119 protein-coding genes, 2 other RNA genes and 1 pseudogene (1 of these 122 only partly in view) are annotated in these 110,580 nt (G+C 65.7%); 38 read left to right on the forward strand and 84 right to left on the reverse strand.

From position 1 onward, the window contains the following. From KF730_RS10225 to KF730_RS10240, 4 genes are all read right to left on the reverse strand, one after another. On the reverse strand, window positions 1–1,278 hold the 5' portion of the coding sequence (locus KF730_RS10225; RefSeq protein ID WP_294094580.1) for a recombinase family protein. The gene continues 282 nt to the left of window position 1, outside the view; the window shows 1,278 of its 1,560 coding nt (coding positions 1–1,278); its start codon is at window positions 1,276–1,278; the stop codon falls past the left edge of the window. Window positions 1,279–1,804: 526 nt separating this feature from the next. Continuing rightward, window positions 1,805–2,386, reverse strand: a complete 582-nt coding sequence (locus tag KF730_RS10230) for a uracil-DNA glycosylase family protein (protein WP_294094582.1) — start codon at window positions 2,384–2,386, stop codon at window positions 1,805–1,807. Window position 2,387: 1 nt separating this feature from the next. Next, window positions 2,388–2,954, reverse strand: a complete 567-nt coding sequence (locus tag KF730_RS10235) for a DUF488 domain-containing protein (protein ID WP_294094585.1) — start codon at window positions 2,952–2,954, stop codon at window positions 2,388–2,390. Next, the gene (locus tag KF730_RS10240; RefSeq protein ID WP_294094587.1) at window positions 2,951–3,142 is read right to left on the reverse strand and encodes a KTSC domain-containing protein; all 192 of its coding nucleotides are present in this window, start codon (window positions 3,140–3,142) and stop codon (window positions 2,951–2,953) included. Before KF730_RS10240 ends, KF730_RS10235 begins: the two co-directional genes overlap by 4 nt. A gap of 73 nt (window positions 3,143–3,215) precedes the next feature. On the opposite strand from KF730_RS10240, the gene KF730_RS10245 reads away from it, so the two are divergent. The 3 genes from KF730_RS10245 to KF730_RS10255 all read left to right on the forward strand — a co-directional run bounded on the left by KF730_RS10245 (window position 3,216) and on the right by KF730_RS10255 (window position 5,424). Then, a complete protein-coding gene (locus tag KF730_RS10245; protein WP_294094589.1) occupies window positions 3,216–4,232 on the forward strand; it encodes an adenosine deaminase in 1,017 nt (338 codons plus the stop codon). Continuing rightward, window positions 4,229–4,744 carry a phosphoribosyltransferase family protein gene (locus tag KF730_RS10250; RefSeq protein ID WP_294094591.1) on the forward strand — a complete coding sequence of 172 codons (516 nt, stop codon included), beginning with the start codon at window positions 4,229–4,231 and terminating at the stop codon, window positions 4,742–4,744. Before KF730_RS10245 ends, KF730_RS10250 begins: the two co-directional genes overlap by 4 nt. Window positions 4,745–4,836: 92 nt before the next feature. After that, window positions 4,837–5,424: a hypothetical protein gene (locus KF730_RS10255; RefSeq protein ID WP_294094594.1), complete on the forward strand. Its 588-nt coding sequence runs from the start codon at window positions 4,837–4,839 to the stop codon at window positions 5,422–5,424. Between the two features lie 60 nt (window positions 5,425–5,484). On the opposite strand, the gene secA is transcribed toward KF730_RS10255, so the two are convergent. The 6 genes from secA to KF730_RS10280 all read right to left on the reverse strand — a co-directional run bounded on the left by secA (window position 5,485) and on the right by KF730_RS10280 (window position 10,825). After that, the gene (secA, locus tag KF730_RS10260; protein ID WP_294094596.1) at window positions 5,485–8,223 is read right to left on the reverse strand and encodes a preprotein translocase subunit SecA; all 2,739 of its coding nucleotides are present in this window, start codon (window positions 8,221–8,223) and stop codon (window positions 5,485–5,487) included. Between the two features lie 111 nt (window positions 8,224–8,334). Next, window positions 8,335–8,592 carry a hypothetical protein gene (locus KF730_RS10265; protein ID WP_294094598.1) on the reverse strand — a complete coding sequence of 86 codons (258 nt, stop codon included), beginning with the start codon at window positions 8,590–8,592 and terminating at the stop codon, window positions 8,335–8,337. 101 nt (window positions 8,593–8,693) lie between these two features. Then, window positions 8,694–9,146 (reverse strand): hypothetical protein, encoded by a 453-nt coding sequence (locus tag KF730_RS10270; protein WP_294094600.1) that lies wholly within the window; start codon window positions 9,144–9,146, stop codon window positions 8,694–8,696. Continuing rightward, window positions 9,113–9,586, reverse strand: a complete 474-nt coding sequence (locus tag KF730_RS17795; protein ID WP_365973377.1) for an energy transducer TonB — start codon at window positions 9,584–9,586, stop codon at window positions 9,113–9,115. The genes KF730_RS10270 and KF730_RS17795 overlap by 34 nt, the downstream gene beginning before the upstream one ends. Window positions 9,587–9,593: 7 nt before the next feature. Beyond that, complete coding sequence (locus tag KF730_RS10275; RefSeq protein WP_294094602.1) at window positions 9,594–9,908, reverse strand: hypothetical protein; 315 nt, start codon at window positions 9,906–9,908, stop codon at window positions 9,594–9,596. A 74-nt stretch (window positions 9,909–9,982) separates the two neighbouring features. Continuing rightward, a complete protein-coding gene (locus KF730_RS10280) occupies window positions 9,983–10,825 on the reverse strand; it encodes an energy transducer TonB (protein ID WP_294094605.1) in 843 nt (280 codons plus the stop codon). Window positions 10,826–10,879: 54 nt separating this feature from the next. Here KF730_RS10280 and argJ point away from each other — a divergent pair, with 54 nt between their 5' ends. Then, window positions 10,880–12,106: a bifunctional glutamate N-acetyltransferase/amino-acid acetyltransferase ArgJ gene (gene argJ, locus KF730_RS10285; RefSeq protein WP_294094607.1), complete on the forward strand. Its 1,227-nt coding sequence runs from the start codon at window positions 10,880–10,882 to the stop codon at window positions 12,104–12,106. Between the two features lie 250 nt (window positions 12,107–12,356). Here the strand turns inward: argJ and trxA are convergent, their stop codons facing one another. From trxA to KF730_RS10330, 9 genes are all read right to left on the reverse strand, one after another. Beyond that, window positions 12,357–12,677, reverse strand: coding sequence for a thioredoxin TrxA (gene trxA / locus KF730_RS10290; RefSeq protein ID WP_294094610.1), 321 nt, complete (start codon window positions 12,675–12,677; stop codon window positions 12,357–12,359). Between the two features lie 50 nt (window positions 12,678–12,727). Further along, window positions 12,728–16,135: a double-strand break repair helicase AddA gene (addA, locus tag KF730_RS10295; RefSeq protein WP_294094613.1), complete on the reverse strand. Its 3,408-nt coding sequence runs from the start codon at window positions 16,133–16,135 to the stop codon at window positions 12,728–12,730. After that, window positions 16,122–19,049 (reverse strand): double-strand break repair protein AddB, encoded by a 2,928-nt coding sequence (addB, locus tag KF730_RS10300; RefSeq protein WP_294094615.1) that lies wholly within the window; start codon window positions 19,047–19,049, stop codon window positions 16,122–16,124. Before addB ends, addA begins: the two co-directional genes overlap by 14 nt. Before the next feature lie 38 nt (window positions 19,050–19,087). After that, window positions 19,088–19,840, reverse strand: coding sequence for a nucleotidyltransferase family protein (locus KF730_RS10305; protein WP_294094617.1), 753 nt, complete (start codon window positions 19,838–19,840; stop codon window positions 19,088–19,090). Further along, complete coding sequence (locus KF730_RS10310) at window positions 19,837–20,829, reverse strand: phosphotransferase (RefSeq protein ID WP_294094620.1); 993 nt, start codon at window positions 20,827–20,829, stop codon at window positions 19,837–19,839. Before KF730_RS10310 ends, KF730_RS10305 begins: the two co-directional genes overlap by 4 nt. Then, window positions 20,814–21,257, reverse strand: a complete 444-nt coding sequence (gene tsaE / locus KF730_RS10315; RefSeq protein ID WP_294094623.1) for a tRNA (adenosine(37)-N6)-threonylcarbamoyltransferase complex ATPase subunit type 1 TsaE — start codon at window positions 21,255–21,257, stop codon at window positions 20,814–20,816. The genes KF730_RS10310 and tsaE overlap by 16 nt, the downstream gene beginning before the upstream one ends. Window positions 21,258–21,396: 139 nt before the next feature. Beyond that, entirely contained in the window at window positions 21,397–23,733 is a 2,337-nt protein-coding gene (locus tag KF730_RS10320; protein ID WP_294094627.1) for a PAS domain-containing sensor histidine kinase, read from the reverse strand. 126 nt (window positions 23,734–23,859) lie between these two features. After that, complete coding sequence (gene ahcY / locus KF730_RS10325; RefSeq protein ID WP_294094631.1) at window positions 23,860–25,278, reverse strand: adenosylhomocysteinase; 1,419 nt, start codon at window positions 25,276–25,278, stop codon at window positions 23,860–23,862. A gap of 319 nt (window positions 25,279–25,597) precedes the next feature. Beyond that, window positions 25,598–26,158 carry a YqgE/AlgH family protein gene (locus tag KF730_RS10330; protein ID WP_294094633.1) on the reverse strand — a complete coding sequence of 187 codons (561 nt, stop codon included), beginning with the start codon at window positions 26,156–26,158 and terminating at the stop codon, window positions 25,598–25,600. Window positions 26,159–26,258: 100 nt separating this feature from the next. Between KF730_RS10330 and KF730_RS10335 the strand changes: the two genes are divergently transcribed. From KF730_RS10335 to KF730_RS10345, 3 genes are all read left to right on the forward strand, one after another. Next, window positions 26,259–26,741: a peroxiredoxin gene (locus KF730_RS10335; RefSeq protein WP_294094636.1), complete on the forward strand. Its 483-nt coding sequence runs from the start codon at window positions 26,259–26,261 to the stop codon at window positions 26,739–26,741. Window positions 26,742–26,812: 71 nt separating this feature from the next. After that, on the forward strand, window positions 26,813–27,082 hold the full coding sequence (locus KF730_RS10340) for a hypothetical protein (protein WP_294094638.1): 270 nt from the start codon (window positions 26,813–26,815) through the stop codon (window positions 27,080–27,082). A gap of 72 nt (window positions 27,083–27,154) precedes the next feature. Beyond that, window positions 27,155–28,594 carry an AMP nucleosidase gene (locus KF730_RS10345; RefSeq protein ID WP_294094641.1) on the forward strand — a complete coding sequence of 480 codons (1,440 nt, stop codon included), beginning with the start codon at window positions 27,155–27,157 and terminating at the stop codon, window positions 28,592–28,594. 3 nt (window positions 28,595–28,597) lie between these two features. On the opposite strand, the gene KF730_RS10350 is transcribed toward KF730_RS10345, so the two are convergent. The 5 genes from KF730_RS10350 to KF730_RS10370 form a co-directional block, all read right to left on the reverse strand. Next, window positions 28,598–29,350 (reverse strand): SIMPL domain-containing protein, encoded by a 753-nt coding sequence (locus KF730_RS10350; protein WP_294094643.1) that lies wholly within the window; start codon window positions 29,348–29,350, stop codon window positions 28,598–28,600. A 22-nt stretch (window positions 29,351–29,372) separates the two neighbouring features. Beyond that, window positions 29,373–31,187, reverse strand: a complete 1,815-nt coding sequence (locus KF730_RS10355) for a M2 family metallopeptidase (RefSeq protein WP_294094645.1) — start codon at window positions 31,185–31,187, stop codon at window positions 29,373–29,375. A gap of 356 nt (window positions 31,188–31,543) precedes the next feature. Continuing rightward, window positions 31,544–32,293, reverse strand: a complete 750-nt coding sequence (locus KF730_RS10360) for an alpha/beta hydrolase (protein ID WP_294094648.1) — start codon at window positions 32,291–32,293, stop codon at window positions 31,544–31,546. After that, on the reverse strand, window positions 32,290–32,739 hold the full coding sequence (locus tag KF730_RS10365) for a hypothetical protein (protein ID WP_294094650.1): 450 nt from the start codon (window positions 32,737–32,739) through the stop codon (window positions 32,290–32,292). Before KF730_RS10365 ends, KF730_RS10360 begins: the two co-directional genes overlap by 4 nt. A 4-nt stretch (window positions 32,740–32,743) precedes the next feature. Further along, window positions 32,744–33,187 carry a GFA family protein gene (locus tag KF730_RS10370; RefSeq protein WP_294094652.1) on the reverse strand — a complete coding sequence of 148 codons (444 nt, stop codon included), beginning with the start codon at window positions 33,185–33,187 and terminating at the stop codon, window positions 32,744–32,746. A gap of 100 nt (window positions 33,188–33,287) precedes the next feature. Here KF730_RS10370 and KF730_RS10375 point away from each other — a divergent pair, with 100 nt between their 5' ends. From KF730_RS10375 to KF730_RS10385, 3 genes are all read left to right on the forward strand, one after another. Continuing rightward, the gene (locus KF730_RS10375) at window positions 33,288–33,734 is read left to right on the forward strand and encodes a MarR family transcriptional regulator (protein ID WP_294094654.1); all 447 of its coding nucleotides are present in this window, start codon (window positions 33,288–33,290) and stop codon (window positions 33,732–33,734) included. Then, complete coding sequence (locus tag KF730_RS10380; protein WP_294094656.1) at window positions 33,727–34,815, forward strand: HlyD family secretion protein; 1,089 nt, start codon at window positions 33,727–33,729, stop codon at window positions 34,813–34,815. The genes KF730_RS10375 and KF730_RS10380 overlap by 8 nt, the downstream gene beginning before the upstream one ends. 93 nt (window positions 34,816–34,908) lie before the next feature. Continuing rightward, window positions 34,909–36,501: a DHA2 family efflux MFS transporter permease subunit gene (locus KF730_RS10385; RefSeq protein WP_294094657.1), complete on the forward strand. Its 1,593-nt coding sequence runs from the start codon at window positions 34,909–34,911 to the stop codon at window positions 36,499–36,501. A gap of 48 nt (window positions 36,502–36,549) precedes the next feature. On the opposite strand, the gene KF730_RS10390 is transcribed toward KF730_RS10385, so the two are convergent. The 3 genes from KF730_RS10390 to KF730_RS10400 all read right to left on the reverse strand — a co-directional run bounded on the left by KF730_RS10390 (window position 36,550) and on the right by KF730_RS10400 (window position 41,503). Continuing rightward, entirely contained in the window at window positions 36,550–37,578 is a 1,029-nt protein-coding gene (locus KF730_RS10390; protein ID WP_294094662.1) for an aspartate-semialdehyde dehydrogenase, read from the reverse strand. 244 nt (window positions 37,579–37,822) lie between these two features. Continuing rightward, a complete protein-coding gene (locus tag KF730_RS10395) occupies window positions 37,823–39,295 on the reverse strand; it encodes a S41 family peptidase (protein WP_294094665.1) in 1,473 nt (490 codons plus the stop codon). A 9-nt stretch (window positions 39,296–39,304) separates the two neighbouring features. After that, window positions 39,305–41,503, reverse strand: a complete 2,199-nt coding sequence (locus KF730_RS10400) for a DPP IV N-terminal domain-containing protein (protein WP_294094667.1) — start codon at window positions 41,501–41,503, stop codon at window positions 39,305–39,307. 177 nt (window positions 41,504–41,680) lie between these two features. Between KF730_RS10400 and KF730_RS10405 the strand changes: the two genes are divergently transcribed. Further along, window positions 41,681–42,130 carry a PA2169 family four-helix-bundle protein gene (locus tag KF730_RS10405; protein ID WP_294094669.1) on the forward strand — a complete coding sequence of 150 codons (450 nt, stop codon included), beginning with the start codon at window positions 41,681–41,683 and terminating at the stop codon, window positions 42,128–42,130. A 125-nt stretch (window positions 42,131–42,255) separates the two neighbouring features. On the opposite strand, the gene ybaL is transcribed toward KF730_RS10405, so the two are convergent. The 4 genes from ybaL to trmD all read right to left on the reverse strand — a co-directional run bounded on the left by ybaL (window position 42,256) and on the right by trmD (window position 45,879). Next, window positions 42,256–43,869 carry a YbaL family putative K(+) efflux transporter gene (ybaL, locus tag KF730_RS10410; RefSeq protein WP_294094670.1) on the reverse strand — a complete coding sequence of 538 codons (1,614 nt, stop codon included), beginning with the start codon at window positions 43,867–43,869 and terminating at the stop codon, window positions 42,256–42,258. Window positions 43,870–44,117: 248 nt separating this feature from the next. Next, a complete protein-coding gene (locus tag KF730_RS10415) occupies window positions 44,118–44,507 on the reverse strand; it encodes a hypothetical protein (protein WP_294094672.1) in 390 nt (129 codons plus the stop codon). Between the two features lie 246 nt (window positions 44,508–44,753). After that, on the reverse strand, window positions 44,754–45,149 hold the full coding sequence (gene rplS, locus KF730_RS10420) for a 50S ribosomal protein L19 (protein ID WP_294094674.1): 396 nt from the start codon (window positions 45,147–45,149) through the stop codon (window positions 44,754–44,756). A 1-nt stretch (window position 45,150) separates the two neighbouring features. Beyond that, window positions 45,151–45,879, reverse strand: coding sequence for a tRNA (guanosine(37)-N1)-methyltransferase TrmD (gene trmD / locus KF730_RS10425; RefSeq protein WP_294094676.1), 729 nt, complete (start codon window positions 45,877–45,879; stop codon window positions 45,151–45,153). Between the two features lie 35 nt (window positions 45,880–45,914). Between trmD and KF730_RS10430 the strand changes: the two genes are divergently transcribed. Further along, a complete protein-coding gene (locus KF730_RS10430; RefSeq protein ID WP_294094679.1) occupies window positions 45,915–46,820 on the forward strand; it encodes an NAD(P)/FAD-dependent oxidoreductase in 906 nt (301 codons plus the stop codon). Here the strand turns inward: KF730_RS10430 and KF730_RS10435 are convergent. The 7 genes and pseudogenes from KF730_RS10435 to ffh all read right to left on the reverse strand — a co-directional run bounded on the left by KF730_RS10435 (window position 46,817) and on the right by ffh (window position 51,351). Next, window positions 46,817–47,317: an SRPBCC domain-containing protein gene (locus KF730_RS10435; RefSeq protein WP_294094681.1), complete on the reverse strand. Its 501-nt coding sequence runs from the start codon at window positions 47,315–47,317 to the stop codon at window positions 46,817–46,819. The genes KF730_RS10430 and KF730_RS10435 overlap by 4 nt on opposite strands. Further along, complete coding sequence (locus KF730_RS10440) at window positions 47,314–47,643, reverse strand: metalloregulator ArsR/SmtB family transcription factor (protein WP_294094683.1); 330 nt, start codon at window positions 47,641–47,643, stop codon at window positions 47,314–47,316. Before KF730_RS10440 ends, KF730_RS10435 begins: the two co-directional genes overlap by 4 nt. 50 nt (window positions 47,644–47,693) lie before the next feature. Further along, entirely contained in the window at window positions 47,694–47,993 is a 300-nt protein-coding gene (locus KF730_RS10445; protein ID WP_294094685.1) for a hypothetical protein, read from the reverse strand. A gap of 4 nt (window positions 47,994–47,997) precedes the next feature. Then, window positions 47,998–48,726: a metallophosphoesterase family protein gene (locus tag KF730_RS10450; protein WP_294094688.1), complete on the reverse strand. Its 729-nt coding sequence runs from the start codon at window positions 48,724–48,726 to the stop codon at window positions 47,998–48,000. Beyond that, entirely contained in the window at window positions 48,723–49,217 is a 495-nt protein-coding gene (gene rimM, locus KF730_RS10455; protein ID WP_294094690.1) for a ribosome maturation factor RimM, read from the reverse strand. The genes KF730_RS10450 and rimM overlap by 4 nt, the downstream gene beginning before the upstream one ends. 132 nt (window positions 49,218–49,349) lie before the next feature. Next, window positions 49,350–49,835, reverse strand: a pseudogene (rpsP, locus tag KF730_RS10460) (30S ribosomal protein S16); the annotation flags it as partial. Window positions 49,836–49,866: 31 nt separating this feature from the next. Further along, window positions 49,867–51,351 carry a signal recognition particle protein gene (gene ffh / locus KF730_RS10465; protein WP_294094694.1) on the reverse strand — a complete coding sequence of 495 codons (1,485 nt, stop codon included), beginning with the start codon at window positions 51,349–51,351 and terminating at the stop codon, window positions 49,867–49,869. Window positions 51,352–51,668: 317 nt separating this feature from the next. Between ffh and KF730_RS10470 the strand changes: the two genes are divergently transcribed. Continuing rightward, entirely contained in the window at window positions 51,669–53,315 is a 1,647-nt protein-coding gene (locus KF730_RS10470) for an EAL domain-containing protein (protein WP_294094696.1), read from the forward strand. Here KF730_RS10470 and KF730_RS10475 read toward each other — a convergent pair. Beyond that, window positions 53,290–53,865 (reverse strand): DUF924 family protein, encoded by a 576-nt coding sequence (locus tag KF730_RS10475; protein WP_294094698.1) that lies wholly within the window; start codon window positions 53,863–53,865, stop codon window positions 53,290–53,292. The genes KF730_RS10470 and KF730_RS10475 overlap by 26 nt on opposite strands. Here KF730_RS10475 and mtaB point away from each other — a divergent pair. The 3 genes from mtaB to KF730_RS10490 all read left to right on the forward strand — a co-directional run bounded on the left by mtaB (window position 53,865) and on the right by KF730_RS10490 (window position 56,874). Beyond that, window positions 53,865–55,214 carry a tRNA (N(6)-L-threonylcarbamoyladenosine(37)-C(2))-methylthiotransferase MtaB gene (mtaB, locus tag KF730_RS10480; protein ID WP_294094701.1) on the forward strand — a complete coding sequence of 450 codons (1,350 nt, stop codon included), beginning with the start codon at window positions 53,865–53,867 and terminating at the stop codon, window positions 55,212–55,214. The genes KF730_RS10475 and mtaB overlap by 1 nt on opposite strands. After that, a complete protein-coding gene (gene ftsY, locus KF730_RS10485; RefSeq protein ID WP_294094703.1) occupies window positions 55,211–56,146 on the forward strand; it encodes a signal recognition particle-docking protein FtsY in 936 nt (311 codons plus the stop codon). The genes mtaB and ftsY overlap by 4 nt, the downstream gene beginning before the upstream one ends. 113 nt (window positions 56,147–56,259) lie before the next feature. Continuing rightward, window positions 56,260–56,874, forward strand: a complete 615-nt coding sequence (locus KF730_RS10490) for a septation protein A (RefSeq protein WP_294094705.1) — start codon at window positions 56,260–56,262, stop codon at window positions 56,872–56,874. Between the two features lie 142 nt (window positions 56,875–57,016). Here the strand turns inward: KF730_RS10490 and KF730_RS10495 are convergent, their stop codons facing one another. Further along, a complete protein-coding gene (locus tag KF730_RS10495) occupies window positions 57,017–57,640 on the reverse strand; it encodes a superoxide dismutase (protein WP_294094707.1) in 624 nt (207 codons plus the stop codon). 188 nt (window positions 57,641–57,828) lie between these two features. Here KF730_RS10495 and KF730_RS10500 point away from each other — a divergent pair, with 188 nt between their 5' ends. Then, window positions 57,829–58,395: a urate hydroxylase PuuD gene (locus tag KF730_RS10500; protein ID WP_294094710.1), complete on the forward strand. Its 567-nt coding sequence runs from the start codon at window positions 57,829–57,831 to the stop codon at window positions 58,393–58,395. Between the two features lie 144 nt (window positions 58,396–58,539). On the opposite strand, the gene pspF is transcribed toward KF730_RS10500, so the two are convergent. After that, window positions 58,540–59,574 (reverse strand): phage shock protein operon transcriptional activator, encoded by a 1,035-nt coding sequence (gene pspF / locus KF730_RS10505; protein WP_294094712.1) that lies wholly within the window; start codon window positions 59,572–59,574, stop codon window positions 58,540–58,542. Between the two features lie 385 nt (window positions 59,575–59,959). Here pspF and pspA point away from each other — a divergent pair, with 385 nt between their 5' ends. The 9 genes from pspA (at window position 59,960) to KF730_RS10550 (ending at window position 63,147) form a co-directional block, all read left to right on the forward strand. Then, window positions 59,960–60,628 (forward strand): phage shock protein PspA, encoded by a 669-nt coding sequence (pspA, locus tag KF730_RS10510; protein WP_294094714.1) that lies wholly within the window; start codon window positions 59,960–59,962, stop codon window positions 60,626–60,628. A 4-nt stretch (window positions 60,629–60,632) separates the two neighbouring features. After that, entirely contained in the window at window positions 60,633–60,902 is a 270-nt protein-coding gene (gene pspB, locus KF730_RS10515; protein ID WP_294094718.1) for an envelope stress response membrane protein PspB, read from the forward strand. Between the two features lies 1 nt (window position 60,903). Continuing rightward, window positions 60,904–61,278 carry an envelope stress response membrane protein PspC gene (gene pspC, locus KF730_RS10520; RefSeq protein ID WP_294094721.1) on the forward strand — a complete coding sequence of 125 codons (375 nt, stop codon included), beginning with the start codon at window positions 60,904–60,906 and terminating at the stop codon, window positions 61,276–61,278. 27 nt (window positions 61,279–61,305) lie between these two features. After that, window positions 61,306–61,593, forward strand: coding sequence for a hypothetical protein (locus KF730_RS10525; protein ID WP_294094723.1), 288 nt, complete (start codon window positions 61,306–61,308; stop codon window positions 61,591–61,593). A 17-nt stretch (window positions 61,594–61,610) separates the two neighbouring features. Beyond that, the gene (locus KF730_RS10530) at window positions 61,611–61,877 is read left to right on the forward strand and encodes a hypothetical protein (protein ID WP_294094725.1); all 267 of its coding nucleotides are present in this window, start codon (window positions 61,611–61,613) and stop codon (window positions 61,875–61,877) included. Between the two features lie 41 nt (window positions 61,878–61,918). Further along, a complete protein-coding gene (locus KF730_RS10535) occupies window positions 61,919–62,041 on the forward strand; it encodes a hypothetical protein (protein WP_294094727.1) in 123 nt (40 codons plus the stop codon). A 33-nt stretch (window positions 62,042–62,074) separates the two neighbouring features. Then, window positions 62,075–62,350 (forward strand): hypothetical protein, encoded by a 276-nt coding sequence (locus KF730_RS10540; protein WP_294094730.1) that lies wholly within the window; start codon window positions 62,075–62,077, stop codon window positions 62,348–62,350. 82 nt (window positions 62,351–62,432) lie between these two features. Beyond that, on the forward strand, window positions 62,433–62,624 hold the full coding sequence (locus KF730_RS10545; protein WP_294095869.1) for a hypothetical protein: 192 nt from the start codon (window positions 62,433–62,435) through the stop codon (window positions 62,622–62,624). 118 nt (window positions 62,625–62,742) lie between these two features. Further along, window positions 62,743–63,147: a SufE family protein gene (locus tag KF730_RS10550; RefSeq protein ID WP_294094734.1), complete on the forward strand. Its 405-nt coding sequence runs from the start codon at window positions 62,743–62,745 to the stop codon at window positions 63,145–63,147. A gap of 9 nt (window positions 63,148–63,156) precedes the next feature. Here the strand turns inward: KF730_RS10550 and KF730_RS10555 are convergent, their stop codons facing one another. The 12 genes from KF730_RS10555 to KF730_RS10610 all read right to left on the reverse strand — a co-directional run bounded on the left by KF730_RS10555 (window position 63,157) and on the right by KF730_RS10610 (window position 71,600). Continuing rightward, window positions 63,157–63,579, reverse strand: a complete 423-nt coding sequence (locus KF730_RS10555) for a hypothetical protein (protein ID WP_294094736.1) — start codon at window positions 63,577–63,579, stop codon at window positions 63,157–63,159. 51 nt (window positions 63,580–63,630) lie between these two features. Beyond that, window positions 63,631–63,939: a (2Fe-2S) ferredoxin domain-containing protein gene (locus tag KF730_RS10560; RefSeq protein ID WP_294094738.1), complete on the reverse strand. Its 309-nt coding sequence runs from the start codon at window positions 63,937–63,939 to the stop codon at window positions 63,631–63,633. Continuing rightward, on the reverse strand, window positions 63,936–64,472 hold the full coding sequence (locus KF730_RS10565; protein ID WP_294094740.1) for a J domain-containing protein: 537 nt from the start codon (window positions 64,470–64,472) through the stop codon (window positions 63,936–63,938). The genes KF730_RS10560 and KF730_RS10565 overlap by 4 nt, the downstream gene beginning before the upstream one ends. 144 nt (window positions 64,473–64,616) lie before the next feature. After that, an RNA gene (gene rnpB, locus KF730_RS10570) (RNase P RNA component class A) lies at window positions 64,617–65,001 on the reverse strand. A 44-nt stretch (window positions 65,002–65,045) separates the two neighbouring features. Then, a complete protein-coding gene (locus tag KF730_RS10575) occupies window positions 65,046–65,396 on the reverse strand; it encodes a hypothetical protein (RefSeq protein ID WP_294094742.1) in 351 nt (116 codons plus the stop codon). Between the two features lie 59 nt (window positions 65,397–65,455). After that, window positions 65,456–65,713, reverse strand: a complete 258-nt coding sequence (locus KF730_RS10580; RefSeq protein ID WP_294094746.1) for a hypothetical protein — start codon at window positions 65,711–65,713, stop codon at window positions 65,456–65,458. A 9-nt stretch (window positions 65,714–65,722) separates the two neighbouring features. Continuing rightward, window positions 65,723–66,421, reverse strand: a complete 699-nt coding sequence (locus tag KF730_RS10585; protein ID WP_294094749.1) for an N-acetylmuramoyl-L-alanine amidase — start codon at window positions 66,419–66,421, stop codon at window positions 65,723–65,725. A gap of 31 nt (window positions 66,422–66,452) precedes the next feature. Next, window positions 66,453–67,319, reverse strand: coding sequence for a protein-glutamate O-methyltransferase CheR (locus tag KF730_RS10590; RefSeq protein ID WP_294094751.1), 867 nt, complete (start codon window positions 67,317–67,319; stop codon window positions 66,453–66,455). Then, entirely contained in the window at window positions 67,316–68,380 is a 1,065-nt protein-coding gene (locus KF730_RS10595; protein WP_294094754.1) for a chemotaxis protein CheB, read from the reverse strand. Before KF730_RS10595 ends, KF730_RS10590 begins: the two co-directional genes overlap by 4 nt. A 24-nt stretch (window positions 68,381–68,404) precedes the next feature. Next, window positions 68,405–68,770 carry a response regulator gene (locus KF730_RS10600; protein ID WP_294094756.1) on the reverse strand — a complete coding sequence of 122 codons (366 nt, stop codon included), beginning with the start codon at window positions 68,768–68,770 and terminating at the stop codon, window positions 68,405–68,407. A gap of 83 nt (window positions 68,771–68,853) precedes the next feature. Further along, on the reverse strand, window positions 68,854–69,279 hold the full coding sequence (locus tag KF730_RS10605; protein ID WP_294094758.1) for a chemotaxis protein CheW: 426 nt from the start codon (window positions 69,277–69,279) through the stop codon (window positions 68,854–68,856). After that, on the reverse strand, window positions 69,279–71,600 hold the full coding sequence (locus tag KF730_RS10610; RefSeq protein WP_294094760.1) for a chemotaxis protein CheA: 2,322 nt from the start codon (window positions 71,598–71,600) through the stop codon (window positions 69,279–69,281). Before KF730_RS10610 ends, KF730_RS10605 begins: the two co-directional genes overlap by 1 nt. Window positions 71,601–71,723: 123 nt before the next feature. On the opposite strand from KF730_RS10610, the gene KF730_RS10615 reads away from it, so the two are divergent. After that, complete coding sequence (locus KF730_RS10615) at window positions 71,724–72,029, forward strand: GIY-YIG nuclease family protein (protein ID WP_294094762.1); 306 nt, start codon at window positions 71,724–71,726, stop codon at window positions 72,027–72,029. Window positions 72,030–72,143: 114 nt separating this feature from the next. On the opposite strand, the gene KF730_RS10620 is transcribed toward KF730_RS10615, so the two are convergent. Further along, complete coding sequence (locus KF730_RS10620) at window positions 72,144–72,785, reverse strand: histidine phosphotransferase family protein (protein ID WP_294094765.1); 642 nt, start codon at window positions 72,783–72,785, stop codon at window positions 72,144–72,146. Window positions 72,786–72,938: 153 nt separating this feature from the next. Between KF730_RS10620 and KF730_RS10625 the strand changes: the two genes are divergently transcribed. Continuing rightward, window positions 72,939–74,180, forward strand: coding sequence for a serine hydrolase domain-containing protein (locus KF730_RS10625; RefSeq protein ID WP_294094767.1), 1,242 nt, complete (start codon window positions 72,939–72,941; stop codon window positions 74,178–74,180). Between the two features lie 4 nt (window positions 74,181–74,184). Here the strand turns inward: KF730_RS10625 and KF730_RS10630 are convergent, their stop codons facing one another. Further along, a complete protein-coding gene (locus KF730_RS10630; protein WP_294094769.1) occupies window positions 74,185–74,331 on the reverse strand; it encodes a lmo0937 family membrane protein in 147 nt (48 codons plus the stop codon). An 87-nt stretch (window positions 74,332–74,418) separates the two neighbouring features. Beyond that, window positions 74,419–75,264: a Mov34/MPN/PAD-1 family protein gene (locus tag KF730_RS10635; RefSeq protein ID WP_365973402.1), complete on the reverse strand. Its 846-nt coding sequence runs from the start codon at window positions 75,262–75,264 to the stop codon at window positions 74,419–74,421. A gap of 12 nt (window positions 75,265–75,276) precedes the next feature. Between KF730_RS10635 and KF730_RS10640 the strand changes: the two genes are divergently transcribed. The 3 genes from KF730_RS10640 to mtgA all read left to right on the forward strand — a co-directional run bounded on the left by KF730_RS10640 (window position 75,277) and on the right by mtgA (window position 78,330). After that, on the forward strand, window positions 75,277–76,227 hold the full coding sequence (locus KF730_RS10640; RefSeq protein WP_294094771.1) for an RluA family pseudouridine synthase: 951 nt from the start codon (window positions 75,277–75,279) through the stop codon (window positions 76,225–76,227). 53 nt (window positions 76,228–76,280) lie between these two features. Beyond that, entirely contained in the window at window positions 76,281–77,186 is a 906-nt protein-coding gene (gene rpoH / locus KF730_RS10645) for an RNA polymerase sigma factor RpoH (RefSeq protein ID WP_294094773.1), read from the forward strand. A gap of 439 nt (window positions 77,187–77,625) precedes the next feature. Then, window positions 77,626–78,330, forward strand: coding sequence for a monofunctional biosynthetic peptidoglycan transglycosylase (gene mtgA, locus KF730_RS10650; protein WP_294095902.1), 705 nt, complete (start codon window positions 77,626–77,628; stop codon window positions 78,328–78,330). On the opposite strand, the gene KF730_RS10655 is transcribed toward mtgA, so the two are convergent. Genes KF730_RS10655 through KF730_RS10665 form a run of 3 tightly spaced genes read right to left on the reverse strand, consistent with a single transcriptional unit; the run spans window position 78,331 to window position 80,611 of the window. After that, window positions 78,331–78,618, reverse strand: a complete 288-nt coding sequence (locus KF730_RS10655; RefSeq protein ID WP_294094775.1) for a hypothetical protein — start codon at window positions 78,616–78,618, stop codon at window positions 78,331–78,333. A gap of 57 nt (window positions 78,619–78,675) precedes the next feature. Further along, a complete protein-coding gene (locus KF730_RS10660; protein ID WP_294094777.1) occupies window positions 78,676–78,996 on the reverse strand; it encodes a YbaB/EbfC family nucleoid-associated protein in 321 nt (106 codons plus the stop codon). Between the two features lies 1 nt (window position 78,997). Further along, on the reverse strand, window positions 78,998–80,611 hold the full coding sequence (locus KF730_RS10665; RefSeq protein WP_294094779.1) for a DNA polymerase III subunit gamma/tau: 1,614 nt from the start codon (window positions 80,609–80,611) through the stop codon (window positions 78,998–79,000). Window positions 80,612–80,873: 262 nt separating this feature from the next. On the opposite strand from KF730_RS10665, the gene KF730_RS10670 reads away from it, so the two are divergent. Beyond that, the gene (locus KF730_RS10670) at window positions 80,874–81,284 is read left to right on the forward strand and encodes a DoxX family protein (RefSeq protein WP_294094781.1); all 411 of its coding nucleotides are present in this window, start codon (window positions 80,874–80,876) and stop codon (window positions 81,282–81,284) included. A 55-nt stretch (window positions 81,285–81,339) separates the two neighbouring features. Here the strand turns inward: KF730_RS10670 and ffs are convergent. The 6 genes from ffs to KF730_RS10700 form a co-directional block, all read right to left on the reverse strand. Continuing rightward, an RNA gene (gene ffs, locus KF730_RS10675) (signal recognition particle sRNA small type) lies at window positions 81,340–81,437 on the reverse strand. A 71-nt stretch (window positions 81,438–81,508) separates the two neighbouring features. Then, entirely contained in the window at window positions 81,509–81,787 is a 279-nt protein-coding gene (locus tag KF730_RS10680) for a hypothetical protein (RefSeq protein ID WP_294094783.1), read from the reverse strand. 66 nt (window positions 81,788–81,853) lie between these two features. Then, window positions 81,854–82,228 carry a low affinity iron permease family protein gene (locus KF730_RS10685; RefSeq protein ID WP_294094784.1) on the reverse strand — a complete coding sequence of 125 codons (375 nt, stop codon included), beginning with the start codon at window positions 82,226–82,228 and terminating at the stop codon, window positions 81,854–81,856. A gap of 75 nt (window positions 82,229–82,303) precedes the next feature. Next, window positions 82,304–82,636 (reverse strand): 2Fe-2S iron-sulfur cluster-binding protein, encoded by a 333-nt coding sequence (locus KF730_RS10690; RefSeq protein ID WP_294094785.1) that lies wholly within the window; start codon window positions 82,634–82,636, stop codon window positions 82,304–82,306. Continuing rightward, window positions 82,633–83,718 (reverse strand): cysteine desulfurase family protein, encoded by a 1,086-nt coding sequence (locus KF730_RS10695; RefSeq protein ID WP_294094787.1) that lies wholly within the window; start codon window positions 83,716–83,718, stop codon window positions 82,633–82,635. Before KF730_RS10695 ends, KF730_RS10690 begins: the two co-directional genes overlap by 4 nt. Then, the gene (locus KF730_RS10700; RefSeq protein ID WP_294094789.1) at window positions 83,715–84,776 is read right to left on the reverse strand and encodes an aminotransferase class V-fold PLP-dependent enzyme; all 1,062 of its coding nucleotides are present in this window, start codon (window positions 84,774–84,776) and stop codon (window positions 83,715–83,717) included. The genes KF730_RS10695 and KF730_RS10700 overlap by 4 nt, the downstream gene beginning before the upstream one ends. A gap of 98 nt (window positions 84,777–84,874) precedes the next feature. On the opposite strand from KF730_RS10700, the gene KF730_RS10705 reads away from it, so the two are divergent. Together KF730_RS10705 and KF730_RS10710 are read left to right on the forward strand one after the other, a co-directional pair. Beyond that, the gene (locus tag KF730_RS10705) at window positions 84,875–85,531 is read left to right on the forward strand and encodes an alpha/beta hydrolase (RefSeq protein WP_294094791.1); all 657 of its coding nucleotides are present in this window, start codon (window positions 84,875–84,877) and stop codon (window positions 85,529–85,531) included. Window positions 85,532–85,612: 81 nt separating this feature from the next. Continuing rightward, the gene (locus tag KF730_RS10710; RefSeq protein WP_294094793.1) at window positions 85,613–85,894 is read left to right on the forward strand and encodes a hypothetical protein; all 282 of its coding nucleotides are present in this window, start codon (window positions 85,613–85,615) and stop codon (window positions 85,892–85,894) included. A gap of 240 nt (window positions 85,895–86,134) precedes the next feature. On the opposite strand, the gene KF730_RS10715 is transcribed toward KF730_RS10710, so the two are convergent. From KF730_RS10715 to KF730_RS10725, 3 genes are read right to left on the reverse strand one after another with little or no spacing between them, the layout of a single operon-like run. Beyond that, window positions 86,135–86,302, reverse strand: coding sequence for a hypothetical protein (locus KF730_RS10715; RefSeq protein WP_294094795.1), 168 nt, complete (start codon window positions 86,300–86,302; stop codon window positions 86,135–86,137). A 10-nt stretch (window positions 86,303–86,312) separates the two neighbouring features. Continuing rightward, window positions 86,313–86,489, reverse strand: a complete 177-nt coding sequence (locus KF730_RS10720) for a hypothetical protein (protein WP_294094797.1) — start codon at window positions 86,487–86,489, stop codon at window positions 86,313–86,315. After that, on the reverse strand, window positions 86,489–87,457 hold the full coding sequence (locus KF730_RS10725; RefSeq protein WP_294094799.1) for a pyridoxal-phosphate dependent enzyme: 969 nt from the start codon (window positions 87,455–87,457) through the stop codon (window positions 86,489–86,491). Before KF730_RS10725 ends, KF730_RS10720 begins: the two co-directional genes overlap by 1 nt. Window positions 87,458–87,609: 152 nt before the next feature. Here KF730_RS10725 and KF730_RS10730 point away from each other — a divergent pair, with 152 nt between their 5' ends. Both KF730_RS10730 and KF730_RS10735 read left to right on the forward strand, forming a co-directional pair. Then, entirely contained in the window at window positions 87,610–88,827 is a 1,218-nt protein-coding gene (locus KF730_RS10730; RefSeq protein WP_294094800.1) for a type III PLP-dependent enzyme, read from the forward strand. Between the two features lie 103 nt (window positions 88,828–88,930). Continuing rightward, window positions 88,931–90,013 (forward strand): deoxyhypusine synthase, encoded by a 1,083-nt coding sequence (locus KF730_RS10735; protein WP_294094802.1) that lies wholly within the window; start codon window positions 88,931–88,933, stop codon window positions 90,011–90,013. Between the two features lie 47 nt (window positions 90,014–90,060). Here KF730_RS10735 and KF730_RS10740 read toward each other — a convergent pair whose 3' ends face one another. Next, window positions 90,061–92,340: a hypothetical protein gene (locus KF730_RS10740; protein WP_294094806.1), complete on the reverse strand. Its 2,280-nt coding sequence runs from the start codon at window positions 92,338–92,340 to the stop codon at window positions 90,061–90,063. A 119-nt stretch (window positions 92,341–92,459) separates the two neighbouring features. Here KF730_RS10740 and KF730_RS10745 point away from each other — a divergent pair, with 119 nt between their 5' ends. Then, window positions 92,460–93,044: a TetR/AcrR family transcriptional regulator gene (locus tag KF730_RS10745; protein WP_294094811.1), complete on the forward strand. Its 585-nt coding sequence runs from the start codon at window positions 92,460–92,462 to the stop codon at window positions 93,042–93,044. Between the two features lie 10 nt (window positions 93,045–93,054). Here the strand turns inward: KF730_RS10745 and KF730_RS10750 are convergent, their stop codons facing one another. After that, window positions 93,055–93,399 carry a hypothetical protein gene (locus KF730_RS10750; RefSeq protein ID WP_294094814.1) on the reverse strand — a complete coding sequence of 115 codons (345 nt, stop codon included), beginning with the start codon at window positions 93,397–93,399 and terminating at the stop codon, window positions 93,055–93,057. 73 nt (window positions 93,400–93,472) lie between these two features. Then, window positions 93,473–94,030, reverse strand: a complete 558-nt coding sequence (locus KF730_RS10755) for a hypothetical protein (protein ID WP_294094818.1) — start codon at window positions 94,028–94,030, stop codon at window positions 93,473–93,475. Between the two features lie 164 nt (window positions 94,031–94,194). Between KF730_RS10755 and KF730_RS10760 the strand changes: the two genes are divergently transcribed. Then, the gene (locus tag KF730_RS10760) at window positions 94,195–94,662 is read left to right on the forward strand and encodes an MAPEG family protein (RefSeq protein WP_294094820.1); all 468 of its coding nucleotides are present in this window, start codon (window positions 94,195–94,197) and stop codon (window positions 94,660–94,662) included. On the opposite strand, the gene KF730_RS10765 is transcribed toward KF730_RS10760, so the two are convergent. The 13 genes from KF730_RS10765 to KF730_RS10825 form a co-directional block, all read right to left on the reverse strand. After that, on the reverse strand, window positions 94,659–96,551 hold the full coding sequence (locus tag KF730_RS10765; protein WP_294094822.1) for an XrtA/PEP-CTERM system amidotransferase: 1,893 nt from the start codon (window positions 96,549–96,551) through the stop codon (window positions 94,659–94,661). The two genes, KF730_RS10760 and KF730_RS10765, sit on opposite strands and share 4 nt — an antisense overlap. 124 nt (window positions 96,552–96,675) lie before the next feature. After that, window positions 96,676–98,214: an exosortase A gene (xrtA, locus tag KF730_RS10770; protein ID WP_294094824.1), complete on the reverse strand. Its 1,539-nt coding sequence runs from the start codon at window positions 98,212–98,214 to the stop codon at window positions 96,676–96,678. Further along, window positions 98,211–99,467: a TIGR03087 family PEP-CTERM/XrtA system glycosyltransferase gene (locus KF730_RS10775; protein WP_294094826.1), complete on the reverse strand. Its 1,257-nt coding sequence runs from the start codon at window positions 99,465–99,467 to the stop codon at window positions 98,211–98,213. Before KF730_RS10775 ends, xrtA begins: the two co-directional genes overlap by 4 nt. Then, window positions 99,467–100,540, reverse strand: a complete 1,074-nt coding sequence (locus tag KF730_RS10780; RefSeq protein ID WP_294094830.1) for a FemAB family XrtA/PEP-CTERM system-associated protein — start codon at window positions 100,538–100,540, stop codon at window positions 99,467–99,469. The genes KF730_RS10775 and KF730_RS10780 overlap by 1 nt, the downstream gene beginning before the upstream one ends. Then, complete coding sequence (locus KF730_RS10785) at window positions 100,537–101,379, reverse strand: XrtA system polysaccharide deacetylase (RefSeq protein ID WP_294094833.1); 843 nt, start codon at window positions 101,377–101,379, stop codon at window positions 100,537–100,539. Before KF730_RS10785 ends, KF730_RS10780 begins: the two co-directional genes overlap by 4 nt. Before the next feature lie 2 nt (window positions 101,380–101,381). Further along, window positions 101,382–102,503 carry an AAA family ATPase gene (locus KF730_RS10790; RefSeq protein ID WP_294094835.1) on the reverse strand — a complete coding sequence of 374 codons (1,122 nt, stop codon included), beginning with the start codon at window positions 102,501–102,503 and terminating at the stop codon, window positions 101,382–101,384. 11 nt (window positions 102,504–102,514) lie between these two features. Further along, on the reverse strand, window positions 102,515–104,122 hold the full coding sequence (locus tag KF730_RS10795) for a hypothetical protein (protein WP_294094838.1): 1,608 nt from the start codon (window positions 104,120–104,122) through the stop codon (window positions 102,515–102,517). Then, on the reverse strand, window positions 104,119–105,129 hold the full coding sequence (locus tag KF730_RS10800; RefSeq protein WP_294094845.1) for an AAA family ATPase: 1,011 nt from the start codon (window positions 105,127–105,129) through the stop codon (window positions 104,119–104,121). Before KF730_RS10800 ends, KF730_RS10795 begins: the two co-directional genes overlap by 4 nt. Before the next feature lie 5 nt (window positions 105,130–105,134). Continuing rightward, complete coding sequence (locus KF730_RS10805) at window positions 105,135–106,652, reverse strand: XrtA system polysaccharide chain length determinant (protein ID WP_294094848.1); 1,518 nt, start codon at window positions 106,650–106,652, stop codon at window positions 105,135–105,137. Between the two features lie 13 nt (window positions 106,653–106,665). Further along, window positions 106,666–107,310: an XrtA/PEP-CTERM system exopolysaccharide export protein gene (locus KF730_RS10810; protein WP_294094851.1), complete on the reverse strand. Its 645-nt coding sequence runs from the start codon at window positions 107,308–107,310 to the stop codon at window positions 106,666–106,668. A gap of 136 nt (window positions 107,311–107,446) precedes the next feature. Beyond that, complete coding sequence (locus KF730_RS10815; RefSeq protein ID WP_294094854.1) at window positions 107,447–108,679, reverse strand: pyridoxal-dependent decarboxylase, exosortase A system-associated; 1,233 nt, start codon at window positions 108,677–108,679, stop codon at window positions 107,447–107,449. Beyond that, entirely contained in the window at window positions 108,676–109,065 is a 390-nt protein-coding gene (locus KF730_RS10820) for a hypothetical protein (protein WP_294094857.1), read from the reverse strand. The genes KF730_RS10815 and KF730_RS10820 overlap by 4 nt, the downstream gene beginning before the upstream one ends. Continuing rightward, window positions 109,062–110,549, reverse strand: a complete 1,488-nt coding sequence (locus KF730_RS10825; protein WP_294094860.1) for an acyl-CoA ligase (AMP-forming), exosortase A system-associated — start codon at window positions 110,547–110,549, stop codon at window positions 109,062–109,064. Before KF730_RS10825 ends, KF730_RS10820 begins: the two co-directional genes overlap by 4 nt. Window positions 110,550–110,580: the final 31 nt, after the last annotated feature.

Consider the following 110,580-nt stretch of genomic DNA (forward strand, 5'->3'; position numbering starts at 1 on the left):
ATGCTGTTTCATCTCATCCGGAAGGCCGGCAAGCTGCAGATGCGCCGTTCGGCCCATGTCCAACAAGGCGAGACCATCGTTCAACAGGGCGCCCGGCATAGCAGATACCGGGACTGGCTTCCGAAATGATGTCGCTCCTCCTCCGAGGATGGTTGTCGCTGAGCCGCCACTAGTGAGTCCATTGCGAATGATCTGAAATTGCTGACGGTCGCATCGGAGCTTTTTCAGAAGGCCGACAAACTGCTCTTCCAGCACCTCCTGGCGGACGAAGCGCTCGGGGCATTTTCCGCGAAAGCCCGAGCAACGATAATAGATGTATTTCGCCTTCTGGATCTGGGCGACCAGCGCGCAGCCGCAATGTCCGCATTTGATCAAGCCGGTGAACGGGAAACGATGTGGCTTGGCGCGAACATTCGTCGTGCTGCGGCCATCTAGAATCTGTTGCACGGCGTCCCAGGTGTCGGGAGCGACGAGAGGCGTATGCACACCTTGATAGACGTCGCCGCACCAGTCGAACGACCCGGTATAAAGCCGGGTACGCAGCATATGGTGGATAGTGCTGACGCCGATCGGCCGACCGCTTTTGCGATAGCGCACGCCGGCATCTCGCGCTTTGGCCGCGACATCTTTCAATGAGTAGAGGCCTGTTGCGTACCAGTCGAATATCCGACTTACTATCGGCCCGAGCTCGGGATCGATTGTAATGAGCCGCCTGCCCTGCTCGTCCCTGACATTGAGATAACCAAGCGGCGCGAAACTCGGCCAGTGACCCTGCTGCGCCTTCTCCAGCATGCCCTTGCGCGTCTCCTCGGATAGATTGTCGATATAGGCCTTGGCCATCAGCACCTTGATGCCGTGGACAAACTTCTCCGACGATCGGCAGCCGTCGGACATCACGACATTCTCTTTGACGAAGTGCACCTCCACGCCGAGATCATCGATGATCGCCCAGTCCTTCAGATTGCGGTAAAGTCGATCGGTCTTCTCGACGAGAATTATCCGGACTTCGGGATGCCGCTTGAGATGGCGGAGCATGTTGCCGAAAGCCGTCCGGCCGCTCTTGCGGGCCGTCTCCACGTCGATGTGGCTCGACACGACAACCAGGCCATTCAAAGCCGCATAATCTTCAAGCAACTTCACTTGGGACGGAATGGAATAGCCCTCACGTTGCTGGTCGGGTGTCGATACCCGCGCATAGAGCACCGCCTCGCGTATCCCACGCTGATCATTGTTTTTACGATGTTTATAGCGGCTAATTGCACTTCTCGGTCTGGCCAACGCTTGCTCCTTTGTAAGTGCCCTCCAACGGTGGAGGGTCACCCCTGAGCAATGCTGGCCATTCGATGCGAAGTCGTAATGATTTCGATGGCGTGAGAGGTTCGGGATCGTCCCGGGCAGGTCAGACCGCAGTGCATCGCCCGGCGCGGTATCGCCCGTAGGCTACTTTCACGAGCAAACCTTCATCGCACATCCGTTGGAGATAGCACCGATGCACACCAATGTTGGTGAACTCCCTCGTTCTAACTTCACGTTGCGCGGAAGCGAGGGCGACGGCGCGCTCTCTTATGGACGGCCGCCGAGGAGCTACCACCTTAGCCATTTTTGCCGGTTTTTCATTGTTGCCGGCTGGGACAACCATCCACCGCCGCGACAGTGCGGCGTGTGCTGGATCGAGAGCTAGGAGAAGTCGGGTGTTCGCCGCCAGTGTCTTGAAGCGGCGAATGCTCGCTCGGGTCTCTGGGAGGAAGAACCGGGCAAAAGTTCGAGACGCATCCAACATGGGGAGCCACCGCGAACCCCTCGATCATAGCGCCAGCGCAGCGATGGCCTCGCGCATGCCGGACAGTAACTCCGCTTCGAACCAGCGATTGCGCGCCAGCCAGGGCTGGTTGCGTGGCGACGGGTGCGGCAACGGCAAATAGCCGAGCGGCAGATATTCGCGCCACGCCTGCACGGTTTCGCCCAGCGTCGCCTTGCGCAGCGGCCCCAGATAGCGAGCCTGTGCGTAGCTGCCGATCAGCAGCGTCAGCCCGATCTCCGGCAGCGCCGCGGCGAGCCGGCCGTGCCAATGTGGCGCGCACTCGCGCCGCGGCGGATTGTCCCCCGAAGCGGACTTGCCCGGATAGCAGAAGCCCATCGGCATGATGGCGACCTTGACGGGATCGTAGAATTGCTCCGGCGTCAGCCCCAGCCATGCGCGTAGCCGCTCGCCCGACGGATCGTTCCACGGAATACCGGTCTCATGCACCTTGCGGCCAGGGGCCTGGCCCACGATCAGCAGGCGGGCGCCCTCTCCCGCCTGCACCACCGGCCGCGGGCCGCATGGCAAGTCGGCACAGCGCGCGCACGCGCGAATCTCGGTGACGAGCGCGGCAAGCGCGGTCACGCTAGAGCAGCCTCGGCTGTTCGGGCGGATAGGTGATCGTCTGGCCTTCGACATGGGCGAAGGGCGTCAGCGCGTGCATCCGCCAACTGGTCTCGGACAGGATCTCAACCACCGGCACGCCACGCACGCCGAGGGCATCTGCGACGAGCGAGCGATGGCAGCGCCACGGCACCGCCTCCGCGCACATGATCGCGGTCCGCTTCTCGCGACCGCTGCGCGCCAGGGCGTCAACGGCATGCCGGAACGCTTCGCTTTGCATATAATCGGCATAGCCGCGAAAGCTCTTGTTGCGCCAACCCCCATTGGGCGAGTCGCGATGCGGATGCCGCAATCCGCCGAGCGCCGGCATCGGCACATATGCGATGCCCGCCTCGCTCAGGCTCGCGGCGAGCGCATCGGCGTTGAACTGCGGATTGTACCGCGACTTCGGTACCGTGCGGACATCGCCTAGCGTCTCGATGCCATACAGGCGCAGCAATGCCACGAAATCGCCGATCGGACGCGTCGAATGGCCGACGGTGAAGATCGTTCCTGCCGGCCAGCTCGCGTCCTGCGGCGGCGTGCTCAAGACGCCCGGCCATGAATGAAGGCGAAATGATCGCGGATGCGGCGGTTGAAATAGCCGCCCTTCGAGACGGCGGTTCGCATCCCCTCCGCCACCGCTGCCGGCACCTCATGATAGCTGTAACGCTCGCCGCTGACGAACTGCACGTCGAGCCTGTGCTCGGCCGCGTCATATTTCCAATGGCGGATCACGGTGGAGGGCATGCAATCCATAACGCGCGAGGCCCGCTTGCGGCTCCGCTCCGCGCCTGACATGTTCCATCGCATGAGCGATCTCGATACCTTCATCACCGGCCTCCCGAAAGCCGAACTGCATCTCCATATCGAAGGCAGCCTCGAACCAGAACAGATGTTCGAATTCGCCCTGCGAAACGGGATCGAAATCCCGTTCAAGTCGGTCGAGGAAGTGCGCGCCGCGTATGAATTCTCGAATCTCCAGGATTTCCTAGATATTTATTATGCCGGCGCCAACGTGCTGCGCACCGAAGCCGATTTCCGTGATCTGGCGATGGCCTATTTCGATCGCGCCGCAGCGGACGGCGTCGCCCATGCCGAGATATTCTTCGATCCCCAGACGCACACCGATCGCGGCATTCCCTTCGGCGTCGTCGCCAACGGATTGCTTCAGGGCATGGCCGACGCCGAGGCCAAGCACGGTCTCACCTCGAAGCTGATCCTTTGCTTCCTGCGCCATCTCGACGAGGAAGCCGCGTTCAAGACGCTCAACCAGGCCCAGCCATGGATCGATCAAATCGCCGGTGTCGGCCTCGATTCGTCCGAGGTCGGCCATCCGCCCGCCAAGTTCGAGCGCGTCTTCGCCGCCGCGGCCGCGATGGGGCTCAAGCGCGTCGCCCATGCGGGCGAAGAGGGCCCGCCCGAATATGTCTATGAGGCGCTGGATATCCTTCACATCGATCGCCTCGACCATGGCAATCGCAGCCTCGAGGACCCGCGGCTCGTCGCCCGGCTGGCACGCTCGGGGATGACGCTCACCGTCTGCCCCTTGTCCAACGTCAAGCTCTGCAACGTCGCCTCGATCGATGTGCATCCGATCGACCGGATGCTGGAACTCGGTCTGCGCGCGACGGTGAACTCGGACGATCCGGCCTATTTCGGCGGCTATGTCGGCGACAATTACCGCGCGATCGCCGGCGGACGCGGACTGAACAAGGCCCAGCTCGTCACACTCGCTCGCAATTCCTTCCTCGGCTCGTTCCTTGCGGACGAAGCGGTGGCGGACCATCTCGCCAGGCTCGATGCCTATGTGGAGGCGCATGCATGACCGATATCGTCTTCACCCCGTTCACCCATGAGGACATGGTCACGGGCGTCCATGCCATCGCCGATGCCGCCGCCGAATGGAATCCGACCTTGCTCGTCGGCGTCGGCCGCGGCGGGCTCACGCCGGCCGTGTTCCTGTCGCACCGGATGGGGCTGTCGATGGTGTCGGTCGACTATTCGACCAGGATCACCCAGTTCGGCGACGAGCTGATCGCGGTACTCGCCCAGCGCACCCGCGACGGCGACCGGCTGCTGTTCATCGAAGACATCAACGACAGCGGCAAGACCATCGGCGAGCTGCGCGCGGCGCTGGCCAGGGACGGCGCCGTGGCGGAGCAGATCCGTTTCGCGGTGCTGATGAACAACGTCCAGTCGTCGCAGATGGTCGAATATGGCTTTCGTGACATCGATCGCGCCGTGCAGAAAGACTGGTTCGTCTTCCCGTGGGAGGCGATGGCGCCGCGCGAGGCGCTGACCGAAGATGCGATGGAAGTGCCGGAGCGGATCGCGTGAGGTGGCGCGCCGGACACAAATCACCCTTACACGCGTTGCAATCAGGTAAGAACAGAAACCCCTGTCCCGTTCGCCTAACCCTCGGAGGAACCATGCGAATCAGCAATCTGAAGCGTCCGCGCACCATCGCGCTCGCCACTGCCCTGCTGGGCAGCGTCGCGCTCGGCGGCTGCATGACCGCGACGCCCTATCAGCCCGCCACTGCCAGTTCGGCCGGCGGCTATTCGGATCAACAGCTCGAAGCCAACCGTTTTCAGGTCAGCTTCCGCGGCAACAGCCTCACCTCGCGTGAGACGGTTGAGCGCTACCTGCTGTTCCGCGCCGCCGAACTTACCGTCCAGCACGGCTTCGATCACTTCATTCTGGTCTCGAAAGACACCGAGAAGCAAAGCGAGACCTATCGCACCCCCGGCATGTACGGCGGTGGCCCCTATGGCTATTGGAACCCCTATTGGCGCTTCTATCGCCCGCGCTTCGGCTGGCGCAGCTGGGATCCGTTCTTCGACGATCCGTTCTGGCGCGACCGCGACTGGGACTACCGCACGGTCAATCGCTATGAAGCGATGGCCGAGATCGTTGTCGGCAGGGGTCCCAAGCCAGGTTCCAACGTTCGCGCCTTCGATGCGCGCGAAGTGATCGACCGGCTCGGCCCCTCGATCGTCACCCCCAGCGACCGCTAGCGGACACGAAAAAGGGGCCGCCCTCGCAATCCGCGAGGGCGGCCCCTTTTCCTTGCGCCCTTATGCCACCTGGCCGTGGCAGTGCTTGTACTTCAGCCCCGAACCGCACGGGCAGGTCGCGTTGCGGCCGACCAGTCCATCCCATTCCGCCGGATCGGTCGGCAGATCGGCGCCCGAAGGCTGCGGGATCGCCATCGGCGGCAGCTGGGCGAGGACGTTGCCCGTCGCGCCGCCGTCATAGTCATAGGTGTCGTCTTCGCCGCTCAGCGGGTCGATGTGCGTCGTCAGGAAGTCCGGAAGCTCCGGCAGGTCCTGCGGCGGCGCCATCCGGAACTGGGCCATGGCCAGCGTGCGCGTCACGTCCTCGCGGATCGTCTCGAGCATGCGCTCGAACAGCGCGAATGCTTCCTGCTTATACTCGTTGATCGGAGTCTTCTGCGCATAGGCACGCAGATGGATCACCTGACGCAACGCGTCGAGCATCGCGAGGTGGTCCTTCCAGTGGTGATCGAGGCTCTGGAGCAGGATCGACTTCTCGATCTGGCGCCACGTCTCGGGTTCCAGTTCGCTGGCCTTCGCCTCGATCAACTTGTCGGCGATCTCGCGGATGCGCTCCTCGACCATCTCCGGCTCGACGGTCTCCTCCTTGATCCAGTCTTCGAGCGGCGCCTCGATATTGAGCACCGCGGCAAGCCGCTCCTTGAGCCCCGCCAGATTCCACTGCTCGGGATAGGAATTGGGCGGGCATGCCTCGCCGACGATCGCATTGACCGTCTCGGCGCGCATGTCCTCAACGACATCGCCCACCGTCTCGGCGTCCATGATGTCGGCGCGCTGCTCGTAGATCACCTTGCGCTGATCGTTCATCACGTCGTCATATTCGACGACCTGCTTGCGGATGTCGTAGTTGCGCGCCTCAACCTTCTTCTGCGCGGTCTCGATCGCCTTCGACAGCCACTTGCTGCCGATCGCCTCGCCATCCTCGATATTGTTGCGCATCATCTTGGCGAACAGCGTGTTCGAGCCGAAGATGCGCAGCAGGTCGTCGTCGAGCGACAGGTAGAAGCGGCTGAGCCCCGGATCGCCCTGACGGCCCGAGCGGCCGCGCAGCTGATTGTCGATGCGGCGGCTCTCGTGCCGTTCGGTACCGAGCACGAACAGCCCGCCGGCGGCGATCACCGCCTGCTTCTCGACCTCGATCTCCGCCTTGATCTTCTCGATCGCGGCATCCTTGGCCGGCCCGTCCTCCATCTCGCCCAATTCGTCATGGGTGCGGAACTCGAGGTTGCCGCCAAGCTGGATGTCGGTGCCGCGGCCGGCCATGTTGGTGGCGATCGTCACCGCGCCGAGGCGGCCGGCTTGCGCGACGATATGCGCTTCCATCTCGTGATGACGGGCATTGAGCACCGCGTGATCGACGCCTTCCTTGTTCAGGAACTCGCTGAGCATCTCCGACTTCTCGATCGAGACCGTGCCGACCAGCACCGGCTGCCCCTTGGCGGCATGCTCCTTGATCTTCTTGGCGATCGCCCGGAACTTCTCCTCGAGCGTCTTGTAGAACTCGTCTTCCTCGTCGACGCGCTTGACCGTCAGGTTGGTCGGGATGGTGACGACGTTCATCTTGTAGATGTCATAGAATTCCGCGGCCTCGGTCGCGGCCGTCCCGGTCATCCCCGAAAGCTTGGGATACATGCGGAAATAGTTCTGGAAGGTGATCGAGGCCATGGTCTGGTTCTCGGGCTCGATCGTCACGCCTTCCTTGGCTTCGACCGCCTGGTGCAGGCCGTCCGACCAGCGCCGCCCGTCCATCATGCGCCCGGTGAACTCGTCGATGATGACGACCTTGTCGTCCTTGACGATATAATCGATGTCGCGCTTGAACATCTTGTTCGCGCGCAGCGCCTGGTTCGTGTGGTGGACGACCTGGGTGTTTTCGAAATCATAGAGATTGGCGCCGACCAGGATGCCCGCGGCCTCGAGCATCCGCTCGACCTTCTCGGTGCCGTCCTCGGTCAGGATGATCGACTTCTGCTTCTCGTCGAGCTCGTAGTCGGACGCGTCGAGCTGCTTCACCACCGCGTCGACGCGCATGTAGAGCTCGGACTTGTCGTCGGTCGGGCCGGATATGATCAACGGGGTACGCGCCTCGTCGATCAGGATCGAGTCGACCTCGTCGACGATCGCGAAGTTGAACGGCCGCTGCGTCATCGACGCGCGGTCATATTTCATATTGTCGCGCAGATAATCGAAGCCGAACTCGTTGTTGGTGCCATAGGTGATGTCCGAATTATAGGCATCGCGGCGCTGCTGGTCGCTCAGGTTCGGGATGATCACGCCCACGGTCATGCCGAGGAAGCGGTAGACCCGACCCATCCACTCGGCGTCGCGCGAGGCGAGATAGTCGTTGACGGTGACGACATGGACGCCCGCGCCCGGCAGCGCGTTGAGATAGGTCGCCAGCGTCGCCACCAGCGTCTTGCCTTCGCCGGTGCGCATCTCGGCGATCTCGCCGCGGTGGAGGACGATGCCGCCGATCATCTGCACGTCATAATGCCGCTGGCCAAGCACGCGCTTGGCAGCCTCGCGCACGGTGGCGAACGCTTCCGGCAGCAGATTGTCGAGCTTCTCGCCATTGGCGAGCTGTTCGCGGAACTTGACCGTCTGGGCGGCAAGCTCATCGTCGGTCATCGCCGAGATGGTGCTCTCGAAGGCGTTGATCTTGGCGACGATGCCGCCGAGCGACTTCACATAACGTTCGTTGGACGATCCGAAGATGGTCTTGGCCAAACCGCCGAGCATGGGAATTCCTGTTCAAATCTGAAGGATTGTAAAGCGGTCGCGCCCAGGGCGCGCCCGCGGAATGCGAAACATGGAGAATGCGCGCGCCCGCTCAGAGGCTCGCGCGGCGCCTCATTCGAGCCGGCGCTCGAACGGGAAATGCCGGCAGGCGAGCGGCGCGGTCCTGGCGAGCGGCAATCGCACACGCTCGGCGCGGAGCGGCTGCGCCACCGCCATCGGCAAGCTGACGCAGGCGGGCTTCACCGCGGCCTGCGTGTCCTGCGCCACCTGTACCACCGCCACGCCCTGCACCCCGCGCAGCTGACGGTCAGCCGAACCGGTACCAGTCAGGCTCGCCAATAGCGCAGTGAGGAGAAGCAGCAATTCCAAGCGTCAGTCCTGCAACAAAGCCCGTGCGAATAAATCTCCGCGCGGGCAAGTCAGGCGACATAGTGGCTGCGCGCCGTTTCGCCAATGGAAATCATCACGCACTACGGCGCTGCGGCCTTGCCGGGTGGAGCGGGTGCGACGCGCGACTGGCTGGCCGGGAACAACAGGAAGCTCGCCGATCCCCGCCGGACCACACCTTCCGGCACCGCCGGATAGAGTATTCCGGGATGGCATCGATAGCCGCCCGACTGGAAACCGGCGCCCTCCCCATGGACATTCACGCAGTTGGAAACCTTGCCGTCCGGCAGCATGTCGTACGTGATCTTGTCGAGATGGAATTGGCCTTCGGGCGCAGGCACGCCTGCCGGAAACGGCTTGCCGATCGCCTCATGGCGCTCGACCGCGATCAGCCGAGTGCCCGCTTCGGGAGGGATCGCGTCGCGCGTGTATCCGGCCAGGTAGCCGCACAGGTTGGAACGCAGTGCCTTCGGCGTTCCAAACTCCTCGACCTTGCAGCTGCTCAGTCCGCCGCCGGAAAGCTCGATGCGAGCCACACGGGCCCAGGATTCCCACGGCCCCCCGTATCGTCGGACAAAGTCCATCTGAATCGCGAGGTGAACGGCGCGGGCACCGGCTTTCCGCCAGCGTCGAGCGCCGGATAGAATCGGGCGCGCCGCTGCAACACCGAGCAAGCGCTTTCGTCGAGCAACGAATAGCCGCTTGAGGATACGACCGTGCACGCAACCGCTCGGCCATCGGGGCCCACGTCGAGACGGAAGCCGACAACCCCCTCCTCATGCTCACGCACGGCCAAAGCGGGATAATCGTCTTCGACAACCCAGCTTTGCGGCGAGCCCTGCGGCGCCAGCCTTCGGGAGGCGCCCTTCGCCGCAGGCCGCGCGGGCTTAACCGCCGCGGCATCCTGCGCCGCTGCGGCGCATGGAAGCTGAATCAGCCCGGCCGCACCGGCTAGTAGCAGCGCGGGCCTGATCATCTTCCGCTCAGTTCTTCGGCGGTTCCTGAACGAAAGTCACCGTCGCGTCGCGCGGCTCAAGCGTGGTGCCGGCCGCGGGCGGGTCCATTTTCACATTGCCGGTCACCTGGGTGCACGCGACCTTGTCGATGCCTGCGCTGCCGCTGGTGGTCTTGGTCTTGCACGACGTGACCACGCCCTTGCTGTCGAAGGTCAGCGTGACGACGGGATCGACCTTGAACGCGGCGGGAAGCTTCTGCACCGTGATGGTCATGACCGATGGCGGCGCGACGTCATCCGCGGTTTGAACCGATGCGAGCGCGAGCAGGGAAACGAGCAACATAAACGACCTCTCCGTATTTCAGGCCGGTTTCTAGCAGGTGCTGACCGGTGTACAATCCGGGAATCGTTCAAAGATTACCTGTCTGGTAGAGAGGCCGCCATCCAGAAGGTTCCGCTAAGCCGCCGCGGGCTTCCGTCTGGCGCGCGTGCGGGGATATAGACAACGGCGTCGTCGCAAACGTCAGGAACCCCGCCCAACAATCCCTCCCGACCGGTTGCGACCGCCTCGCAATGCTCCAATCTACCCTCTTCCGACACCTCGAACCGCATCTTTTTCAGCGCAACCAGGCGGTATCCCGGCTTCGAATAGCGGAAGTCCGGCTGAATTCCGGGCAACCCGTCGAAGATCAACGCGGTTTCAACGACGAAGGTGAAGGGCCTGCCGGTAATACCCGCCAACTCCGTAATGAACGTCTCTGCCTTGCCGACCTGGAAAGCGCCGCATTGCCCACCCGCTTCCTTGTCCACGACCGCCCCTACCGTTTCGGGATGGCAGGAAAGCAAGACACCGTCAGCGCCCATCTTCAACATCGCAACGCTGTGCCAACTCCCGATGTTGACAGGCACCGGCTCCGGTATGCTCCAGTTTATCCGGCTATTGAATTGCGAGGCAATCGGCTTGCCGGTATCATCGAGGGCGGGGCGAAAATGCGCGCGACTGGTGAGCAGCGCGCAACTGGCCTGATCGAGTATCGGGCTGACCGAGCCGGTCACCTGACAATCGGTAATTTCCCCTTCCGCGCTGATAATCAGCTTGAACCCAACCGTGCCCGCCTCTTTCCGGCGCAGGGCCTCCAGGGGATAATCGTCGTCGGTGATCCAGGTCGCAGTGTCTTCGATCGGAGTCGCGCGGTGCGCCTTACTCGCATCTTGCGCGGTCTGAGGCGAAGCCATTGCCATGATCGATGCCAAAATCATTGATCTTTGCCCCTCGCTGCCCGAAGCAGCGCCACCCTATCAGCAGGTCTATCGATGTCCATGGAACGCTCGCCGCTCGCCTTGCCCTTTCCCGCGATGCCCGCAATCGCCGGCGTCACGCCGCGCGTGGCGCGCGCGCGCTACAAGACATGGGAGCGCTGCGACCTGACCTTCGTGACGCTCGATCCCGGCACCACGGTCGCCGGCGTGCTGACCCGGAGCAAATGCCCCTCGCCGGAAGTGGAGTGGTGCCGCAAGGCGCTGGTGCTGGGCCAGGCGCGCGCGCTGGTGGTCAATGCCGGCAATTCCAACGCCTTCACCGGCAATCGCGGCCGTGCAGCGGTCGAGGCGATCGCAGCACGCGCCGCCGGGCATCTCGGCTGCGAGCCCTCGGATATCTTCGTCGCCTCGACCGGGGTGATCGGCGTGCCGCTGCCGATCGACAAGGCCGAAGCCGGGCTCGACGCCGCCTTCGCCGTCCGGCCCTGTAGCTGGGAAGATGCCGCCGCGACGATCATGACCACCGACACCTTCGCCAAGGGCGCGGTGACCACGGCGGTCGTCGATGGCCGCACCGTGACGCTGACTGGCATCATCAAGGGTTCGGGGATGATCATGCCCGACATGGCGACGATGCTCGGCTTCATCTTCACCGACGCGGCAGTTGCCCCGGAGTTTCTACAATCTGCGCTAAGCGACGCGAATGTGAAGACTTTCTCGTGTATTACCGTTGATAGCGATACCTCGACCAGCGACACCGTCCTTGCCTTCGCTACTGGCCGGGCTGGCAACGCCGCGCTCACCGACGCCGACAGTCCCGGCGCCGACGCCTTCCGCGCTGCGCTCGCCGATCTCTGCCACCAATTGGCGCTCCTCGTGGTCCGCGACGGCGAAGGCGCGCAGAAGCTGATCACCATCGAGGTCGAGGGCGCGGAGAGCGACCGCAGCGCCCATATCATCGCCATGTCGATCGCCAATTCGCCGCTGGTGAAGACCGCCATTGCCGGCGAGGACGCCAATTGGGGCCGCGTCGTCATGGCGGTTGGCAAGGCCGGCGAACCCGCCGAACGCGACAAGCTCTCGATCCGCTTCGGCACCACCCAGGTGGCCGAGGGTGGCTTGGCGGTCACCGGCTATGACGAGGCTCCGGTCGCGGAACATCTGAAGGGCGATGATATCCGCATCGGCGTTGATCTCGGGCTGGGCGAAGGCCGCGCCACGGTTTGGACCTGTGACCTGACCCACGGCTATATCTCGATCAACGCCGATTACCGAAGCTGATCGGCCAACCTCTTTCTTTGCCAACCCGAACTTGTTCCGGGTGAAGGGTGAAGTGAGTGCTCCATGGCAGATCGGGCTGTCCTACACCCTCCTCACAACCTAAGCTGCCAACGCGCTCTTTGAATTCGTCAACGCCCACGCTCCAACCTTGCGCAACATTGCTGCGCGCGTAGGAAACGAAATGTCACAACAGCCGTGAAAAGCGTGAAGCTAAGCCGCTATATTCCTACAACGGCTCAGCGAATCACCGTCAGAGATTGCTCTCGATGAACTGCTTGATCGCGCCCTTCGGCATCGCGCCGACCTGGGTGGCAGCAGGCTGGCCGTTCTTGAACAGGATCATCGTCGGAATGCCGCGCACGCCATATTTGCCCGGCGCATCGGGATTCTCGTCGATATCGACCTTCACGATCTGAACCTGATCGGCAAGCTCTGCGCCGAGTTCCTCAAGCGCCGGTGCGATCATCTTGCACGGCCCGCACCATTCGGCCCAGAAATCGACGAGGACGGGCTTGTCGGCTCCCAGCACGTCGGTTGCGAAGCTGGCGTCGGTGACTGCCTTGGTGGCCATGTGAAATCTCCTGAGTGTTGGATACTATCTATGTGCGCGCGTGCCGTGGCTCAAGCGCGCGAAGCCAAACTTTGCTCCGGGGCGGCGAAGCCCGGCTTGTGGGCGGCAAGTAATTCGGGCGTCAGCGCGTGGAGCACCGGCCCGGCGGTGTAGAGCAGCCCGGCTTCGATCGTCCGGCCGGGGAAGATCACCGCGAGTGCGGCGACATAAGCCGCCATCTGGCGCAGATGGTAAGCCGGGATATCGGCGAAGGCCGGCGCGCGGCGGCCGGTCTTGAAGTCGATCACCCGCACCCGCTCGGGCGTGACGACCAATCGATCGACGGTGCCCGACACGACCACGCCATCGCCCACCACCGCAGCGATCGGCGCCTCGCCCAGCGAATCGGGGCCGAACAATTCGGCGAAGCGCGGGTCCTCCGTCACCGCCAGCGCGGCACCGGCCAGCTCGAGCCGCGCGGCGGCATCCTCGACCCCGCCCGCGCCAGCCAGCCAGCGATCGGCGGCGGCGGCGCGGTTCGCGGGCGCGACGCCGGGCAATCGCTCGAACAACGCATGCAGCAACCGCCCGCGCTCGGCGGCCACGCGCATCGCGGGCGTAGGCGGCGGATCGGCGACCGAATCGTCCCCCAGCGATGAAGGCGCCAATGGTCGCGGCGGCCGCGCTTCCTGCGGTGCCGGCGCGGTGATCCAGGCCGGCAAAGCGGGCTTTGCGGCAGCAACCACCGCTTCGGACTTTTTCGCCGCAACCGGCGCGGACGGCACGATGCCGCGGAATTCGCTTTCCGCCCCCAGCGCCGCGAATGCCCGGGCACAGGCGGCATACCAGCTGGCCGCCGGGGCCTCGCCCTTCGCCATCGGCCCGAGCGCTCCGGCGATCACCAGCCGCTCCTCGGCGCGCGTCGCGGCGACGTAAAAGAGCCGCCAATGCTCCTCCATCTCGCGGGCATCGGTTTCGGCGACCACCGCGTCGAGCACCCCGCCCCGCTCGCTACTACGCGGCCGGAAAATCGGAAACGCCTCGCCATCATGCCCCTCGGGCTGCCAGCCGAGGAAATCGCGCGGGCTTTTGGCGGGATCGGCGGTGGCGTCCGCCAGGATCACCAGCGGCGCCTGCAAGCCCTTGGCGCCATGCGCGGTCATCACGCGCACCGCCCCGCGCGGCTGATCGGCCTCGCGCTTGATCTCGACATCGCCGCGATCGAACCAGTCGAGGAAGCGTTGCAGCGTCGGTGTGGCGACACTCTCGAAATTTAGCGCGGCGCTCAGCAACTCCTCGATCGGATCGCGCGCCTCATCGCCCAGCCGCAGCAGCAGCTTGCGCCGCCCGTCCATCTCGCCCGACAGCATCGTCTCAAGGAAGCGATAGGGCGTGGTGAAGTCCGCCATCGCGAGCAACTGCTCCAGCGGCCGCAGCCGTTCGGCAGGCTGGGTCGCGCGGAGATGCCGCCATAGCCCGCCGCGCTCGCGTACCGCGCCCGCCATCAGTTCGTCCTGCGTCCAGCCGATCAGCGGGGACACCAGCAGGCTGGCGAGCGACAGGTCATCCTCGGGCTGGAGGACGAAGCGGATCGCGGCGAGCAGGTCCTGAACGGCAAGCGGTGCGTTCAGCCGCAACCGATCCACCCCCGCCACCGGCACACCCTCGGCATAGAGGCGCGCGACGATCAGCGACGCCAGCTCGCCGCGGCGCTTGACCAGCACCATCACATCCTCGGGCCCGAGCGGCGTGCCATCGCGCTTGCGAACGCTACCGTCGGTCCAGCCCTTGATCGCCCGCGCGATCTTCTTGGCATGCTCGCGCGTCGCATCGAGCACCCATTCCTCCTCGTCGGCCTCGGTTCCGCCTTCGATGGTCAGCGGCCAGAGCGTGACGGTCCCCGGCCCCGCCACTTCGCTGGCGTGCGGCTCCGCCTCGCTGAGCTCGCCCATCCCCGGCGCGGGCAACTGCGCCAGCGCTGCATCGACGAACTCCAGAATCGGCTTGGTCGAACGGAAGCTGTGGGTGAGCGACAGCGATTCCAGCTCGCGCGCTTCGGTCTCGTAGTCCTCGGCCAGCTTCGCCTTTGCGTCGAAATAATCGTGCGCGGCACGGAAGAAGATCGGATCGGTGCCCTGAAAGCCGAAGATCGCCTGCTTGTAGTCGCCGACCGTGAACAGCGTCCGCACGCCCTCCTCCCGCGTGCCGCGCCCGGCGAAGAACTCGTCGGCCAGCGCGCGGACGATCGTCCATTGCTTGAGGTTGGTATCCTGGGCCTCGTCGATCAGGACATGCTCGGTCGCCTGATCGAGCTTGAAGCGTACCCAGTCGCCCATGCCTTCCTGCGCCAGCAAGGCCACCGCCGCACGGATCAGATCGTCGAAATCGACCGCGCCGACGCGCCGCTTGGCCTCAGCATAGGTCCGCGCATAGACGCGCCCCGCTTCCAGCCCGCGCGCCAGCAGATCGGCATAATCGGCCTGCACCTTCATCGCCAGCAATTCGGCGCAGCGCCCGCCGATGCGCTCGGCCAGCCCCTCATAATCTGGTTCGGCGGCGATCAGCTTGGCTGAGATCTTGCGCGGATCGCCGGTCCTGGTGCGAAAGACGAGGCCCAGCGCGTCCAGCCCGGCGACGCGATCCTTCGCTCCCAGCCAGCCGCCGATCGCCTCGACCGCGGCGATACCCGTCGCCGTCCCCCATTGCCGGTTCGCCACCACCACTTTCCGCAACCCGGCGATATCGAACGCGTCGTCGGCACAGCAGCGCGCCAGTTCCTCACCCACACCGCCGCTCGGCAAACCCATCGCCCGGCGCAGGAACGGCTGGATACCCGCAGGCAGCGCGGCCAGCGCCGCATCCGCTTGCGCGCAGCGATGCAGGAACGCCTCGGCCTGCCCCTCACCCAGACGCAAGCTGAGCGCACCGACCGCGTCGATCAGCCAGGTCTGTCCATTGCGCCCGGCATCCACCAGCATCCCGGCCAGCGCCTCGCGCTTGAGCACGGCTTCCTCGCGCCCATCGAGCGGGCGAAAGCCGGGCACCAGCCCCGCTTCGACGGGAAAGGCCGACAGCAAGGTCTGGCAGAAGCTGTGGATCGTCTGGATGCGCAGCCCCCCGCCCGGCGCATCGAGCACCTTGGCGAACAGGGTCCGCGCCCGTGCGACCATCTCCGGCGTCGCGGTCTCACCAAGCGAGGCGAGATCGGCGCGGACGTCGTTTTCAGCGGCCTGGACCCAGCTCGCCAGCCTCGAGGTGATCCGTTCGGACATCTCCGCCGCGCCGGCCTTGGTGAAGGTCAGGCAGAGGATCGCGCCGGGATCGGTGCCGCCCAGCAGCAACCGCCACACGCGCGCCGCCAGCACCTGGGTCTTGCCCGTGCCCGCCGACGCCGACAGCCAGATATGGCGCGCCGGATCGCTTGCGGCACGCTGATTGCCCTTGAGCGGATGGAGCGGACGGACGCTACTCACGGCCATACCATTCGTCGCGGCGCATCAGCTGGTCATATTCGGCATAGGGCGCATATTCGGGGACGAGCTTGGCGGTGAACGCCCGCCCGCCGGTCAGCCAGTCCTGGACCGCTTCGTGGAAATTGCCTCCGGCGATGGCGACGAACTCGTCCGCCGGGATCGGATCGCGCTTCCGCGGCGATGTGGGCGAATCGATATAGCCGAAACTGCCGTTCTTCCGCGCCAGCGACCAATATTCGAACCCCCGCGCATCACCGCTGATGCCATGGAAGCCGCCCTCTTCGGCGATCAGTCCGAGCAAGCCGAGCTGGAGGCTGTATCCCGCACGAACCGCCTTGGGGCTCGGCGGCTGGCCGGTCTTGTAATCGACCACCGCCAGCGTTCCGTCGGGCAGCCGGTCGATCCGGTCGAACTTGCCTTTGAGCGTCACGCCCGCGAACTGGATCTGCCCCTCCTGCTCGACACCCAGCACGCGGCGGCCATCGGCTGCCTGCGCGGCGATCTCCCGCGCGATCCAGTCGATCGCTTCCATCAATCGCGGCTGCCACAGCGCCCGCATCATCGGATGGGTACGCTCGTCGGCCAGCATCGCCAGCGCGCGCGCATGCAGCCTGTCGGGCGCGCAATCGTCGTGCCGTGCCCATTGCTCCAGCACATCGTGCACCGCCGTTCCGCGCCACGCCGCGCTGGGATCGGCATCGACGGGATCGAGCGGCGCGAGGCGCAGCATGCGCTTGGCATAGAAAGCGTAGGGATCGGCCTTGAGCCGGTCGACTTCGGTAACCGAAATGACCTTGGGACGCGCCGCGACCGGTGGCGACGGTTCAGGCCGTGCGGAGGGTTCGTGACGGCCCGGCTCATCGATCGCCCGCGCCCAGGCAGCGAGATCGTCCGCTCGAATCAGCCCGCCCGACAGCGCCTCCAGCCGCAGCCAGAAACGCGAGGCTATCGTCGGCGCCGAGCTATCGCGCCGCGCGCGCGTCAGCAGGACTTCGCGCGCACCCAACGCCCCGGCCAGGTCATGCGCCGAAATGCCGATCCGCCGCTCCAGCCCGGGCAGCTCCAGTTCGGCGCGGATGCGCGGGGCGAGCCAGGGATCGGGCGCGGGCAGACCCGGCCAGACGCCTTCGTTCAGCCCGCCCAGGATCATCAGATCGGCATTGTGCAGCCGCGCCTCGATCAGGCCGAGGATCGCCAGCCGCGGGTGTCCGCCCTGCGGCGGGCGAACCGCGGTCTCGTCCATCAAGGTACGCAACAGCGGCGCAAGGCTGGCAGGATCGGCCAGCGGCGGGCCGAACGCGGCCTCGCGCTCCAGCGCATCGAGCAGATCGGCGGCGGCGCGGCCCTCGGCACGGCTCCACAATGCGTCGCCACCCAGAGCCTGCGCGGTTTCGCGCAGCGCTGCGAGCATGCCCGCAAGGGGCTGCGGCCCGGCGGCGAACACCGCCTCCACCGGCTCCAGCAGCGGCCGTGCTTCGATCCACCACGCCTGCGCCGCGCGACGCAGTCCGCCGTCGCGCCCGTCCTGTTCGGCGAGATGCCGGTCGATCCCCGCCAGTCCCGGCGCCGGTCGCGGGCCGCGCAGGGCCCGGTCGAGCAAGCGCGCGCCCTCCAGCCATTCGAGCCGCGCCTCGGGCCGCACCAGCGGATGCTTGAGCAGGCTAAGCAGCGCCAGTGGCGCGAAATCCTGCGCGGCGGCTTCGGCAAGCGCCAGCAGCAGCGTGCCGGGCGGCAGCACCGAAAGCGCCTGTCCCGCCGAATCGTCGATCGCCACACCCCAGCGCGCGAGATGCGCCACCACGCGGCGGGCGAGCGCGCGGTCGGGCGTCACCAGCGCCGCCGTCCTGCCTTCGATCTCCAGCACCTGCCGCAGCGCCAGCGCGATGCCTTGCGCTTCCTCGGCCGGCGTCGCCGCCTCCAGCACACGCACGCCATCGAAGATGCGTTCGGACTCGTCGAGCCCGCTCCATTCGCGGGTCAGCTCGGGCGGCGCCATCGCCGTCTCGATCGCCTTGCTCCGCGCGGCGGCGGCATCGTGCGTGCTGCCGCCCTGCCAGATCTCAAACTCGCTGCGGTTCACGCCCATCCGCTCTAGCAGCAGCTTGAGCTGGAACTGCGGGTGCGTCTCCATCGCCCGCTTGCGGCGGCCGGTATCCGGATCGGGCCCATGCGGGCCGAGCGACGCCCATTCACCTTCGCTGATGCCGGTCGAAAGGCCCGGCAGCACCACCATGCCCTGCGGCATTCCCGCCACCACGCGCAGCAGCCGCGCGATCGCCGGTGCGCTGGCGGTGATGCCCGCCGCGCAGACGAACCCGGCAGGCGGCGCATCGCGCCAGCGCTTCGCGACCTTGGCCAGCAGCCGCGTCCGCCGTTCGGCCAGATCGATCCGGCCGAGCTGTTTCAACTCCACGGGCCAGCGCTTGAGCACGATCTCGAACAATGCGAGCGAGCGCTCCCAATGCGCCGAGAGGTCGCCGAGATCGAGACCCTTGAGCGCGCGCGGTTCGACTTCCTCGATCAGCAACTGATCGAGTGTCGCCGCCAGATCGCCCGCCAGCCGCACCGCTTCCGCCGCATCGACCGGCGCGCCGCTTTCCTGGATCAGCCGAGCGAGGATCATCCGCCGCTGCAGGGGATCGATCGCAGGCGGCACCGGGTCTGTATCCTCGACCGCCTCGAAAACGGCCTCGTCAAGCTCGGGATCGCCGACGGCGACCAGCCGCGGCAGCAGCAATCCGCCGCCGCTTGCGCGCACGAATGCATCCTGGATCGCCCGCTTGGCGCGGTTGTTCGGGACCAGAACCGTCCCGCGCGCCAGCCCCAGCGCATCGCCACCGAAGCGCGCGATCAGCCCATCCGCCAGCGCATCGGCGAACGGGCGATGCGGAGGGATGGTGAAGAGGTGGAGACGGCTCATCTGCGCTCAGCCTAGGGCCAAGAAACCGGCAAGGGAAATCACATCTCCGCCAGCACGGCCTCCGCCTCGCCCACCGCTGCGGGCGTGCCGACATCGAACCACATGCCCTGGTGCACGACGCCCCACAGGCGTCCCGCCTCCAGCGCGCGATCCCAGAACAGGTTGGTCGAGAATGGCCCCTCGGGCCAGTCGCGGATCACGCGCGGAGAGAGGATCTGGATGCCGATATAGACGAACGGCGCCAACCGACCGGGCTTGCGACGTTCGATGATGCGGCCGAACGGATCGAGGCGGAAATCGCCCTGCCCCCTGTGGCAATGCGCGCGCGCCAACGGCACGAGCAGCAACAGCGCGTCCATCCTGTCGTCGTCCCACGCCGCGGCAAGCTGGCGCAGCGCATCGATCGGACCATCGACCCAAAGATTGTCGCTGTTGACGCAGAAGAACGGCTTGTCGCCGATCATCTCGCGCGCCTGCACCACGCCGCCGCCGGTCTCCAGCAATTGCCGGCGCTCGTCGGAGATCAGCACGTCCATGTCGTGTACCCGCGCCCTCAGATGCGCCTCGATCTGATCGGCGAGGTAATGGACGTTGACCACCGCGCGCCGCACGCCGGCACCGCGCAGATGATCGAAGGTGTGATCGAGCAGGGTCTTGCCCGCCACTTCCACCAGCGGCTTGGGACGCGTCGCCGTCAGCGGGCGCATGCGCTTGCCCAAGCCTGCGGCCATCACCATCGCGGTCTCGGGAACAGGCGCGTCCGGCTGGGGGCGCAGCGCGTAGGTCGTCATTCGCCGGCGAGCGTCATCGGATCGCCACGCAGGTGCGCGGGCACATTGGCGTCGAACCAGTCGGCAACGGGCTTGAGCGCCGGGTGCTTGAGGTCGCGCTCCAGATAGGTCCAGACGCGCGGGCAGAGCCCCGGATAGCGCGGCTTGCCGTCACGTTTCCACAGGCGGGTGAAAATGCCGATGATCTTGGCGTTCCGCTGCGCGCCGAGGACGTGATATGCGATATCGAAATCGTCGCCGACGCCGGTCACCCGCTTGTAGCGGTCGAGCATGGCAGTCTCGAGCTCTGGAGACACGTCGCGGCGCGCGTCCTGCAACAGAGAGACGAGATCATAGGCCGGATGACCCGAAAGCGCGTCCTGGAAATCGAGCAGGCCCAAATTCTCGCTGCCTTCGATCAGCATGATGTTCTCGGCATGGTAATCGCGCAGCACCGTGACAGGCTCGTGACCGGTTAGCACCGAGTCCAGCACCGCGTTCCAGGCGTCGTTATAGCCTTCCGCATCGGGCTCCAGCCCCAGTGCCGGGCAATACCATTCGGTGAGCAGCCGCGCCTCGCGGTGATATTGCGACGGGCTGTAGGGCCCGATGTCGTCGGCAGCCGGATGATCGCGCAGGCGGATCAGCAGGTCGACCGCCTCTTCGTAGAGGCGCAATTCGCTCTCAGGCGCGGCATCCACGGTCTCGCGCATCCGCGCGTCGCCGAAATCGGATATCAGAACGAGGCCCTGCTCCAGATCCTCATGCAGGATCTCGGGCGCGGCGAAACCGCGCTGGGTGAGCCAGCGGGCGATCGAGATGAACGGCTTCGGATCCTCGCCCTTGTCGGGTGGCGAATCCATCAGGATCGCGGTCCGCTCATGCTCGACGATGCGGAAATAGCGGCGGAACGAAGCGTCACCGGCGAGCGGACGAATCTCCGCGCCTTCCCATCCCGCCGCGGCGAGAAAGTCAGGGGCGGCGGGATGCGGATTCATATCTGGGACCATCGGTCCCTCCATGCCGCCGGGACCTTCGCTGTCAACTCCCGCGCGCCGTCCGGTGTCACTTCCAGGGACAACCACAGCGCATCGGACCATGCCGCCGCGCCCAGCCGCTCGGGCCATTCGACGATCAGCAGCGAATCGTGGCGGGCATCGTCTAGGCCGAGTTCCTCGGCTTCGTGCGGATGCTCGATCCGGTAGAGATCGACGTGCAGCACTGGAAAGCGGACTTCGGGCGGCTCATAAGGCTGGACGATCGCGAAGCTGGGTGATGGCGCCTCGCCTTCAAGGCCGAGCACCGCGAGCAGGCCGCGAGCGATGCTGGTCTTGCCCGCACCCAGTTCGCCGGACAATGTGATGACGTCGCCGGGGCGGGCCATCGACGCCAGCTTTGCCCCGAGATCATGCGAGTCCTGAGGAAAAGCGAGCCTCACGCAAATCCTCCCCCGGTGGGGGAGGTGGCAGCCGAAGGCTGACGGAGGGGGTAAGTCACGAGCGATCCGCTTTGGGCGGGCCCCCTCCACCGCTTCGCGGTCCCCCTCTCCCTCCGAGGGAGGATTGAAGCTGCTAAATTCATCCGCGCGGCAATTCCACGGTGATCAGCGTCCCCTCCCCCGGTTCCGAGAACAATTCGATCCGCCCGTTATGCGCCTCGACGAACTGCTTCGCGAGCGGCAGCCCCAGCCCGAGCGCGCGCTCGGCATTGCGGTCTCCCCCCTGTGCGAAGCGGTCGAACGCCTTGGCCGCCGCGTCCTTGCTCATGCCCGGCCCGTCATCGGAAACGATGATCCGCGCCACCTTGGCATTGCCGTCGAGATGGAGCAGCACCCGGCCCCGCGACGGGGTGCCCGCGACTGCATGGCGCAGCAGATGCTCGATCACCTGGCGCAGCCGCCGCGCATCGCCCGATACGATGCCCGCGCTGCCGGCATTCTCGACGGCCAGATCGATCGCCTTTTCCTTGGCGAGCGGCGCGATCGCCTCGGCCGCCCCTTGCGCGATCATCTCGATATCGACCGGGCGCTTCTCCAGCGACGCGCCTTCGCTCTGGGTCAAATCGAGCACATCGTCGATCAGCGCGCCGAGCCGTTCGACCGAGACCAGGATCGCTTCGGAATATTCCGCCCCGCTCTCGCTCAATTTACCCGCAAAGCCGCCGTGCAGCATCTCGGCAAAGCCCTTGATCGAGGTAAGCGGCGTGCGAAGCTCGTAGCTCATGTTCGCGACGAACGAGGTCTTGACGCGGTCCGCCGCTTCCAGCGCCTCATTGCGGTCGCGCAGCGCGCGCTCGACGCGGTGCTGATCGCTGACATCGAGCATCGTCACCAGCGCGTTGCCGTCAGGCAGCGGCACCGCGCTCAGATCGAAATGGCGACCATCGGCGAAGACGATGCTCGCCCCGCGCTGCTGCCGGTCCTGCGCCGCCAGCCGCACCAGATCGCCGATCACTTCGGCCTTGGCCGGATTGGTCAGCTTCGGGCCCGCCGCATTGACCAAAGCGAGGATCTGCGGGTGCCCGTCGAGAAAGGCATCCTCGAAGCCCCAGACCTGGCGGAACTTGCGGTTCCAAAGCTGCAATCGCCCCTTGCCGAACACGGCCACCGCCTCGGCTAGGCTGTCGAGCGTCGCGGTGCGGACCTGCTGCATCTCGCCATGCTCGCGCTGCAGCTCGAATTGCTGGGTGCGATCCTCGAACAGCAGCAGCAGCCCGCCTTCGGGCATCGGCTGGGCGACGACGCGCAGATGCGTGGCGCCGACATGCCAATTCTCCTCGACCGCTTCGGGCGCGGTGAACCATTCGCGGCGCTCGGCCTTCCAGGCCGGGAAGTCACGCGTTTCCGGCAGGCGCTTGGCTTCGCGCATCCGCTCGATCACCCGATCGAATTCGGGGCGATCCTGCAGCCACTCATTCTTCATCGCGAACATGCGGCGGAAAGGCTGGTTGCAGAAGATCAGGCTGCGGTCGGGACCGAACTGGGCAACGCCGGCCGAGACGCGGTCGAGCATTGCGCGCTGGGCATCGGCGAAGCGCTTGAGGCCACCGCGCGCCTGTTCCAGATCCTCGATATCGACCGCGAAGCCCGCCACGCCGCCGGTCGGCAGCGGCACATCGTGCAGGCGAAGCATCCGGCGCTTGCCGCCGATCGTCGCCGGCATCGCGGCAGTCTGCGGCTCGCCCGTGTCGCGGGCGATCGCGGCGTTGGCCAGTGGTCCGCCGAGCCCGGCGCCCTCGACCAGTTCGAGCCCGCGCGCGACAACGTCCTCGCTGTCGCCGCCCTCGACCGCCTTCACATATTCGGAATTGACCATCAGCAGCTTGAGATCGGGCCCGCGATACCACATCGGCATCGGTGCGGCCTCGATCAGCGCGGTCAGCGCGTCGAACGCGGCGCGCAGGCGGGTGCTGCCGCGCTGGAGGCGGTTGATCTCGTCCTGGCTCTCGGTCGCGTCGAGGAACCACAGGACCACCCCGCCGGGTGCGTTCAGCGCCTGGGGCGCACGCTCGCCCACCACCAACAAGGCGCGTTCGGAACCCTTCGCCCGGACCGACAGGCTGAACGGCTTACCAGCCTTTTGCGCGGCGGCGACATGCACCGACAGCGTCTTGGCATCCTCAACCATCAACCCGGCATCGCCATTGGCGAGCGCATCCAGCTCGCGCGGGATCGCTTCGAGCCCCAGCCAGTCCGCCAGGCGGCGCGGTGCCTCGATCCGGCCATCGGCGCGGACGATCATCGCCTGGGCGGGCGAGCCAGAAACCAGCGTGTTGAGGCGCGTATTACCCTCCGCAAGCACCGACGCGTCGGCACGCAAGCGCAGACCCGTCCACAGCGCCCAGGTCGCGCCGAGGACAAGCAACGCCAGCGCCGCCCCGGCCAACGCAGCCGCGGATTGGGAGATCAGGATCAAGCCGCTGCCCCGCGGCTCTGCAAATGCGTCATGGCCGAACCCTTACGGATGGCGCGCGGCAGCCGCAACGAAAAGGGCCGCGTTCCCGGCTGGAAACGCGGCCCGTTCGTCTCGCTTGCGCGAAGATCAGTAGCGGTAATGATCCGGCTTGAACGGACCCGCGACCGGCACGCCGATATAATCGGCCTGCTTCTGCGAGAGCTTCGAAAGCTTCACGCCCAGCTTTTCCAGGTGCAGCGCCGCGACCTTCTCGTCGAGGTGCTTCGGCAGGACATAAACCTGATTCTCGTAATTCTCGCCCTTGGTCCACAGCTCGATCTGGGCGAGCGTCTGGTTGGTGAAGGACGAGGACATCACGAACGAGGGGTGGCCGGTGGCGCAGCCAAGATTCACGAGGCGACCCTTGGCGAGGATGATGATCTGCTTGCCGTCGGGGAACTTCACCAGATCGGTGCCCGGCTTCACTTCGTCCCACTCATAGTTCGACAGCGCTGCGATCTGGATCTCACTATCGAAATGGCCGATGTTGCACACGATCGACATTGGCTTCATCGCCTTCATGTGATCGGCGGTGATGACATCGGCATTGCCGGTGGCGGTGCAGAAGATGTCGGCGCGCTGCACCGCTTCTTCCATGGTCACCACCTCGAAGCCCTCCATCGCCGCCTGCAGCGCGCAGATCGGATCGATTTCGGTGACGAGGACGCGGGCGCCGCCGTTGCGCAGCGACTGGGCCGAGCCCTTGCCGACATCGCCGAAGCCAGCGACGCAGGCAACCTTGCCGGCCAGCATCACGTCGGTGGCGCGACGGATCGCGTCGACCAGCGATTCCTTGCAGCCATAAAGGTTGTCGAACTTCGACTTGGTCACCGAGTCATTGACGTTGATCGCGGGGAAAGGCAGCTCGCCCTTCTTCGAGATCTCATACAGGCGGTGCACGCCAGTGGTGGTCTCTTCCGAAACGCCCTTCAGGTTCTTGACCGTCTCGGTGAGGTAGCCCGGCTTCTTGGCGATGAACGCCTTGAGCGCGCGCTGCATCTCGACTTCTTCTTCATTCTCGGGCTCGGGCATGGTGTGGCCGGCCTCGAGCTTGGCGCCCCACAGCGCGAACATGGTGGCGTCCCCGCCATCGTCGAGGATGATGTTGGCGGTCTGGCCTTCGACTTCATTGTCCCACGAGAAGATGTCGCCGACATAGTCCCAATATTCGGCCAGGCTCTCGCCCTTAACCGCGAACACCGGCACGCCGGTCGCGGCGATCGCGGCGGCGGCGTGGTCCTGCGTCGAGAAGATGTTGCAGGTCGCCCAACGCACCTTCGCGCCCAGCGCGGTCAGCGTCTCGATCAGCACGGCGGTCTGGATCGTCATGTGGAGCGAGCCGGTGATGCGCGCGCCCTTGAGCGGCTGCGACGCGCCGAATTCGCTGCGCAGCGACATGAGGCCGGGCATTTCGGTCTCGGCGATCTCGATCTCCTTGCGGCCGAAATCGGCGAGCGCGATATCCGCGATCACATAGTCGTTCTTCTTGTCGAGCACGGTAGCCACTGACGGGTCTCCATTGGCATAGAATTGCGGGCCGCGAATCCCTGTCCGCCAGCCATCTGGCTCGCCCCTTATAATGCTCCGTCGAAAACCGCAAGTCAGATATAAAGATATCTTTATATGACATTCAAACGTGCCGCTGCCCTACATCGGAGTTGACGATTATTCTCGCGGAATGCTCACGCCGTTTCTCCATGTCGTCATCGACATGCTACCGACAGCCGGTAGGAAATTTAACTGCGCGTCAGCGCAATGAAATTTCACGATTTGCGTGAAAAGTGTGAAGCCAAGCGCCGGTAATCCTACAGCCCGCCGCGCCGAATCATGCCGTGCCGGCGCTGCTCGCCAGCATCCGCGGATCGATCCCGGCGCCCGCAAAGCCGACCATCCAGCGGTCCTCGGCATCGACGTCGTAGAGCAGACCGGGCGTCGATTCCGTGCTGAACCAGCCGTGCCGCGCCATTTCGGCGTCGAGCTGGCCCTCGCCCCAGCCGGCATAGCCAAGCGCCACCAGCCACTGGTTCGGTCCCTTGCCCTCGGCGATCGCGCGCAGCACGTCGACCGTGCCCGAAAGCGCCCAGCGCCCGCCGACATCGATGGTATCCTGCCCTTCCCAATCGGTAGAATGCAGCACGAAGCCGCGCCGCGGCTCGACCGGGCCGCCGAAATGCACCGCCGCATCCGGCGCCGCGCCGGGGTCGATCTGGAACTGGCGCAGCAACGTATGCAGACCGAGTCCATCGATCGTCTCGCCGACGCCGATGCCGAGCGCACCCTCATCGTCATGCGCGCACATCGCGATCACCGCCCGTTCGAAGCGCGGATCGCCGATGCCGGGCATCGCCAGCAGGAATTGCCCGGTGAGAAAAGGTGCCGACTCCATATGCGAAACAACTTACCGCCACGCTTTCGGCTCCGCCACGCTTGAAAAAGCAGGCGCGGACCCCGATTGAGACGAAGAACCCCTTTGAGGAGAGACTGACATGACCATCCAGCTTGGCGACCGCGTTCCCAGCACCAATTTCATCAAGGTGACCGAAGGCGGCCCCGAGCCGGTCAGCTCCGACGAATATTTCGCCGGCCGCAAGGTCGCGCTCTTCTCGGTTCCCGGCGCGTTCACGCCAACCTGCTCGGCCAAGCATCTGCCGGGCTTCGTCGAGAAGGCTGACGAGCTGAAGGCCAAGGGCGTGGACGAGATCGCCTGCACCGCCGTCAACGACGCGTTCGTGATGGGCGCGTGGGGCAAGGCCAATGGCGTCGAGGGCAAGGTGACGATGCTCGCCGACGGCAATGGCGCGTTCCCGGAAGCGGTTGGCCTGCAGATGGACGGATCGAAGTTCGGCATGGGCGCGCGCGGCCAGCGCTTCTCGATGCTGGTCAATGACGGCGTCGTCGAGCAGCTCAATGTCGAGGCACCGGGCCAGTTCGAAGTCAGTTCGGCTGATTATCTGCTCGGCCAGCTGTAATATCGGCCACGTAACGGAACCGGGTGGCCATGATGGAGTTGGTTTCCCGCAATCCTGGAGGGAATTCCATCATGGTCACCGACACCAACACCACCGACATCGCCAACCAAGCCGCTGGCGCTGACGAAGGCGTACTCGACAACGCCCTCGACACCGCCAAGTCGTTCCTCGAAACCGCGCAGGAAGCGATCGGCGACGCGGTCGACGCCACCGTCGAGGCGGTGAAGGAACACCCCGTCGCCGCCGCGGCGATCGCCGCCGGCGCGGCCGCCGCGGTGGGCGGCGCAGTCTATGCCGCCACCCATCTGGGTGGCGACAAGGAACCCGCCAGCAAGAAGTAAGGGACAGCACCCGGCCCTGCCATCGCGGGGCCGGGTCTTGCCAGCGTCATTTTTGCGGCTTAGCCGTCCAAGATGACACAAGCATCGAACATCGTCGCCGAGCTGGATCGCCTCTATCGCGCCTCGGTCGAGCGGCTTCAGGCCGCCCTCACCCACTACATCAACGACGGCGTCGCGCCCGATCCCCAGGATCGCATCGACGGCAGCTTCGCCTACCCCGAGCTGCGCCTCACCTATCGCGGCGGCAGCGATCGCCCCGTCCCACCGCGCTCCTTCGGCCGGCTGGTCGATGAAGGCGAATATCGCATCTCGGTCACCAAGCCGGCGATGTTCGCCGACTATCTGACCGAGCAGCTCACCTTCCTGATCGAGGATTATGATGTCGAGGTTCAGGCGGTCACCGGGCGGCAGGAGATCCCGTTCCCCTACGTGCTCGATCCGGGCCACATCCAGGCGATGGACCAGATCACCGTCACCGAGCTGGCCCGGCATTTCCCGGCAACCGAGCTGGCGCATATCGGCGACGAGATCGCAGACGGCACCTGGGTGTCTACGGACGAAATCCGCCCGCTGGCGCTGTTCGACGGGCTGCGCACCGATTTCTCGCTGGCGCGGCTGCGGCACTATACCGGCACGCCGGTCGAGCATTTCCAACAATATATCCTCTTCACCAACTATCACCGATATGTCGACGAATTCGTCAATTGGGCGATCGGGCAGCTTGGCGAAGGCAGCCGCTTCACCCACGTGTCGGGCGCGGGCGGGATTCTGATCGAGGCCGGCGACGATACCGACCGCCTGCTCAACGACACCTCGGCATGGCGGCGGCACCAGATGCCGGCATACCATCTGATGGCCGAAGACGGCACCGGGATCACGCTCGTCAATATCGGTGTCGGCCCGTCCAATGCCAAGACGATTACCGATCACCTCGCGGTGCTGCGCCCTGAAGCGTGGCTGATGATCGGGCATTGCGGCGGCCTGCGCCCCAGCCAGCGGATCGGCGATTACGTCCTCGCCCACGCTTATCTCCGCGACGATCACATCATGGACGATGTGCTGCCGCCCGAGATCCCGATTCCCGCCATCGCCGAGGTCCAGCTCGCGCTCGCCCGCGCAGCGGAGACCGTATCGGGCCAGTCCGGCGACGAGCTCAAGCGCCGCCTGCGCACCGGCACGATCGTCACCACCGACGATCGCAACTGGGAGCTGCGCTATTCACAGTCGGCGCTGCGTTTCTCGCTCAGCCGAGCGGTCGGCGTCGACATGGAGAGCGCTACCCTCGCCGCGCAGGGCTATCGCTTCCGCGTGCCCTACGGCACGTTGCTGTGCGTTTCGGACAAGCCGCTCCACGGCGAGCTCAAGCTGCCCGGGCAGGCGAACCTGTTCTACGAGCGTGCCATCGCTGAGCATCTCAAGATCGGCATCGAGACCTGCGAGGAGCTGCGCCGCGAAGGCGCGAAGCTGCACAGCCGCAAGCTCCGCGCCTTCAACGAGCCACCGTTCCGCTAAGGCCTATTTCGACAGCTTGAACTCGACCGTGAGCGTCTCGCGGACCGTCACATTGTTCGAAGTCGCCTCACCCTTGGGCGCGAACATGCCGACGATCTGCGAGATGAAGCCGAGCGATCCAGCGATCATGTCCTGCTTCTCGCTGATCCGCACGATGGCTGCCTGACGCAGCCCGAGCGCCTCGCCATAAGCCCCGGCCTCCACGCGCGCCTTGGCCAGGGCATCGGCCTTGGCGCGGCGCGAAGCGGCGGGATAATCGTCGAGCAGGCCGAGCACTTCCTCGGGCGAGGTCGCGCCTGCGGCTTCGATCGCCTTGCGGGCGTCGGCGGCGACAGCGCGGCTCGGCGCGTCGAGCGTCACCGTCTCGCTCGCCGTCGATTGCGGCTTGCCATCGGCATCCTCGCCCATGGTGTCGAAACTGATCTTCGGCCCCTTCATACCGCCGATGCCGGCGAACATGCTGAGCAGCGATTGGCCGCCGCCGCTGGTGCCCGGTGCGTCGGGCTGGGCTTCGCGAACATTGAGCGCGGCAAGCGTCTGCAGCAGCTTGGCGCGATTGGTGGCGAGCGCTGCCTTGGCGGCATCCTCGGTCTCGCCCTTGCCGGTGACCGTGGCCGAGAGGCGGAAGCGCTGCGCCGGCACGGTCACCTCGCCGGTGGCGACGATCTCGACATTGACGGGCGCCGCGGCGGTTTGCGCCAGCACGGCGGTGGGCGCACACAGCATCGCGCAGGCAATTGCATAGCGTATCGTCATCGGATTCCCCTGTTCTAGTCGCTCACCAGCCCTTGGGCTGGCCCTTGTTCTGCTTGTCGAGCCAAGCCTTTAGCGGCGCGAAATATTCGGCCATCGCCTTGCCCGACATTTCGCGGCTGCCGGTGAACGCCTGCAGCGCATCGGGCCACGGCTTGGAGGCGCCCATTTCGAGCATCTTGTTGAGCTTGGCGCCGACTTCCTTGTTGCCGAAGAACGAGCAGCGATGCAGCGGCCCCTTCCAGCCAGCCTGATCGCACGCCGCCTTGTAGAACTGGAACTGGAGCACCCGCGCGAGGAAGTAGCGGGCATAGGGCGTGTTGTTCGGGATGTGATATTTGGCGCCCGGATCGAATTTGGTCTCGTCGCGCGCCACCGGCGGCACGATGCCCTGATAATCGAGCCGCAGCTTGTTCCAGCCGGCTTCATAGCCGCCGGTCGGGATCGAGCCGTCGAACACACCCCAGCGCCATTTGTCGACGATCAGGCCGAACGGCAGAAACGCGACCTTGTCCATCGCCTGACGCAGCAGCAGGCCGATATCCTTGTCGGCGCTCGGCACCTTGGACTGATCGAGCAGACCGATCTGGACGAGATAATCGGGCGTGATCGACAGCGCGACGAAATCGCCGATCGCCTCGTGGAAGCCGTCATTGGCGCCGTTGCGATAGAGCTGGGGCAGCGCCTTGTACGCGCGCTGATAGTAATTGTGGCCAAGCTCGTGATGGATGGTGACGAAGTCGTCCGAGTTGACCTTGATGCACATCTTGATGCGCAGATCGTCCTTCTCGTCGATGTCCCAGGCCGAAGCGTGGCACTGCACTTCGCGGTCCCGCGGCTTCAGGAACTGCGAACGCTCCCAGAAGCTCTCTGGCAGCTTCTCCATGCCGAGCGAGGAATAGAAGCCCTCGCCGGTCTCGACCATCTTCTTCCAGTCATAGCCCTTGGCGGTGAGCAACTCGCCGACATCGTAACCGAGATCGCCGGCGCCGGCGGGCGCGACGATATCGTAGATATTGCCCCATTCCTGCGCCCACATATTGCCGAGCAGATCGGCGCGGATCGGGCCGGTCTTGGGCTGGACCGCATCGCCATATTTCGCATTGAGCTTGGCGCGAACATAGGTGTGGAGCGCGGTGTATAGCGGCTTGAGATCGTTCCAGATGCCGTCGGTCAGCTTGATGAAATCGGCGGGCGGCATGTCATAGCCCGAGCGCCACATCGCACCGGTATCGGCGAAGCCCAATTCCTTGGCGCCTTCATTGGCGATGCCGACCATCCTGGCATAATCGCCTCGCATCGGCGCGCCGACCTGATCGTGCCAGCTGACCCACATCTCCTTGAGCTCTTCGGGGTTGCGGCTCTCGCCCATCGCCGCTTCGATATCGCTGCCGTTAACCGGCTTGCCGTTCAGCGTGCCCTTGCCCTTGCCGTACATCGAGCCGATCCGCGTCGCGATCGTCGAAAGCTCGTCAGCGGCGCCCGGCCTGGTCGGTGCGGGCAGCGTGATCGCGCCGCGCAGCATGGTCAGTTGGCGCTGCTGCTCGGCGGTGAGGCCGGCCGCCTTTTGATACTTCGCCGCTTCGAGCGCGTATTTGACCGCCATCTCGGTGCCGCGCGCGCCATATTCGGCGGCGAGCGCATCGCTGTCATCGGTGATGTAGGTGGCGTTGATCCATGCGACGCGCGAGGCGGTGAGGTTGAACGCGGTGTACTCGGCTTGCACCTTGTCGATGAACGCCTGTGCCTCGGCGGCGGTGGGCGCCGCATCCTGGGCATGCGCGGGCGTGAAAGCGAGCATGGCGGCGAGCGCCAGCGTCGAGATGCCGGTACGGATCATGGGAAGCCTCTCAGGTCTTGTATCTGGATGACACGGACACTGCGCGCGGGGCGGAGACCCGTCAAGCGGCGCGAATGTTGAGGAAGTTTAGTGTTTTTGGGGGACTAAACATTCGCGAATGGTCCCAAAGGTCGCGGTGACCATGGGGGTGCCGGATCGACGATTGCAAAGAGCGGGCGGCAGTGCCGACCGCATTAGCCAAGCAGGCGAAATCCTACATTGCAAGCGTCTCAAATCCTCCCCCATTGGGGGAGGTGGCGGGCGCAGCCCGACGGAGGGGGCTTGCCGCGAGCGGTGTCGTTTGCGGCGAACCCCCTCCACCGCTTCGCGGTCCCCCTCCCCCTCGGGGAGAGGATTTATTCGCTCAGGAAATCGGCGATGGCCTGGCCCAGCTCAGGCCGGGTCACGGCGCTCATATGGTTGCCGGGGATCGACTGGAAGCGGCCCCGCGGCAGCAGATCGGCGACCGCCTGACCCGAGCCATTATCGTCATCATCCTCGCCGGTGACGATGAGCACCGGCACCTGAATCGCGGCGATCTCGGTGCGCGAGGTATCGACGAAGGTCTCAAGGATATTGAGCAGCGCCTGGGGATCGCCCTTGGTGGTCTTGAGGAACGCCTCGGTCAGCCATTCCGGGGTGCCGCGCTCGAAGCTGCCGAGATTGGTCAGCACCCGCCGGAAATAGCCGCCGCGCCCCTGCGTATCGACCAGTCCCGATAGCCCCATGCCACAGAGCACCGCACGGCGCGGCGTCGCGCCATTGACCAGCATCCGCAGCGCGGTACGCGCGCCGAGCGAATAGCCGGCAAGGTCGTAATCGGTGAGGCCGAGATGCTCGATCAGCGCGAAGCCGTCGCGCATCAGCACATCGGGCGGATAGGCGGCGAGATCGTGCGGCTTGTCGCTGAGGCCGTGCCCGCGCAGATCGGGCATGATCACGCGGAAGCCCCTGGCGGCGAGCTTCTCCGCATGCCCGTATTTGATCCAGTTGACCGCCGCGGTGGAGAAATAGCCGTGGATCAGCACGACCGGCCGCCCCTCCCCCATCTCGGTGAAGGCCAGCTCGACGCCGTCGAAGCTGGTGAAGCGGTGCGTCTCGATCATTCGAAATCGATCCCGCAGAGCGAGAACACCATACGCAGATTTTCGAAGACGCTCTTGCCGTAATTGGCGGGCGCCTGGAGCCCCCAATGCCAGTTGCGCATGAAGCTGGGATCCTTGAGCTGGAACTCGATCATGTCGCCGTTCCGCTCGATCGTATCGACATTGTTGAAATAGAGATTGATGCCGGACGAGAAGGGAATGCCGCTGACGCTGTCGTCGAAGCTGATGTACATCGAGCAACCATTCTCGAACGAGACCGACTTGATCGGCGCGGAAACCGGCGCGACGGGGCCGGAATCGTTCGTGGCTTGCGACCACCAGATCCGCGAATTGGGCGCGGCGCGCATCAGATCGTTGTAATAGGTCACGCCCTGCGCCGCAGCAGCTCCGGGCGCCGCAGTCACGGCGAGCACGAGGGCAGCCAGTGCATATCTCATCGCCATCATCGCCTCACTCCGGCAGCTTGCCCGTCGCATCCATCCAGCGCTTGACCATGCTCGGGTTCTCGTTCGTCCGTTCCGCGGGCAGGTGGCCGGTGTCAAGCCAGTCGCGGTGCCAGCTCTCGCAACCCGAATGCTCGACCGGCTTGAAACGCCACGGATCGTCGAAGCTGCCGACGGTCAGGTCCATATAGGGGTGACCATGCGCCTCGTAGGTAAGCGGGGTGCCGCACTGCGCGCAAAAGCCGCGCTGGGCGATCGCGGAGCTGGCGTAGCGATCGGGCTCGCGCTCCCAGCTTACCGCCGATCTCGGGAAATTCTTGAAGGCGATCGAGACGCCCCCGGTGGCGCGCTGGCACATCCGGCAATGGCAGAGATAAGCCTCGTCATTGTCGACGAGCACCCGGTACCGCACCCGCCCGCACTGGCATCCACCGGCCATTTCCTCGCTCACGCCCGCTTCCCTCCGGTTGCCAAAGCTGCAATTGCTGCATCGCACAATTGCAATCCAGTTGCGGATTGCAATTCATAACTATGCTTATTATATGCACCGCATGACCGGCAATCTAGGCTTCCTGATGAGCGATGTCTCGCGCCTGATGCGGCGGCGCTTCGACGAGCGCGCCCGCACCAGCGGCGCGACCGGGGCGCAGTGGCGCACGCTCAAGATTCTCGAGCGCAGTGAGGGCCTCAATCAGGGCCAACTCGCGGACATGCTCGAAGTCGAGCCGATCACCGCCTGCCGGATGATCGACCGACTGGAGGAAGCCGGGCTGGTCGAGCGCCGCCGCGATCCCGCCGATCGCCGCGCCTGGCGCATCTTCCTGACCGGCAAGGCCCGTCCGGTGTTGACCGAGCTCAAGGATATTGCCGGCGGAATGATCGAAGAGGCGCTTCAGGGGTTATCCGCCCGGCAGCGCGAGGAACTGATCGGATCGCTCAACGCGATCCGCGCGAATATGACCCACACGCATGAAGGCAATGAGGCCGCAAATGGCTGACGCAGATCCCAAATTCAACAAGGCGTCCGAGGAGACGATCGTGGTAGAACCCGTGGCCGCGCCCACCGAGGAAGTCACCGTCGTGAAGGCCAAACGCAGCTGGCTGCGCCCGCTGCTGATGTTTGGCGTACCGGTGCTGCTGCTGGCGATCGTCGGCTATTTCTACATGGCCAGCGGCCGCACCGTTTCGACCGACAACGCCTATGTCAGTCAGGACAAGGTCTCGGTTTCGAGCGACGTCGCCGGGCGCATCGTCAATGTCGCGGTCAAGGAGAACCAGATCGTCAAGAAAGGCGACCTGCTGTTCGAGATCGATCCCGAGCCCTATCGCATCGCGGTCGCCTCCGCCCAGGCGCAGATCGCCGCGGCGCAGGTCAACGTCCAGACGCTCCAGACCAGCTATGCCGGCACCGGCGCCAGCATCCAGGCGGCGCGCGACAGCCTGCAGGCGGCGCAGCAGGACTATTCCCGCCAGGCCGAGCTGATGAAGGCCGGCTTCACCACGCGCGCGCGGCTCGAACAGTCCGAGCACGGCGTCGAGCAGGCCCGCGCGGCGGTGTCGCGCGCCCAGTCCGACGCGGCCGAGGCGCGCTCGAAGCTTTCCACCGGTTCGGCCGGCGAGAACCCGCAGCTCGCCGCCGCGCGCGTCCAGCTCGCCAAGGCGCAGCTCGATCTCAGCCGCACCAAGGTCTATGCGCCCGTCGATGGCATCGTCAGCCAGTCGGACCGGCTCCAGGTCGGCCAGATGATGATGACCGGCCTTCCCGCGGTCACCATCGTCCGTGGCTCGGGCGCGTGGCTGGAGGCGAATTTCAAGGAAACCGACCTCAACAAGATGCGCGTGGGCCAGAAGGCCGAAGTCAGCTTCGATGCCTATCCGGGTCTCAAGCTCAAGGCGCATGTCGCATCGATCGGCGCGGGCACCGGCTCCGAATTCTCGGTGCTCCCCGCCCAGAACGCCAACGGCAACTGGGTCAAGGTCACCCAGCGCGTGCCGGTACGCATCGCGATCGACGAGAACAGCCCGCGCCCGCTGATCGCCGGTCTCTCCGCCGATGTGACCGTGAATATCTTGGACTAGCCGTCGCCCCGGCGAAAGCCGGGGTCTCGTGCCCCGCGGCGCGCGCTTGCGGCGCGGGATCCCGGCTCTCGACGGGATGACGAAGGAAAATTTATGGCCACCGCCGCCCAACCCGCCGACGACGCCCCCGCCGCCTCTCCGGCCTCCACCGCCGGCGTCGCGGCGCTTCCGGTCACCAATCGCGGCCTGCTCACCTTTGGCGTGATGCTGGCGACGATCATGCAGATCCTCGACAGCACGATCGCCAACGTCGCGCTTCCGCACATGACGACGGCATTGGGCGCGAGCGCCGACACGATCACCTGGGTGCTGACCAGCTATATCGTCGCCTCGGCGATCGCGATTCCGATCACCGGCTGGCTCGCCGACCGGATCGGCTCACGCAACCTGTTCCTCCTCTCGACGCTCGGCTTCATCCTCGCCTCGGCGCTGTGCGGCATGGCCCAGAATCTCGAGCAGATGGTGCTCTTCCGCCTGCTCCAGGGCATTTCGGCGGCGTTCATGAACCCGCTCAGCCAGACGGTGATGCTCGATATCAATCCGCCCGAGCGCCAGGCCAAGGCGATGGCCATCTGGGGCATGGGGATCATGGTCGGCCCGATCATGGGGCCGGTGATCGGCGGCTGGCTGACCGACAATTTCAACTGGCGCTGGGTGTTCTACGTCAACCTGCCGCTGGGGGTGATCTGCATCGCCATCCTGTGGTGGCTGCTCCCCTCGCGCCCGATCGTCCGGCGCCGCTTCGATATCTTCGGCTTCTCGATGCTGACCCTCGGCATCGCCGCGCTCCAGCTCATGCTCGATCGCGGCCAGGGCGAGGACTGGCTCGGCTCGACCGAGATCTGGATCGAGATGCTGGTCGCGGGAATCGCGTTGTGGATGTTCACCGTCCATATGTTCACCGGCAAGCACCCGATGTTCGAGCGCGAGCTGTGGAAGAACCGCAACCTGGTCACCGCGATCGGCTTCATGCTGGTGATCGGCGTGGTGATGATGGCGACGATGGCGCTGCTGCCCCCGATGCTCCAGAACCTCTACGGCCATTCGGTGCTCGACACCGGCTTGCTGCTGATGCCGCGCGGCGTCGGCGTGGTGCTGACGATGGCGGTCGCCGCGCAACTCACCCAGCGCGGCTTCGATGCGCGCTGGCTCGTCGCGCTCGGCATGGCGCTGGCCGCCTTCTCGCTATGGCAGATGACGCACTGGTCGCTGGAAATGGGCACCGGGCCGGTGATCGTCTCGGGCTTCGTCCAGGGGCTCGGCATGGGGCTGGTGTTCATGCCGCTCCAGGGCATCGCCTTCGCGACGCTGCCGACCCGCTACCGCACGGAAGGCGCGTCGCTGATGAACCTGTCGCGCAACATCGGCGCGTCGGTCGGCATCTCGCTGGTCACCACGCTCCTCGCCCGCAGCGTCCAGATCAGCCATGCCGACCTGGCGCCCAAGATCAATCCCGAGAACCTCAACATGATGGATCCCGGGCTGCTCCAGATCCTCGGCGGTTCGGGCGACACGCTGCTGGCGATGGCCAATGCCGAGATCAACCGCCAGGCGATGATGATCGGCTATCTCAACGATTTCTACGCGATGATGATCGTGACCGCGCTGTCGGTGCCGCTGGTGATCTTCCTGCGCAAGCCCAAGGGCCCGGCGGCCAAGCCCGACGCCAGCGCGATGGGGCATTGAACGGGCCGCCCCGGTGCGCGAACCGGGGCGGCGTTCCGTTTAGCGCGATCAGGCGGCCTTCTTCAGGTGCCGCCGGCCGAGCAGCTCCGCGATCTGCACCGCGTTGAGCGCGGCGCCCTTGCGGAGATTGTCGCTGACGCACCACAGCGACAGCCCGTTATCGACGGTCGAATCCTCGCGGACGCGGCTGACATAGGTGGCGTATTCGCCGACGCATTCGACCGGCGTGACATAGCCGCCATCCTCATGCTTATCGACGAGCATCACGCCCGGCGCCTCGCGCAGGATGGTCTTGGCTTCCTCGGCCGAGATCTCTTCCTCGAACTCGATGTTGATCGCTTCCGAATGGCCGACGAAGACGGGCACGCGCACGCAAGTGGCGGTGACCTTGATCTTCGGATCGAGAATCTTCTTGGTCTCGACCACCATCTTCCATTCCTCCTTGGTCGAGCCGTCTTCCAGGAAGCTGTCGATATGGGGGATGACGTTGAAGGCGATCTGCTTGGTGAACTTCTTCGGCTCCGCCGAATCGCCAACGAAGATGTTGCGCGACTGCTCGAACAGCTCGTCCATCCCCGCCTTGCCGGCGCCGGAGACCGACTGATAGGTCGCGACGACGACGCGCTTGATTTTCGCCTTGTCGTGCAAGGGCTTCAGCGCGACGACCATCTGCGCGGTCGAGCAGTTCGGATTGGCGATGATGCCCTTCTTCCTGTAGCCGTCGATCGCCTCCGGGTTCACCTCGGGCACGATCAGCGGCACGTCCGGGTCCATGCGATAGAGCGAGGCATTGTCGATCACGGTGCAGCCCGCCGCGGCGAAGCGCGGGGCGTGGGCCTTCGACCCGTCCGAGCCGATCGCGAAGATCGCCATGTCCCATCCGGCGGGATCGAAATGCTCGATATTCTGGACCTTATACTGTTTCCCGGTCTCGCCGAAATCGACCATGTCACCGGTCGAGCGCGAGCTCGCCAGCACGGCGAGATCGTCGATCGGGAATTCCCGCTCGGCCAGGATGTTCAGCACTTCGCGCCCGACATTGCCGGTGGCGCCTGCGACGACGACACGGTAGCCCATTTTCGGTCCTTTCAGGTCCGCACGCTCAGGTAGCGGCGGGATGCTCTTTGGTGTGGATTGGTGCGGAATGCGAGTGCATTCCTGTACTTCGCGGCAAAACGACAGCCTGCGCCCGGATTTACGGGCGGGCGGTAATTCGTTTGCTAGTTCGTTTGCGAAGCATGGGCGCCGCCTAGCAGACCGAAAGCTGCGTGGCGAGGGCGATTCGTGAAAGAAAAACTTACAAGCAATCGCCCCCCGCTCTTCAGCTTTTAGGGCATCGCGCCGCCAGCCAGCGTATCGCCTCGGCCTGCGCGTCCGCAGCCATGGTTTTGACGTCGGGCTGGATCGCATCCCGATATTCCTTGCCGGTACGATCGCGCACGAACACTCCGGTCAGCACCAGCAGCGCGCCGTCCGAAAGCGGAAAGGCGCTGTTGCCGGTGGTGTAGCCCCCGCTTGGCTCGCCGAACGTGCGGACATTGGCCCGCCCGATCAACGCCATCGCCGTCATCTCGCCCGAACTCGCGGTGCGCGGCCCGATCAGAACCGCCACCGGCGCATCGGCGTGTGCGAGCACATAAGATGGCGGCAGCGCCCGCGGTTGCTCCGGCAACGGCGCCATGCCCGAAGCCGTCCGCTGCCAGATCGTCACGGCACCCTTGGGATCGATGAACGACCCGAACGGCGCAGCGCCCAGCAGCGGATCGAGACCATGCAGCATCGGCCACATATTGCCGCCGGTATCGTCGCGGAGATCGACCACCCAGCCGCAGATCGGCTGCGCATCCATATTTAGCAGCGCGTCGCGGATAATCCGGCGATACAGCTCGCCAAGCTCGTTGCCGCCCGCCGCGAAGGTGTTCAGCCCGGGTAGGCGGATAACGCCATAGCGGTTGTCGACAAGCTCGGAAGTCGGCAATGGCGGCGCGGCGTGCGGCGCTCCGGCGACGGTGCCGGCGGTAGCCGGCTTCACCGGCAAAGGCGGCCGCAGGAAGCTGTGCTTCTCCCCCAGCGCTCCGAGTATCCCGCGGATCGCGTTATGGGTGTCACCGGGAGTCACCGCACCGCCGATATCGGCATGGGCATCGGCCGAGACCCGTGCCCAATCGGCCTTGGCGCTGTCGATATGATTGGCCTGGATCAGCGCGATCGCGCTTTCGAGATAAGCCTTGGCCTCGGCGGAGGGCGGCTTGGCGTCTGGCGTTACGGCTTCGAGCTTCACCTCGTCGACGATGATGTCGGCATCGCCGCGGATATCGATGGTGAGGTTGATCTGCGTGGCTTCGCGCGCGACCCGACCGACGATCGCGACTTCCCGCCATGCGCCGGCCTGGAGGGACTTGTCGTCCATGCCATAGCGAAAGCCCGCATATTTGGGCTTGGGCCGGATCACCGCCATGCCGAGGCCGGCATGCGCGCCCGGCTTGCTCACCGCCACCCGCGCGCTGAACCGCACCAGCTTGCCGCGAAACGCCGCCGCATCGACGAACTGGATCAGCGAGGCGCCATCCGCGGCGTCGCCCGAAGCGCGATAGAGGTGCGCGCCCTTGCCGGCGCTGCCCTCTCCGGCTTCCACGCGGTAATCGCTATTCGGATCGTGCTTATCGAAGACCCAGCCGGTGAAGCCGCCGGTGGCGGTGACCTCTTCGAACCCGGCATTGCGCGGCGCGGGCGGCAAAGGCTCGGGCGTGGCCTGCCCCACGCCCACCCACCACGCTAGCAGCATCGTCAGCATCGGCATTCGTCAGCGTTTGTTCTTCACTTCCCGGTCGAAGAAGTTGAACACCGTCGTCCAGACATGGATGTCCTTCGGCGCGCTATGGGCCTTGCCGGGATAGAACATCATCTCGAACGGGCGGTTCTCCGCCTGGAGCTTCGCTGCCAGCGCGGTGGAATTGTCGAGCACGACGTTATCGTCGGACATGCCGTGCATCAGCAGCAGCGGATCGCGGATCCTGCCGGCGTCGGCGATCGTGTCCGCGGCTGCATAGGCCTGGGGATCCTTGTTGGGATCGCCAAGATAGCGCTCGGTATAATGGGTGTCATAGAGCCCCCATTTCACCACCGGCGCGCCCGATACGGCGGCGGCGAACACGCCGGGATGCTTCTCCAGCAGCTTCAGGGTCATGAAACCGCCATAGGACCAGCCATAGCCGCCGATCCGGTCCTTATCGACGAAGTCCTGCGACTTCAGATAATCGATGCCGGCGATCTGGTCCTCGACCTCGACGGTGCCGAGCTTCTGGAAGATCTGATCCTCGAACGCCTTGCCGCGGAAGTTCGAGCCACGCCCGTCGATCTGGAAATAGATATAGCCACGATCGACGATGTGCTGGACCAGCGGGTTCTCCCATTTGTGCGCGACACGCTGCGACGTGCCCGGTCCGCCATAATATTCGACGAACACCGGATATTTCCTGCCCGGCTCCAGCTTCGGCGTGATCATCTCCCAATAGAGGGTCGTGCCGTCCCTGGCCTTGAGCGTGCCGTATTGCGGGGTGCGATGGCTGGCGAGATAGGGGTAATAGGGATGCCCCTCCTTCAGCGCATTCTCCTCGATCCAGGCGAGGCGGTTGCCGGCCTGGTCGGCGAGATACGACTGGGTCGGCTGGCCGGCATTCGAGCGGGTGACGATGAAGCGGGTCGCGCCCTTGTTCATCACCGCCGAATGGAAATAGCCGCTTTCGGTCAGCCGGGTCACCGCATCGGGCTTCTTCAGGTCGATCGAATAGACCTGCATCTCGAGCGGCGTATCCTTGTTGGCGACGAAATAGACCTTGCCGGTCTTCTCATCGACACCAGCGAGCGTGGAGACGACCCACTGCCCCTTGGTCAACTGGCGCCACTTGCCCTTGCTGAAGTGATAGAGGTGACGATAGCCGTCGCGCTCCGATGCCCAGATCAGGCTGCCGTCGTTCAGGAATTTATAGGCGTCGCTGATGTTGAGCCAGGTCTTGCTCGTCTCGGTGAACAGCACGCTAGATGCGCCCGTCGCCGGATCGACCTTGAGCATGTCGAGCGCCTTCTGGTCGCGGCTCTGGCGCTGGACGTAGAGCGTCTTGCCGTCGGGCGCCCAGCTTACACGCGCAACATAGATATCGTCATTGGCGCCAAGATCGACCTTCACGCGGGCCGAGCCATCGGGCTTCATCACATAGAGCTCGACCACCGCATTGGGGGTGCCCGCCGCCGGATAGCGCTGCGAATAGACCCGTGTGCCGTCGGCGCCGATCGCAGCGCGGCTGACCACGCCCACGCGCGCCTCGTCGAAGCGCTCGACCGCGATGTGCTGCTCGTCGGGCGCCCACCAATAGCCGTCATACCGATGGATTTCCTCCTGCTCGACGAACTGCGCCTCGCCCCAATGCACGGTGCCGGCGCCATCGCTGGTCAGCTGCCTGGCCTCGCCACCGCTGAGCGATTGAACGAAGAAGTTCTGCCCGCGCGCGAAGCTGAAATAATTGCCCTTTGGACTGATCATCGGGTTGAGCTCGCCCTCGGGCGAGTTGGTCAACCGCTGGACCCTGCCGTCGACGCTGGCGAGATAGACGTCGCCATCGAGGGGCACGATGATGCTCTTGCCGTCGAGCGACCAGCTATAGTTGACGATGCCGCGAGCGTTGGTGATGCGGGCGCGCTCGCGCTGCATCTTCTCCGCTTCGGAGATTTCGGCGCCCGACCCTACCTTCTTCGAATCGACCAGCATCCGCCATTGGCCGGTGGCGGTATCCATCGCCCACAGATCGAACCGGTCCTTCTCGTCGGCGCGGTTGCGCAGCAGGGTCAGCAGCGAGCCATCGGGCGAGAGCTTGGGCAGGCGCGGCACCGGGCCGGCGAGCTCGGGGCTGGCGAACACGCGCTCCAGCGGCAGGTCCTGTGCCACGGCCTCACACACCATCAGCGGCGTTCCCAACAAAGCCAGTCCCAGCAACCATTTGCGCATCCTGTTATCTCCTCGGGGCGGCGTTATGGCCGGGCAGGACGGTAGGGTAAAGGTATCACCTGCTACCAATCGCGCATGCACGCCCCCGGCGCGGTAACCCGCCGCTAACCCTCATTTCGGGCAACCATGGGCGCCCTCCCCGGTTTGAGCAGCAATGCAGGAACGGGAGACGAAGGAATGTCCGACAATACCGATATCGCCAAGCTCGACGACCTGATCGTCACCACCATCGACAGCATCAAGGGCTATGAGCATTCGGCCGAGCATGCCGAGCGCGACCGCTATACCGAATTCTTCGTCGCCATGGCGTCCGAGCGGCGCCAGGTGGTCGATGCGCTTTCGGCGCGCAGCCGCGAGCTGGGCGGCACGCCCGCCGATTATGGCTCCACCGCCGGCACGATCCACCGTCGCATCGAGGATCTCCGCCGGGCGCTGGGCGGCGGCGACAAGGCGATCCTGAGCGAGATCGAGCGCGGCGAGGATTACCTCAAGGAGGAATTCGAGCGCGCCCTCGCCGACAAGCATATCTCACCGGGCACCAACGGCGTGATCCGCGTCTGCTTCGACTCGGTGATGCGCGGGCACGACCGGGCCAAGCAGCTGAAGGAGTCGCTGGCGACCGCTTAAAAGATCCTCCCCCGGCGGGGGAGGTGGCAGCCAAAGGCTGACGGAGGGGGTTTGCCATGGGCGATATCGCTCGGGGCTGGCCCCCTCCACCGCTTCGCGGTCCCCCTCCCCCTCCGGGGGAGGACTTAGCAGAGCGCGAGCATGCGGCTGGCGATCTCGCGCTCGCCCATCACCACTTCCGGCACGCCGATCTTGCGCAGATGCGCGACCTCGGCGTCCGAATGGGCACGCGCGATGATGCGCAGCCCGACATTGAGCTCGCGCACCTTCTTGGCGATCGCGCCGGCCTCGAACCCCTCAGGAATGGCGATCAACAGCCGGCTCGCCGCGCCGATATTGGCGGCGGCCAGCGTATCGGCGTCGAGCGCGTTGCCGCGCACCAGTTCGATCCCCGCTTCCTCGGCCTCGCGGGCGATGTCGCTCTGGTCCTCGATCAGCACGAAATTCTGCCCCGCGGCCTTGAGGTCACCCGCGATCAGGCGCCCGACCCGGCCATAGCCGATCAGCACGACATGGCCGTGCTGATCGAGGGGCGCGGGCGCCTCCGCCGCCTCGGGCTTTTCCTGACGCTTCGGCACCAGCAGCGTGAACAGGAACGGATTGGCGAAGATCGACAGGATCGCACCGGCAAGGATCAGATCGCGGCCCTCGGGCGGCAGGATGTTGAGCTCGGTGCCGAGGGTCGCGAGGATGAAGGAGAATTCGCCGATCTGCGCGAGGCTGGCCGCCGCGGTGATCGCGGTGCGGCCGTTATGCTTGAGCGCGCGGACGATGGCATAGGCGGCCAGCGACTTGCCGACGAGGATGATCGCCACCGTCACCAGCAGGGGCACGGGCTGTTCGACCAGCACCTTGGGATCGAACAACATGCCCACCGACACGAAGAACAGCACCGCGAACGCATCGCGCAGCGGCAACGTCTCCTCGGTCGCCTGGCGGCTCAGCGGGGTTTCGCCGAGGATCATGCCGGCGAAGAACGCCCCCAGCGCGAACGACACGTCGAACACGAATGCCGCGCCGAAGGCGACGCCCAGCGCGATCGCGAGGACGGCGAGACGGAACAGCTCGCGCGAACCGCTATCGACCACCCATTGCAACGCCCAGGGGATCACGCGGCGCCCGACAAGCAGCATCAGCACGACGAATCCGGCAACCTTGAACACCGTGCCCGCGATCGGGGCGGCCAGCGCCGCGAAGTTCGCTCCCTCCGCGCTCGCCATCGCCCCGGCCAGCGCCGGCAGCAGCACCAGCGCGAAGACCATCACCAGATCCTCGACGATCAGCCAGCCGACGGCGATCCGCCCGCGCTCGGTCTGGACGAGGTTGGCGCCTTGCAGCGCGCGCAGCAACACCACGGTGCTGGCGACCGACAGGGCGAGGCCGAAGACGAAGCCGGCAAGCGGGTTCCAGCCCATCCACCACGCCAGCGCCATGCCCATCAACGTCGCCGCCGAGATCTGGCCGATGGCGCCGGGGATCGCGACCTTGCGCACCGCCAGCAGGTCCTTGAGCGAGAAATGCAGCCCGACCCCGAACATCAGCAGGATCACGCCGATCTCCGCGAGCTCGCTGGCTAGGTTGGCGTCGGCGACGAAGCCAGGGGTGAAAGGGCCGACCATCACGCCGGCGAGCAGATAGCCCGCGATCGGCGAGACTCTCAGGCGGTGCGCGATGGCGCCCATCACGAAGGCGATAACGAGACCGGCTACGATGGTGGCGATGAGGGGCGTGTGGTGCATAGATCTCCTTGAATATGGTTAGTGCGCCGGACGGGATCGCTCCCGTCCGGCGGCTTTTGGTGCGGCTATTCCGCCGTCGCGCCGATGATCGCGGCGAGCGCCGCGGCCGATCCGGCTATCCCCGTCCATATGGCGGTCACAAACCACCAGGGGGGACGTTTTGTCGATTCTTCCATTGAACTTCCCCGGATGCGGAGCCGCTGTGGCTCACCGTTCCAGAAAGCGGCGCAACTGGCCGCGGCGGGAAGTCAGGCGGCGGGAGGCCCGCGCGGATAACGGGCCTCTGGAATTCCGGAAATCGGCAGCGCCGCCAGCTTGAGGCTCGCCGGCGGGCTTGCCAAGGCGGACGGCGCCACGATCGCGGGCACACCGGCCGGGGCGATAACCTCCGATCCGGCCGAAGGGGCGGCAGGATCGCCCTTGACACCGCGCTTGAGCATCGCGCGATTGCTCGAAGACGATGCATGCAGCGCGACGGCATGGTTCGCCGAGCTGAACGCGGAACCGTGAGTAACGCTGCCAGGCAGCCCCGCCGGCATCACCGCGCAGAACAACGCGGTCGCCAGCGTCAGCCACAGCGAGGCCGCGAACAGCCGCAGCTGTTTTATCGTGCCTATCGCTGTTCCACGATCGTGCATGCGCGCCATACTACCCTAACGGCCCAAAAGCGCCAAATATCCCTCACCGCGCTCGATCGGGCGGCGGGCCAGGCGGTTGGTGCCCCGGGGTGCAAGGTATCAGGCCGAGCATGATCAGCCAGAGTGTGCTGCCTATGCCAAGGGCTATCGGCGGCGGGACTGCCATGCCCCCCGCGTAACGAAACGGGGCGCGGAAGCAAAAGCCTCCGCGCCCCGTCCTTGCCCCTGGGCTCCCGCCCGAAAAGCTTACTCGGCTGCGGTCGCCTCTTCAGCGACCGGGCGCACGTCGCGGCGCTCGGCGATACGCGCCGACTTGCCGGTGCGGCCGCGCAGATAATAGAGCTTGGCGCGACGCACGACGCCCTTGCGGACGACTTCGATGCCGTCGATGTTCGGCGAATAGAGCGGGAAGACGCGCTCGACGCCCTCGCCGAACGAAATCTTGCGGACGGTGAAGTTGCTGCCCATGCCCTTGTTCGAGCGGGCGATGCAGACGCCTTCATAGTTCTGGACGCGGGTGCGCTCGCCTTCGACGACCTTCACGCCGACCTTGAGGGTGTCGCCCGGGCGGAATTCCGGAATCTTCTTCGTTTCGTGGAACTTGGCGATGTTTTCCGCCTCGATCGTCTGGATGAGGTTCATCTCATTCTTCCTTCTCGTGCCGCGCGCCAGAGGGAGACTTGACCCGAGCGCCCTCATGGCGCTCCCAAAGGTCCGGCCTCCTTAGCCGTGTATCGGTCTCGGCCCGGCTCTTGCGCCATGCCGCGATCCTCGCATGATCCCCCGATCGCAGCACTTCGGGGATCGTGCGCCCTTCCCATTCCACAGGTCGGGTATATTGCGGATATTCGAGAAGCCCCGTTTCGAAGCTCTCGTCCATGCCGCTTGAAGGCGCGCCCATTACGCCGGGAAGCAGCCGAATGCAAGCGTCGAGGAGGGTGAGCGCGGCCATCTCGCCGCCGGAAAGGACATAGTCCCCGATCGAGACCTGTTCGATGTCTCGCGCCTCGAGCAGGCGCTCGTCGATCCCCTCGAACCGGCCGCACAGGATCGTCACCCCCGGGCCACCCGCCAGTTCCCGGACGCGTGCCTGGCTGAGGGTCTTGCCACGCGGCGTCATCGCCAGCACCGGGCGCCCGGCGGGCACGCTGTCGAGCGCAGCCGCGAGCACGTCCGCACGCATCACCATCCCCGCTCCGCCGCCGGCCGGCGTATCATCGACCGAGCGATGCTTGTCGGTCGCGAAGTCGCGGATCTGGACCGCTTCCATGCTCCACAACCCCTCGCGCAGCGCCCGGCCGGCGAGCGAAATACCCAGCGGCCCGGGAAACATTTCCGGGTAAAGCGTTAAAACGGTCGCAGCGAAGGCCATGCGGGCCTTTCGGACGGTGGAGAGCAATTGGCAAGATGGACGACTGCATCATCATCGGCGCCGGGCCCGCCGGCCTGACCGCGGCGATCTATCTGGCGCGCTTTCACCTGCGCATCCGCATGTTCGATTGCGGATCGAGCCGCGCCGCCTTGATCCCGCGCACGCACAACCATGCCGGTTTCCCGGATGGCATATCCGGCAAGGATTTGCTGGCGCGGATGCTGGAGCAGGCCGAGAAATATGGCGCGGTGCGCGAGCTCGCCGAAGTCACCGGACTACGGGCGCTGGAGGATGGCTTTGGCGTGCGGGTCGGCGAGCGGGAATTTGCCGCCCGCGCGGTGCTGCTAGCGACGGGTGTGGTCAACAACCGGCCCGATATGCCCGATGCGCTGCATGACGAAGCGCTCCAGCGCGGGCTGCTGCGTTATTGCCCGATCTGCGACGGCTATGAGGTCACCGACAAGAAGATCGCGGTGATCGGCACCGGCGGGCATGGCGCGCGCGAGGCGCTGTTCCTGCGCGGTTACAGCGCCGACTTGACTCTGATCGCGCCCGAGGCCGAGCACCGGATCGAAGAGGAACATACAGGCGATCTCCACGCGGGTGGGATCCAGCGCGTCAATGGCCCGTGCGGCAATTATGCGATCGAAGGCGACCGCATCGCGCTCGACACCGCACAGGGGCGCATGGCGTTCGACACGCTCTATCCGGCGCTTGGCTCGCGCATCCGCTCGCAGCTCGCGGTGCAGGCCGGCGCGCGCGCGGCCGAGGATGGGTGCCTGGAGGTCGACGATCACCAGCGAACCTCGATCCCCGGCCTGTTCGCGGCAGGCGATGTCGCCAAGGGGCTCGATCAGATCAGCCACGCCATGGGCGAAGCCGGGGTCGCCGCAACCACGATCCGCAACATGCTCGACGAGCAACGCCCGCTCAGGCGTTAGCCCGCGAGGAACGCGTCGAGCTTGTCGAAGCTGCCGCTCCAGCCGCCGGTCATCGATTCCATCATGCTCGCGAACATGGCTTCCTCCGCCGCGCTGGCATCGATCGGGGTCCAGCGCAGGGTGAGGCGCGTACCGTCATTCTCCGCGACGAAATCCACCTCGGTGCGCATCACCTGCGGCCAGGGATCGAGGAACGGGCACGCGACGATATTGGCGTCGGCATCCGCGAAGCTCTGGTCATAGACCAGCCGGTGCGGGCGGCTGACTTCATGATAACGGACCAGCGTGTGCATCCCGGCGCCATCGGCGGCACGGAAATGCGAGTGCATCGTCTCGCCCGGCGCGATGCCGCCGCGAAGCACGGTGACCTGCGAGCCAACCGGCCCCGACCATTGCTCCATCTGCTTGGGATCGGCCCAGGCATCGAACACCCGCTCGATCGGCGCGGCGAAGCGGCGCTGGATGGTAAAGACGGGCTTGGTGCGGGTGTCGGTCACTTGGTCTCTCCATCGAAGGTCTTGAGATAGGCATCGAGCCGGTCAAACTTCGCGTCCCAATCGCCGCCGAGCGTTTCGAGCCATTTGGCGGGCTCGACGATGGCATCGCGCTTGAGGCGGCGGGGGCGCGACTTCGCCGCCTGCCCCGCCTCGATCAACCCGGCGGCCTCCAGCACCTTGAGGTGCTTGGAGATTGCCGGCTGGCTCATCCGGAACGGCGTGCTGAGCTCGGCCACGCTCGCCTCGCCCGAGGCGAGACGCGCGAGGATGGCGCGGCGCGTAGGATCGGCCAATGCAGCGAATTTACGGTTTAGCGACTCGTCCATAACCGTATGGTTATCATGACCCCACGGTTATATAAAGTGGCTGACTCCCGCTATTTGGCGCGCCAGCCGAGCTTCTCTTCGACCAGAAACCAGACTGGCAGCATGAGGAGGCCAGCCGCCACGCCGACACCACAACTTATGATAAAGAATACAGCATCCCACCCCGCCGGGGTGTCCGCATATCGTTGCGCCAAATAATCTGTCCACATTTTGCCGCCAGCAACTAGGCCCGGAACAATAAGCGTTAGCAGAAGCCGCATCGAGTGACCCAATCGCAGAACAAACGCAGCGCCGAGCCAAGTCATGAAACTGACGACGGCAAGACCGAAAAGCCAGAGTGTTGTGACCATGTACTCAGCCTATCATGCGGCCCGTCGCTAGAGCAATCGCCCAATCGTGAAAGCCTTCCTTCGCGGCCTTGGCGGCGGCGGATTCATGGTCATAGCCTACGGTGCGCAACGTCACCTCGCCCTGCTCAACGATGAGATAGCGCGCCTGCGGGTCGCCATTCTCGACGCGATAGGCAAAGGGGTGGTCATCGTCGAAACCCTGCAGGCCGACGCTGCCCGGGTTGGCGACGGTGCGGCGATCGGCGAGGTGCATCGTGCCCGGGATATGCGAATGGCCGCACAGGGTTAGGCGCTCGGGCGTATCGCCGAGCCGATCGGCCACTTCGGACTCGCTCGCGCGGCGGATGCCTTGGGGCTCGACGGTTTCGAGGAAATGCTCAAGATCGCTGCGCGGCGTGCCGTGGCACAGATGCACGCCCTCCACCGTCAGCGCCGCGGGCAGCGCCGCCATCCACGCCAAGTGTCGCGCGTCCAGCTGCGTCCGCGTGAACGCATCGCTCACGCCGGTCTTCTCAGGCGGTAGCATCAGCACCTGGCGCTCGTGATTGCCGGCGATCGTCGGCCAATCCCGTGCCATCAGGAAATCGGCGGTCTCGGCGGGCCAGAGCGGGCCTGAGAGGATGTCACCCAGATTCCAGAATTGCGTGCAGCCCCGCGCTTCCGCATCGCGGATCACCGCTTCGAGCGCGGGCAGATTGCCGTGAATATCGGAAAGAACCGCGATGCGGCTCATTCGACAAATTCGGCCGCGATCACCAGCCGTTCGGCATCCCATTCGGGCACCGCTTGCGGGTTCATCGGCACCATGAAGCGCTTGGGCGGCTTGCCGTCTTCGCCAGCTGGGCGCTCGATTTCGAGGACGTCGCCGGCGCCGTAATTGTCGATGGTGACGACCTTGCCCAGCAGATCCCCGTTCGAAGAGACCGCGGGCAGGCCCAGCAGATCGACATGGTAATATTCGCCGTCGCCCAAGGGAGGCAGCGACGCGCGCGGCACCGTCAATTCGGTGCCGCGCATCGCTTCGGCCGCATTGCGATCGGCCACTTCGGCAAAGCGCGCGATCGCGCCGTTGTTGCCGGAACGCAGGGATTTGAGCGCCAGCGCACCACCGTTAAAGGCTTTGTGCGCCGCCAGGTCCTCCGCGAAAACCTTGAGGCGGACCTCGCCCGTCACGCCGTGTGCGCCGATAATGACGGCAAGCGTGACGGGGCGGTCAGCAGCCAAGGATCAGCCCTCGGCCTTTTCCTCGCCAGCCTCAGCGGCGGGCGCTTCTTCGGTTGCTTCGGCAGCCGGGGCTTCCTCAGCAGCCGCTTCGATGGCCGGAGTCTCTTCAGCGACCGCTTCGGCAACGGCTTCGGCTTCCGGGGTCGGCTCTTCGGTGGCGGCTTCGACTTCGGCGGCCATCACCGCCTCGGTCTCGGCCTGCTCGTCGGCGGCGGGAGCTTCCTCGGCGACGGGCTCAGGCGCGGGAGCGGCTGCCGCCTCGGCGGCGGCTTCCTCGGCGGCCTTGGCCTTCTCGGCACGCTCTTCGGCGCGCTCGACGGCCTTCTCGCCGGGCTTGCCCTTGTTCGGGTTGTTCTTGGCGGCGCGCTCCTTGACGCCGAGCGTGTCGAGGAAGCGGGCGACGCGGTCGGTCGGCTGCGCGCCCATCTTGAGCCAGTGCGCGGCACGCTCGGTGTCGAGCTTCATGCGGTCGGCCGAATCCTTGGCGAGAAGCGGGTTATAGGTGCCGATCTTCTCGATGAACTTGCCGTCGCGCGGGGCGCGCGCATCGGCGATGACGATCCGGTAATAGGGGCGCTTCTTCGAACCGCCGCGCGAAAGACGCATAGAGAGAGCCATTACAAATTCCTTCTTAGTATCTTGAGTTAAGTTACTTCTTTTTCAGCAAATCTTCGAAACCGGGGGGCAGCGCCGGTCCGCCGGGCATGCCGGGCAGATTGCCGCCCATCTTGCCCATCATCTCGCCCATATCCTTGCCGCCCAGCGCGTTGCCCAAGCCGGTCATGCCGCCGCCCGGACCACCCTTGCCGAGCATGCCCAGCATCCCCTTGAGGCCGCCCATCTTCTTGAGCCGCTTCATCGCGGTCTGCATTTCCTGGTGCATCTTGAGCAGCTTGTTGACGTCCTGAACGGTCGTCCCGCTGCCCTTGGCGACGCGGATCTTGCGCTTGGCATTGAGCAGTTCGGGCTTGGCGCGCTCTTTCGGCGTCATCGAGGTGATCATCGCGTCCATGCGCAGCAGGATACGGTCGTCCATGCCGCTGGCGTTCATCGCGGCTTGCGCTTTCTTCATGCCCGGGATCATGCCGGCCAGCGCGCCGAGGCCGCCCATCTTGCGCATCTGCAGGAGCTGGCCGCGCAGGTCGTTCATGTCGAACTGGCCCTTGGCGAGCCGCGCCTGCATCCGCTCGGCTTCCTCGGCGTCGATCGCTTCGGCGGCCTTTTCGACGAGGCTGACGACGTCGCCCATGCCAAGGATGCGGCCGGCGACACGCTTCGGGTGGAACGGCTCGATCGCGTCGAGCTTTTCGCCCATGCCGGCGAACTTGATCGGCTTGCCGGTGACCGCGCGCATCGAAAGCGCCGCGCCGCCACGGGCATCGCCGTCCATGCGGGTCAGGATCACGCCGGTGAGCGGCACCTGCTCGCTGAAGCTCCTGGCGACATTGACCGCGTCCTGGCCGGTCAGCGAATCGACGACGAGGAGGATTTCGGCCGGGTTGGCGATTTCCGCCACCGACTTCATCTCGTCCATCAGCGCCTGATCGACGTGCAGGCGGCCCGCGGTATCGAGCATCAGCACGTCGAAGCCCTGGAGCTTCGCCGAACTCATCGCGCGGCGGGCGATCTCGACCGGTGTCTGCCCCGCGACGATCGGCAGCGTGTTGACTTCGGTCTGGGTGCCGAGAACCGCAAGCTGCTCCTGCGCGGCCGGGCGATTGACGTCGAGCGACGCCATCATCACCTTCTTGCCGTCCTTCTTGAGCAGCTTGGCAAGCTTCGCGGTGGTGGTGGTCTTGCCCGAGCCCTGCAGGCCGACCAGCATGATCACCGCCGGCGGCGTCACGCCCAGTTCGAGCTCGGAGGTTTCCGAGCCGAGCATGTCGATCAGCGCGTCGTTGACGATCTTGACGACCTGCTGCCCCGGCGTGACCGAACGCAGCACGTTCTGACCCACCGCCTGCTCGGTCACCTTCTCGACGAAGTCGCGCGCCACCGGCAGCGCGACATCGGCCTCCAGCAACGCGATCCGGACTTCGCGCATCGCGGTGCGCACATCGGTTTCGGAGAGCGCGCCACGGCCGCGCAGGCGCTCGAAAACGCCGCCTAACCGATCGCTCAAACTCTCGAACATAGGGCCCAAATCACTCCAAAAATCGTACCAATTCCGCCAAACGCAAAGCGAGCCGGCGGACGAAACCTCGTCGGCCGGCCTGCACCCGTGGGCGCTGATGCGTCTCGCGTTCCTTGGAACGGATGGGCGGGCACATAAACGCACCGGGCGGGAAACGCAACCGGGTGGCCAGCCAGCGGAACCGCATCGGCGATCCGAGTGATCGTACCTCCAGATTCACCGCTCACTCGCCAAAAGCGACCGTTTTGGGCCTTAACCCGATTTACACTCTCGCCGTGGCAAATCCTCCCGTCGATCAAGGGGGAGTGTGTCCCGGCATGTCGCTGGATCACCAGGAGGATCATATCGCAGGAGACCGCAAACCGCGGCCGAATCTGTTGTCGGGCGCGATCAGCGTGGCCGCGATCCTGCTGTTCGTGGGAACCGGCAGCTCGGTCCTGTCGAAGACCCTCCAGCATTATTTCGAAGGCGGCGAACCCGCGGATCGGACGCTCGTCATCGCCCTCCTCCTCAACGTCGCCCTGATCCTGTTCGGCTGGCGCCGCCATGCTGCGCTGAGCCAGGAGGTCCGCGTTCGCACCGTCGCCGAGGAACGCGCCCAGGCGCTCGCCGCGCGCGATCCGCTGACCGGCTTCCTCAATCGCCGCTCGATCTCGGAAGAAGGCGCCGCGATGTTCGTCCGCGCCACCCGCCGCCGCAAGGCGATGGCGATGCTGATGCTCGATCTCGATCACTTCAAGACGGTCAACGACATGCACGGCCATGCGGTGGGCGACGCGCTGCTCCGCGCCGTCGCGTCCGAAATCGCCGCGGTGATGCCGCCGATCGCGCTGACCGCGCGACTGGGCGGCGACGAATTCTCATGCGGCTTCCTGTTCGATCCCGCCGAGCCGAGCTTCGTCGAACGCATCGCCGAGAAGCTGGTCCACCGCATGGCCCAGCCGTTCGAGGCCGAGGGGCTGCGGCTGCACATCTCCTGCTCGCTGGGCGTCGCTCGCTCGGACTTCGACTGCGCCAGCATCGACGCGCTGATGCGTTCGGCCGATATCGCGATGTACGCGGCCAAGAAATCGGGCCGCAACCGCTATGCTTGGTTCGATCATTCGATGGAGCGCGAGCTCCAGACCCGCAACGAGCTGGAGAGCGGCCTGCGCACCGCGATCCCGCGCGGCGAGATCGTCCCCTATTTCGAGCAGCAGGTCGATCTCTCGACCGGGCGCCTCCACGGCTTCGAAGTGCTGGCGCGCTGGGAGCATCCGATCCGCGGGCTGATCAGCCCCGATCTGTTCATTCCGATCGCCGAGGAAACCGGCATGATCGCCGATCTGTCGCTGTCGATCATGCGTCAGGCGTTCCTCGCCGCGCGCGACTGGGATCCGTCGCTCAGCCTGTCGATCAACATCTCACCCTGGCAGCTACGCGACGCGTGGCTCTCGCAGAAGATCATCAAGGCGCTGACCGAGACCGGCTTCCCGGCAAATCGCCTGGAAGTCGAAATCACCGAAAGCTCACTGTTCGACAATCTCGCACTGGCGCAGTCGATCGTCGGCAGCCTCAAGAACCAGGGCGTCCGCCTCGCGCTCGACGATTTCGGCACCGGCTATTCGTCGCTGGCGCATTTGCGCGCGCTGCCGTTCGATCGCATCAAGATCGACAAGAGCTTCGTCATGTCGCTGATCGACAATGCCGATTCGGCGGCGATCGTGAACGCCATTGTCGGCCTGGGCGAAAGCCTCAACCTGCCGATCACCGCCGAGGGCGTCGAGACCACCGAGATCGAGGAGCGCCTGCGCGCCCTGGGCTGCGCCAAGTCGCAGGGCTGGCTCTATGGCAGGCCAATGTCGGTCACCAATGTCCGCCGCGTGCTGGCCGAGCGCCGCCTGCTGATCCAGCAGCAAGCCGCTTCGCCGCTGGAAGCGCCTGTCGAACTGCCTGAGGCTACCAGCCAGCGTCTGGCTGGCTGAGATATTCGAGTTCCAGCGCGGTTGATTCGCGGCCCAGCGCGGCATTGCGTGATGGAAACCGCCCAAAGCGGATGATCGCCCCGGCATGCTGGTGCGCGAAATCGAGCGAGTGCTTGTCGCCAAGCGCTTCGAACTTGTCGATGCACAGATCCTGCAGGCCCACATCCTCGGCATGCATCAGCGGCATGTAGAGAAACTGCTTCTGCTCGCCGGTCATGCCGCCGTCCCAGCCCTTGTCGATCGCCTCCAGCGTCAATTCCTGCGCGAGCTTGTCCGCAGCGAACGCCTCGCCTGAGCCGCGGAAGATGTTGCGGCTGAACTGATCGAGCACGATAATCGCCGCGAGCAAGGTTTCGGGATCGTCGCGCCAGCCTTGGGCTTTGCTCGTCAACACCTGATCGCGCAGCGCCCCGAAGCGCTGCTTGATCTCGGCATCAAGCCGATCCGACTTGGCGAAATGCTGCTCCGGCGTCAGCGCATACCAGAAGCCAAGCACTTCGCGCGCCTTCGCGTGGACATCCGCCGCACCCATCCCTAGATCGTCCGCCAATGCCGTCCCCTCATATCATCAGTCTCGGCTGCCGGCTGAACATCGCCGAAAGCGAAACGATCCGCGCGCTGCTTGGGCAAAGCGACACGGTGGTGGTGAATTCATGCGCGGTGACCAACGAGGCCGTCAAGCAGACGCGCAAGGCGATCCGCCGGGCGCGGCGCGAGCGGCCCGATGCCGAGCTGGTGGTGACCGGCTGCGCGGCGCAGATCGATCCGGCCTCGTTCGCGGCGATGCCGGAGGTCAACCGGGTGATCGGCAATGCCGAGAAACTCAGCGCCCTCGCCTGGGCCTCGCCCGAACCGGTGCAGGTGCAGGACATCATGGCGGTACGCGAAACCGCGCCGCACCTCGCCGCCAGCTTCTCGACCCATGCCCGCGCGTTCGTCGAGGTCCAGAATGGCTGCGACCATCGCTGCACCTTCTGCGCGATCCCCTATGGCCGCGGCAACAGCCGCTCGGTCCCCGCCGGTGCGCTGATCGAGCGGATCGCGATGCTCGCCGAAAGCCATGCCGAGGTGGTGCTGACCGGTGTCGATCTCACCAGCTACGGCCCCGATCTGCCGGGTGCGCCAAGCCTTGGGCAACTCGTCGAGCGTATCCTCATCCACGTCCCTGCCCTGCGGCGCCTGCGCCTCTCTTCGCTCGACGGGATCGAGATCGACGAGCGCCTGTTCGCGCTGCTGACGCAGGAGCCGCGCATCCAGCCGCACGTCCATCTCTCGCTACAGGCGGGTGACGACATGATCCTCAAGCGCATGAAGCGCCGCCACAGCCGCGCGGAGAGCGTCGCCTTGGTCGAGCGGCTCAAGGCCGCTCGCCCCGAAATCGCCATAGGCGCCGATCTGATCGCCGGTTTCCCGACCGAGACCGAGGCGATGTTCGCCAATACGTTGGCGCTGATCGAAGACGCCCGGATCGTCCATGGCCACATCTTCCCCTACAGTCCGCGCGCGGGCACGCCGGCGGCGAAGATGCCGCAGGTCGAACCCGAAATCGTGAAGGCCCGCGCCGCCCGCCTGCGCACCGCCGCGGCACGATCGCGCCAGGATTGGCTGCAAAGCCTGATAGGCAGCACCCAGCAAGTGCTGGTAGAGCGCCCCGGAACCAGCGGCCATGCCGGCAATTTCGCCGAGGTTCGCTTTGAAAAGCAGGAGATCGGTTCGATCGTGGAGGTTCAGATTACCGGCGTTGTCGATGGTGCGCTTGCCGCAACTCCAACCTGTCACCCCGGACCTGTTCCGGGGTCCAACGGGCGGCTGAGCGATGCGCTGGAACCTCTTGACCAAGCCCGGCGGCACCTTGGCCCCCGGAACAGGTCCGGGGTGACAATGGAGCACGAAGCATGAGCGGCCCCTCCTGGCACGAACGCCTGCTCGGCGGCTTCAAGAAGACCTCCGACAAGCTGATCGGCAACCTCGCCGGACTCGGCGCAGGCCGGCTCGAAGCCGCGCAGCTCGACGATATCGAGGAAGCGCTGATCGCCTCCGATCTCGGCCCCGGCACCGCCGCGCGCATCCGCGACCGGCTCGAAGAAGCGCAGGTCGAGCGCAACATGGAGGAGCTCGGCATCCGCCTCGTCGTCGCGGAGGAGGTCGAGAAGGTTCTCGCCCCCGTCGCCAAGCGCCTCCAGATCGAAGCCTTTCCGCGTCCGCAGGTGATCCTCGTCATCGGCGTCAATGGCAGCGGCAAGACCACCACCATCGCCAAGCTCGCCAATCTCCTGCTCGAACAGGATTATGGCGTGATGCTCGCCGCCGGCGACACCTTCCGCGCCGCCGCGATCGGCCAGCTCAGGACCTGGGCCGAGCGGATCGGTGTGCCGATCGTCACTGGCCCCGAGGGTGGCGATGCTGCCGGCATCGTCTTCGAGGCGGTCAAGCAGGCCACCGAAAAGGGCATCGACGTGCTGATCGTCGACACCGCCGGGCGCCTGCAGAACAAGCGCGAGCTGATGGACGAGCTCGCCAAGATCCGCCGCGTCCTCGGCCGGCTCAATCCGGCCGCACCGCATGACGTGGTGCTGGTGCTGGATGCGACCACCGGCCAGAACGCGCTCAGCCAGATCGAAGTGTTCAAGGAAGTCGCGGGCGTCACCGGCCTCGTCATGACCAAGCTCGACGGCACAGCGCGCGGCGGCGTCCTCGTCGCCGCCGCCGAGAAATACGGCCTGCCGATCCACGCCATCGGCGTCGGTGAGAAAGTCGACGATCTCCGCCCCTTCGACGCCAATGAGGTTGCGCGGATCATCGCCGGCGTGGAAGAGCTGACGCAAAGCTGACTCTCGCCAACTTTACCCGTCATCCCAGCGAAAGCCGGGAACCAAGATTACGGGCGATGTCACTTTTGGCTCTAGGTCCCGGCTTTCGCCGGGATGACGAAGATAGGAATGAAATGACCGACCGCCCCGCCGCTTCGCCCGGCCTTCGCATGCTGATCGATTTCGGCCCGCTGGCGACCTTCTTCGCGGTCAACAGCCTGCTGCCCGGCGCGCCGCTGGAACGCATCTTCGCCGCCACCGCTTCGTTCATGGTGGCGATGGCCGCGGCGATGGCGCTGAGCTGGTGGAAGACCCGCCACATCTCGCCGATGCTGTGGATTTCGGGCGCGCTGGTCCTCGTGTTCGGCGGGCTGACGCTCTATTTCCACGACCAGATTTTCATCCAGATCAAGCCGACCATCGTCTATTCGATGTTCGCGATCATCCTCGGTTACGGGCTGGTCGCGGACAAGCCGCTGCTCCAGACCCTGCTCCAGACCGCATACCCCGGGCTATCGGCCAGGGGCTGGCGGCTGCTGACGATCAACTGGACGCTGTTTTTCGTGGCGATGGCGGTGCTCAACGAAGTGATGCGCCAGATCCTGAGCTGGGATCAGTGGGTGACGTTCAAGACCTGGGCGGTGATCCCGATGACGATCGTCTTCGCGATGCTCAACGTGCCGATGCTGATGAAGCACGGGCTACAACTGGACAAACCCGAAGACGCGCCACTGCCGCCGGAGGGGTGATTGATCCTCCCCGGCACGGGGAGGTGGCAGCGCGAAGCGCTGACGGAGGGGGCGCTCCACGCAGCGCAGCGCATGCGGCGAGCCCCCTCCACCACCGCCTTCGGCGGCGGTCCCCCTCCCCGTTCCGGGGAGGATCGAAACGTTACCCCTCCTGATCGGCGCGGCTTACACCCTCGCCATCGAGATTCTGCGCGACGAATTCCCAGTTGATCAGGTTCGCGGTCACCGCATCCAGATAGCCGGGCCGTGAGTTGCGGTAATCGATGTAATAGGCATGCTCCCACACATCGACGGTCAGCAGCGGCAGCATGCCTTCATGCGCCACGGGCGAGTCGGCGTCGTGCAGCGAGGTCACCTTGAGCTTGCCGCCGTCGAGCACCAGCCAGCCCCAGCCATTGGAGAAATGCGCGGTGGATTCGGCGACGAGCTTCTTCACCAGCTCCTCCGGCGTGCCGAAGCCATCCTTGATCAGGTCGGCCAGCTTGCCCGACGGCGTCTGCTTCTCAGGGCTCAAGCTCTGCCAGTAGAAGCTATGGTTCCAGACCTGGGCGGAGTTGTTGAACAGGCCCTTGTCGCCGGTTTCCTTGGCGTGGGTGATGATCTCGCTGAGCTTGCGCCCTTCCAGCCCCTTTTCGGTCACGAAGCCGTTGGTCTTGTCGACATAGGCCTTGTGATGTTTCCCGTGATGGAATTCGAGCGTTTCCGCCGAGATGTGCGGCGCCAGCGCGTCCTTGGCATAAGGCAGCGGGGGAAGTTCGAAAGCCATGGGAGACACTCCGGATATGATTGGACTTGGCTGCCCAACGCACCGGCCGGGCTTGCGGTCCCGCGCCTAGACCCGAAACCGCCGATCGGTCCCACAAATTTCGTTGCACATGACAAACGAAAAAACCGATCATAGACTGGGCTCTCGATCAGCGGGGCAAGCGGCTGGCGGGCAACAGGGGAGAGATCATGGACAAGTTCTTCGGCAATCTGCACGCGGTGCTGGGCGCAGGATTCATCCTCGCGATCGGCATCCTCTTCGCACCTTTCTACACCGATTACGTGACGCTCGACGCCAATCACATCTTCCAGTGGCTCCACGTCTTTTTCGGCATCGTCTGGATCGGGCTGCTCTACTACTTCAACTTCGTGCAGATCCCGACCATGCCGGCGATCCCCGCCGAGCTGAAGCCGGGCGTCACCAGATATATCGCGCCCAAGGCTCTGTTCTTCTTCCGCTGGGCCGCGTTGCTCACCGTCCTCACCGGCCTGATCCTCGCCTGGCTCTATGACGAACTGCACGAAGGGCTGGCGTTCAAGCCCGGCTATCAGCTGATCGGCGTCGGCATGTGGCTGGCGCTGGTGATGGCCGCGAACGTGTGGTTCGTGATCTGGCCGAACCAGAAGAAGGTGCTCGGCCTGGTCGAGGCGGATGACGCGGCCAAGGCCAAGGCGGCGAAAATGGCGATGATGGCCTCGCGGCTCAACGTGATGCTTTCGATCCCGATGCTGCTGGCGATGACCAACATGCATTGATCTAATCCTCTCCCATTCGGGAGAGGAAAGTCGCGAAGCGGCGAAGGTGAGGGCTAGGTCGAAACGGCTGGCGACAGATCGTTTCGACCTGGCCCTTGCCCGACCTCGCTTCGCTTGGCCACCCTCTCCCGGTGGGAGAGGATTTTAGCCCCCTGCCCCCAGCAGCTCGTGGCGCTTGAGCGCGTGGCGGAGCTGGTCGTAGCTCAGCCCCAGTGCTTCCGCGGTCGAGCGCTGGTTGAAGCGGTGCTCGGCCAGCGCGCGTGACAGCAATTCGCGCTCGAAACGGTTGACCCGCGTCTTGAAATCGCTGCCGCCGTCCAACCCCGGCGCTGGCATGGGGGTTTGCTCGGGCAAAGGCGCGGCCGGCGCGGCGGGCGCCGCGCTCCCCGCCACCGCCGCCCGCGGGCGGAAGGGCGATTGAAACGGATCAATCTCGATCGCATCCACTGGCCCGGCCTGCTCCCAGCGATAGACGGCGCGCTCGACGACGTTGCGCAACTCGCGGACATTGCCGGGCCAGCTGTAATTCTCCAGCGCGTCGAGCGCGTTCGGTCCCCAGCCCGGCCAATCCTCCATGCCGATCTCGGAGGCCATGCGCCGGCCGTAGAAATCCGCCAGCACCTGCACATCGCCCTTGCGATGCCGCAGCGGCGGCAAGGTCACGACCTCGAAGCTCAACCGGTCGAGCAGATCGGCGCGGAACGTGCCTTCTTCCACGCGCTGCGGCAGATGCTCGTTGGTCGCCGCGACGATGCGGACATCGACCCGCACCGGCCGCGACGAGCCGATGCGGTGAATCTCGCCATATTCCACCGCCCGCAACAGCCGCTCCTGCGCGCCCATCGACAGCGTGCCGAGTTCGTCGAGAAACAAGGTGCCGCGGTGCGCCTCCTCGAAACGCCCCGCCCGCGCCTTGGTCGCACCGGTGAACGCCCCCGCCTCATGCCCGAACAGCTCGGCCTCGATCAAAGTCTCGGGCAAGGCCGCGCAATTCATCACCACCAGCGGCTGATCCCAGCGCGGGCTCAGGCGGTGCAGGCGCTCGGCGACAAGCTCCTTGCCGGTGCCGCGCTCGCCAATCACCAGCACCGGGCGATCGAGTTGCGCCGCGCGGCTGGCGCGCTCCAGCGCCTCCAGAAACGGTGCCGACTGGCCGATGACGTGGGTGGTGCGCTCCATGGCCGAACCCTTGGCGAATTTTCCCAATAGTTGGCAAGCTATAAAATCCGCCTGAACCCCCTGTGAACGGCAAAAATGGCGGAAAACCGTGGGTTTCACAAATTGGCACGGCTTATGCTGAGTATCAGGCAAGCCCGGCAACGGGCCAACGAAAAGCCAAGGTTCAGGGAATTCAACATGACTTACGCCAACAACAATTTTCGCAGCGCAGTGTTCGCCGTCTCGTTCGCCCTGCTCAGCAGCGTCCTGCTGGTCGCGGGCACCGTCTCGGCTCCGCTGGTCGCTTGACCCCGTCTACCGCTTCCCCGCCCCGGGGAGCGGAACAGCCGGGAGGGTGTCCCCCTAGGCCCTCCCGGCGACCCCATCACCCGAAGGAGTTTTGATTATGGGTATCTTCTCTCGAACCCGCGACATCATCGCCGCGAACGTCACCGATCTTCTCGACAAGGCCGAAGACCCGGCGAAGATGATCCGCATGATCATCCTCGAGATGGAGGAGACCCTGGTCGAAGTCCGCGCTTCCGCGGCCCGCACCATCGCCGATCAGAAGGAAATGCGCCGCCACATCACGAAGCTCGAAGGGCTTCAGGCGAGCTGGACCGAGAAGGCCGAGCTGGCGCTGTCGAAGGGCCGCGAGGACCTCGCCAAGGCCGCCCTGGTCGAAAAGCAGAAGGCCGCCGACATGTGCGAGCAGCTGACGGCCGAGATCGCGGTACTCGATGAAGCGCTCAAGGCTTCGGAAGAGGACATCACCAAGCTCCAGACCAAGCTGCGCGAGGCGCGCACCCGTCAGAACTCGGTGGTCGCCCGTCTCGAGAGCGCCAACAACCGCACCCGTCTTCGCGAGATGACCAACGGTTCGAAGATGCAGGACGCCTTCTCACGCTTCGATGTGCTGGAGCGCCGGGTCGATTTCGCCGAAGGCCGTGCCGAAGCCGCCGGCCTGGGCGCGATCCCCAAGACGCTTGAGGAGGAGATCGCCGAGCTCAAGGCGAACGACAAGGTCGAGGCCGAGCTCGAAGCCCTGAAGAAGCGCGTCGGCAAGGGAGTCTGATCCGATGGAGGACATATTCATCCCGCTGATCGCGATCGGATGTATCTTCATCGGGCTGCCCTGGCTGATCTTCCACTACGTCACCAAGTGGAAGACGATCGGCTCGATCACGGGCGAGGACGAGAAGCTCCTCGACGAGCTCCACTACGTCGCCCGCCAGCTCGAAGAGCGGCTGCTCACCGTCGAACGCATCATCGCCGCCGACAACCCCGATTTCCGGCCGCTGCGCCCCGAGCGCAGCGAGACCGAATATGATCTCTCAAGGAGGAATTGAGATGTCGAGCCGTACCAAGTTCTACCTGGACAAGCAGAATGGCAAGATCATGGGCGTCTGCTCGGGTCTGGCCGACTATACCGGGATTGAAGCGATCTGGCTGCGCGTCGGCATGGTCGTCCTCGCGCTCTCGACCAGCGGCACGGTGGTGCTCGGCTACCTGCTGGTCGCCTGGCTGGCGCCGAACAAGCCCTTCGGCCTCTACGAGGGGCCCGAGGAGGAGAAGTTCTGGCAGGGCGTGCGCAGCAATCCCAAGCGCACCACCAGCGAGGTCCGCTCCAAGTTCCGCGACATCGATCGCCGCCTGGCCGATATCGAGATGTATTATACGAGCCGCAACACGCGTCTCGCCGACGAGATCGACAGCCTGCGCTAAGGCGCTGGCTCGAAAGGGAGGAAGACCATGAGCAGCGGACAGATTTTCGTTCTCGGCATCATCGCCCTGTCGACGCTCGGCTGGCTGGTGAACAATTGGATCCGCGCCAAGCACGGCTATGCGCTGGAAGACGAGTGGAAGGGCAAGACCGCCAAGGGCGACCCCGATGCCGACCGCAAGATCGGCCTGCTGTCTACCGAAAATGAGCGCCTGACCGGCCAGATCTCGCGGCTCGAAGAGCGGATCGCGGTGCTCGAACGGATCGCCACCGACCCCGCCGAGCGCACCGCCCGCGAAATCGACGCGCTGCGCTGAACCCGAAGGAAGAGAGAATGATTTCGCCTGTCCTCATTCCGATCCTCGGCATCTCCTGCGGGCTGCTCGCCATCATCGGCGGCGTGTTCCTCAAGCCCTGGTTCGCGCTGCAGCAGCGCAAGATGGAGCTCGAAGCGCAGATGGTCGCGGAGAAGGCCGCCCAATATGCCGCTCAGACCGAACGGCTCGAACAGCGGGTCCAGGTTCTCGAACGGATCATCACCGATCGCGGGGCGAACCTCGCGGAAGAAATCGAAAAGCTGCGCGACGCGCCGCTCAACTGACTACCGCCGCGTCAAGCGCGGCAGAACAAGGAAGTAGTAAAATGATCATCGTCGTGCTCGCAGTGTTTGTCGCACTGTGCGGGGGAGGTATTGCCCTCGCGGAAATGCGGGACCGCCCCGTCCGCCGCGCGCTTCGCGCCGCCGAGGCAGCCTCGCAGAATTAACGCCGCAAGGCGCGTCAAAGGGAGTTTGATGCAATGAATCCGTTCGAAATGGTTGTCGCAATCGTCGTGATCGCCACGATCGGCAGCGTCCTCAAGGCGCGCTACGGCATTCACAAGGATAAATGGGGCAACGAGACGTATCGCGGCGGCACCGCCGATGCCGCGACCAGCGCCGAGAATGCCCGGCTCAAGGATGAGGTGCGCGGTCTCAAGGAGCGCGTCCAGGTTCTCGAGCGCGTGATCACCGACACCAACGACAGCAGCGCCCGTCTCGATCGCGAGATCGAATCGCTGCGCGACAAGAAATAACCTCTGACCAGGGAGGAATGACGTGACCTACGATCCCAATCTCTACATCACGCTCGCCGTCTCGGGCCTGGCCGGCCTCGGCATGGTGACCATGGCCAGCCTCTCCGGCTGGCGCGGCTGGCTGGCCCTCAAGCGCCAGGAACTGGCCGACCGTCATACGGCGGAAACCCAGCCCGGCCCGGCCGGCCCGTCTATCGCCTCGCGCATCGAGGTCGCCGATCTGAAGGAGCGCATCCGCAAGCTCGAAGCCATCGCCGCGGGTGTGGATCTCTGAAGCCGTCGCCCCAGCGAAAGCTGGGGTCTCGCGCCGCGAGGGAGAAAGTGCGCGCGAGAACCCAGCTTTCGCTGGGATGACGGTTGGAAAGCGGAGCGAGCGCGCTATAGCCCGCCCCATGACGACCCTAAGCGATCTCCAGGACGAGTATGAATTCCTCGAAGCCGATGATCGCTATCGCCTGCTGATCGATCTGGGCCGGGCGCTGGAACCGATGCCCGAGCCGCTCAAGACCGACGCCACGCTGGTTCGCGGCTGTTCGGCGGCGGTATGGGTCTATCCCACCGTCCGTGACGATGGCCGGCTCCATTTCCTTGCGGATTCGAACGCGGCGATCACCAAGGGCATCATCGCCCTCGTCCTGCTCACGGTGCAGGATCGCACGCCGGCCGAGATTCTGGCGATCGACATCCCGGCCGCCCTCGTCCCGTTCGAGCTGAGCAACCAGCTCAGCTCGAACCGTACCCAGGGCATCCCCAACATGATCGCCTTGATCCGCGAGACCGCCGCGCGCTACACCTGAGCGCCGCGCTTATTTCCGATAGGATTTGACGCCATAGTTGCACGCCGGCTTGCCGCAGCCGACCATCGTCACGCGCAGCGTGTAGGTGCCGGGCACCGCATAATCGAGGATCGGCGTCTCACTGTCCTCGTCATCGACCAGAATCTTCCCACCGCTGTCCAGCAAAGCGAGCTTCAGACCAGTGCAATCGGCGTCGCACACCCCATAGATTTCGAACGCGGCCCCGCCCGACAGGGTGATGCTGTGCTGCGCCTGCGCCGCGCGGGCCAGCCTGCCGGTTTCCAGCCAGCCCGCCGGCTTGAAATCATCCATCTCCGCGACTGTATCGACAATCTCGAGCGTAGACCGCAAGGCGTCCATATCGTTTGTGGCGGCGCCCAAATCCTGAGCCGTCGCGGCCGCAAGCATCAATCCCATCGCCAAACCCAGCATTCCGCCCCCCTGTTCGTTCGCCCATCGGGATCGCGGGCAGCACGGCGCTGGTCAAGCGCCGCCCGGCAACCCCAATTCGCCTGCCACTTGATCTAGGTCCGTGCCCGCAGGCACCAGCAGCCATTCGCCGGGCCGCGCGCTATCGATCATCGTCACCGCGCCGCGCGGGCACACACCGAGGCACTTTACCTCAACGATCCCCGCACTCGCCTTGCGGCTCTTCTTCAATCCCAGATGCTTGCGCAGCGCCTTGGCCAGCGGCGTCTTGCCCTTCGCCCCAAAACCGCCGCCCAGTTTCTTCGAGCATTTGCCACAGACCAGCACGGTCCGCGCCCAGTTCGACCGGATATGCGTCTTCAATCCGGCTTCCAGGTCCGCGCCTCTTCGGCGGCCTTGAGTACATCATACGCCGCCTGGATCGCCTGGAAGCGCCTGGCGGCTTCGGTATCGCCCGGGCGGATATCGGGGTGGTTCGACTTGGCCAGCCGCCGCCACGCCGTACGCACTTCCTCAAAGCTGGCATCGACTTCGAGCTCCAGCACCTCCAGCGCGCGCATCTCGTCGCGCGAGCGGCTGCCGTCGCCGGGACCGGCCCAGCTGTTCGCCTTGCTCTCCGTATAGCCGCTGGTGTCGCGGCGCTCGGCGGCCTCGCGCTCGGCGGCCTCCTCGGCGGTCAGGCCTTCGAAGTAATTCCAGTTGCGGTTGTATTCGCCGGCGTGGGTCTCGCAGAAATACCAGCGCTCGGGGCTGTTGGGCGATTTGGGCGCGGGGCGGTCGCCCGGCTGGTCGCAGCCATGCCTGTCGCACATTCTGACCGTCACCGCCTCGCGCTCGGCGCCATATTCGCGCCAGCGTGGAAAGCCCCAATCGGTAGATCGTGTCGAACGCGCCATATCAGGGGCCAGATAGGGTTGTGGGTGGCAGAAGGCCAGCGCCTAACGACACTTCTTGTTCTCCTGCGGAAGCAGGAGTCCAAGGGCACGAACGCATCGCCTTGCGGCTTCGGGCTCCTGCTTTCGCAGGAGAATGACGAAGGAAATGCCAGAGGGTCTATAAGCCGGGTTCTGTCCTCGCCTTTCGGCGATGTGCGGCCATTCCTCTAGGGAACGGATCGCTCCGCCCCTCAAGCAACCAACCCGGACGACGAGGCGGAATTCCTCATGCGCCGTCCCTATTCGGTCTTGCTCCCGGTGGGGTTTGCCATGCCGCTTCCGTTGCCGGTCGCGCGGTGCGCTCTTACCGCACCCTTTCACCCTTGCCCTCAATCCCGCCATCCGAAGACTTGGGGACCAGCGGGCGGTCTGCTCTCTGTGGCACTTTCCCTGGGGTCGCCCCCGCCGGGCGTTACCCGGCACCGTCTTTCCGTGGAGCCCGGACTTTCCTCGGTGTGCCGAAGCACAACGCGGCCGCCCAACCCTCTGGCGTCAAAACCCCTAGGCGCGCCGCGCGCCTTTGGGAAGGGTGGCTCAGTCGTCGAACTTTAGCGCATCGCATTCGGCAACCAGCTTCGGCAGCATGTCCTTGCCATTCACGGTCCGCGCCTTCGCGAACGCAGCCTTGGCCCGCGCATTGGCTGCCGAGAAATCGGGGTCCCCCTGCCCGGCCATGAACATCCCCATCGCCAAGATCCCGTATTTCTCGCGGTCGCTCACCTTGGCCTGGATCGGCGCGAATTCCTGATACGCGTTGCCGCAAAACAATTGCTGATCAAGCGTCGGGTCACCAGCGTGCGCGAGCGTGAGAGGAAGCGCGGCCAAACTCAGAAAAACAGACATGATATCCCCCAGGGACGCGAGGTGCGCCGTCGGTTCGCTCATCCCACGGAGGAAGCGCGAACGCCACCCCCGGCCTATACGGTTTTTCGCACGCTTCGCTGCTAGCCGCCTGTGGGCACCGCCTCGGCAATCTCGAACGCGTAACGCTGCCAACCGCGCATCTTCGCCGCATCCACCGCCGGCGCCCGCTTCCTCTTCGCCTCGGCCAGCGATTTGGTGTGGCCCCAGAACACCTCGGTCTTGCCATTGGCCAGGATCGCCACGATCCGCCAGCAATGCGTGAACGGCGTCGAGACCGGCCCGATGGTCTTCACATAGCCATCGGCGAAGGTGGCGGTCAGATAGTGCTTCCTGGCCATACCGGGAAGCTAGTCATCCCCCTGCGGCTTGGGCAGCAGCAATGCCAGCAACAGGCAGCGGCACTCGGCATCGATCTCGCCGTCGATCATCTCCGGGCGAAAACGGCGCTGGAACGCGGTCACCGCCGCCGGGCCGTCCTCGACATCATAGCCGAACCGCTCGAGCGCGAGCATGAAACCGGCATCGGGCCAGCCGGGATCGACGAGGTTCTTGGTCGGCCGCGGCAGCGCCAGCCGCAGCCGCGCCAAAGCGTGCCAGTTGAACAATTCGCCCGGATCCTGCTTGCGCGCCGGTGCCACATCCGAATGGCCGACGACATTGCCGCGGGTGATGCCGTGCCGCTCCTTGATCGCCGCCACCAGCGGAATCACCGCGCCCATCTGCGCCTCGGTGAAGTTGCGATAGCCATGCTCGTGGCCGGGATTGACGATCTCGATACCGACCGAGGCCGAATTGACGTCCTTGATCCCGCGCCAATGCGCGCGGCCGGCGTGCCAGGCGCGCTTGTCCTCTTCGACAAGGCGGAAGATGCGGCCATCCTCCTCGACCAGATAATGCGCCGAGACCTCGGCTACCGGATCACGCAGCCGTTCCAAGGCGGCCTCGCCACTGGTCATGCCGGTATAATGGAGCACGATCATGCTCACCGGCAACTTGCGCTCGTTGAAATTGGGCGACGGCGCGTCGATGATCGGAAGATCGCTCACCCGCGCAGTTATGGGCGCTTGCCGCGCGCGATCAACCCGCCGCGGCAGCGCGCGACGTCAGCAGCGACGGAATTGCCGCCCGGTAGAAGCCGCGGAACCGCTCGCTCGGCGTGAAATGCTCGGTCTGGCCGATCACCGTCTCGCCCGCGCCCAGCACCAGCAGCCCGCCCGGCCGGATCGCGCTCGACAGCACATCGAACACGGTGCGGCGCATCGCCGGCGAGAAATAGAGCAGCACGTTGCGGCAGAGGATGATGTCGAACTTGCCCGGAGGCGCCGGATCGGCGGCGAGGTTTTGCTGGCGGAACTGGACGCGGCGCACCAGCTCGGGCTTGGCGACCCAATCGCCGCCGATGGTATCGAACCAGGTCATCATCCGCCGCACCGGCAATCCGCGCTGGATCTCGAATTGGGAGAATTTGCCGGCGCGCGCGCGATTGAGCGCGGCGGGAGAAATATCGGTAGCGACGATTTCGGGGGCGAGCAGCCCCTCGCCGAGCCCGCGCTCGGCCAGCAGCATCGCCAGGCTCAGCGGTTCCTGCCCTGTTGAGCAGCCCGCCGACCAGATTCGCAGCCGGCGATCCGGCGTGCCGGCGTGCATTTCCACGGCGGCATCGCCTACCGCATCGAGCACCGCCGCATCGCGGAAGAAGCTGGTTTCCTGATTGAGCAGCGCATCCACCACCTGATCCCCAAGCTCCCCCGTTCGCGCCGTCACCAGTTGCGCCACCAGCGCATCGAGGCTGTCCAGGCCGCGTTCGCGCAGGATCGGCTTGAGCGCGGTCTCGATCCGCCACGCCCGATTCGCCGCTATCTGCTGACCCGCCCGCTGTTCGAGCAGGGCTGCGATCATGTTCATTGCCGCGGGCGATGGCATCGGCTGCGACGGCGGGATCATGCCCGGCCTCCGTGCCCGGCGATCAAGCGCCCGATCTCATCCGGCGGCAGCACCGCGCTGGCGCGCCCGGCATTGGCGATGGCGCCGGGCATGCCCCACACCACCGAGCTGGCCCGATCCTGGACCAGCACACGCGCGCCGGCTTCGATCATGCCGACGGCGCCTTCGCAGCCGTCACGCCCCATCCCGCTCAGCACCACGCCAACGGCGCGTTTGCCGAACACCTCGGCGACGCTTTCGAACATCGGATCGACCGAGGGCATGCAGCCGCTTGAGGACTTCTCATGGGTCAGGCGAATGGCGGCGCCGTCTGACGTGCGCACCACGCGCATATGCGCGTCGCCGGGGGCGACGATGATCCGGCCGGGCCGGATGCGCATATGATCAGCCGCGACTTCGCACGGGCGCCCGCCGAGCACGGCGAGCTGCGCGGCGAAATAGCTCATGAACGAGGACGGCAGATGCTGGGTGACCAGTATCGGCACCTGGAAATTCACCGGGATCGCGCGGAGAAACTGGCTGAGGGCGTGGATACCGCCGGTCGAGGCGCCGATCGCCACCAGATCGAAATCGCGCGGTGCGGTGATCATGCTGCAACCCGTCGGTTTCGGCCGGGTATCGTCGGGCGCTTCGAACAATTTGGAGAGCCGCTCTTCCAGCACTTCGGCGAAGCGGCCGCCGAAGGCGCCGATGCCGGGCTTGACCAGCGTATCCGCCGCGCCCAGCGCCAGCGCCTGCACGCTCACCGCCGCGCCATCGTCCGCCGAGGAGGAGACGACCAGCACCTTGGCGCCATGGCTGGCGATCAGGATGTCGGGAAGCGCGGTCAGCCCGTCGATACCGGGCATTTCGATATCGAGCAGGATCGCATCGACGCGATTCTTGTCCAGCCAGCCGAGCGCGGCGCTGACGTCGCTGAACGCCCCCGCCACGGCAAAGCGCCGCGTGCCCTCCACCATGCGCCCGAGCACCGATCGTGCGACGACGGAATCGTCGATGATCAGCACGCGGTGCGCCGGAGCGCCCGCCATGCCATTGCTGGCCAGACTGGAATACGGCATGCCCGCTGCTCCTCGGCGCGAGGCTCAGGCGACGCCGACGATCTGCAGCTTGCTTTCGAGCGTCTCGCGATCGAACGGCTTCATGACATATTCGTCGGCGCCCGCTTCGATCGCGGCGCGGATATAGGCCATGCCGTTCTCGGTGGTGCAGAACACCACCTTGGGGCGCTGGGGAAGGCCCGAATCCTTGAGCGCGCGCAGGAAGTCCATCCCGCTCATCACCGGCATGTTCCAGTCGAGCAGGATCACGTCCGGCGGCGTATCGAGGCAGGAATCGAGCGCCTCGCGACCGTCACCCGCTTCGCGAACTTCGAAGTCGAGCGTTTCGAGAATGTGGCGGGCGACCTTGCGGATCACCTTCGAGTCGTCGACGACGAGACAAGTCTTCATTTTGCTACCCTGTTCCCCGGTTGCCAGGCGTCTGGAGTGTTACTCTGCAGCGAAAGGCGTGAGTTTCGCGTTAATCATGGAAATTAGTTGATGGTGGCGTGGCCAGGCACGAGGCTGGCCAGGTCGATCGCCAGGATCGGCTCGCCTTCGCGTTCCACCACGCCCCGCCCCGCCCCGCCCCACGCGGGATCGAGGGCGACGCCCCCGGCCAGCGGCAGCAGTTCGAACGGAGCGACATCGTCGAGCGCGTCGACCAGCATCGCATAATGGTGTCCATCGACCCGGGTGATCACGGCGCGGCGCGCGTCGCTGTCACCGTGCATGCCGAGCGCGGATTGGGTATCGACCACCGTCACCACGCGGCTGCGCAGGGCGGCGAGCCCGCGAACATGGGCGCTGGCGCGCGGCACCGCGGTGACCTCGCCGATATCGACCACCGATTCGACCTGATCCGAGTCGATCGCGACCGAACGGCCGGCGATCTGGGCGATGAGATATAGATGCGACATCAGCGCGCTCCCGCGGTCTTGGCTTCAAGCGCCTGGAGCAGTCCCGCGCGGTCGTACCGGTAGACGCTGTCGTCAGCCGCTCCCGAAGCGACGCGCCGGCGGCGCAAACGCACCACCGGCGCGGCCTCGGCACCACTGGGCGAAGCATCGTCGGATGAGAGAACAACGGATGCGGTCTCGCCCGGTGCGAGCTCGAAAGCGACGCGATATCCGGATGTTTCGAGGAGCGGACGCACGAACGAGGCCATCCAGCCTCCCGCATCATCCGCGATCAGGCAGATCGGGCGGACTTCGTCGTCCATCCCGTTACGATCGGCATGAGCGTCGAACACCCACAGCATATCGAGCAGTTCGACCTGCTCGCCGTCGAGCAGCACTACGCCAGCGACCGGCCCCGGCTCGCGCGCGGGGGTCACTTCCTCGGGCAGCACGATGATGTCGATGGCCTCATCGATGGCGTAGCTGACTTCGTTGATATCGTCCTTGAGACGCAGCACGTTGAGGCGCTCGCGGCCTTCGATCTCGCCCTGCGCGGCGAGCGGCAGGATGCGTCCGTCGATGGTCACGCGGAAGCGGCCGGCGGCGAAACGGATATTGACGGCGTCGACCTGCTCGACCCGATCCACCGCCGCCAGCGGCACCGCGCGGCGCGCGCCGTCGAGATCCTGGAACAGCAGTGCGGGTATACCTTCGGCCACCGCCTCGGCCTGTTCGTCATCAAGATCGCGGGTGGCGTCACGGCTGAAATCGAGCCCGGCGACGCTCGCCAGCCCGGCGCAATCGAGCAGCAGCATCGGCAAGCCGCTGTCAGGCAGCGTCTGCCCCGCATAGACCCCGCACGACATCACCGCGGGCGATGCCGGCTTGATCACCAGCTCCTCGGTATCGAGGACGCTGTCGGCACCGAGCGCATAGCTGCCCTCCGGCACGCTGACGATCGCGATCATGCGCGGGGCATCGGACTTGATTCGCTCGATTTCCAGCACGCTGCACAAATTGAGCAAAGGCATCCGGCGTCCGCGTAGCGTCAGCATCAGCGCTCCGCCCACGGTGTCGATACGAACTGCCTCACCATGATCGGTGACGATCTCCTCGATCGACTGGCGCGGGATCGCGAAGCGTTGTCCGCCCGCGCCGACGACGATCGCCGAGATGATCGACAGCGTCAGCGGCACATGGATGGCGATGCGCAACCCCTTGCCGGGATTGCTGTCGAGCTCGACGCGTCCGCCGATCTGCTCGATCGCCGCGCGCACCACGTCCATGCCGACGCCGCGCCCGGAAATCTCGGTGACCTCATCCTTGCTCGAAAGGCCGGGCTCGAACACCAGATCGAGCTTGGCGCGCTCGGAAAGCGACCGCAGCTGACGTTCGTCCCCGCCATTGGCGACCAGCTTGGTGACGAGCTTGTCGGTGTCGATCCCGCGCCCGTCGTCCGAAATCTCGATGATGATCTGGTTGCCGGATTGCCGCGCCGAGACGATCAGCCGGCCATTCTCGCGCTTGCCCGCCGCGCGGCGGTCTGCCGGACCCTCGATACCGTGATCGATCGAATTGCGGACGATATGGACAAGCGGATCGCGCATCATTTCGATCATCTCGCGGTCGAGCTCGACGTCCGAACCCTCGACATGCAGCGTCACCGATTTGCCGAGGCCCGCCGCCGTGTCGCGCACCATCCGCGGCAATGCCGAGAACAAGGCATCGATCTTCTGCATGCGGGTCCGCGTCACCGTGTCGCGCATCTCGCCGACGGTCAGCGACAGCCGCTCGAGCGCCGCCTCCAGCGTCGGATCGATATTGCCGTCGCGCATCCGCCGCGCCAGCTCGTTGCGGGCCAGCACCATGTCCGACATGCCGGACATCATCCGATCGAGCAGATCGACGTTGAGACGAACACTGCGCGCCGGCGCGCGCTGGGCGGTGCCGCCGGCAACCACCGCGACGGCATCGGTACCCTCGGCCAACGCCGCGATCAGCAGATCCTCGCCGGTATCGTCGAGGCTGTCGCCCGAATCGATCGCCTCGACGATCTCGCCGATCCGGTCGACGATCGCCAGCACGGCGTTGACCAGAGCGGTATCGGGCACCCGCTCGCCGCGCCGCACCAGATCGAGCACGTCCTCGGCGGCGTGGCTCAGCCGAGCGAGACGCGGCAGATCGAGAAAGCCGCAGCTCCCCTTCACGGTATGGACGAAGCGGAAGATCGCATCGAGCCGGCCCCTGTCGTCCGGATTCGCTTCCCACGCGACGATCTCGCCCGAAAGCGCCTCCAGCGTTTCGCGCGTCTCGGCAATGAATTCCTGAAGCAGGTCGTCCATGGGGCCCCGAAGTAAATTTACCGGGCCGTTGTGCGGGATAGAGGGTTAAGGTGGGGTTAGCTCTAACCTCCAATCGTCATGCCGGACTTCGTCCGGCATCCACCGATGTTCTAGGCTCGGACCATGCAAGAACGCGAGCCCTGCGTTTATATTTTAGCCAGCGGCAAGAACGGCACGCTCTATGTTGGCGTGACGTCAGATTTGCTCGGTCGGCTCTACCAGCACCGCAATGGCATCACCAAAGGCTTCGCATGGGAGCATCGCGCACTGCAGCTGGTGTATTTCGAGATGCACGGTGAGATGGAAGCTGCAATTCTGCGTGAGAAGCAACTCAAGCGTTGGCGGCGTGAATGGAAGCTCAACCTAATTGAGAAGCACAACCCCGCATGGGTCGATCTGGCGGTTAGCCTAGGACTCGATCCACTCTAACTTTCGTCATCCCGGACTTGGTCCGGGATCCACTGTACCGCAAAATTCGGAAGCTCTCGGCTCCTGCCGCCCGGTGGATGCCGGACCATGTCCGGCATGACGACGGGTAGACGTTCAAACCCGGAAACTAGCCCCGAACAGCAGCACGTCCGCATCCGGCGGCGAGACCTGAAGCACGCCCCCACCCTGCGTCACCAGCGCATGCGCCAGATACGCCGCCGCCGCGCGCGGGGTGATCGGCAGGTCGTCCTTGCCGCCGGCAAGCGCGCTGCGCAGTTCGGGGTCCAGCACGATGCGCGGTCCGTCGGCGCGCACGACGATCTCGATATTGCCCTCGACGATCTCGGCCCCGATCGCGAGATCGCCGCCGCGCACCAGCGCGTCGCCGCCGATCAGCGCGAGGTTGAGCAGCACCTTGATCGCCTGCTTGGGCAGCACCGGATCCTCGACCATCCAGCCGACATTGACCCGGTGGTTCTCGCCGAACAGCCCCTCGATCGCCGCCTGCGCCTCGCGCGTGTCGACGGTCTCGCCGAAGCCGCCCGCCGCGCCGAACGCCAGCCGGAAGAATTTGAGCTTGTTGGCCGATGCCTTGGCGCTCTCGCTGAGCAGCTCCAGGCAGCGCGCCCGCATCTCGGGATCATGCTCGTCGGCGAGCAGTTCCAGCCCGTTGTTGAGCGCCCCGACCGGGCTCAACAGGTCATGGCAAAGCCGCGAGCAAAGCAGGCTGGCGAAGTCGGTCGGGCTGATGTTCAAGTGCGGCGCTCCAGTGTTGCAGCCTCTTTGGCGCAGCATCCCGCGCCCTGCAAGCATGGGGCTGGCATGGGGTTCATGACAACGCTATCATCCAACAAAATAGCGAGGGGATGAGCGATGCGAGGGTTCCTGCTTCCATTGGCCGCGGCCGCAATGATCGCGGGCGCCACCCCCGCTCCAGCCCAGACCAGCGTCGAGCCCGGCACGAGCTTCCGCATCGACAAGGCACGGATCGACAAGGCGCTGGCCGAGATGGTTTCCAGCAACCGCGCCGCAGGCGTCTCGGCGCTGGTGTGGAAAGACGGCCGCGAAGTCTATTTCCACGCCACCGGCCTCGCCGACCGCGAGGCCAATCGCCCGATGCGGCGCGACACGCTCGTCCAGATCTATTCGATGACCAAGCCGGTCACCGGCGTCGCGCTGATGCAGCTTTGGGAACAGGGCAAGTTCGGGCTCGACGATCCGCTTTCCAGATACCTCCCCGAATTCGCGACGATGCTGGTGCAGGACGGTACCGGCGCCGACGGCCAGCCGCTGTGGCGGCCGGCGTCACGGCCGGTCACCGTCCGCGACATCCTCCGCCACACCGCCGGCTTCGCCTATGGCGGGGGCGATACGGCGGCGGAGAAAGCCTTCGCCGACGCCGAGCCCCTGGCGCTGACCAACACCCTCACCGAATTCGGCCACCGCATTTCGCATGTGCCGCTGATCTTCGAGCCGGGCACCCAGTGGCGGTACAGCGCCGCGGTCGACGTTCAGGCGTTGCTGGTCGAGCGTCTGACGGGCGAGAAGTTCGAGGATTATGTCCAAGCGCATGTGCTAAAGCCGCTCGGCATGACCCAGACCGGCTGGAGCCCGCCGCCGGAATATCTCCAGCGCCTCGCCGCGACCTATATCCTGGGCAAGGACGGCAAATTGGTCCGCGAGGACGACAAGGCGATGCACGCCTTCAACTTCCCCAAGCCGGCGATGACGATGGGCGGCGCCGGGCTGGTGGCGCCGATTGACGATTATATGCGCTTCGCCCGGATGCTGGTGAACAGCGGCACCCTCGACGGCGCGCGCATACTCAAACCCTCGACGGTCCGATTGATGTCGACCAATCAGCTCGACGCCCGCGTCACCGAAAAGCAGTGGCTGCCGAGCAAGGGCAATGTCGGCTTCGGAATCGATTTCGCGGTGCGCATCGGCCGCCCGGTCAACGGCGAGGAAAACCGTGGCGCGCTCGGCGAATTCTTCTGGGACGGCGCGGCAACCACCCTGTTCTGGGTCGATCCGGCCAACAAGCTCACCGCCGTGTTCTTCGTCCAGACCAAGCCGTTTCAGACCTCGCTGGTTCGCGACATTCGCCGCGCAGTCTATGGCGGCGACTATCTCGGACCAGCGGGAGACTGAGCAGCTAAACCACCCGGCGGCCGCTGAAGAGCTGGATCAGGCCCACGATCAGCGCGACGACCAGCAGGATATGGATCAACCCGCCGGCAATGTGGAGCGAGAAGCCCAGCAGCCAGAGGATGACGAGGATGACGGCGATGGTCCAAAGCATGGCAGCTCTCCCTGTTTGAATTGCCATGCCAACGTGTTGCGGGGGCGGAACGTTCCCTGTCCCGTAAACGTCATTCTGCGGGCGCCGCTATTCTGCCATTCCCCATTCGCCGAGCAATGCGCGCGCGCACGCGTCCACCTTCGCTTTGCGATCGTTCTCGCTCGGCCGCTCGGCAAGCCTGCGCAAATCGCCGGCAAGCTGGGTGCGCAAGCCGGGCTCCAGATGTCGCGCCACACTCGATAAGCAGTTCACCTTGCCATCCCCGTCCGTGCCGCGCAGCACGCGCTGGAGCGGTCCAACGATCGACGTGCCAAGCGTGCTCAGCCACTCGGCCATCGGCATCGCGATCGGCCAGTTGGGATCGAAGGTCCACACGATGAGATCGTCCAGATACGGCGCCACCGCCGGGTAGCCAGCCTCCGCCAGCAGCGGCACCATTTCCTCGTCGCATTTGTCATGCGGAAGCAGATCGCGGACGTCGCCGGTCTCGGCGGGTACGCGATCGAACCCGATCACCGTGCCGCATTGCGCCAACGCGGTCGCGCGATCCGCGTCCCACTCATACACCACCTGTTCTACGGGCCGCCACAGCGCCATGCCGCTACTCGACACGATCAGCCACAGCTTGCCATCGGCCAAAGCCATCTCCGCATCGCGCGCCGATGGCGCAGGCTTGCCGCTCGGATGCGAATGCCAATAGCCAACGATCGTCGCCCCGCCTGCCCGCTCTGCCTTCAGCGCGGCGAACAGAGCCGCCGGATCGATCTCGAACATCCGCTCCGGCTGGTCGGCGACATTCGCCGCGACCTGGGCATGTGAAATCTCATCCGCATCGCCGAACAACAGCCCGCACGCCTCGCGCGGATGCGCCTCCCGAGCCGCGCGCTGGATTAGTTCGACAACACACCTTGAAATCCGGACCCGCATAGCCATCTACGGTAAAACATGAATCAGGGGGTTTCCATCGTCGAAGCACGTATCGCGGACGCGGCCGATGGCTGGCGTCTCGATCGCGCGCTCGCGGAAGCGGTGCCCACCTTGTCTCGCGAGCGGATCAAGGCGCTGATCTCGACCGGACAGGTCACCGGCCCGCACGGGCTGATCCGCGACCCCGCCAGGAAATTCCCGGGGGGCAGCCTCTTCACGCTGACCATTCCGGACGCCACGCCGCCGCACAACGAAGCGCAGGATATCGCGCTAAACGTGGTGTTCGAGGACGAGCATCTGATCGTGATCGACAAGCCCGCGGGGCTCGTCGTCCATCCGGCGGCCGGCAATCTCGACGGGACCTTGGTCAACGCTCTGCTCCATCATTGCGCCGGGCAATTGTCCGGCATTGGCGGCGTCGCCCGGCCGGGCATCGTCCACCGCATCGACAAGGGCACGTCGGGGCTGATGGTCGCGGCGAAGACTGACCCGGCGCATGTCGGGCTGGCGCGCCAGTTCAAGGCGCACAGCATCGATCGGCGCTACAAGGCGATCGTCAACGGCAATGTCCGCACCGAGACCGGGACCGTCAGCGCCTGGCTCGCCCGCTCGCCGGTCAATCGCAAGAAGATCGCAGTTGTCCGGGAAGGGGTTGGAAAGCACGCGATCACCCATTGGCGCCGCGAACACCGCCTTCGGAGTGCGGATCTTATCGAATGCCGCCTGGAAACGGGAAGAACCCACCAGGTCCGCGTCCACATGGCCTCGATCGGCCATGCACTTTTGGGAGACCCGGTATATGGAGGCTCGAACAAGCATCGGGCCCTTTTGGAAACCTTGAATTTCCACCGCCAAGCCTTGCATGCGGCCCATCTCGGGTTCATTCACCCGGTGAAAAGCCACGCTTTGGCGTTCGATAGCGAAATGCCTGCGGATATGCAGGAACTGTACGCTAACCTCGTCGTATGAATTGAGAGCGCCTTTCGCCCCCGGGCGACGCGTTCAGAAAGGGAGTTTGGATCATGGCAAACGGCAGCAATGTCCCAGCGACGATCCCCGCGCTTGGCGGTGAGCAGAGCCTCAACCGCTACCTGTCCGAGATCAAGAAGTTTCCAATCCTGGCGCCCGAGCAGGAATATATGCTCGCCAAGCGCTTCCAGGAGCATGGCGACACCGAGGCCGCGGCGCAGCTGGTAACCTCGCATCTGCGCCTCGTGGCGAAGATCGCGATGGGCTATCGCGGCTATGGCCTGCCGGTCAGCGAGTTGATCTCCGAGGGCAATATCGGCCTGATGCAGGGCGTGAAGAAGTTCGAGCCCGATCGCGGTTTCCGCCTGGCCACCTATGCCATGTGGTGGATTCGCGCGAGCATCCAGGAATTCATCCTGCGCTCCTGGTCCCTCGTGAAGATGGGCACCACCGCCGCGCAGAAGAAGCTGTTCTTCAACCTGCGCCGGATGAAGGCCAAGCTCGATGCGTTCGAGGATGGCGACCTGTCCCCCGAGCATCTCGCCAAGATCGCCACCGATCTGGGCGTAACCGAGGAGGAAGTGACCTCGATGAACCGCCGCATGGCGATGGGCGGGGATACCTCGCTCAACGTGCCGATGCGCGAGGATGGCGAGAGCCAGTGGCAGGATTGGCTACAGGACGATGCGCCCTTGCAGGACGCGGTCGTCGCCGATGCCCAGGAAGCCGATGTCCGCCACGAGATGCTGACCTCGGCGATGGACGACCTCAACGAGCGCGAGCGGCACATCCTGACCGAGCGGCGTCTGACCGACGATCCCAAGACCCTTGAGGAACTCTCGCAGGTCTATGGCGTATCGCGCGAACGCGTCCGCCAGATCGAGGTCCGCGCGTTCGAGAAGCTGCAAAAGGCGATGATGCGCCTCACCGGGGAGAGAAGGCTGGTTACGGCGGGCTGACCGGCCCGCCACTCCATCATGGCACAATCCAGCGGTGACCATGCGGTTGCGATAGGCGGCCCGCTGCGGCAATCGTTCGCGCATGGCTGACAGCATTCGCGACGAGGACCCGAACGACCCTGCGCCGCCGTCACCCGGCGCGGCGGAGCCGGACTTGCATATGCACGTCGAAGACGAAGGCACGCCACCGCCGTCGCTGACGCCCGATACCTACCCGGTCGCCGATGCTCCCGAGCCCGAAGTCCCGCCGATCCAGATCGCCGCTCCGGCCGATTGGCCCGCGTTCACGCCGCCGCCACTTCCCGGGCCGCTGGGCGAGCCGCCTCTGCCCGATCTTGAGCCGATTTCGGTGCCTCGGAAGCGGGTTGCGCCGGGGTTTCGCCCGGCCCCGTCACCACCTGCACCGCCTCCGCTACCGCGGGTCACCAGCCGTCCCACCGTGCCCAAGCGCCGCCGCAAGCCGCTGTGGCGCCGCATTCTGGGATGGGTCATCAAGGCTGTCCTTGTTTTCCTTTTGCTCTCGATCACGATGGTCGTGGTCTATCGCTTCGTCGGCCCGCCCATCACCTGGACGATGATCGGCGACATCGTCGGCGGGCACGGCGCAACCAAGCGCTGGATGCCGCTCAGCCGCATCGATCCGAGCATGGCCCGCGCCGCGATCGCCGCCGAGGACGCGCGCTTCTGCGAGCATCATGGCTTCGATTTCAAGGCAATGGCCGCCGCGGCGGCGCGCAACGCGACGGGCACAAGGATCATCCGCGGCGGCTCCACGATCAGCCAGCAGACCGCGAAGAACGTCTTCCTGTGGCAAGGCGGAGGCTATTTCCGCAAAGGGCTGGAGGCCTACTTCACCGTCCTGATCGAGAATATCTGGGGCAAGCGGCGGATCATGGAGGTCTACCTCAACGTCGCCGAGACCGGCATCGGCACCTATGGCGTCAATGCCGGCAGCATGCGCTATTTCAAGCACGACGCCTCGCGGCTGAGCGACAAGGAAGCGGCTCTGATCGCCGCGGTGCTGCCGCTCCCCAAAAAGCGCGCGGCGATCGATCCTAGGGGTTTCACCCGCCGCTACGGCAATTCGATCAACGCCCGGATCGGCGTGGTCGCCGGTGACGGGCTCGACGCCTGCCTGCGCTGATCAATTCAGCTTCTTGGCGGCATCCCTGGCGGCGTCGCCAACGTCCTTCGCGGCATCGCCCACCTTGCCGGCGGCCTGGGTGACCGCATCGGTCCTGGCGTTTTCGCGGCTGTTCTGGTTGAACAGATAGACGGCGCCGACCACCACCAGGATCAGGATCGCGAAGCCGATCAGGATGCCACCACCGCTGCCACCGCGCTGGACGACCACGGTCTCACCGCCGCCGTCACTTTCGGTCACCCGTTCGGTGATCACACCATCGGTTCGTTCGGTTACGCGTTCAACCATCGAAAAACTCCTCGATTGCACGGCAGCAACCGAGAAGCGGCGGGGATGGTTCCGCGATCAGAACGGAAGTTTGAAGCCCGGAGGCAGCGGCAGGCCGCTGGTCATCTTGGCCATCGATTCCTGCGAGGCGGCATCCGCCTTGGCGCGGGCATCGTTGAACGCGGCCGCGAGCAGATCCTCCAGCATCCCCTTCTCGCTCGGGTTGAGCAGCGAATCGTCGATATCCATGCCGATGATCCGACCCTTGGCCGATGCGCGGATCTTGATCAGACCGCCGCCCGACTGGCCCTCGACCTCGATCGTATCGAGATTGGCCTGCGCCTTGGTCAGCTCGGCCTGGACGTTCTGCGCCATGGCCATCATCTTCTCGAGATCCATCTCAACTTCCTGTTCTGGTCTTGGTCCAGCCGATCAGCTCGGCATCGGGAAAAGCTTCCATCGCCGCCGCGACCATCGGCGACTGGAGCACCGCTTCGCGCTCGGCCGCCTCGCTCGACGCCTGCTGCTCACGCAAGGTAGGTTCGGTCGCGCCATCGACAAGCCGCAGCCGCCAATTGACCTTGGTGGTGTCCTTGAGCGCCGCGGCGAGATCGCGGAGGAAATCGTGCGGCAAGGGCCGCGCCGCGCCGAACTCGGCTTCGGAGCCGTTGAAGCGGACCGGTCGCAGATAATCACGCACCTGGGTGGCGAGCTGGAGGCGGCGGTTGGCCTCGAGATGCTCCGCCAGCTCGGACATGGTCCCGGGCAGCGCGTTTTCCCTGGGCGCGGCCGAAGCCGCCGGCGCCGCGCTGACCGCGCCGCTGGCGATCTGCCGCGCGAGATCGCCCGGATCTGGCAATTGCGAGGCGTGGACGACGCGCAGCAGCGCCATCTCGCACGCCTCGATCGGCAGCGCCGCGCGGGCGACCTCGTCATGCCCCTTGAGCAGCAATTGCCAGAGGCGGTGGAGCATCGGGAAGCTCAGCGCCGCCGCCCAGCGCTCCAGCGCCTTCAATTCCTCGGCCGATTGCCCGGCGGTCGCCTCGGTGCCGAGCTTGGCCAGAGTCACGCCATGGACGGTCTCAAGCAGCGTCTTGAGCACCGCCTGGGGATCGACGCCCATATCATATTGCAGGCGCAGTGCCGCCAGCGCGCCGCCCGCGTCACCGCTCAGCAGCAGGGCGAACAGTTCGCGGATCGCGCCGCGATCGGACAGGCCCAGCATCTGACGCACCGCATCGGCCCTGACGCCCTCGCCTTCGATCCCCGCATGCGCGATCGCCTGATCGAGGATCGAGAGACCATCGCGTGCCGAACCCTCCGCCGCGCGCGCGATCATGCTCAGCGCCTCGGGCTCGGCCTCGACGCCCTCCAGCTCCGAGACCCTGGCGAAATGCGCCGCCAGCGCCTCCGCCGGAATACGCCGCAGATCGAAGCGCTGGCAGCGCGACAGCACCGTCACCGGCACCTTGTTGACCTCGGTGGTGGCGAACAGGAACTTCACATGCGCCGGCGGCTCTTCGAGCGTCTTGAGCAGGCCGTTGAACGCGGCCTTGGACAGCATATGGACTTCGTCGATGATGTAGATCTTGTAGCGCGCCGACACCGCCGAATAGCGCGACGCCTCGATGATTTCGCGGATGTCGTCGATGCCGGTATGGCTGGCGGCATCCATCTCGATGACGTCGATATGCCGCCCCTCGGCAATCGCGACGCACGGCTCGCAGACCCCGCACGGATCGATGGTCGGGCCACCCTGCCCGTCCGGGCCGACGCAATTGAGCGCCTTGGCGATCAGGCGCGCGGTCGAGGTCTTGCCGACTCCGCGAACCCCGGTGAGCAGGAAGGCATGCGCCAGCCGATCACGCTTGATCGCGTTGCCCAGCGTCGTGACCATCGCATCCTGGCCGATCAGCTCGCTGAACGTCTGCGGCCGGTATTTGCGCGCCAGCACGCGGTACGCCTGATCGCGCGGCTGCGGGGGTTCGTCGAGGCCAAGGAGGGAATCGGACATGTCAGACCGTCCTAGCGCGCGGCGGCGCCTGAGTCGAAGATTCTAGCCGGTCCGAATGTTGAGGAAGTTTAGTGTTTTCGCGGCACTCAACATTCGGCGGGAGGATCGCCTGCGGAAGATGTAGACGGCCAGTTTTCATGGTTTGTTCCATAGCAGGGCATGGCGATGTAGGACAGCGGCGATTGCGGCTGGCTCGAACTTCCGGCGCGATTGACGGCAGGGGCGCAATTGGCCGACACTTATGCAAAATGGGGGAAGCGAAATGCAATTTTCCGACCGCCGGCTGCTGGGACTGACCGCGCTTCGCGTCGCCATCGCCTGCCTGCTCGCCATCCATGGCTGGTATCGCTTCACGCAAGGCGGCGTGACGCCGTTCGGCGAATGGCTGACCGGCCAGGGGGTCCCATTCGGACCCGCCGTCGCGGCTGGGGTCACCGGCTGGGAAATCTTGGCGACACCGCTGCTGGCGATCGGCTGGCGCGCGCCGTGGCTGTGTATGGTGTTTGCGGCGATTTACGCGGCCGGGCTGGTGATGGTGCACTGGCCCGAAGGCTGGTTCGTCGTCGGCGGCGGGCGCAACGGAATGGAATATAGCGTGCTGCTGCTGGTTTGCCTGAGCGTGATCGGGTTCACGCATTGGCCGGAGAAGACAGTGATGGCTGGAGCCGAATAGCGCCGCGCGTGCGCCGCCAGATGCTTGCCTTAGCTTGCTAAAATCTCACACAGCGCGCGGTGGGAGCCGGAACGACCCGCGGCGAAATCGTTACGGCTGCTTCCTTCCGGATCTGACCGGGTTGGCGACGACCACGTCCGCCCGACTCCCGCGGCGCATATGGTCGATGCGCTACGCCCGCGCAAGAGCGGGCGTGCCGCGAACGGCACGCCCGCTTTCATGGCTTAGCGCCAGGCGCGCACGCGGCGGCAAACGCGGGTGCTGCGGCCATGATGCCAGCGGCGCGTGCACACCGTGCGCCAATAGGCACGGCGGCCATGCTTGCGCCAGCCGCGATGGCGATGGCGCTGCTCACGGACGACCACGCGAACCTGGCTGCTCGCGGCAACCGACGCGGCGGTGACGGTCGCAGGGGCGGCCGGCGCCGATACCGGCGCGGCGCTCGCGGCCGGAGCCAGCAGCATGGCCGCGGCAGCGGCGGCGATCATACCCAATGTCTTCATCTCTCATCTCTCCTGCAGTGCTGATGCCCGCAGCAGCCCAATGATCGAAGGCGTAACGAGTTCCGCTCAATCCACGCGTGACGTAACGGATTCTCCGCGCCGCCGCTCCAATACCCGCTCGGCCACGTCGCCGGTGATGCGCAGCGCCTCCAGCTCTATCTCGCTCTTGTTCTCGATTCCCATCACCTCGTCGCGGGCGCCGCGCATCGCGTGGATCAACTCATCGATCTTGAGATGGAGCGCGACATCGTGCCGCTTCTGCTGGTTGAGCACCATCTGGGTCAGCGTGATCGCCAGTACCGACAGCACCAGCGTCAGCACCGCGGTCGCGGCATCGCCGAGCGGCAGCAGGAACCAGGCGCCGCAAAACACGATCACCAGGATCAGCGCCATCGGATGGCCGGCGATGTTGGCGCCCCAATCGGAGAAGCGGCAACCCATATTATACAGCTTTTGGCGGAGGTTAGGCTCGGACATCGACGCCAAACGGCTGATGCGGGCGGCTGTTCCGCCTGTTCAGCGCCCCTGCATGTCGCGGTGCTGCGGCGGCATCCGCACGGTGATGCCGTCAAGATCGGGAGTGAGGACGATCTGGCACGCCAGCCGGCTGGTCCGCGACGCGCCGATCGCCAGATCGAGCATGTCCTCCTCATCCTCGCTGGCCGGGGGCAGCCGCGCGAAATCCTCGGCGGCGATCAGCACATGGCAGGTCGAACAGGCCATCTGCCCCTCGCAGGTGCCCTCCAGCGGCTGGCCGTCATTCTGCGCGACTTCGAGCAGCCGGTCGCCATCCTTGGCGATGGCATCGCGGGTGGTACCGTCGGTGGCGATGAAGGTGACGCGGATCACGGCTTCTGCGCCCGTGCCGCAAAGCTGATCCGGTCGAGGGCGGCCAGCAGTTCCTCCTCGGTGGTGTAGCGTCCGAAGCCGATGCGGATGGAGGACCTGGCATGCGCGTCGCTGAGGCCGATCGCCCGCAGGACATGGCTGGGGCGTCCGGAACCGCTGGCGCAGGCCGAGCCGGCGGAAAAGGCGATGTCGCGAAGATCGGACATCAGCCGCGCGACATCGAGCCCGTCGCGGCGCAGATTGAGATTGCCCGGATAACGTTCGCCCTGCGAGCCGTTGAGCTTCCAGTCGACGGCGATCCGCGACAGCGCCGCGCGAAACATCTGGCCGACATGGGCATGGTCCGCGCCGAAGCGCTGCCTGGCCAGCTTCGCCGCCGCGCCGAACCCCGCGCAGAGTGCCGGCGATAGCGTACCCGACCGGCCCGCAATCTCTTGCCCGCCGCCGTGCAGCAGCGGCTCCGGCGTCACGCCGTCGCGGATCCAGAGTGCGCCTACACCCTTGGGACCGTGGATCTTGTGCGCCGAGATCGCGATCAGATCGCATTCGTCCGGAATGCGCTCGCGGCCATAGCCCTGCACCGCGTCGCACAGGAACAGTGCGCCCGCCGCGTGCGCGATCTCGGCGAGCTGCGCGACCGGCTGGATCACCCCGATCTCGTTATTGACCAGCATCGCCGCGACCAGCCCGGTGCCGGGAGTCACCGCCGCGCGGAACGCCGCGAGATCGACCAGCCCGTCGCCGCCGACCGGCAGCACCGTGACCTGCCGCCCGCCCCGCGCCTCCGCCTCGACCGTGTCGAGCACCGCGGCGTGCTCGGTAGCCAGCGTGACGATCGGGCCGGTGGTGCCCTTGATCGCCCAGTTGAGCGCTTCGGTGGCGCCACTGGTGAAGCTGACCGCGCCGCCATCGGGAAGCAGATCGGCGACCTGCTCGCGCGCGACCTCGACAGCCGCCTTCGCCGCGCGCCCGCCGGCATGCGCGGAGTGCGGATTGGCGTGCTGGCGCTCCAGCCAAGGCAGCATCGCCGCCAGCGCCTCGGGCGCGAGCGGGGTCGTCGCCTGATAGTCGAGATAGATCATGCCGCCCGCGCCCGCGCTTCGGCGGCGATCTCGCGCCACAGGGCGGCGAAGGCGTCGACCTCGGCCTCGGTCGTGCCCCGCCCGAAGCTGACCCGCACGACTTCACGCAGCGCCGGTTCGGCCCAGCCCATCGCCGTCAGCACATGGCTGGGCCGCATGCTGCCCGACGAGCAGGCGCTCCCGGCGGAGACCGCGAACCCGGCCATGTCGAAGCGGATCAGTTGCGCGGCTGAGGACACGCCAGGCATCCGGTACGCGCCGATCAGCGGCGAGCGCGTAGTGTCCGCGCCGACGATTTCGGCACCCTCCAGCGCCGCCTCCAGCCGGGCGCGAAGCGCCGCCGGCCCACGCAAATCCTCGATCACCTCCACTGCCGCCGCGAAGCCGAGCGCACCGGGCAAATTCTCGGTGCCGGCGCGGTAGCCCTTCTCCTGCCCGCCGACCGGCACGAGCGTCGCGAAATCGCGGACGAACAGCGCCCCGATTCCCGGTGGTCCGCCGCGCTTGTGCGCCGAAACCGCGACGAGATCGGCATGGCGCAGCACCGCCGCCGACGCGCGCGCCGGCATCTGCGCGGCATCGACCAGCAGGATGCCACCGGCTTCCTTGACGATTCCGGCGATCGCCTCGATCGGCTGGATCACGCCGGTCTCGCTATTGGTCCGCTGCACGCAGAGCAGCACGCGCGGCCCGATCGCCGCGCGCAACGCGTCGAGATCGAGCGTGCCGTCCGCCAGCACCGGCAGCACCTGCGCGCCCTCGGCATGGCGCAGCACCGAATCATGCTCGACGGCGGTGATCAGCACCCGCTCGGCCATCGAGCGCCTGAGGCCGGTCCACAGCGATTCGCTGGCGCCGCTGGTCAGGATCGTCTCGTGCGCCCAGCCATAGGCCGCGGCGATGCGGCTGCGCGCATCCTCCAGCGCTGCCCGCGCGGCGCGGCCCTCGGCATGCGGCGAACTCGGGTTGGCCCAGCGCGCCATCCCTTCGGCCACCGCCGCCATCGCTTCGGGCAGCATTGGCGTGGTCGCGGCATGGTCCAGATAGATGCGGGTCACCGGCTCTCTTCGTTACAATTGCGCAAAACGCGTCTCTGCCTATATAGCGCCCAGCTTCGCGCGCCACTGGGCGTGCTCACAGAATTAGCAGGTGCGAATTGCCCGAAGTCATTTTTCCCGGTCCCGAAGGCCGCCTCGAAGGCCGTTTCGCTCCCGCTCCGCGCCCCCGCGCGCCGGTGGCGATGATCCTCCATCCGCACCCGAACGCGGGCGGCACGATGAACAATCGCATCGTCCAGGAACTCTACAAGACCTTCCAGCGCCGCGGCTTCGCGACCTTGCGCTTCAATTTTCGCGGCGTCGGCAAGAGCCAGGGCACCTTCGACAATGGCATCGGCGAGCTCTCCGACGCGGCCTCGGCGCTCGATTGGGTGCAGAGCTTCCATCCCGAGGCATCGACGACCTGGGTCGCCGGCTTCGGCTTCGGCGCGTGGATCGGGATGCAGCTATTGATGCGCCGCCCGGAAATCCGCGGCTTCATATCGGTGGCGCCGCCGGCCAATATGTTCGATTTCACCTTCCTCGCGCCCTGCCCGTCCTCGGGCATCATCATCCAGGGCGAGAATGACGAGGTCGTCACGCCGGGCGCGGTCCAGAAGCTGGTCGACAAGCTGCGCACCCAGCGCCACATCACCATCCACCACGACACCATCGGCGGCGCGAACCACTTCTTCGAGCATGAGATGGAAGAGCTGATGGGCTCGGTGGACCAATATCTGGATATGCGGCTCGATCCGAACTCGCCGATCCGGTGACGCCAAGGCTTAATCGCCCTAGACCAGGCGCTCCGATTGTAGATACATAGTCTAGCAACTATGCATATTGGGGAGGACTTGATGCGTAAGCTGTTGTTTTCGGTTGTTTTTGCATGTTTGTTGTGCGTCGGCGTGAGTTTCGAACCGTCTTCAGGCCGCGTCTCGGTGGAAAGTTCGGCCAACGCGCAGTCCTATCGGTATCGCACGCCGCGCTACCGGGCACCGGTCTACCGCGCACCGCGTTATCGCGCGCCGCGCGTTGCAAGCCAGCCCAACCGCGTGCGGCGCGGGATCAAGACTCTCAGCCGCTGGAACGGCAATGCTGAACGGCGCGCGCGCTGGGCGGCAAGGCATCCGCGCTAGCAGGCACGCTTAGGGGTTAAGGGCGGCGCAGATTCTCGGCGCCGCCCACCCGAAATACCGCTTTAATTTTAATCTTGGTCGCGTCACGAGACGCTTCCCGAAAGCGGCGCTCCAATGATCGATACCATCCAGATCGATCCGCGCGTCATGAACCGCGTATGGCCGATAGTCGCCGCATCACCGTATATCGAGCAGGTTCCTAGCGGAGCCCCAGGCTTGGCTTAAGTCAGCACGCGCGCATCACAGCCTCAGGATCAGCAGATTGCCGAGGATCACCAGCGCGCAGACCATCATCAGGATCCCCTTGGTGCGATCGGTCTTGAGCAGCCGCGCGCCGCCCCAGACGAGCGCGAACATCGCCAGCACGGCGATGGTCAGCAGGATCGGAGTGAGCGCCGGATCGAACATCAAAGCTCCGTCATAGCAGATATACCAGCAAGGCGATCACCGCCGCGATCACTGCGATCCCGGCAATCCCGATCATCCGGTCGCGCGGGCGATAGATGAAGCGCAGCAGATAATAGATACCGTGCCCCAGCACCTTGGCGCCCGCCCCCATCGCGTTGGCGATGGCGCCGCCGAACCGCGACGGCATCAGTCGCTCCCGCCCAGCACCGCGGCATAGGCTTCCGGATCGGCATTGCCGCCCGACAGGATCACCAGCATCCCGGGCTTGAGCTCGACCTTGCCCGCCAGCACCGCCGCCAACGCCACCGCGCCGCCGGGCTCGACCACCAGCCGCAACTTCGCCGCCGCCCAGCGCTGCGCCGCGCGCACCTCGGCCTCGCTCACCGTCAGCCCCTGCGCGCCGCGCCGTGACAGCACATCGAAGGTCAGCGGCGATGGTTCGAGCGTCTGGAGCGCGTCGCATGCGGTCTTCGGCGGGTTCTCGCCCACCGATTCGATCCAGCCATTCTCCAGGCTGCGGCACATATCGTCCCAGCCCTCGGGCTCGACGATCGTCACCTCGGCATCGGGCAACGCCAGCGCCAGCCCGGCCGCCAGCCCGCCGCCGCCGCACGGCGTAATCACATGGCTCGGATCGGGCAGCCGCGCCTCGACCATCTGGGTCATCGCCTCGATCCCGGCACTCCCCTGCCCCTCGATGATCCAGGGATCGTCAAACGGCGGCACCAAGGCCGCGCCGCGCGCATGCGCCAGATGCGCGGCGATCTTGGTGCGGTTCTCGGTCATGCGATCGTAGGAGACGACTTCGGCGCCCATCGCCATCGTCGATTCGCGTTTCACCTGGGGGGCGTCGGACGGCATGACGATCACCGCCGGGATGCCCAGCTTTCGCGCCGCCCAGGCCACGCCCTGCGCATGATTGCCCGAGGAAAAGGCGACCACGCCCTTTTCGCGCGCCGCCGCGTCGAGCGCGGTCAGCCGATGCCATGCGCCGCGGATCTTGAACGCGCCGATCGGCTGCAGACACTCGGCCTTGAACGAGACCGGCACCCCGCGGATTTCCGCTGTCAGCAGAGGGGTTTGCGGCAGGATCGCCGCGATCTTCGCGGCGGCATCCCGCACCCCGGCCCGCGTCGGCTGTCGCACAATCGTCACAGTTCATCCCCGCTGCAAAACATGGCTTCTCGAATCACTTTACACGGGGGTCAACCGACCCTAAATGCCCGCTTCCCGCTGCCCCATGGGACTTCCAACCGCAAGGCAGCAATTGTCAACGATCGGCGAAAGCCACTTGGAGGTCCCTTGAATTGCACAAGCATCATAGCGCGCTGGGGCTAGCTGCCCTCTCGACCGGCTCCGCCGCCGTCGAAATCGCCAAGGGAAACCCGGTGCAGCCGGTCACCCTGATTCGTCCGCACGCCGCATCGCGTGCCGCCCGCTTCTTCGTCGAGAAGTTTCCGGGCCGCTCGATGTATGCCGTGAAGGCGAATCCGTCGCCCGAACTGCTCCAGATCCTCTGGGATAGCGGCGTCACGCATTACGACGTGGCCTCGATCGCCGAGGTGCGCCTCGTCTCGCGCACGCTTCCCGAAGCGACTTTGTGCTTCATGCACCCGGTCAAGGCCGAGGAAGCGATCCACCAGGCCTATTTCGAGCATGGCGTCCGCGTCTTCTCGCTCGATTCGATGGAAGAGCTGGAAAAGATCGTCAGCGCCACGCGCGGCGCCGAGGATCTGACGCTGTGCGTGCGCATCCGCGTCTCGTCGGACCTGTCCAAACTCAGCCTCGCCTCGAAGTTCGGCGTCGCCCCGGGCGAGACCAAGGATCTGCTGATGGCCGCGCGCCAGGCGGCGGATGCGCTGGGCATCTGCTTCCATGTCGGCAGCCAGGCGATGTCGCCCGACGCCTATGCTCAGGCGATGGAGCGCGTCCGCGCCGCGATCGTCGAGGCGGCGGTGACCGTCGATGTCGTCGATGTCGGCGGCGGCTTCCCCTCGACCTATCCGGGCATGGAGCCTCCGCCGCTCGAACTCTATTTCGAGACGATCCACCGTGCCTTCGAATCGCTGCCGGTCAGCTATTCGGCCGAATTGTGGGCCGAACCGGGCCGGGCGCTGTGCGCCGAGTACAGCTCGATCATCGTTCGCGTCGAAAAGCGGCGTGGCGACGAGCTCTATATCAACGACGGCGCTTATGGCGCGCTGTTCGACGCCGCGCATATCGGCTGGCGCTTCCCGGTCCGCCTGCTGCGCGAGCCCGAGTCGAACACGCGGGACATGGAGTTCAGCTTCTATGGCCCGACCTGCGACGATCTCGATCACATGGCCGGCCCGTTCGCGCTTCCCGCGGACACCCGCGCCGGCGATTATATCGAGATCGGCATGCTCGGCGCCTATGGCTCGGCGATGCGGACCGCGTTCAACGGCTTCGGCTCTGACGAAACGGTGATCGTCGCGGACGAGCCGATGGCGTCGCTGTACCTGCCCGCGGAACAGACCCCGGCATCGAACGTCGTTACGCTGTAACCGCGCGTCTCTAGCAGATATGGGCGGCGCGCTGCGGTGCGCCGCCCCTTACGGGTTTCCGCGTCCCCACCAACGACGGCGGCCAAGAAGATGGGAGCAACCCATGACCGACACCACACTCAACAAGCAGGCGAGTGCCAACGCGCCGATCAACGATACCCGCAAGGCGGAGCTGCTGTCGAAGCAGGTCAAGCATATCGACATCAAGTCGTTCGACGCCCGCCCGATCGTCGACGCGATGAGCGACATGAGCTTCACCAGCCGCGACCTTGGCCGCGCCACCAAAATCTATAACGAGATGCTGGCCGACAAGGACTGCACCGTCTGCCTGGTCATCGCCGGATCGACCTCGGCGGGCGGTTGCATGGACCTTTATGCCGAGCTGGTGCGCAACAACATGGTCGACGTGATCGTCGCCACCGGCGCCACCATCGTCGACATGGATTTCTTCGAGGGCCTTGGCCACAAGCATTATCAGGCGCTCGAGATCCCCGACGACGACACGCTGCGCTCGCTCTATATCGACCGCATCTACGACACCTATATCGACGAGGAGCAGCTCCAGGACTGCGACCACACGATCAACGTGATCGCCGAGAGCCTCGAGCCCAAGCCCTATTCGTCGCGCGCCTTCATCCGCGAGATGGGCAAATATCTTGTCGAACATGGCAAGAAGGACAACAGCCTGGTCAAGCTCGCCTATGAGCATGACGTGCCGATCTTCTGCCCAGCGTTCGTCGACTCGTCGGCCGGCTTCGGGCTCGTCAAGCATCAGGTCGATGCCGCGAAGGAAGGCCGTCCGTACATGGTGCTCGACGCCATCGCCGACTTCCGCGAGCTGACCGAGATCAAGATCCAGGCGGGCACCACCGGCCTGCTGATGATCGGCGGCGGCGTGCCGAAGAACTTTATCCAGGACACCGTCGTCTGCGCCGAGATCCTCGGTCACGAGGACGTGGAAGTGCACAAATACGCCGTGCAGATCACCGTCGCCGACGTGCGCGACGGCGCCTGCTCGTCCTCGACGCTGCAGGAGGCCGCCTCATGGGGCAAGGTCAACACCGGCATCGAGCAGATGGTGTTCGCCGAAGCCGGCTCGGTCATGCCGCTGCTGGCGTCCGACGCCTATCATCGCGGCCATTGGAAGGACCGCGCCAAGCGCGGCTGGGCCAAGCTGTTCGCCTGAGCCAGCGATAGATCAAGGAAGGGGCCGGCAGCGATGCCGGCCCTTTTTCATTGCGGCCGGGGCGGCAGCCTCCGGACCGGCCCCGGCGTCGGACCGGGTGCGGGCTGCGTCCGACCGATCGGACGTATCCGGCTGTTCCGCCGGACAAGCGACGCGGACACCGCCTGATCGAACTGGGGGCGATACTCCTTGAGGACTTCAAGCTGGACCCTGCCCGCCGGTTCGTTGGGCTTGCCCATCTGATAAAGCCGCATCGCCACCTTGGCCTTGCCGGCCAATGTCCGGACTTCCGTCTGGCATTGGGCATCGGCGCATTTCGGCGACCATTGATCGATCAGCCACTGCTCCCATTCGCTCGACGCATCCTTGGTCTTGGCGCGGTTGCGCGCCAGCGAGGCATCGATCGCGGCCTGGAACTTCGGGCCGTATTCACGCGACACCTCGCCCTGCACCGCCAATGCCGAGCGATCGGGCTGGGCCTGCTGGAGCAGCCGCGCCGCGACCTTCATCTTGCCCGCGAGTTGCGTGACTTCGTCGATACAGGGCTGGTCAAGGCACTGCTTGCTCCATTTGGCGACCGCCAGCTGCTCCCATCCTTCCGACGCGTCATGGGTGGTCTTCTTGTTGAACGCCGCCGAGCGCGCCTGCGATTCGGCGATAAGGCCGGTCGCGTTGCGGAGCGCCTCGCCATAGAGCGGCACGCTGACCTGCGCATAGGTCAGCTTGGGCTGCCTGGCATGCTGCTGCCGCACGGCGAGGCCGATGCCGAGACCAACGATCTTCATCGCCGTCCGGCACTTCTCGTCCTCGCAGCGCTCCGACCAGAAGGCGATGAAGCTCGGACGCCAGCGATCGGGCAGGACGCGGAAGCTCGCGTCGTTGGCGATCTTGTAGGCCTGCTGGCCATAGGTGCCCCACTCGCTCTGGCCGAGCAGCTTCGACGGATAGTCGAGCTTGTTCTTCATATACGCCGCCCAGATCTGATTGGTGACCTTGGTCAGCAGCAGATTCAGCTCGGACTGGCACTGCGCGTCGCCGGGCGGGCACATCGGGCGATACAGCCTGACATCGTCCCCCTTCATCTCGTCAATCCGCTTCTGCAGCCACGCCTTGGTTTCCGCCGCGATCTTGTCACGCATTTCCTTGTACTGCGAGGCGCTTATGACCTGATCGGGCACGCCGGGGTTTCGCTGCAGGCTCCAGCCATCCTTGCACATCGCGAAGAAGGTGTCGGGCCGCTTGTCCACCCGATAGGTCATGTAATTTATCCCGCCATGCGCGGCGCAGAAATCCAGTCCCTTGTTCACCGCGTTGGGCGGCGGCGGGGTATCGCAATGATAGCCGATCAGCGCCGCGCCTCCGCACACCACGTCGTGCCCGGTCTGATACGCCCAGCTGCCTAAATCGGAGGCGAGCTCCACGACCGCCCGAGCGATCGCGACCAGCACCTTCATGAAGGTGCTGCAGACGCCCGAGGCCAGTTCGCTGAGACCGGGCACCTTGCCGATCAGCCCGTCGGTCAGCATCGTGTTGATCAGCTTGCACGCGAACTGGGAGTTCAGCCCGAGCGTCGCCATGTCCTTGACCGCCTCGACGACATCGCCGTTGGAAATATCGTCGTACAGTTCGCGCAGATCCTGCGACGCGCTGCTGACGGCGTTCTGGATGTCCTTGTCCAGATTCAGATCGGTCTCGAAAGCGAACAGACAGATCGTCGGAATCTCGCCGAAATAGGGAATGGTCTCGGCAAGCTGGGCGTTGACCTCGTTCTTGGCCTCCCCGACGCTCTGCTTCGCATATTCCTTGGCGGCATTGATGACGAAATTGGTGTCCTGCTTGCCTCCGGCGTTGCTGATCGTGGTGTCCGCCTTGCCCCAGACGCTGTCGAGCGACGCCACCGGGAAGGTGCAGATGTCGTAGGTAAAATGCTTGGGATCGAGCTTGCGGGCTAGCTTCGCCGCGCCGATCAGCGCGAAGAACGGATAGTCCTGGGAAGCGGCGTGCGAATATACCGATTCCGCTTCGACCGGATGCAGGATCGAGAATTGCGCCAGTTGAATCACGTCATTCGGCAGCACATCCTTCAGCAAGCCCTTGAGCTTCTCCCATAGAGTATTGCCCATCGCCATCGGCGGAGGCGGCGCAAGCCGCCGCGCCAACGCGTCGAGATCGCGCGGGACCAGCGAGAATTCGGAATGACTCAGCGGACCATAAGCGAGCGCGCTGATCCGCGGCGCCTCGGCCTGGGCCGGGATCGGCGCGAGCGCCATCGCCACCGCCGCCAGAAGTGCCACAAATGTGCGAACCGCCTGTATCGCGCCGTGCATGCCTCGCCCCCTCAAAGCTCAAACACCGAGTCTCCAATAGAGACTATATAGTTTGTTTGAGAAGGCAAGACGACGAAACCGGTCTGGGCGCGGCCGGATAAAGGCGTATAGCGACGGCAATGCCACGCCTGACCGAAGCCACCGCGGCGAAGCGCCGCGCCCATATCATCGGGGCTGCCGTGCGTTGCTTCTTCCGCCAGGGCTTCGCGGCGACTTCGGTGGACGATGTCTGCGCCGAGGGCGCGATCAGCAAGGGCGCGTTCTACAGCCATTTCCCGAGCAAGGAGGCGCTGATCCACGCGACCGCGGACCTGCTCGCCAGCGAACTTGGCGGGATCGAATCCACCAGCGTCGATGCCCTCGCCGACTCGCTGTTCACCCGCCAGATCGCGCCCGCACTGGCTGAAGCGAACAGCCGGTTCGGCCTCGAGATGATGGCGGCTAGCGTGTCCGACGATGGCCTGCGCGACCGGATGATCGCCAATCTCGAGAATGTTCGCGCCGCGGTCGAGCGCGCGATCGGCGAGCTCTCGACGGCCGGCCTGACCAGGCCCGATTGCGATGCCGCGCAGGCGGCCTCGGCGATCCAATGCTATCTGCTCGGCACTCTGACCCGCAACGCGATCTGGCGCGCCGAGAACAGGGACGAGGTCCGCGAAACCGTGCGAACACTCGTCCGCGCCCTGATCGCGCCGGGCGCCTAGCCGCCGCCGCTCACGGCTTGACGCGCGTTCCGTGCAACTCACGCTCGCCGCGATAGATGGTGATGCTGTCGGTCTTGCCGTCTTTCGGATGGAAGACCACGCGCATCGGCGTGCCATCGACCCTGAACTCGGTGTCCGAGGCGGCGAGCAGCGCCCGCGGCTCCTGCACGCCCGGTGCGATCGTGAACGATCCGTCGAGACCGAGCGTGACGGTGATCATCGGCCCCTCGGTCTGATAGGTGCCGGCGTAGCTCAGCAACGTCGCCGGGGCGACGGCGACCGGCGCCGTCTGGGCGATCCCCGCCACGGGAATCGATGCGAGCAGCATGCTCGCGAAAACGCGTCCCAACGTCATTTGCGCATTCCTTTCCCACGCGCGGGGAACCACTCCCGGCGCTTATTTTCCGAATGGATTGGACGGTTCGGGTTTAGCGGGACGAATGGCGGAACAATGCGCCGGACAGCAGCGCGATTCCGCTGAGGATCGCCGTCACGCCGAGAATGTCACGCGGCCAGATCGGTCCCTCGCTTCCCATATGGCCGAGCACCGCGACCGCCGCGATCAGCATCTGCGCGCCGGCCACCGCGAACAGCGTTCGGGCCATCGCCGCCGCGCGGCCCTTCGCGAATGCCGCGCCGCCGGTCAGGATCGCCAGGACCCCGAAATACATCAGGTTGGCGGGATTGCCCTCGTCGCCGATGATGCCGACCGCGAGGTTGATCCACACCAGCAGGAACGCACCCAGCACCGCGAGCGCGGATGCGATCCTGTACGCGGCATTGCCCGCTTTCGTCGCCAGCAGTTCATAGGCGCCGAGCGCGAGCACGATCATCCCGCCCATGACGATGAAGTCCTCCGGACCCCAGTTCACTTCACTGGTGAATCGCATCGCCACCGCGGGCACCAGCAGCAGCCCGGCACCGGCGCCCCAGCGAGCAAGCCGCCAGCCATTGCCATCGCCGCTTCGCATCGTTCCTTCGGTCATCTTGCTCGGTCCCTGATGGATAATCGATGCCGCCGGACTAGCCGCCACCCCGGTGAGCGGCATGAGCAAAGCCTGAGCAATCGCTGAAAAGCGCGCCCGCGAGGATCAATTGCGTTTGCGAACCGATTGTTGCAGCCTCGCGCATAAATTGTGGGGAGAAGCAAATGCACACTGAAATCCTGTCGCCCGTCGTGGCGCTCATCGCGTGGACGCTTGTCATGCTGGTGTGGACGATGGCGGTCCGCCTGCCCGCGCTGAAAAAGGCCGGGATCGACATGAGCAAGGCCAGCGGCGGCCATCCCGGCATCCTCGACGGCAAGATTCCGGACAAGGCGCAGTGGCCCGCGCACAATTACATCCATCTCGTCGAACAGCCGACCTTGTTCTACGCGGTCTGCTTCGCGCTGGCCCTGCTCGGCCAAGGCGATGGCATGAACGCGACGATCGCCTGGATCTATGTGGGCCTGCGCGTCCTGCACAGCCTGGTGCAGGCGACCTTCAACAAGATCTCGATCCGTTTCCTGCTATTCGTGCTGTCGACGCTCGCACTGATGGCGCTGACACTGCACGCGGGCATCGCGATCCTGCACGATGCGCCCGCACCGCTCGTTCAGAACGTGGCTAGCCGCTAGGCGAACAGCCGGGCGAGGCTGCGCTCGAGCATCAGCAACTGCCACAGGGTCCGGCCGTGCTCGGCGCGGCCGGACTTGTGGTCCGCAGCCAGTTTCTCGACCACGCTCAGATCGAACCAGCCGGTTGAAGCCAGCAGCTTGGACCCGGCCAGCGCCGCCGCATCCTCGGCCAGCGCCTTGCGGAACCAGGCGCTGATCGGCGTCACGAACCCCATTTTTGGCCGGTAGAGAATGTCGCGCGGCAAATAGGGTTCCAGCGCTTTCTTCATCAGCCATTTGCCCTGCCCCGCCTTGATCCTGAGCTCGGGCGGCAGGGTCGCGGCGAACTGCACCAGCCGGTAATCGAGCAAGGGCTCGCGCGCTTCGAGGCTCACCGCCATGCTGGTGCGATCGACCTTGGTGAGGATATCGCCCGGCAGCCAATGCTGGATATCGGCATATTGGGCGCGATCGAGCCCGTCGCGGGCGGGCGCGCGGCGCATCGTGTCGGTATAGCGTTGCTCGGCGGTGTGACCGCCCAGCGCCTTCCTCGCCGCATCGCTGTACAGCTGCTGGCGTAGCGCCGGCGTGGTGACGCCCACCGCCTTGGGATAGGCGAACTCGCCATTCTCGGCGAGCGCGAGCAACGTGGTCTTGGCGCGGAACATCCGCGGCGCCCAGTCGGCCTTGGGGTATAGGCGCCCAAGGGTGCCGAACAATCTGGTGCGCATATCTTCAGGGAAGAGATTGCGGACGCGCTCCTCGCCCGCGAAGAATTTGTAGCGGCGATAGCCGGCGAACGCCTCGTCCGCGCCGTCGCCCGACAGCGCCACCGTCACCTTCTCGCGCGCCAGCTCGCAGACCCGGTAGGTCGGCAGCGCCGAGGCATCGGCAAAGGGCTCGTCGAACGCCGCCACCAAGGTATCGATCAGCGCGTAGTCGTCGGCCGCGACCGTCCGCGTGCGATGCGAGGTCGCGAAGCGCTCGGCGATCAGCCTGGCGTGCGAGGATTCGTCATAGCCGGATTCGTCGAACCCGATCGTGCAGGTCTTGACCGCCGCCTTGCTCGCCTCGGCCATCAAGGCGACCACCGCCGAGCTGTCGACGCCGCCCGACAGGAACGCGCCGAGCGGCACATCGGCGATCATCCGCGCCCGCACCGCCTGGCGCATCAGATCGACCAGCTCGGCCTCCAGATCCTTCTGCTTGCCGCTCGCGCGCTTCGAGAAATCCAGATCGAACCAGCGCACCGGTTCGGGCACCGGCTTGCCGCGTTCGAGCAGCAGGAAATGCCCCGCCGGCAGCTTCTTCACGCCCTGCAGCATCGAGGCGTCGTCGGGAACGTAGCCGAGCCCCATATAATCCTCGACCGCGCGGAAATCGGGCGCGCGCCGGAACAGCGGATGCGCGAGCAGGCCCTTCAGCTCGGAGGCGAAGGCCACCGCCCCATCGGACAATTCCGCATAGTGCAGCGGCTTCACCCCGAACCGGTCACGGGCGAGGAAGAGGCTGCGCCTGTCGCTGTCATAGAGGGCGAAGGCGAACATGCCGTTGAGCCGATCGAGCATCGACGGGCCCCAGGCGCGCCAGCCATGCAGCAGCACCTCGGTGTCGCTATCGGTCAGGAACCGCGCGCCCAGCTTTTCGAGCTCGGCGCGGACCTCCTTGAAGTTGTAGATCTCGCCATTGTAGGTGACGACCACGCCCTGATCGGGCGTCGCCATCGGCTGGACGCCGCCTTCGAGATCGATGATCGCCAGCCGCCGGTGTCCGAGGCCGACGCCGGCGGTGGTCCACACCCCCGAACCGTCCGGCCCGCGATGCGTCAGCGCGTCGCTCATCTGGACGATGCGCGCCGGATCCACCGGCCGCGCCATTGCGGGATAATAGAGACCGGCGATGCCGCACATTTGACCAGTAAGCCCCCGACTCTTCCATCGTCACCCCGGCGAAAGCCGAGGCCCAGAGCCAGAAACGCTTGTCGCCCGTGACCCTGGATCCCGGCTTTCGCCGGGATGACGGACTAAGGCAAGATCAGCGCGTCGCCGTCATGCGATCGGCGAGCGCATCCACCGGCCCCAGCGCGCGCAGGAAATCCTCGATCGCGGCATGCGCGCCGCCGTCGCCGTCCTGCTCGGCCGAGACCAGCACCGCCGCCGCGGCCTGCGATCCGCCCAGCATCTTGTTCTTGAGCGTCATCAGCTTGACGCGATTGTCGCTGCCGGTCAGCGTCCCGCCGAGGCGGTACCAGGTCACGGTCTCGCGCTCGACGCGGGCCGGGCCGACCATGCGCAGCGCCTGACCGCCGTCAATGCGCGGCAGCCCTTCGATACGGACCCATTTATCGTTCTCGCGGATCGCGCCGATGCCGAAGCCGACCAGTTCCTTGCCCTCATGCTGATTGGCATAGACCGCGACGGCGAGGTCAACCGCCCTGCCCCGCGCATCGGCATAACGGCCGATCAGGAAATGATCGGCCCCGGGATAATTGGGTGACCACGCCGCGCGCGTGCTCAGGCTCGTCCGCTGCCAGCCGGGCACTTCGGGCAGATCGATCTGCGGCGGCAAGGGCGCGGCGCGGGCGGCATTGAGGCTCGACCAGCCGAGAAACAGGCTCGCGACCAGCAGCACCAGCAGCGACGCCACCGGCGCCTCGATCCGGCGCGACGGCACCGTTTGCAATGCGGTTGGATCGAACCACGCCGCATCGGGATCGCGATCGAACCATTTCCAGCCGATCGCGAGCACCACCGCCATCACAGCTGCGAAGAACACCCAGCCATAGACGATATGATCCATGCCGGTGGCGCGCTCGACCGAGGTCCACCACGCCGCGTAGATCGTCGCCCAGGCGCGGATGCCGTTGGCGATCACCGGCACGATCAGCGCCATCGCCAGGAACGCCACGCGCTTGCCCCAGGTCAGATAACAGACATTGGCGACCAGCACCCCGAACGCGACCATCGCGATCACGAACTTGGCGCCCGAACAGGCCTCGGCGATCTCGAAGAAACCATTGGGCGTGGTGATCAGCACCCCATCCACCACCGCCGGTACGCCGGTGATATGGAGCAGCGGGATCACCATCGCGGTGGTGATCTCCTGCAGCGGGCCTTCGAGGAAGTCGCCGAACGGGACGAGGAAGGCCATGTAGCAAAGCGGGAACAGCAGCGCGCGCGCGACATTCGGCCCGAGTATGGTGACGACCGCGCCCTGCAGCATCAGCACCAGCCCGGCATGGCGGAACAGCGCCACGCTCGCGGCATCGCCCAGCACCCAGCCGAAGCCGCCGGCCGCGACCAGAGCCAGCCCCGGCCACCAGCCCTGCGGGCTGACCAGTGCCAATTCGGTTCGCCGCTGCCACACCAGCCAGGCGATGACCGGCGCGATGAACAGGCAATGCCCGAAGGTGGTGTTGGTCCAGTAAATCGTCGCGAGATCGATCGCATCGGTATGGAAGATCGCCAGCAATCCGAGCCACACCGCCGCCAGCATCGCGGCGTGCCGCTGCCAGCGCGCATCGAACAGCGGCGTCGCCGGCGTGAATTCGCCGGCGGGCACGGCGGCTGTCATGCGGCGGTCCGCCGGCGCGGCGGCTTGACCACATCGGTCGCGCGCGCGGTATGCTTCTGCTTGGCGTCGCGCAGCGGCAGCCCGAGCACGTCGTCGAGCGGCGCGAGGCGCGCGGCCCAGCTATAATGATCCATGACCTGCTTGCGCGCGGACTCGCCCAGCGCCGTCGCCTCGCGGCGGTCCGACAGCAATTGCGTCACATGCTCGGCGATCTCGCCCACGGTCGATCCCACACGGATGGTGCCGCCATGCTCGATGCCGGTCGCAGCGGCTGCGGATGCGACCACCGGCCGCGCCATCGCCATGCCTTCGAGCACCTTGTTCTGGATGCCGCGCGCCAGCTTGAGCGGCGCGACGACCACCGCCGCCTGCGCCAGCCAGCCGCGCACGTCCGCCACTTCGCCGACCACGGTCACCCCCGGCTGCTTGGCCAGAGCCTTGACCGCATCGGTGGGGTTACGGCCGACGATCATGAAACGGGCATCGGGATGGACCAGCCGGATATGCGGCAGGATCGTTTCGACGAACCAGGTCACGCCCTCGATATTCGGACGGTAGTCCATTTGCCCGGTGAACACGATCGAGCGGCCCATCGTGTCGATCCGCTTGAACGGCGCCGAAGGGTCGAAGAAATCGGTGTCGATGCCATTTTCGACGACATGCACTCTGTCAGCGCCCGTGCGCTGGCGGAACAGCTCGGCCTCGGCCTCGCTGACGAACAGGCTGGCATCGGCGCGCGCGGCGATGGCCTTTTCGTGCTGGAGCAGCAGCCGCGCCTCGCGGGCCAGCATCCATCCCATCGGTCCCTTGGACGTCTGCGCGTAGGCAGCGAACTTCGCCGAATCCATGTCGACGAAATCCATGATCACCCGCTGGTGCGGCCGCGCCGGCAGATATTGCGCCATCTGGCTCGAGAATACGAAGATCGTGTCGATCGCATGCCGGGCGAGGATGTTCTCGACCGACTCGCGCACCGCGTCATTGTCGAACGCGGTCAGCGATATCGGCCGGTGCGACATCAGCGCCTGCAACCCGGCCTTCATCTGCGTCTTGGCGCGCCAGATGATCGAGCGGTTGCCGGTATATTTGGCCAGTCCGCTCTTCTGCTTCAGATCCTTGGGATCGTCGGCAAAGGCGATCAGGTGCACGCGCTTTTTCGTCGACAGATATTTGAGGATGTTGAAGCCGCGGATCTTGTCGCCCCGGTCGGGCGGATAGGGCACGCGGTGCGCGAGGAACAGGATATCGCCCATCAGCCGAGACCCCGCGAAATCCACGGGCCGACGCGGTTGGCCACGGCAAGCGGCAGCTTGCTCCAGACCTTGACCTGCAGGCTGAACTTCGGATTGGCCGGGCTCGCATCGCGCGCCTTCGCGCCCTCGGCCACCCGCTCGTAATAGGTCAGCGGCATGGGCTCGAAACCCCAATTCTTCTTGAACGCCGCTGCCCCGGTGCCGGTCTTCGAGCGACCGAAATCGAAACGCGTGCAGCCGCGGGTGCGGGCATGGCGCATCAGCTCGAAATACATGCGGTCGTTGGCGCGCAACGCGCGCGCGGCACGGGTGCCGCCACCCCAATAGGGATAGACCGTTCCGTTCCAGTAGAGGCTCAACACACTCGACACCGCGACCCCGCTTTCACGGATTATAAGCAGGTCGGCCGATTTGCCAAATTCCCGCAATACCTCGGAAAACAGGCTTTTCGGAAACACCGGTGTGCCGAGATTGCGGACCGATTCCGCATAGACGGCATAATGCTCGGCCTGCTCGCGTTCGTCGCTGCCGACGGCCACTTCAAGCTCGATCTCAAGCGATTTGCGGACCTCGGCGCGCTGCTTGCGCGGGATCGCCAGCAATTCGGCGTCGTCGTCCGCGGCGAGATCGCGCGCGAAGCCGATGTAGCGCGTCGTATCGACATGCCATTCCGGGCCCGGCAGCGGACCGCCGCGCACTTCCATCACCGGGCAGCTCAGCCGCCCCGCCAGCGCCCAGGCCGCCTCGGCCAGCTCCGCCGCCACTCGCGGGTTGTCGGCAAGAATCCCGCCACCGACGCCGAACGCCGCCGAAACCAGTGCCCGCCCGAACAAGGGCGAATGCACCTCGGTCAGCGGCATCACGCCGGCGAGCTGGCCATTGCCGCCCTCGGCGACAAGATAATGGTTCGTCTGCCCGCACCCGCGCGCCACCGCGATGCTCCAGGCCGGCAGATGAAACGGCGTGCCATCGGCATGATCATGGACGAAGGCCCCGATCCGCGCGCGTTCGATCGCGTCGTCCAGATCGGCGACCCGCAGGCCCACGGGGCGCGAAAGCAGCGGCGCGTTCATGCCAGTCTCTCCGCTTCGCGCGCCGCGATCACGTCCATGCGTCCCCATTGGTGATTGCCGATCAGCCGACGCAGCTTGCCTGCCATCGCTCCTAGCCGGGCATAATGACGAAGCCGCGACTTGAGCGGCGCATTACCGACGCGCGGCTGGCCGGGATCGATCTCCCACGGGTGGAAATAGAAGATGCCCGGATGTGCGGCACCGTTGGCGGCGCGTACCGCATTGTCGGTCACCTTGCCCGGCAGAAGGCGAAAGAAACCGCCGCCCGCGGTGACTTCCTTGCCGAGGAAATTGGCGATGGTGATCGGCAGCTCGATCAGATCCGCGCCCGCCACCGGCTTGAAGGCCGCGCGTGGCGCATCGCGCCAGCCATAATGATCGTGTCCGATCGGCGCGACGCTGGAGGAATAGGCATAGCCCTGCTCGGCGAGCACCGCATGGGCCCAGGGCGTGCGCTTGTCGATCGAGAAGCTCGGTGCGCGATAGCCGGTGACTTTCGCCCCCGACGCATCTTCCAGCGCCTTCTTCGCCGCATCGATATCGGCGCGGAATTCCTCAGCGCTCAGCGTGAACACGCGCTTGTGATCCCAGCCATGGCTGGCGACCTCGTGCCCCGCATCGGCGATACGCCGCAGCAACGCCGGATAGCGCTTCGCCACCCATCCGAGCGTGAAGAAAGTCCCCTTCACCCCGCTCTCGCCGAACAGCGCGAGCACGGCATCGGTATTCGCCTCGACGCGATGCTCAAGACGATCCCAATCGTCGCGCGAGATGGTGTTCTCGAACGCGCCGACCTGGAACCAGTCCTCGATATCGACAGAGAGGGCGTTGGTGATCATCGTCAGGCGGCATTTCCGCGCAGCGCCGACAGATCGGGGCGACGGCTGGCGTCGTTGGTCTCGACCCAGTCGACGAGCAGCGTCAGCACGCGGCGCAGCGCCTCGTCCTGTTCCTTGATCTGCGCTTCCAGCTGCGCGATCCGCTGCGCCACCGGATCGCCGGCGGACGCTGGAGCTGGAGCCGGCGCCGCGGCGCGGATCGGCATCGGATCGGGGGCGGGCGGCGGTGCGGGCGTACCCATCGCCATCGGCGCGATTTCACGCAGTTCCAGCGGCTCGGGCTCGGCAGGTGCCGGCGTATATCCCGAAATCGGCGTATCGCCGTTCAGGTCCGCGATCACCGCAGCCAGATCATGCTCGCCGAATGTCTCGATCTGCTCCACCGCGCCGAACAGCAATACGCGGCTGGCAAGCTGGTTGAGCAGCCGCGGCGAACCGTTCGACCAGCGATACATCGCCGCCACCGCGTCGTTGGTGAAACGCGGCTTGCCCCGCCAGCCGACGCACGACAGGCGGTGGATCAGATAGGGTTCGACTTCGTCTGCGTCCATCGGCTCCAGATGGTGCATCGCGATCACGCGCTGGCGCAACTGCTCGAGGCTCGGTTGGGCCAGGGTGAGCCGGAATTCGGGCTGGCCGAGCAGGAAGATCTGCAACAGCGGATAGCCGCCGGCCTGGAAGTTGGAGAGCATGCGCAACTCCTCCAGGCTTTCGATCGGCAGCGCCTGCGCTTCATCGACGACCAGCAAGGTACGGCGGCCCGAACGCGCGACATTGTGCAGGCCCCGCTCGATCGCCGCCAGCATGTCCGCCTTTTCCATGCCGCTGGCGTTGATCTCAAGGCCCGCGCAGACCAGCCGCAGCAAGTCTTCGGGACGAAGCTGTGACGAGACGATCTTGATGACGTTCAGCCGCTCGCGATCGATCTCGCCGAGCAGATGCCCCATCAGCGTCGTCTTGCCGACACCGGGATCGCCGGTGATCACGACGAAGCCCTCGCCCTGGCTCAGGCCATAGCCGAGATAGGCCATCGCCTTGCGGTGCGTGGCGGTGTCGAACCAGAATTTGGGATCGGGGGTGAGCTGGAAGGGCCTGCCCGTCAATCCGTAATGATCGTCGTACATTCTGGCTTTCCTTAGAACCCGTACCGCAGCCCCAGCAGCGCCTGTGCGGCCGTATTGCTGGTCGTCGTCGTCGAATTCTTGTTGTCGAACCCGAAGATGCCCGCCGAAGCCGTCGCGCTCAGCGGCCCGAAGCGATGCGTGTAGGCGGTGTTCGCGCCCCAGCCCATCACGCCCTCGGCGCCAGCGATATCGGTGTCGTAATAACTGCCGAACGCGCTGGCCGAGAAGGATCCGTTGCGGCCGACATCGGTCGATCCGAAGACCTGGGCGTAGAAGCTCTGGTCGGACGTGCCATTAACGTTGAAGCCCGGCGTGCCGGTCGGCGCGATGAAGGTGCGGCGCGACCAGCCGCCGCCGATGCCGATCCGCGTGCCGCCACGGCCCATCACCGCCACGCCGGTCACGCCGCGCGAGCGATATGCCGAGGTCGCCGCAGAGGCGAAGACGTTGTTCAGGCAGCCGCCGGTCGCGCTGCCCACGGTCCCGTAGACGCAGCCGCCATATTGGTTGCCGAACGGATCGGTGGTGGTGACGAAGCTGGTCGGCAGCGTCGCCAGCGTGCCGTTAAGCTGCTGGCCGAAAGTCTGGACGGTGTCATAGACGCCGATCTGGACACCGCTGCCCGGGCCGACCTGATAGCTGAGCGAGCCGGTATAGCTCATCGAGCCGTAGCGCTTGCCCGCCCGTGCCTCGAGGAAGGTGCGGCGGCTGGGCTTCCAGATCACGCCGGCGTCCCAGAACATCCCGTCAATGTCATAAGCGATGCGGCGCGGCGAAGCATTGTTGGTCACGAAGCGGCCATTGGCGTCGACCACCGGATTGTTGGCGCCGTCGCGCACCGGATCGCGCTGGGTGATCTTGATCTTCTCATAGCCGACGCCCCCCGCCACCGCGAAGCCGCCCATGATCGGCAGCACCGCATCGACGCGGCCGAACTTGCCCTCGTAGCGCTGGTCGAGCTGGCCCGCGTCCTCGCGCGTATATGACGCGCTGGCGGTAATGCCGATCGGCAGCACCGAGCCGGCCTTCACGCCCACGCTGGCGGTGGCGACATGCACCTTCGAATCGTCATAGGCGTCGAGCCGCGGCCCGTTGCCCGCGCCGGTGGCGCCCGGCGCCTCGACCTTGGTGTAGCCGAAGCGATAGGCGGCGTTGGCGAAGATCGGCCCGATATGGCTGGCGAAGTTCGGTCCGACATAGGCCGAATAGAGCTGCGCGGAGTTGCGGCTGTTGCCCTGACCGGTCAGCAGCGCGTCGCCGCGAATGTCCGAGCGCGTGCGCGTCGCGATGCCGCCAGCCTCGATGCTGAAGCCCGGCGCCACCGCCGCCTTGGCGCGGACCAGGCCCGAATGCATCTCGTCCTTGTTAAGCGGCTTCTGATAGGCGAAGCGGCGCTCATATTTGTAGCTCCCCTGCACTTCGACGCGGCGGGTATGCACCGATGCGTCGACGCCGACGGCGACGGTCGAATAGGTGAGGACATCGCCGCCCTTCAAGTCGGCGGTGACCACCTGGCTGGCTTCGATATACGGCCCGACGCGCACCTTCTGCGCAGCAGCCGGAGATGCCAGGCCTGCCGCGCAAGCCAAGGTAACAGTTGCGATGATCAGCCGGCTCACTTGCCCGCCTCCCCATAATAGCTTCCGAACCGGCGTCCGCCGGGCTGGAACGAGACCGAATTGAGAACGAGCTGGATATGCTCGCACCCGTCGAGGGCACTCACGGCGTCCCGAAGGTCGCCTTCACTGGTCTGGTCCGCACGGACCACGACGAGAACCTGACCCACATGCAGCGCGAGCACCGAAGCCGGCGACGCCGCGAGCGCGGGGGGTGAATCGAAAATGACGATGCGGCGCGGATTGGCCTGGGCCAGCCCGTCGAGGATCGCGCGGGCACGATCGCTGGCGAGCAATTCCGTATCGCTGTTGCTCTTGGCACCAGCGGGCAGCACCGAAAGCTGCGACACATCGGTGTCGATGATGCATTCCTCGGCACTGGCGACGGCACCCGAAAGCACATCGAGGAGCCCCGGGCCGCTCGGCATGCCGAGGCGTTCGAGGATGTCGGGCTTGGCGAAATCGGCGTCGACCAGCAGGATTTCGACGTCCTTCTCGGCCGCCATGGAGAGCGCGAGGTTGATCGCGCAGAAGGTCTTGCCCTCGTCCGGATTGGCCGAGCAGACCAGCACCATGCGGGCGCGGTCCGCAGCCTTGGCGGTGTCCTTGGCGGCGACGGCGCGCGCGGTCAGCAGCAGCTGGCGCTTCACCATGCGGAATTCTTCGGCGAGCGGCGTGATCTGCCCGCCTGGCACAATCATCCCGCCGGCGCGCAGCGTTGCGCGGTCGATCGGCGCGGTGCGGCGGCCCCGCGCCTGTTGCGGCACGGCGATGCTCGCGCCTTCATGCTCGCCCGCACCACGGCGCAGCATCGGACCGTCGGGTACAAATGCCGGCGGCGGCGTATGGCTGGGCTCGGGTGCCGGCACCGGCATCGGCGTCGGCGCCGGTGCATGAGCCCGCACCGGCGGAGCCTGCGGCGCGACCGGGCCGGTCGGCGCGTAATGGAATTGCGACGCCGCCCTTTCGAGCAGCGTTCCCTTGTAACGGCGCGGCGTCTGATCGTTCATGCCGGTCAGGCCCCCATTCCGCGCTGGATGAATTCGACCCCGACCAGCCCGAGATAGGCAACGCCAAGCGCGGCGACGCCGCCGGCGAACAGCGTCAGCTTCTTGCGGCGCAGCGCGATCTGGGCGGAGGTCAGCACCTCGCCGATTGATCCGATCACCGGCATCCCCGACGCCTTTTCCAGCTTGCTGGCGGTCGAGAAGGTGGTCCTGAGCTTGGCCAGCGCAAACGCCGCGGCGACACCGGCGCCGAGACCCGCGATCAGCACCGCGGTCAGCAGCAGCGGGCGGTTCGGCGCGGTCGGCGCGCGCGGCTGGGTCGGCGGATCGATGACGTTGAACTTCACCGTATCCGACACGGTCTGGGCCTGGCTCGTCACCTTCAATTGCTCGCGGTCGCTGAGCAGCTTGTCATACTGGTCCTTGAGCACCTGATATTCGCGGTCGATCTGGCCCTGTTCGGCCGCGACGCCCGGCGCCTCGGCGATCTTCGCTTCGAGCGCGGCAAGGTCGCCCTCGATCTGGTTCTTGCGCTGGACGAGCATCGCGACGGTCGCGCTCTTGTCGGCCTGCATCGCCTTGAGGCTCAGATAGAGCGGGTTCGACGAACCGCCGCCCCCGCCGCCGTACATCGGCTCGCGCGCCGCGGCGCCGGTAGCCTGGGCGATCTGCGCCTTGAGCGCGATCACGTCCGGATGATTGTCGGTAAAGCCGCGCGCACGCGCCTCGCCGAGCTGGCCCTGCAGGGTCGCCAGCCGCGCGCGCGCCGGGCCCGCCACCGCGCCACCGCCCGCGCCGGCGATATTGGCCGGCGTTCCGGCCATCTGCGCGTTGACCGCGTTCAGCCCGCTCTGCGCCGCCGCGAGGTCCGACTGGACCTGCGCCGCCTGCGTGCGTGCCGCCGCGATCCGGTCGTTGAGCGATCCGGTGCCGGGCAGCGAGCCGAGATAGCGTGCCTGGAAATCGGCCTTCTTGGCTTCGGCTTCCTGAAGCTGCTTCTGTCGCGCGTCGAGCTGCGCGTCGAGGAACTGCATCGACTGGCTGCTGGCGTCGCGATTGTCGGCGAGATTGCCCTCGACGAAGATGTCGATCAGCTTCTGGGCGATCTGCTTGGCCAGCTTGCCGCTCGGCGCGGTAACCGAAATCTCGAACAGATTGTCGGCCTGCGCGGTCAGCTTGATCGCCTTTTGCAGCCCGGCGATGCGGTCGGCGATATCGCGGTCATTGGCGACCGTGCGCGCCAGATCGGTGCCGCGCACGACCTTTTCGAGGTTCACCGCCGAGGTCAGCGTCTGGCGCACGCGATCGATATCGCGCTGCTGCGCCGCCTGGTTATTGCCATCGGCGCCGGGCAGGATCTGGCGCAGCTGCACGAAGATCCGCGCGCGCGATTCATAGTTGTTGGGCATTTGCGACACGACCAGCCAACCCGCGAGACATAGCCCCCAGGCGATGATCAGCGCGATCCAGCGCCGTCCCCAGACGGCGTGGAGCGCTCCGCGCACTTCGTCGAAAAGGCTGCCCATCCCCCGGCCGCCCCTAGAACATGCTCTGCGGGATGATGATCACATCACCCGGTTCGAGCTTCACATTGGCCGAGATGTCGCCGTTCTTGAGCAGATCGGCGAGACGCAGCTTGAATTCGCGCTGACGCCCGGTGACCTTGTCGACGCGCACCAGCCGGGCGCGGTTGCCCGATGCGAATTCGCTCAGGCTGCCGACCGCGATCATCGCGTCGAGCGCGGTCATGTTGGCGCGGTACGGGATCGACGCCGGCTTCTCGGCCGCGCCAACGACGCGGACCTGCTGGCTGTACGTGCCCGAGAAATTCTTGACGATCACCGAGACGATCGGATTGTTGATATATTCGCCGAGCGCGTATTTCAGATCGTCCGCCAGCATCGCCGGAGTCTTGCCCACGGCCGGCATGTCGTTGATCAGCGGCACGGTGATGCGGCCATCGGGGCGCACCTGCACATCGGCCGACAATTCCTTGTTCTGCCACACGAAGATCTGGAGTTGATCGAGCGGCCCGATCACATATTCCTCGCTCGGCGTCTCGCGGCCGGCGACCGAAATCGCGGGCGGCAATTCGGGACGGCCGCCGCCACCGGCGCAACCGGAAAGGAACACCGCGGCGAGAACGGGGGCGATCAATGCCCTGCCAACGGAAAGAAAACGCATGCTCGAGCTCCTCACCGACCGGGGTAGAAGCAGCCGACGTCTCGGCCACAAACCCGGCTGGGTCAGGCTCAGCTATGCAAGGAAGAGGTAAACAACGGGTTAGGAGTTGGGCGCTTTCGGCAGAAATCCGCGACGCTCAGCCGGGAATATTGACCAGCATTTCCCGAACCGGGGCATGTCCCAGAAATGCGCCGGGCGACGCGCTCGCGCCATAGGCGCCGGAGGCGAATATCGCGATGACGTCGCCGACATTGACCTTGGGCAGCAGCACGCGGTCCGCCAGCCGGTCCAGCGGGGTGCAGAGCGGCCCCACCACGGTCACCACTTCCTCACCGGCATCCTGCATCCGGTGGGCCAGCGCGACCGGATAGTTGCGCTTCACCACCGTACCGAAATTGCCGGTCGCGGCGAGATGATGATTGAGCCCGCCATCGACGATGACGAAGGTCTCGCCGCCGCTGTTCTTCCGATCCACCACCCGCGCCAGATAGACCCCCGATTCGCCGACGATCCACCGCCCCAGCTCGATCGCGAAACGCGCGCCCTTCAGACTCTTGGGCAATTTTCTCAACCGCGCCGCCAGCGCCTGACCGATCGCCGCCACATCCACTGGCAGATCGCCGGGGAAATAAGGGATGCCGAAGCCGCCGCCGAGATTGACGAGCGGCGGCACCGCGCCGGCCTGCTTCACCAGCCGCGCGGCCAGGTCCAATGTCGCCGCCTGGGTGTCGATGATCGCCTGCGTGTCGAGCGACTGCGAGCCGGCGAAGATGTGGAAGCCCCGCCAATCCGCCCCGCCCGCCCGGATCATCCTGACCAGTTCGGGCACATGTTCGGCCTCGACGCCGAAGGGCGACGCACGGCCACCCATCTTCATCCCCGATCCGCGCAGTTCGAAATCCGGATTGACCCGCACCGCCAGCCTTGGCTGGATGCCGCGCGCCCGGCCCACCGCCAGCGCGCGCTGCGCCTCGCTGAACGATTCGACGTTTATCGTCGCGCCCGCGCAGATCGCCGCATCGAGCTCATTGTCGCGCTTGCCCGGGCCGGCGAAGCTGATCCGGTCCGCCGCCATGACGCCGCGCGCCCGCTCGAGCTCACCGGCCGAGGCGACATCGAGTCCATCGACCAGCGGCGCGATCGCCGCGAGCAGTTCGGGCAGCGGATTGGCCTTGATCGCATAATGTACGTCCAGCGCCTTGGGCATCGCCTTGCGCAGGGCCTTCAGCCGCGCCGCGACGATCGCGAAATCATAGACGTAGAGCGGCGTATCTCCCGCCGCCTCGATCCATCGCTCGAAGCGCTGCCCGCCCAGCGTCAGCACTGCGTCGGCGGCGAATTCCGGCGGGATCGGCCCATGCGGCTTCATCGCGTCGCTCCCTCGCACGGCACCCGCCGCATCATCACGCCGTTCACCTGCAACCCCTTGCCCCGCGACACCCACCAGCGCGAGGTGATGTCGACCTCCTCAAAGCGCAGCCCGGCGGCGTCCCCGCTTGCCCGCACCTTGTCCGGCACCACCGCGTCCGAACGCGAGCCGCGAACGCCGGGATATATATGGTACCGGGTCTCGATGTCCCCCGCCCGCATCGTCTGGTCGGGCCGGATCACGATTCGGGCGCCGCCGCCCGCATAGCAGCCGGCCACGTCCTCCGGCCCGAGCGGCGGCTCGAGCTTGCCCGGCGCCAGCAGCATCCAGGCGACGACAGCCACGACCATGGCCGTCAGCAGCCATCCCACCCAATCGCGCTTCATCGCAACGCCGCCTTCAGCGCAGAACGGTCCAATTTGCCATTGACGTTGCGCGGCAATTCCTCACGCCAATCATAGCGGCTCGGCTGCATGAAGCTCGGCAGCTCGCGCCGCAGCCGCTCGCGCAGCGCATCCTCGCGGGAGCCATCTCCGCGCGCCACCACCACGATCGCCTGCCCCAGCCGCGCATCGGCCACGCCGAACGCCACCGCCTCCGCCGCCTCGCCGCCCGAAACCACCGCCTCCTCGATCTCGGTCGGGCTGATCCGGTTGCCGGCCGATTTTATCATCTCGTCATCGCGCCCGACAAAGCGCAACAGCCCCTCCTCGTCCTCGACAACCGTATCCCCCGACCACACCGCCATGCCGCCGCTTGTGGCGAATTCCGGCGCCGGACGGAAGCGCTCAGCGGTGCGTTCGGCATCGCGCCAATAGCCCTGCGCCACCAGTGGCCCGGCATGGACGAGTTCGCCCCGCCTGGCGCGTTTCCCGTCCGGGCCGACGACCAGCACCTCGGCGAAGGGGATCGCCCGCCCGATCGAATCGGGATGCGCATCGACCAGATCGGGATCGAGATAGGTCGAACGGAACGCCTCGGTCAGCCCATACATCGGATAGAGTCGCGCCTCCGGAAACCGCTCGCGCAGGCCCTTGACCATGCCACGCGTCAGCGCCCCGCCCGAATTGGTCAGCCGCTTGAGCTTGCCTGCGGTCTCCGCCGGCCATTCCGCCTCCAGCAACTGTACCCACAGCGGAGGCACCCCGGCGAGCGAGGTAGCCCCGAAACGCTCGACCGCCTTGATGACATCGCGCGCGGTCAGATAATCGAGCGGGATCACCCGCGCTCCGGCCGCCCAGGTCGAGAACAGCTGGTTCTGGCCATAATCGAAGCTCAGCGGCAGCACGCCCAGCACGCGATCTTCAGATACGATCTGAAGATAATGTGCCACGCTAATGGCTCCTAACCATAAATTGGCATGGCTGAGCATCACCCCCTTGGGCTTTCCGGTCGACCCCGAGGTATAGAGGATCGCGGCCAGTGTATCGGTATCGGTACCTGAGACCGGCAGCGTATCATCGCTCGCCAGCGCGCTCTCTTCCAGCGCCCGGCAGTCCGCGGGAACGTCGCCCGTCTCCAGCGTCTGTAACCGCGCCCCTTGCGAAACCAGCGCACGCGCGCCGCTATCTGCCAGGATATGCGCCACCTGCGCGCGCTTCAGCACCGGATTGACCGGCACATGCACCAGACCCGCCCGCACCGCCGCCAGCGGCATCAGGCACGCCGCGCGCGTTTTGGGCAGCCAACTCGCCACCCGATCGCCCTTGGCCAGCCCCAGCCGCGACAGCGCGTGCGCCATGCCGCCAACCGCCGCTTCCAGTTCGGCATAAGTCATTGTCCCGGCGCGATCTTCCAGCGCCACGGCATCGCGCTCGCCACGCAGGGCAAGCCCGTCCAGCGGCTGCGGCAGGGGATCGAGCGGCACCATTTCGCCACCATATACTTGGCAGCGCCTTCTC

Origin of the sequence: Sphingomonas sp. (assembly GCF_019635515.1) — a bacterium.
Classification (GTDB): Bacteria; Pseudomonadota; Alphaproteobacteria; order Sphingomonadales; family Sphingomonadaceae; genus Sphingomonas.

Bases quoted from the DNA above. Each gene is read 5' to 3' on its own strand.
- KF730_RS10245 (WP_294094589.1), top strand. From the start codon at position 3,216: ATGAGCGATCTCGATACCTTCATCACCGGCCTCCCGAAAGCCGAACTG.
- KF730_RS10250 (WP_294094591.1), top strand. From the start codon at position 4,229: ATGACCGATATCGTCTTCACCCCGTTCACCCATGAGGACATGGTCACG.
- KF730_RS10255 (WP_294094594.1), top strand. From the start codon at position 4,837: ATGCGAATCAGCAATCTGAAGCGTCCGCGCACCATCGCGCTCGCCACT.
- secA (WP_294094596.1), bottom strand. From the start codon at position 8,223: ATGCTCGGCGGTTTGGCCAAGACCATCTTCGGATCGTCCAACGAACGT.
- KF730_RS17795 (WP_365973377.1), bottom strand. From the start codon at position 9,586: ATGATCAGGCCCGCGCTGCTACTAGCCGGTGCGGCCGGGCTGATTCAG.
- KF730_RS10275 (WP_294094602.1), bottom strand. From the start codon at position 9,908: ATGTTGCTCGTTTCCCTGCTCGCGCTCGCATCGGTTCAAACCGCGGAT.
- KF730_RS10280 (WP_294094605.1), bottom strand. From the start codon at position 10,825: ATGATTTTGGCATCGATCATGGCAATGGCTTCGCCTCAGACCGCGCAA.
- argJ (WP_294094607.1), top strand. From the start codon at position 10,880: ATGTCCATGGAACGCTCGCCGCTCGCCTTGCCCTTTCCCGCGATGCCC.
- trxA (WP_294094610.1), bottom strand. From the start codon at position 12,677: ATGGCCACCAAGGCAGTCACCGACGCCAGCTTCGCAACCGACGTGCTG.
- addA (WP_294094613.1), bottom strand. From the start codon at position 16,135: ATGGCCGTGAGTAGCGTCCGTCCGCTCCATCCGCTCAAGGGCAATCAG.
- addB (WP_294094615.1), bottom strand. From the start codon at position 19,049: ATGAGCCGTCTCCACCTCTTCACCATCCCTCCGCATCGCCCGTTCGCC.
- KF730_RS10305 (WP_294094617.1), bottom strand. From the start codon at position 19,840: ATGACGACCTACGCGCTGCGCCCCCAGCCGGACGCGCCTGTTCCCGAG.
- KF730_RS10310 (WP_294094620.1), bottom strand. From the start codon at position 20,829: ATGGTCCCAGATATGAATCCGCATCCCGCCGCCCCTGACTTTCTCGCC.
- KF730_RS10330 (WP_294094633.1), bottom strand. From the start codon at position 26,158: ATGGAGTCGGCACCTTTTCTCACCGGGCAATTCCTGCTGGCGATGCCC.
- KF730_RS10335 (WP_294094636.1), top strand. From the start codon at position 26,259: ATGACCATCCAGCTTGGCGACCGCGTTCCCAGCACCAATTTCATCAAG.
- KF730_RS10340 (WP_294094638.1), top strand. From the start codon at position 26,813: ATGGTCACCGACACCAACACCACCGACATCGCCAACCAAGCCGCTGGC.
- KF730_RS10345 (WP_294094641.1), top strand. From the start codon at position 27,155: ATGACACAAGCATCGAACATCGTCGCCGAGCTGGATCGCCTCTATCGC.
- KF730_RS10350 (WP_294094643.1), bottom strand. From the start codon at position 29,350: ATGACGATACGCTATGCAATTGCCTGCGCGATGCTGTGTGCGCCCACC.
- KF730_RS10355 (WP_294094645.1), bottom strand. From the start codon at position 31,187: ATGATCCGTACCGGCATCTCGACGCTGGCGCTCGCCGCCATGCTCGCT.
- KF730_RS10360 (WP_294094648.1), bottom strand. From the start codon at position 32,293: ATGATCGAGACGCACCGCTTCACCAGCTTCGACGGCGTCGAGCTGGCC.
- KF730_RS10365 (WP_294094650.1), bottom strand. From the start codon at position 32,739: ATGATGGCGATGAGATATGCACTGGCTGCCCTCGTGCTCGCCGTGACT.
- KF730_RS10375 (WP_294094654.1), top strand. From the start codon at position 33,288: ATGACCGGCAATCTAGGCTTCCTGATGAGCGATGTCTCGCGCCTGATG.
- KF730_RS10380 (WP_294094656.1), top strand. From the start codon at position 33,727: ATGGCTGACGCAGATCCCAAATTCAACAAGGCGTCCGAGGAGACGATC.
- KF730_RS10385 (WP_294094657.1), top strand. From the start codon at position 34,909: ATGGCCACCGCCGCCCAACCCGCCGACGACGCCCCCGCCGCCTCTCCG.
- KF730_RS10390 (WP_294094662.1), bottom strand. From the start codon at position 37,578: ATGGGCTACCGTGTCGTCGTCGCAGGCGCCACCGGCAATGTCGGGCGC.
- KF730_RS10395 (WP_294094665.1), bottom strand. From the start codon at position 39,295: ATGCTGACGATGCTGCTAGCGTGGTGGGTGGGCGTGGGGCAGGCCACG.
- KF730_RS10400 (WP_294094667.1), bottom strand. From the start codon at position 41,503: ATGCGCAAATGGTTGCTGGGACTGGCTTTGTTGGGAACGCCGCTGATG.
- KF730_RS10405 (WP_294094669.1), top strand. From the start codon at position 41,681: ATGTCCGACAATACCGATATCGCCAAGCTCGACGACCTGATCGTCACC.
- ybaL (WP_294094670.1), bottom strand. From the start codon at position 43,869: ATGCACCACACGCCCCTCATCGCCACCATCGTAGCCGGTCTCGTTATC.
- KF730_RS10415 (WP_294094672.1), bottom strand. From the start codon at position 44,507: ATGCACGATCGTGGAACAGCGATAGGCACGATAAAACAGCTGCGGCTG.
- rplS (WP_294094674.1), bottom strand. From the start codon at position 45,149: ATGAACCTCATCCAGACGATCGAGGCGGAAAACATCGCCAAGTTCCAC.
- trmD (WP_294094676.1), bottom strand. From the start codon at position 45,879: ATGGCCTTCGCTGCGACCGTTTTAACGCTTTACCCGGAAATGTTTCCC.
- KF730_RS10430 (WP_294094679.1), top strand. From the start codon at position 45,915: ATGGACGACTGCATCATCATCGGCGCCGGGCCCGCCGGCCTGACCGCG.
- KF730_RS10440 (WP_294094683.1), bottom strand. From the start codon at position 47,643: ATGGACGAGTCGCTAAACCGTAAATTCGCTGCATTGGCCGATCCTACG.
- KF730_RS10445 (WP_294094685.1), bottom strand. From the start codon at position 47,993: ATGGTCACAACACTCTGGCTTTTCGGTCTTGCCGTCGTCAGTTTCATG.
- KF730_RS10450 (WP_294094688.1), bottom strand. From the start codon at position 48,726: ATGAGCCGCATCGCGGTTCTTTCCGATATTCACGGCAATCTGCCCGCG.
- ffh (WP_294094694.1), bottom strand. From the start codon at position 51,351: ATGTTCGAGAGTTTGAGCGATCGGTTAGGCGGCGTTTTCGAGCGCCTG.
- KF730_RS10470 (WP_294094696.1), top strand. From the start codon at position 51,669: ATGTCGCTGGATCACCAGGAGGATCATATCGCAGGAGACCGCAAACCG.
- mtaB (WP_294094701.1), top strand. From the start codon at position 53,865: ATGCCGTCCCCTCATATCATCAGTCTCGGCTGCCGGCTGAACATCGCC.
- ftsY (WP_294094703.1), top strand. From the start codon at position 55,211: ATGAGCGGCCCCTCCTGGCACGAACGCCTGCTCGGCGGCTTCAAGAAG.
- KF730_RS10490 (WP_294094705.1), top strand. From the start codon at position 56,260: ATGACCGACCGCCCCGCCGCTTCGCCCGGCCTTCGCATGCTGATCGAT.
- KF730_RS10495 (WP_294094707.1), bottom strand. From the start codon at position 57,640: ATGGCTTTCGAACTTCCCCCGCTGCCTTATGCCAAGGACGCGCTGGCG.
- KF730_RS10500 (WP_294094710.1), top strand. From the start codon at position 57,829: ATGGACAAGTTCTTCGGCAATCTGCACGCGGTGCTGGGCGCAGGATTC.
- pspF (WP_294094712.1), bottom strand. From the start codon at position 59,574: ATGGAGCGCACCACCCACGTCATCGGCCAGTCGGCACCGTTTCTGGAG.
- pspA (WP_294094714.1), top strand. From the start codon at position 59,960: ATGGGTATCTTCTCTCGAACCCGCGACATCATCGCCGCGAACGTCACC.
- pspB (WP_294094718.1), top strand. From the start codon at position 60,633: ATGGAGGACATATTCATCCCGCTGATCGCGATCGGATGTATCTTCATC.
- pspC (WP_294094721.1), top strand. From the start codon at position 60,904: ATGTCGAGCCGTACCAAGTTCTACCTGGACAAGCAGAATGGCAAGATC.
- KF730_RS10525 (WP_294094723.1), top strand. From the start codon at position 61,306: ATGAGCAGCGGACAGATTTTCGTTCTCGGCATCATCGCCCTGTCGACG.
- KF730_RS10530 (WP_294094725.1), top strand. From the start codon at position 61,611: ATGATTTCGCCTGTCCTCATTCCGATCCTCGGCATCTCCTGCGGGCTG.
- KF730_RS10535 (WP_294094727.1), top strand. From the start codon at position 61,919: ATGATCATCGTCGTGCTCGCAGTGTTTGTCGCACTGTGCGGGGGAGGT.
- KF730_RS10540 (WP_294094730.1), top strand. From the start codon at position 62,075: ATGAATCCGTTCGAAATGGTTGTCGCAATCGTCGTGATCGCCACGATC.
- KF730_RS10545 (WP_294095869.1), top strand. From the start codon at position 62,433: ATGGTGACCATGGCCAGCCTCTCCGGCTGGCGCGGCTGGCTGGCCCTC.
- KF730_RS10550 (WP_294094734.1), top strand. From the start codon at position 62,743: ATGACGACCCTAAGCGATCTCCAGGACGAGTATGAATTCCTCGAAGCC.
- KF730_RS10555 (WP_294094736.1), bottom strand. From the start codon at position 63,579: ATGCTGGGTTTGGCGATGGGATTGATGCTTGCGGCCGCGACGGCTCAG.
- KF730_RS10565 (WP_294094740.1), bottom strand. From the start codon at position 64,472: ATGGCGCGTTCGACACGATCTACCGATTGGGGCTTTCCACGCTGGCGC.
- KF730_RS10575 (WP_294094742.1), bottom strand. From the start codon at position 65,396: ATGAGCGAACCGACGGCGCACCTCGCGTCCCTGGGGGATATCATGTCT.
- KF730_RS10580 (WP_294094746.1), bottom strand. From the start codon at position 65,713: ATGGCCAGGAAGCACTATCTGACCGCCACCTTCGCCGATGGCTATGTG.
- KF730_RS10590 (WP_294094751.1), bottom strand. From the start codon at position 67,319: ATGATCCCGCCGTCGCAGCCGATGCCATCGCCCGCGGCAATGAACATG.
- KF730_RS10595 (WP_294094754.1), bottom strand. From the start codon at position 68,380: ATGCCGTATTCCAGTCTGGCCAGCAATGGCATGGCGGGCGCTCCGGCG.
- KF730_RS10600 (WP_294094756.1), bottom strand. From the start codon at position 68,770: ATGAAGACTTGTCTCGTCGTCGACGACTCGAAGGTGATCCGCAAGGTC.
- KF730_RS10605 (WP_294094758.1), bottom strand. From the start codon at position 69,279: ATGTCGCATCTATATCTCATCGCCCAGATCGCCGGCCGTTCGGTCGCG.
- KF730_RS10610 (WP_294094760.1), bottom strand. From the start codon at position 71,600: ATGGACGACCTGCTTCAGGAATTCATTGCCGAGACGCGCGAAACGCTG.
- KF730_RS10615 (WP_294094762.1), top strand. From the start codon at position 71,724: ATGCAAGAACGCGAGCCCTGCGTTTATATTTTAGCCAGCGGCAAGAAC.
- KF730_RS10625 (WP_294094767.1), top strand. From the start codon at position 72,939: ATGATCGCGGGCGCCACCCCCGCTCCAGCCCAGACCAGCGTCGAGCCC.
- KF730_RS10630 (WP_294094769.1), bottom strand. From the start codon at position 74,331: ATGCTTTGGACCATCGCCGTCATCCTCGTCATCCTCTGGCTGCTGGGC.
- KF730_RS10635 (WP_365973402.1), bottom strand. From the start codon at position 75,264: ATGGCTATGCGGGTCCGGATTTCAAGGTGTGTTGTCGAACTAATCCAG.
- KF730_RS10640 (WP_294094771.1), top strand. From the start codon at position 75,277: ATGAATCAGGGGGTTTCCATCGTCGAAGCACGTATCGCGGACGCGGCC.
- rpoH (WP_294094773.1), top strand. From the start codon at position 76,281: ATGGCAAACGGCAGCAATGTCCCAGCGACGATCCCCGCGCTTGGCGGT.
- KF730_RS10655 (WP_294094775.1), bottom strand. From the start codon at position 78,618: ATGGTTGAACGCGTAACCGAACGAACCGATGGTGTGATCACCGAACGG.
- KF730_RS10660 (WP_294094777.1), bottom strand. From the start codon at position 78,996: ATGGATCTCGAGAAGATGATGGCCATGGCGCAGAACGTCCAGGCCGAG.
- KF730_RS10665 (WP_294094779.1), bottom strand. From the start codon at position 80,611: ATGTCCGATTCCCTCCTTGGCCTCGACGAACCCCCGCAGCCGCGCGAT.
- KF730_RS10670 (WP_294094781.1), top strand. From the start codon at position 80,874: ATGCAATTTTCCGACCGCCGGCTGCTGGGACTGACCGCGCTTCGCGTC.
- KF730_RS10680 (WP_294094783.1), bottom strand. From the start codon at position 81,787: ATGAAGACATTGGGTATGATCGCCGCCGCTGCCGCGGCCATGCTGCTG.
- KF730_RS10685 (WP_294094784.1), bottom strand. From the start codon at position 82,228: ATGGGTTGCCGCTTCTCCGATTGGGGCGCCAACATCGCCGGCCATCCG.
- KF730_RS10695 (WP_294094787.1), bottom strand. From the start codon at position 83,718: ATGATCTATCTCGACTATCAGGCGACGACCCCGCTCGCGCCCGAGGCG.
- KF730_RS10710 (WP_294094793.1), top strand. From the start codon at position 85,613: ATGCGTAAGCTGTTGTTTTCGGTTGTTTTTGCATGTTTGTTGTGCGTC.
- KF730_RS10715 (WP_294094795.1), bottom strand. From the start codon at position 86,302: ATGTTCGATCCGGCGCTCACTCCGATCCTGCTGACCATCGCCGTGCTG.
- KF730_RS10720 (WP_294094797.1), bottom strand. From the start codon at position 86,489: ATGCCGTCGCGGTTCGGCGGCGCCATCGCCAACGCGATGGGGGCGGGC.
- KF730_RS10735 (WP_294094802.1), top strand. From the start codon at position 88,931: ATGACCGACACCACACTCAACAAGCAGGCGAGTGCCAACGCGCCGATC.
- KF730_RS10740 (WP_294094806.1), bottom strand. From the start codon at position 92,340: ATGCACGGCGCGATACAGGCGGTTCGCACATTTGTGGCACTTCTGGCG.
- KF730_RS10745 (WP_294094811.1), top strand. From the start codon at position 92,460: ATGCCACGCCTGACCGAAGCCACCGCGGCGAAGCGCCGCGCCCATATC.
- KF730_RS10750 (WP_294094814.1), bottom strand. From the start codon at position 93,399: ATGACGTTGGGACGCGTTTTCGCGAGCATGCTGCTCGCATCGATTCCC.
- KF730_RS10755 (WP_294094818.1), bottom strand. From the start codon at position 94,030: ATGACCGAAGGAACGATGCGAAGCGGCGATGGCAATGGCTGGCGGCTT.
- KF730_RS10760 (WP_294094820.1), top strand. From the start codon at position 94,195: ATGCACACTGAAATCCTGTCGCCCGTCGTGGCGCTCATCGCGTGGACG.
- KF730_RS10765 (WP_294094822.1), bottom strand. From the start codon at position 96,551: ATGTGCGGCATCGCCGGTCTCTATTATCCCGCAATGGCGCGGCCGGTG.
- xrtA (WP_294094824.1), bottom strand. From the start codon at position 98,214: ATGACAGCCGCCGTGCCCGCCGGCGAATTCACGCCGGCGACGCCGCTG.
- KF730_RS10775 (WP_294094826.1), bottom strand. From the start codon at position 99,467: ATGGGCGATATCCTGTTCCTCGCGCACCGCGTGCCCTATCCGCCCGAC.
- KF730_RS10780 (WP_294094830.1), bottom strand. From the start codon at position 100,540: ATGAACGCGCCGCTGCTTTCGCGCCCCGTGGGCCTGCGGGTCGCCGAT.
- KF730_RS10785 (WP_294094833.1), bottom strand. From the start codon at position 101,379: ATGATCACCAACGCCCTCTCTGTCGATATCGAGGACTGGTTCCAGGTC.
- KF730_RS10790 (WP_294094835.1), bottom strand. From the start codon at position 102,503: ATGTACGACGATCATTACGGATTGACGGGCAGGCCCTTCCAGCTCACC.
- KF730_RS10800 (WP_294094845.1), bottom strand. From the start codon at position 105,129: ATGAACGATCAGACGCCGCGCCGTTACAAGGGAACGCTGCTCGAAAGG.
- KF730_RS10805 (WP_294094848.1), bottom strand. From the start codon at position 106,652: ATGGGCAGCCTTTTCGACGAAGTGCGCGGAGCGCTCCACGCCGTCTGG.
- KF730_RS10810 (WP_294094851.1), bottom strand. From the start codon at position 107,310: ATGCGTTTTCTTTCCGTTGGCAGGGCATTGATCGCCCCCGTTCTCGCC.
- KF730_RS10815 (WP_294094854.1), bottom strand. From the start codon at position 108,679: ATGAAGCCGCATGGGCCGATCCCGCCGGAATTCGCCGCCGACGCAGTG.
- KF730_RS10820 (WP_294094857.1), bottom strand. From the start codon at position 109,065: ATGAAGCGCGATTGGGTGGGATGGCTGCTGACGGCCATGGTCGTGGCT.
- KF730_RS10825 (WP_294094860.1), bottom strand. From the start codon at position 110,549: ATGGTGCCGCTCGATCCCCTGCCGCAGCCGCTGGACGGGCTTGCCCTG.